Here is a 115343-nt window from a genome sequence, read left to right as displayed (position 1 = left end):
TAAAAATATAATTGATAAACCATTATAATAATCGTATTGACAATATTAGGATACTATCAATTATAAAATTGAGTCACTACATTTTGGTTTATAAATAAAAAATTGATGTGAACAATATATCAAACAATTGATACTACATCCATCCATATACAATGAAAATTATAACTGTAGAAATGATATTTTCTTAAAAAACATTTTTAATAAAATTAAAATGCCATAATATACTAACGGTTTTTAGTAAATTTAAGCATGAAATCAACTAATCGTCATTAACACAACTGGTCTGAATAAAAAACCATACTATACATGGAAAATGTATATTTTATATTTTTTGTAATCATAAAATCTATTGTTAAAATTTAAAAATAAATATATCAATCATAATTGATTACAATAATTACTATTAAACTATTGACCATCATGTCAATATGTGTCAAATATAGCCATAACTATTAAAATTTTTATACATACAAAAAAATATTTTGTTTGGAAATTTTATTTGATGGATCCTAAAAAAATATTGTTTAATGCACACTTTTAAAATCAATATTTTTATATCATAAAAATACAAATATTTTTTATCGCATTTATTCAGGATTATAAATCCTTAACATACACATTGTAATTTTGTAAGTTATATTTATGTATATGTTATATATGCATATATATAAATATAAATTTTTATAACAAATACGGTAATAATTAGTACCTATATATTTATATTTTAATTAATAAACATTTCTTTAATTAGGATAAGATTTATGTCATTTCAATTATTAGAAACAGATGGATATGCACGACTTGGTAAACTTATTTGTAATCAAGGAATAGTAGATACACCTGCCTTTATGCCAGTAGGAACCTATGGATCCATCAAAACATTAACATCAAAAGAAATTAAAGCAAGCGGAACACAAATTATTTTAAGCAATACTTTTCATTTATGGTTACGTCCTGGATCAGACATTATAAAACTACACGGTGGTTTACATAAATTCATGAATTGGACTGGCCCAATAATTACAGATTCTGGAGGGTTCCAAGTATTTAGTTTAAGTAAAATGTGTACAATTACAAAAGAAGGAGTATACTTTAAAAGTCCTATCAATGGTCGTCTTGTGTTTTTAACTCCAGAAAAATCTATAGAAATTCAGCATGATTTAAAATCTGATATAGTTATGATATTTGATGAATGTATATCTTATCCAAACACTTGGGATTACGTAAAAAAATCAGTCAACATATCTTTACATTGGGCTGAACGTAGCCGTTTACATTTCGATACATTACATAATTCAAATATGTTATTTGCCATCATTCAAGGAGGTATGTATGAAAACTTGAGGGATATATCAGCAAAGGAATTAATAAATATTGGTTTTGATGGATACGCAATAGGGGGTTTATCGGTAGGAGAACCAAAAATGGAAATGTATCGTATTTTATCTCATATATGTAAATTAATTCCTACAAATAAACCACGTTATTTAATGGGTGTTGGTAAACCAGAGGACCTATTGGAAGCTGTACAGCAGGGTATTGATATGTTTGATTGTGTTATTCCAACACGCAATGCTCGTAATGGATATTTATTTGTTTCTGATGGAACAATCAAAATTCGAAATGCACAATACAAAAGCGACACTTCTCCATTAGATAAAAAGTGCGATTGTTATACTTGTCAAAATTATAGTCGTTCGTATCTGCATCATTTAGATTGTTGTAAAGAAATTCTTGGTGTGCGCTTAAATACCATTCATAATTTAAGATATTACCAGCGTCTGATGGAGGGATTACGTCAAGCTATCAAAAAAAAATCATTAAAAAACTTTATCAACATGTTTTATAAGCATGTTAATAGTATTTAACACTGAATTTACATTCAGTATTTTTTTAATAAACCCAATGATTCCAACTATTCTATAAAACAGGAAATATTAATGAACATATTTACTAATACTGCTTGGGCCAGTGCCAACGCTAATTCTCAGAGTAATCCGTATTCCTTAGTGATCATGTTAACAGTATTTGCTGGAATTTTTTATTTTATGATCTTTAGACCACAACAAAAACGTAATAAAATTCATAAAGAATTATTAAACTCCATCTCCAAAGGAGACGAAATATTAACTAATGGAGGATTGGTAGGTCGTGTAGTTAAAGTTACAGAAACAGGTTATATCTTTATTATTCTCAACGAGAAAAATAATACTAATAGCAATGAAATACTAATTAAGCGCGATTGCGTTACTGCCATTTTACCTAAAGGCACTATGAAAGCATTATAATTTATAAATTTGTAGATTGAGATAAGATCTTGTGTTGAATAATTATCCGTTATGGAAGTATCTTGCGGTTGTATTAGTATTCGTTGCTAGTATAATTTACGCACTACCGAGTTTATACAGAAATTATCCTACAATTTACATTACTCAATATGCTTCAGAAAAACCCTATCAAAATATGGATAATATTACATTATGTTATATAAAAAAAATACTTACACACGAAGAAATCATTAATAAATCTATTGTATTACAATCAAACAAAATTCGAATACAATTTTTTAATGAACAGAATCAACTTCAGGCTTACCAAAAATTATCAACTCTTTTTTCACAGAAATATCAGATATTGCTGTGTAATACCCCAAATATACCGCATTGGTTATCTGCGATCAAAGCTAAGCCTATAAAATTAGGGTTAGACTTATGCGGAGGAACATATTTTGTAATACATGTGAATTTGAAAACTGTACTAGATAAATTTCAAGAAAAATATATTGATATTTTCAAAACCATCTTACTTAAAAAAAACATTCCTTATTTAAAAATATGCAAAATTAAAAATCATGATATTGAAATTAATTTTCAAAATGCTAGTGATAGAAATGAAGCAGTTTTACCTTTATCTGAAATAGATAATGACTTGATATTATATCCAATGGAACCCAATAAATTACATGTGATTTTTTCTGAAAGCAAAAAAAATACAATTCGTGAGCACACAATACATCAAAATTGTACTATTTTACATCACCGTATACACCAATTAGGCATTATTGAACCATTGATACAACGTCATGGAAGTGAGCGTATTATTATAGAATTACCTGGTTTTCAAGATATTGATAAGATCAAAAAGATGCTTAGTACAACTGCAAGTCTGGAGTTTCGACTGGTTAATTCATCAATAAGCGAATTTGAAATAAACAATAATTTAATTCCAGAAGATTCCGAGATAAAATTGAGCAATAATGGTTGTTTAGTACCATTGTATAAACAAATAGTGTTATCTGGAGATAATATTACTAATTCTAGTGTTAGTTTAGATGAATACAATAGACCTCAAGTAAATATTTCTTTAAATAAAACAGGTAGCATCCTAATTTCTAATTTCACCAAAAATAATATTGGGAAAGCAATAGCTACGTTATTCATAGAATACAAAGATAGTGGAAAAAAAGATTCCACAGATCATGCTATTTTAATTAAACATGAAAAAATTATTAATATTGCTACTATTCAATCCCAGTTAAATGATAATTTCCGTATCTTTGGGATCAACAATTTAAATGAAGCGCGCCATCTTTCGTTATTATTACGCATGGGCACGTTAGTGGCACCTGTTCATATTGAAGAAGAACGAATTATTGGTCCTACACTTGGTAAACAAAACATTGCACGAGGATTTACCGCATGTGCTTTAGGAATATTCACTTCTATATGTTTTATGATTTTATGGTACCATTACTTCGGGTTAATCGCTAGCATTGCTTTAATTGCTAATTTAATACTTATGATAAGTACGATGTCTATAATCCCAGGAATAGTGCTGACTATGCCAAGTATAGCGGGGATAATATTAACTTTATCTGTAGCCATAGATGCAAATGTATTAATTAACGAGAGAATAAAAGAAGAAATAAACAAAGGTAAACCCGTGCAATATGCTATATACACAGGATATCGTAAAGCATTGACTAGTATTGTAGATGCAAATATTACAACCATTATCACTTCTATTATACTATATGCAATTGGTACGGGGCCAATTAAAGGATTTGCTATTACTACTATTATTGGAGTAGGAACATCAATGTTTACCTCTATTATCGGTACTCGTGCTGTTGTTAATTTAGTGTATGGAAAAAGAAGTCTTCGTAAGCTATCTATTTAATTTTTTATTTTTTTTGAATTATATACCAAATTTAATACATTTTTTAATTAAATTTTCTTAAAATGAGTGACGCTTATTATAGAATTTATGATTTTCTTGCATGGAAACGTTTAATATTTTTTTTATCAATATTTTTATTCTTCATTTCATGCAGTACCATGATAACACGTGGTTTTAACTGGGGATTAGATTTTACTGGAGGTATGTCAATTGACATTACTTCAGAAAAAGATATTAATCTCATTAATGTTAAAAATATTTTGGTTCAATCAGGATTCAAAAATCCTACAGCGCAATATTTTGGTTCCCCAAAAGACATAATGATACAATTACCATTAAATCCTAATGTAAATAAAATCAATCAAGACACCGCAAATATAGTGCTACATGCTTTACAAGAAAGTATGGTCCAAAATTTTTTCATTAAACAAACAAATTGGATTGGGCCAAGTGCTCATAGTCAACTGATAAATACAGGAATAATGGCTTTATTAGTCGCATTAATATGTATTTTAATATATATAACTTTTCGTTTTGAATGGAGATTAGCGACTGGAGTAGTTATATCTTTGACATACGATATAATAGTTATTTTAGGTATGTTATCTTTACTTACTATTAAAATGGATTCCACCATTATTGCTGCCCTAATGTCAGCAATTGGATACTCTATTAATGACAAAATTGTCATTTTTGATAGAATTAGAGAAAATTTCTATTATGCATCTGTATCAAAACCTATAGATATATTTAATATCTCATTGAGTCAAGTACTCAGTAGAACTATCATAACTTCAGTCACAACTATTATAGTACTGCTAATACTACTAGTTTTTGGGGGAGACATGTTATACGGATTTGCGGTCACTCTGTTACTTGGCACTATTATTGGCACAGTATCATCTATATATATAGCTTCATCGTTAGCATTTAAATTTGGTACTGCACGTGATCATTTTATAAAAATTAATTAAAAAATTTTTCACCGCTGATTTTTTTATATATGTATTTAACGAACATTAAAAAATATAATAGTATTTTTACTATTGTCATAACACTGAATGATACTGCAGTTTATTCAAATATTTTGAATACACTTGGACAGTAAAATATCAATTATATTGTAAACAAAATTAAATTTGTAGCAATATTATAATATGCACTACACAGTAATGCCATACATATTTAATCATCAATAAATATTACTACAATAACATACGGATAAATGAGATCTAATTATCACTACAATACCTAACTAACGGAATGATTTATTAATATTTATGACATAATAGAGAGTCAAAACACTAGTACTCTCGTAATATCGAATTTAAATTATTTTTTATTAAAAAAAAATTGATCACATAAAAATATATTTAGTCTTACAATCTCATGATATTATGACAGATAATCTCATACTACATGACAAAAAATTTTTAACACGAGCTTTCCAATTAGCATGGAAAGGACGTTTTACCACTATGCCTAATCCTAACGTAGGATGCGTTATTGTTCGCGATAATAAAATTGTAGGAGAAGGATACCACATACGAACAGGAGGAGCACATGCTGAAATACATGCGTTACGTATTGCTGGAAATTTAGCGCAAGGAGCAACAGCCTACATTACTTTAGAACCATGTAGTCATTATGGACGCACTCCTCCTTGTACTACTGCATTGATTAACTCAGGAATTAAACGTGTTGTTGTAGCTATGCTAGATCCTTATTTTTATGCAAGAGGACGTGGTTTACATTTGTTACAAAAAGCAGGCATTGAAGTACAACATAGTCTAATGTTAGCAGAGGCTGAATCAATAAATAGAGGATTCCTAAAACGTGTACGCACGGGATTCCCATGGGTTAAATTAAAATTAGCTGCATCTCTAGATGGTAGGACCGCTATGTCTTCTGGAGAAAGCAAATGGATTACATCTATTCAGGCACGTCAAGATGTACAACATTTTCGAGCAGAAAGCGACGTTATTCTTTCCACTGCTAGTACCGTTTTAGCAGATGATCCAAAACTAAATGTACGTTGGACATGCTTTTCAGACGAAATGAAACGTATTTATGCCAATCATCAAATTAGGCAGCCACTACGGGTCATTATTGATAGCGCAAATAGAGTGCTTCCAGCACATCGTGCTATACGATACAAAGGAAAAATTCTACTCGTGCGTTTAAAAAAAGATCATCAAAATTGGCCTCCATCAGTAGAACAATTATTATTATCGTCAATTAATTATCGTGGCCGTCATCAAATAAACTTAACAGAACTAATGCAACATCTTGGATATCGTGGAATTAATAATATTTGGGTGGAAGCAGGAGCTACTTTTTCAGGGGTATTATTAGATATTGGATTAGTAGATGAGCTTATTCTGTATCAAGCTACAAAATTTTTAGGATCTGACGCAAGACCTTTATGTTTATTACCGGATATCAAATATCTGAATGACATCAAGTCTTTTAAATTAATTGATATAAAAAATGTTGGCCCAGATATTCGTTTAAGATTAATACCAAAAAATATATAATATTTTATTTATTGGCGTGTTACAATATCATGTTATAATGATGTCAATAAATACAATAAGTAATGATATAGTAGTCAAAGCAATCACAGGATTATTATGAATATTATTGAAAGCGATACTATGGCAAATAACGCTAAAATTGCTATCGCTGTCGTTAGATTTAATCGATTCGTTAATAACAATTTACTGGAAGGAGCTGTTGATATTTTAAAAAGAATTGGACACATAAAGGATGAAAATATAACCATAATTTGGGTACCAGGTGCTTATGAATTACCATTAACTTCACAAGCATTGGCTATTAGTCACAAATACGATGGACTAATAGCTTTAGGTACAGTGATTCGTGGATTTACTGCACATTTTGAATTTGTTGCAAAAGAATGTAGTTATGGGCTATCTAAAATTTCCATGGAAAACACTTTACCTATTGGATTTGGATTACTTACTACAGATAATATTGGTCAAGCTATAGAACGTTCAGGTATTAAATCTAATAACAAAGGATCTGAAGCTGCTTTGGCTGTTTTAGAAATGATTAATATACTAAAAATAATCAAAAATAGTTCTTAACATATATAAGAATACGAAAGGAATTATGTGAAAACAATTAGTAGAAGACGTGCTCGTGAATGTGCATTACAAGCATTGTATTCTTGGCAATTATCTCAAAATAATACTGAAGAAATAGAACATTATATTATAAAAGAACAAGATATTCAAAGTTTTAATATTTCTTATTTTCATGAATTATATATTGGAGTAATAAGTTGTGCGGAAGAATTAGATAAATTAATGATGCCGTATCTATCTCGAAATTTGGAACAATTAGGTTATATTGAACATTTAGTGTTGCGTATTGCATTATTCGAGCTTACTAAATGTAGTAACACTATACCATATAAAGTGGCCATTAATGAAGCAATTGAGCTTGTAAAAAATTTTGGAGCTGAAAAAAGTCATAAATTTATTAATGGAGTATTAGATAATATAGCCGATCAACTCTATGTTTGTAAAAAAATAATTTTAAAAACACAGTGATTGTTTTCATCGATCACACATCAGTTTAGGCGTTTGCTGATATAATCATAGCGTGATTCATGATTAATAACTTGAAATTATCTAAAATATGGTGCTTGTTTGCCACTGGTTTTGGTTTGGGGACAATTTCTTGTCTACCAGTAGGAACTGTAGCGTCATTATTGGCAATACCAATATGGTGGATTTTGATGTATTTATTTCCATTTCAGTTTTATTTTTTGTTTCTGATTATTGGGATAGGATTGGGTATATATTTTTGTGATCACACTACTAAAATCATTGGTATTCATGATCCTCAATCAATCGTTTGGGATGAATTTATTGGCATGTGGATAACATTAAGTGTAGTACCAGTACCAATACATAATAATTGGTTATGGACGATCATCGCTTTTTTGTTATTTAGAATTTTTGATATCGTAAAACCCTGGCCAATTTCCTGGTGTGACCGCGAAATAAAAGGCGGATTTGGAATCATCATAGATGATATATTGGCAAGTATTTTATCAATTTGCATCATTTTATTGCTAATGCATTTATTTTATTAAAATATTTACATATATATATATGCTGAATGCTGAACTATAGTTGAGTTAATTGTATTGTGTTAGATCATTCATTCAAAACGTCATCATACCACAAACACTACATCATGTGATGTAGTGTTTGTGGTTTCAATGTATCCATTTTATAATTTTTTTATAAATACCTATACTATCTAATCCAAGCTCAGACAACATCTCTGATTGTGAACCTTGGGGAATAAAAAAATCAGGCAAACCAATATTTAAAACTGGAACTGATAATTTATTCTTCATAACAAATTCATTTACCCCACTTCCGGCCCCCCCCACTATTGTATTTTCCTCTAATGTTATTAACACTTGGTGATTTTTAGAAAGATTTTTTATTAGTTTTTCATCTAATGGCTTAACAAATCTCATGTCCACTAAAGTTGCATTTAATTCAGATGCAACATTATAAGCTGACTGTAATAAAGTTCCAAAATTAAGAATAGCGATACAATGTCCCTTACGACGTATTACACCCTTACTTAAAGGTAAAGTATACAATTCCGTTGTATCTAGTAAATTACCAGGCACAGCATATCCTTTAGGATAACGTACAACACTAGGCCCATACCGATAACGATATCCTGTATATAACATCAGCTTACATTCACACGCATCACTTGGAGTCATTATTATCATATTCGGAATACAACGTAAATACGACAAATCAAAAGCACCTTGATGAGTTTGTCCATCTGCTCCAACAATACCTCCTCGATCAACAGCAAATAATACAGGTAAATTTTGAATTGCTATATCATGAATTACTTGATCATATGCGCGTTGCAAAAATGTTGAATAAATAGCGACAATAGGTTTATAACCTGCTATAGCTAATCCAGCAGCAAATGTCACAGCATGTTGCTCAGCAATTGCAACATCAAAGTATTGTTTTGGATATTTCTGAGAAAAGATACTCATTCCGGAGCCTTCTCTCATCGCAGGGGTAATTCCTATAATCTTATTATCTCGAGCAGCAACTTGGCATAACCAATCACCAAAAATCGTAGAATAAGTTATATTTTTAGAATGTTCTACCGGTAATGATCCGCTTTCAGGATCAAATTTTGGCACTGCGTGCCATTTAATAGGATCTTTTTCTGCAGGTTCATATCCAAAACCTTTTTTGGTAATAACATGTAAAAATTGTGGACCTTTCATATCACGTATATTTTTTAACATATATATTAATTCTAATACATCATGCCCGCTGATAGGACCAATATAATTAAAACCAAGTTGAGAAAATAATGAACTTGATGTACCGCTGCTAGAATTATTGATTGGGTTACTAATATGTTTGATCAATTTCTTAGTTGATAAAACATCAGACAATATTTTGTTATTATCTATTTTTAAATCCAAATATACTTGTTCTGATGAAATATGAGTATGATGATTATTCAATGCTCCTACGTTTTCTGAAATAGACATTTCATTATCATTTAAAATAATCAATAAATCAGATTTTATAGATCCAGCATGATTCATTGCTTCAAAAGCCATCCCAGCAGTTATAGCTCCATCCCCTATAACACATACAGTACGCCGTCCTAGCATTTCTCGTTCTGCAGCTATTGCTAAAGCTAACCCTGCGCTAATCGAAGTAGAAGAATGTCCTACTGATAACACATCATATTCACTTTCATCGCGACAAGGAAAAGGATGTAACCCATGCCGCCTTCTAATACTAAAAATACGTTCGCGCCGACCCGTAAGAATTTTATGTGGATATGCTTGATGCCCTACATCCCAAATTAAATAATCAAATGGAGTATTATATACATAATGCAATGCTACAGTAAGTTCTATAGTTCCTAATCCAGATGCAAAATGTCCACTAGATCTACTGACACTAGTTAAAAGAAATTGACGTAATTCATTACATAATGTTGTTAAATAATCTTCAGATAATTGTCTTAATTCTTTAGGAGTATTGATCAAACCTAATATAGGATATTTATTTAAATTACAGTTCATATTAAATTTTATCTAATATTATTTATGTATGTAATATTAGTTGTTACGTTTAATAATATAACGTGAAAATGCAGATAAAATATTAACGTTATAACCTAATTTCGCAATATATTTTAAAGATGTTAATGATTCACAATATAAATCTTGAGCTTTAGTACGAGCTGTTCTTAATCCTAATATCTTCGGATAAGTGTTGATGTCATTATCTTTCGATTGCATACTGCGATTTTTTTCATGATCATATGAATGTGAAACATCTATAATATCGTCTTGTATTTGAAAAGCCAATCCTATAGTTGCAGCATAATGATCTAGAAATGCCAATACATCGTTGTCATAGCTCTTATTTCCTGCTGCTAAAGCTCCAATGCGAACTGCAGCTCGAATTAACGACCCTGTTTTGTGCTGGTATATGGCTTCTAATTGTGTGGCTGAAATATTTTTATTATTTTTACTAATTAAATCTAAAGATTGACCTAAACACATTCCATTAGCGCCACTGGCGGCAGCTAATGTAGCAATCATTTTTAAGCGAGCTTGATCTGTGACAGTTGGCATATGTGCTTCTGAAAGAATAGTAAAAGCTAATGTATGAAGAGCATCTCCTGCTAAAACAGCAATAGATTCTCCAAATTTGACATGACATGTTGGACGTCCTCTACGCAATTTATCGTTATCCATAATGGGTAGATCATCGTGAATGAGAGAATAAGCATGTATACACTCAATAGCAGCGGCTGGAGCATTAAGATTTGACGATCTAATACCAAACAATTTACCTATTTGATAAACTAAAAAAGGACGTAAACGTTTTCCTCCCAACAAAACACTATAACGTATTGCTTGTATAAGAAGAGATACATCTTGTTTAAGAAATATAACCAAATAACGTCTAATAGCGTCGTCAACTCGTTGATGACTGTCACGTAACTCATTAACTAAATCAATCATAAACATAATATTTCAATATACCGTAATACAAACACTATTAGATGTGTATATGTAAATATACATGCACGTACATAATAATATTACATAATAAAAATATCTATATGTTAGTAGAATTATTTTTATAAATTTGTATATTGATTATGTATATAATAGCTTATCACAATTTTTGGCGATAAACCGAAAAAAAGATCGTGGCATTATATAAATAGTAATATTTATATAATATATTATTGCTATATCTAATATATCGTTCTTATGCTTATCTATCTTAGTAGATAAAATATTTATATGAAAATAATTATAAAATTATCACCAGAAATCACAATAAAAAGTCGTGCTGTACGAATTTTTTTTATAAAAATTTTGATTAGCAACATCAAAACTATTTTTAAAAAAAATAACGAATTAGCATCAATTGTACGTCATTGGGATTATCTTGAAGTAATATGTAACAATAACCAAAAAATATGCGCTATTTTAGTGAATATTCCTGGCATTCATCATTTCTTTTTAATTAAAAAACATATATTTCATTCTTTACAGGATATTTATGAAAAAATTATACTCAGTTTGAACTACGATATTAAATTATCAGGAACAAGTTTTTGTGTGCGAGTTAAACGCCGTGGTAAACATAATTTCACTTCACAGGAAGTTGAACATTATTTAGGAAATAAATTATGTCAAAATATAAATAATATTAGAGTTAACTTAACACAACCTGAAAAAACTATATATTTAGAAATCAAAGATAATCAACTTTTTATAATTATTAAACGTTATGAAGGATTAGGAGGTTTTCCGATAGGTACGCAACAAGAAGTGTTGTCATTAATTTCAGGAGGATTTGATTCAGCAGTTGCTAGCTATATGTTAATTCGGAGAGGATGTAAAGTTAATTATTGTTTTTTTAATTTAGGTGGAGCTACGCATGCTATTGAAGTATGTAGAGTGATATATTTTCTATGGAATAAATTTAGTAGTTCTCATAAAATAAAATTTATTTCTATTGATTTTTCAGAAGTCATCAAAGAAATTATTGATAAAATAAAAGATAACCAAATAGGAGTAGTGTTAAAACGTATGATGATACGTACTGCATCATTGGTAGCCAATCGTTGTAAAATTACCGCGTTGATAACAGGAGAAGTTCTAGGACAGGTATCAAGCCAAACTTTAAGCAACCTAACACTCATTGACAATGTTTCTAATCATGTAATATTTCGTCCTTTAATTGCTTACGACAAAGAAAAAATTATTGATTTAGCTCGAAAGATAGGGACAGAAATATTTTCAAAATCTGTTCCAGAATATTGTGGAATAATATCAAAAAAATCAACCACAAAAACAACAAAACAACTCATTGAGTTTGAAGAAAATAATTTTGATTTCACTGTATTAGACCGTGCAGTGTCTCAATCCTATGTAATAGACATACAAAATATTCCTGATCAAATCATCAATCAACATGTATTGCAAATAGAAACGAAAAAAATATTAGACACTAATGATATAGTGTTAGATATACGAACAGAAATTGAACAAGAAAAAAATCCTCTTTTTCTCAACAATATAGAAATGATAAAAATACCTTTTTATAAACTAATAGGTCAATTTTATAAATTAGATCCAGATAAAGTATATTTATTATATTGTGATCATGGCATAATGAGTAGATTACAAGCAATACATTTGTATGAACAAGGATTCCGTAATGTAAAAATATACAGACCACCTAAATAATATATCAGGTAATTATATCTCGAACAAATATTCAATCAAAAATTTTAACTAAAAAATCAAAATAATTATACTATAGTAATAGTGATGTTTGTATAGTTTATAAAAACCAATTAATGTAGAGTATTACTCACTATAACACACAGAAAAGATATAATTAATGAAAAAAATAATACTAACCATGCTCCTGTCATGTCTAATAAAAATCCACCTACAATCCCACCGAACCCTATACCTAAAAATTGACCAATAGAATAAATACTAATAGTAGTTCCTTTATATTTTTTTAGAGCTTCTTTATTTATCAAAGCAGGTAATATTGTTTCTATTATACTAAATGCTATAAAAAATAACTGCATTCCGAGCAAAAACATCTTATAGTAAGATATGTTAATGAACATAATTAATTCAGATAAAAATAAAATACTCATACAAGCAATTAATATTTTTTTTGCATAATTTTTACCTTCAGAATAAAAAATACATGCCACTACTGCAACCGAAGATATTAGCATAATAACACTATAAATTTCCCAATGGATACTCAGAGGAAATCCTAAATTGATCATTGTTTTAGGTAAAACAATAAGATTTAACATTAAAATAGTGTGTATAAAAAATATGCTGACATTTAATTTTATTAATTGTGAATGAGTTAATATTTGTTTAATGTTATCGAATATCATGAACAAATTTTCATCGTTTTTCGCACAATGAGAAGAAATAGGTGGTTTTATAATATAAGTTAGAACAATAGCTAATATAGCTAATATACTAATACTATGAAATAGTCCGTTTAATCCAAACCTATCAGTAATAATTGGTCCAAAAACCATAGAAGCAGCAAAAGCTATACCAACACTCATTCCAACTGAAGCCATAGCTTTTACGTGATGTTGTTCTCGTACGGAATCTAACAATAATGCTATAAGTACGCTACCAATAGCTCCTGATCCTTGTAGCGCTCGTCCTGTGATAACTCCCCAAATATTATTAGTAGTGGCCGCTATTTCACTTCCCAAAATAAACAACACTAATCCTCCGACAATAACAGATTTACATCCAATTTTATCAGACATAAGTCCAAAAGGTAATTGACACATTATTTGCATTAGGCCATATATTCCAATAGCTATACCTATTAAACTGCCATTTACTCCTTGTAAAGAAACAGCATGAATGGTTAAAACAGGTAATATCATAAATACTCCTACCATGCGTAACGCGAATATCATGCTTATTCCTAATATAGTAAGAAATTCTTTTTTAGTCATTATAATATTTTAATGGATAAATATAGAAAATATACTAAACTTAATATTTTAAAAACATCGATATATATGAAATATTAAAAAATTTTATGAATATTGAAAAATACCATATTATTTATTCATTACATTGATAGTATTACATATACGTGTTTATAGTAATACATTTTTATGTAGCAAACAAAATACCATCTAAGGATAAAAGTAAATTTAAAGACACTATGACGACAAGAGATAAAAAAAACATTTTTTTTGCCCACAAACTATCATTGTTAATTATTTTATAACCATACAATCCCACATATAACCACCATGCATTCATTATACTAATGATGATTAAAAACATGTAACTAGTATATCCCATAGCAGTAAATACTATATTTGCTACAATAAATCCAATTATATAAACAACCATATGATTTTTAGTAGACTCCACTCCCTTTTGAATAGGGAAAGTTGGAATAAAAGCTACTTTATAATCATGTAATCGTAAAATACTAATGGCATAAGAATGCGGGACTTGCCACAAACTAAACATTATTAACAATATCAAAGCTCCTACATCAAATTGATTTGCAACGGTACAATATCCAATGATTGGCGGCATCGCTCCTGATATACTACCCACTATTACGCTATAAATAGATCTACGTTTCATCCATAGACTATATACACCGACATATATAAATAAACCTATTGCTGCTAAAAATACTGTTAAAAAATTTCTAGTAAAACCCAAAAATAAAAACCCAGATATACTTAAGATTACTGCATATAATATACTTTTATTTAAAAAAAGTTGATTGTATTTTACTAAGACTCTATGTTTAGTTCGCTCCATAACCGCATCAATATCTCGATCAATAATATTATTTAACACACAACTAGCAGCTATAATTAAGGCTATCCCTATAATCATAGGGATAAATAAAGGATAAGATACATGCTTTCGTGAGGCTATTAAAAACCCCCCTATAGATGACATTATATTACCTACAACAATTCCTGGTTTTATTAAATGAAAATAATATTTCATCATAACAATTAAATTATATTAGTCAAATCATCAAATTATAATGCAAATGTGTCATAATCCACACGCTTCCTAACACAAGAATAAAAACAATAAACACTGTGAATATTAAAGATATTAAACTCCATGCTTGATTAGACATATTTCCCACATGTAAAAAGAAAATTAAATGAACGAAAATCTGAATTACTGAGCAAGATACGATGATATTTATTAATATTTCTTTATTCATTGTGTCATATGATGCAACCACAAAAAATGGAATAATTGTCAAAACAACAGATAACACAAATCCAATTAAATATGATTGCTGTGTTGTATATCCATTCTTCATGAATCATAGTACTCCTATTAAATATACTTCAGTAAATACACATATCCATATAATATCGAGAAAATGCCAGAACAAACCTAAACACTGCATTCGTATGTAATTAGTGTATGTTAATCCTTCATATATAATATGTATAATCATTACTACAATCCAAATAAGACCCCCTATCACATGTAAACCATGAGTCCCTACCAAAGTAAAAAAAGAAGAAAGAAATGCACTGCGACACGGGTTGTTTCCTAATTTAATTAAATGATGAAATTCATATATCTCCATGCTAATAAAACATAGCCCTAATAAAAAAGTTATACCCATCCAAATATTTATTTGTTTCATATATGATTTTTCAGCATACATCATAACTTTACCATAAGTCAGGCTACTTAATAACAAACAACAAGTTTCTATGAACACAAAAGGTAATGAAAATATATCTTTACTCGAAGAAAAATTTACTGTGCTATTATGCAATACCAGATATATTGCAAATAAACTTGCAAATAAAATACAATCACTCATTATGTATAACCAAAAACCAAATATTGTCTTTATATTTAAATTGTTATGTTTATACATTATTAACACATTCAATTTCTTTAATTTTATCTATTGATACGTAATATTCCGTATCATCATTAAATGTATGAATAATCCAAGTTGCTATTATTCCAACCACACTAAAAATAACGAGCCACCATATATACCAAATCATAGAAAATCCAAATAATAAACTGAAAAAAGATATAACAATACCAGAACAAGTATTTTTAGGCATATGTATAGATTGATATTGATCAGCACAAGAATATACGTTTCTATTATTTTTTACATACCAAAAAACATCACGATCGTTGTTTATGATAGGAATAATCGCAAAATTATAAAATGGCGGGGGAGAAGCAACAGCCCATTCTAAAGTAGATCCATTCCATGGATTTCCATTTATATCTTTATATTTATCACGATGTACAATACTGACTGCTATTTGAATACATTGACACAGAATACCCAACCCAATCAATATAGTGCCTATTGATGCAGTTATTAACATTGACGAAAATATTGGATCAATATGTTGGCTTAAACGACGAGTCATACCCATAAACCCTAAAATATATAACGGCATAAACGCTATATAAAATCCAACCATCCAAAACCAAAAAGCTCGTTTCCCCCATTGTTCATTCAACATATAACCAAAAGCTTTAGGAAACCAATAAGTAGCACCAGCAAAACAACCAAACAATACCCCTCCAATGATAACATTATGAAAATGTGCAATTAAAAACAAACTATTATGTAATACAAAATCAGCTCCAGGAACAGATAATAATACTCCAGTCATGCCTCCTATGGAAAATGTAATAATAAATCCAATAGTCCACATCATTGGAGAAGTAAAAATAATTTTTCCTCGATACATAGTAAATAACCAGTTAAACACTTTTACTCCGGTTGGAATGGCAATGATCATAGTCATAATACCGAAAAATGCATTGACGTTAGCACCTGCACCCATGGTAAAAAAATGGTGCAACCATACACAAAAAGATAATATAGTAATAGCGATAGTAGCCCACACTAATGAAGTATATCCAAACAACTTCTTTTGTGAGAAAGTAGAAACAACCTCTGAAAATACACCAAATACGGGCAATACTAAAATATATACTTCTGGATGACCCCAAGCCCAAAATAGATTGATGTACATCATCATATTTCCACCTAAATCATTAGTAAAAAAATGAGTTCCTAGATAACGATCTAATGTTAATAAAGCGATAGTAACAGTCAAAATCGGAAAAGCTACAATGATTAATGTATTTGTGCATAAAGCAGTCCAAGTAAAAACTGGCATTTTCATCATTGACAATCCCGGAGCTCGCATGTATAAAATTGTAGTGAAAAAATTTATACCAGTTAAAGTAGTTCCTATTCCGGAAATTTGTATACTCCATATCCAATAATCAACACCAACACCAGGACTGTATTCTTTACTTGATAGCGGCGGGTAACCTGACCATCCTGTTTGAGCAAATTCCCCTATTCCTAAGGAAAGATTCATTAAAATTACACCCACCATAAACAACCAAAAACTCAAAGAATTTAAAAAAGGAAAAGCAACATCCCTCGCTCCAATTTGTAATGGAACCACTAAGTTCATTAATCCTATTACAAACGGAGTAGCCATGAATATGATCATAATTACTCCATGAGCAGTAATTACTTGGTTATAATGATGAGCTGAAAGAAATTCATACGATCCAGAAGAAGAGAGAGCTTGTTGCGCTCTCATCATGATTGCATCAGCAAAACCACGTAAAAACATAACACATGAGACTATAATATACATAATCCCAATTTTTTTATGATCTACAGAAGTAAACCATTCATTCCAAAGGTATCGCCATTTACTATAATATGTAATAACACCAGAAAGAATTATTCCAATAAAAAGAATAACGACGACTGTCGACATAATAACTGGATCTTCATATGGAATAGAATGTATTGTTAATTTTCCAAACATTACTTTATTATCCTTATATATTCACAACATTTCCTAAAACCATCATACTTTATACTAAAAAACATGAATTATATCTAAAAATATTCTTTTTTTTGATGTGAAAATTTATTAATTACATTATCAAATAAGTGGGGTTCTACATTGGAAAAATAAATGATCGGATGATATTCGCTAGGTTTAGCTAATTTCTCATACATTGACATATTATTAATTTGGTAAAGTGATTTTTGAGCTTTTTGTATCCATTGTTCAAATTCTTGTTTCGTTTGCGTAGCAACAACAGTAAATTTCATACCAGAAAATCCTCGACCACTAAAATTTGATGAAATACCTTTATATTGACCTGCCATGTTAGCTATTAAATATAACTCCGTACGCATTCCAGCCATCGCATAAATTTGCCCCCCTAATTGAGGAATAAAAAAAGAATTCATAACCGAATTAGAAGTAACGTTGAATTTTATTGGCGTATTTGCCGGAAAAACAAGCTCGTTAATAACTGCTATATTTTGTTTTGGATAAACAAAAAGCCATTTCCAATCTAATGATATAACATTAATAATAATCGGTGGTTCAATAGATGATACAATAGGGTTTTTAGGGTCTAATTTATGAGTAGATTTCCAAGTTACAGTCCCTAAAAACAGAATAATCAAAATTGGCACAGCCCACACTATAAATTCTATTTTTTTAGAGTTTACCCAATTAGGACTATATCGCGTATTTCTAAGATTAGACGCTCTATATTTTATAGTAAAAAAAACCGTCATCATAATTACCGGGACAACTATACTAAGCATTAATCCGAATGCGGTTAAGATCAATGAACGTTCCTCTATCCCAATTTGACCTTTAGGATTTAATAAAACTAAACTACTGCATCCATTTAATACTGTTGTCACGCTATATAGCAATAATGAAATACATATTTTTCTATGTTTGTATGCTCTGAATTTCATCAATAACTCTAATACGAATATATATATATGCATATATATATATTTGTTAAGTTTTTACATTAAACATCCTACTCCAAACCTTCATTAATGTAAATAAATTATATATATATCTAAAAAATCTTCATAACTACCATTGGTTAAAAGATGTTAAATATAAGTGAATATATTATTCAAAAATTAACTTCATTAGCAATGCCAAAACAACACTAAATACTCCATTACTTAGTAATTTGTACCAATACTTCTTATATTGCCATATAATTAGTTTCATTTTATTACCACACAAATTTAGAGCAAAAATTAATTTAATTAATTATTTCACATATCTATTTATTAATAGAATCATGTAATATTTATACATATGATGTTATTACAACTCAGTATATTAACAAATTCAAAAATATAAGTTAACCACTCAGTGGTTATTTATTAGATGTATATTTAAATTGAAGGCCTGTTATATTATGTAGTGTATAAAATAAAAATAAATAAATCGAGTACGCGTAATGATTCAAAATATTACATATTTAATGGAGATACGTTACTGTTATTCTATTCCACAGATATTGTTAAATACAGAATATTTGCGCAATCAATATATCTTTCTAAAAAATATATATTCATAAAATTTCATACTCAAAAAAATACTTTTCTTTTTAGAAGAAAATTATGAAGTAATTATTCGACATAAAATCATGGTGACATTGGATATAATTAAAATTATTATGAATTTTATTATCAAAAAAAATCAATTCAATTAATTGAACTACATACAGCAATATATACTTTTGTAAAATAATAAAAACTTTGTGCATGTTGTCATAATAAACATATATATTAAATATCAAAATTTAAAAATCAAAAACGGATATTGATTATAGATTTTAGAAATATATACAATATACGTACACAGAAATGCGGTAATAAAAAAGTTACCGTTGAAATAGGATCGCTTTTAACATTGCCGTATTATCTTATGATAGAATATAAGATAATAAAAATTGGGGATATTGTTATTATGATTAATACAAATAATCAGTTTTCACAATTTATAAGAAAAGATATTTAATTATGCATAGAAAATATATTTAACATAAAAATTAATATTCAACATAAATTATCGTTTTACTGTCCTCTATTAAAGAAGATACACAGATTTATTATTATGATGATTTCTAATAGCATGAAAATTCTAAAGTTTTTAAAAGCAAATCAGCATTATATGGAATGTACGATTCCACAGAATAATACGACAAAAAATAAATATACGGGAAAATTCAAGAATTCGTTGATATTATTACCAATGATATTATTTAGAATAAATAAACAATTAAATAACAAAACAGTATATCACTGTTCTCATAATGTTGAATTCTTTTCTATATTTAATAACACATAAACTGATAGTTTCAAAGCAATAAGATAACAAAATGTATAATACCAAATCAAACCTATAAACAAAAATCACTACAACTATTCTTGCTAAGAATAGTTAACTTTAAATTCAAGGAAAACATTACATAAAATTCACGTTACTATGATGTAGTAACGTTATCTAAAAATTAAATGTTAAATTATGGTTTCTAACTAATAAAAATTATTAATAATATATAAATACATCAAACTCAACGTTTCAAACAATGTTATCATACAACATAAATACAACAAAGATAAAAATATATTAGTTTCCCTTTTTGGAGAACAGTAATTAATTTCATTCTTGATTTAAAAAAATTAATTACAAGAAATTACATGTAACAATTGAATAAATCTATATTAAAGTGCATAAGTAACATTAAATTATTAAGGAATATCGATTGCAATAATAGTTATTTTAATTAATTGACTAATCAAATTAATTAAATTATAAATAATCAGTTCTCATCAATGGAAAATTTTTTCAACATATTTTTTACATACAATAGTGAGTCGTATATAAAATACAACAAGAATAGATAACACATATATAAATTTGTAAACATTTTCTATTATAGTCTTGCAAAATTTAATCAATAATCAATTAATGCAAACTATAACGCTCAATCATTGCTTCTTAATAGAATATGAATATTAAATTTAGTTTGAAATTTTTCATAAATTATATTATATCGAGGTTTACACAACAATTCGGTATAACAAGTATATAATACAAGAGGGTGCAATACATGCTACTATATAATATCCATATAATTTTACAACATTTTATTATCATCCTATGATAGTAATTCCAACAGTCATAGAACATACTATTCGCGGAGATCGATCATACGATATATTTTCTTTATTACTCAAGGAAAGAATTATCTTTATGACAGGAACAATTGAAGATAGCATAGCTAATTTGATTGTTGCTCAGATGATTTTTTTAGAATCAGAAAATTCAGAAAAAGACATCCACTTGTATATTAACTCTCCGGGAGGAGTAATCACTGCAGGGATGTCGATATACGATACTATACAGTTTGTAAAACCTGATGTTAGTACATTTTGCATGGGGCAAGCTGCGTCAATGAGTGCTTTTCTATTAGCCTCTGGTACTAAAGGTAAGCGATTTTGTTTGCCGAATGCTCGAATCATGATTCATCAACCATTAGGATGTTTTCAAGGACAAGCTACTGATATTGCTATTCATACCAGAGAAATATTAAAAATTAAAAACAATATCAATAAGCTTATGGCCAAACATACCGGACAATCTATTGATGCTATCAATAAAGATACAGAACGAGATTGTTTTCTATCTGCTGATGAAGCCATGAAATATGGATTGATAGATTGTGTATTATCTCAACGAATATAAATTTAAATTATTACTTGATTTATATTTTTTATCGTAATCAATCATACATAATAAATTTTATGTCTGAATTTGTTATTTATATATCAAAATAATTTATAGCTTATTTTTACATTAATTAATCGTAAACGGAAGGATATCAAACTGTGAACGATAATCATCAAGATCATTCAAAAAATATATTATGTTGTTCATTTTGTGGAAAAGATCAAAATCAAGTATTAAAATTAATTGCTGGATTGTCAGCTCATATTTGTGATACATGTGTTGCTTTATGTAAAGATATAATTATCCAAGAAAGTCAAGATAAAATAATTAACGAACAATCAATTACATACCCCACACCTTGTGAAATCAAAAATTATTTAGACGATTACGTTATTGGACAGGAATATACTAAAAAAGTACTATCAGTAGCAGTATATAATCATTACAAACGTTTACGTAATGAAAAGATATGCGCAAATAATACAAAATTATTTAAAAGTAACATTTTATTAATCGGTCCTACAGGAAGCGGTAAAACATTGTTAGCAGAAACATTAGCTCGGTTTCTTAACGTACCATTTGCTATATCAGATGCTACTACTTTGACAGAAGCGGGCTACGTAGGTGAAGATGTAGAAAACGTTGTACAGAAATTATTACAACGATGTAATTATGACGTGAATAAAGCACAACAAGGAATTATTTATATAGATGAAATAGATAAAATATCTAAAAAATCAGAAAATCTTTCTATTACTCGAGATGTTTCCGGGGAAGGAGTACAACAAGCTTTATTGAAGTTGATTGAAGGGACCACAGCTGCGGTACCCCCACAAGGGGGGCGTAAACATCCTCAGCAAGAATTTATACAAGTAGATACTACTAATATTCTTTTTATTTGTGGGGGTGCTTTTTTTGGTTTGGATCAAATTGTTCAGCAACGCACTACTAGCAAACGTACAATTGGCTTTCGAGTTTTAGAAAATAACAACGATATAACAAAAAACACTGAGCATGCATTATTAACACAAATTGAGCCAGAAGATTTAATTAAATTTGGTTTAATTCCAGAATTTGTTGGTCGACTTCCAATAATTTCTATTTTAGATGAACTGAGAGAAAAAGAATTAATTAAAATCTTAAAAGAACCAAAGAATGCTTTAATAAAACAATATGAAACATTATTTCATATTGATGGAGTGAAATTAGAATTTTCCGAAACATCATTGATTGCTATTGCTAAAAATGCTATGGAAAAAAAAATTGGTGCTCGTGGACTGAGAACTATCCTAGAGAACATATTATTAGATATAATGTTTGAGTTACCTTCTCAAAATAATATAGATAAAATAATAATTGACGAATCAGTAATATTTGGACAATCAAAACCACTGTTGATCTACACTTCATCATAAAATTAGCCAAACTTAAGTGTATTCTCTCGTAGAATAATAACTACATGTAAACACTTCTTATACATTGGGAATAAAAAATTCATTACATCATAATCTCTTACACTACTGTAAATATAAGATTGAAAAAATTTGCATATAATGTTAATCATCAATGCATGACTATTTTTAGTTATAATGTTGTTATTAAAAACAATTATAATTGAAATAAAAACTTTAAATAATTAATTATTTTTTATTGAAAAATTTTTTCCAAATAAAAAAATTTTCATTTCTTTTTCAAGTATTGTACGATCTGAAGTATTCATCATATTTAATTTATTTTCATTGATTAAAATAGTTTGCTTATCTTTCCATTGCATCCATGCAATTTTAGAGATATGTTCATAAATATACTTTCCCAAAGCTCCTGGATAACATGGAGCATCTAATTTTTCAGCATATCTTTTTAAAAAAATACAATAAACTATTTTGGACATTATTAAAATCCCGTATTGTAACAATCATTTTATGAAAATTTGGATATTTAATGTTTACTATATTATAACTGTAATTTCTGTAGTAGAGTAGAAATTGGTTTAGGTAATCCAATAGTTGGGGGATGTATCAAATCATACCAAATCCCATCTTTTTTATAATTTACCTTCTTGTTTATATTGATCAATATTGGTTTGATTTCTAAATCAATATTACTCAATTTATGTTTTAAAATAGACAGATTTATACGTTGATTACTATTAAGATTGTAGTTTAATAACCAATTATTTAATACTTTAAGATTAGAAAATTCAGGAAAACAAAACAATCCACCCCATATTCCTTGATATGATCGTTTTTCCAGCCATATCATTTTCATTTGATACTGTTGTGACAATAACAACAGAAACCAGATAGTTTTCTTAAGTAATCTTTTTTGAAGTTTTTTTCTGGGATATTGATCAGCACAATGATTCAAAAAAGATTGACAATTTTCTTGAAGAGGACAATCACTGCAAAGTGGATACATGTTAGTACATATTAATCTCCCAAGATCCATCATAGCTTGATTAAAAGCCGCGACTTCTACATTAGGAAGCAATTGCTCGATTAATAACCATAGTTTATTATTCACCTTAGAACTATTTCTTGATAAATAATAATCAAGGGCATAATATCTAATTAATATCCGTTTTACATTACCATCAAGAATAGGATAATGCTGATCTAATGTTAATGACAATATAGCTCCTGCAGTAGATTTTCCAATACCAGGAAAAGAAATAAGAGTATCGAAATCTTTTGGGAAATTACCATGATAATAATTTAAAATAATATTAGCTGTTTTATGCAGATTCCTAGCCCGTACATAATATCCTAATCCGCTCCACAAAAATAATACTTCATCTAATTCCGCTGTCGCTAATTGTTTAATTGTTGGAAATTTTGAAATAAATCGTTCATAATAAACAATTACAGTTTTTACTTGTGTTTGTTGTAACATGATTTCAGATAACCAAGTTTTATACATTGTTTTATTCAATTGCCACGGTAAATCTTGCGTTCTATATTTCTTATACCACAGTAGTATTTTTTCTGAAAAAATAATATCTTGAGCCATATGTTTTTATGTTATATAAAAAATCAAACGTAATTAAATATTATCCACATAGTACATAACTAACTAAAAATCCTATTAAAAGATATTCTTAAAAAATTAAAAATAATTACACTAAATAACAACACCGGATTAATTTTTCGTTAAAGTAAGTATAAATGTTTCAATTAACCAATAAGATATGAAATCTAATTCAAGAATTAATATGTTAATTTGTAATTATTTATTTAAAATGTCACTATACGATAAACCATTTTTTTGAGATATAAAAAATTTATCAATCCTGTTGTTTACTAATGACTAAAAATAGTATTCATATATCAGTACATATACGTTGAGTATAAATCAACTCATATGCACATTTTTAATGAAATTAAAAGTGATTATTGTAAATGTTTACTAAAAATGGCACAAACATCACAAACATTTTTAATATAATGCTGTATTCTAAGTATCTCAATTAAAATTCAGATATTTTATCTCTTTATCACAATCCCTAATTTTTTTATTTATACTGATTATCTATTTTTAAAAAACAAGCACACAAAAACAACCCTTTCAAATATTCTGTGTTCAATTGAAATTTGAAATTTATAAAACATATACAATCAAAGTTATCTATCAAAATTTGATATAATCTTTTAATTTTAATAAAATTAAATAAAAATTGAATCAATTAATTCATCATCATTGTATTAAAATAAGTGCATTTTTTAAAACCTATAATTTTAGTATCACTTCAAATTATATTTCTGATAACGACAATTAATGCGTGAATTAACAATTCCACTGTTAAAATTAGTCAATATTTCTATCAAAAATTAACATTTCTTATTATATATGAAATAAAACTATTAAATATAAATTCAAATGATAAATTTTAAAACTTAACGTATTATTATTTTTAGTATTGTTATTAAAATTTTTTAAAATAACACATATTATTTGTTGTACTTAAGATTGATTCAACCAACTTTCCAAAATTACTCCAGCTGAAAGTGCATTGATGTTAATATTTGGTTTAACACATAAATAATTACAGCAATATTCGGAATAGTTTAAACGCGCTTCACTTGTACTAAAACGCTCATCATGCATCTTGACTGTAACAGGAAGTTGCTCTTTCAGTTGCATAGCAAATATTTTTGCCAAAATCGTAATAGGTTGTTCACTTCCATCTATTTTTAAAGGTAATCCTACTACTGCAATTGTTGGTTTCCACGTATTATAAATATTTTTAATATGTTTCCAATTAGGAACGCCAGATTCTGACCGTAATACAGTCAGAGGTTGTGCAGTATAGGTCAATGTTTGACCTATAGCCACACCTATGTGCTCAGTACCAAAATCAAAACCCATGACTATATCAACACCACCAATTGACATCACGCGTGACCTGTCTGGGCAGCAATACTACAAATATCAATGCCCAATATTTTTGCAGCTGCACGCCAACGAGCAACAATAGGCGTGTGAAACAAAATTTTTTCATTAGCCGGAGCGGTAAGCCAAGTATTTTCCATTAGTTCATGTTCTAATTGACCTTTATCCCATCCAGAATAGCCAAGCGCCACTAACACATCTTTTGGTTGATTCGGGGTTCCTAAAGTTTCTAAGATATCTTTAGAAGTAGTAATCATAGCTTTTGAAGAAATATTAACACTAGAACCGAAACCTTTTTTGGGAGTATGTAAAATAAAACCTCGATCATCCAATAAAGGACCTCCAGAAAACACTGGACTATCTAATCGAATAGACGGGTCACGTATGGGAGATACAATTTTCAAATTGTTTAATATTGTCTCTACTGTGCATCGTGTAACTAGTTTATTAATAACAATACCCATAGCACCTGTGTTATTATGCTCACAAATATATACCACTGATTGTTTAAATAATGGGTCTTTCAGTGCAGGCATAGCTATTAGAAAATGATTTTGTAAATTTATTATCTTATGTATTGACATAAACTACTTATAAATTTATGTATTAAAATACAAGTCTAAAAATTAAATTCATTATTTTGTATAAATTAATTCATACTGTTTCTATCAATGATTATTCATTTATTTCTATATAAACCATGATTCAATTTAAAAGTATTTAAATGTTTTTAAATTGTTGTTAAAACAATATGTATTGTGCAAACATGTTAATAATATTTTGTTACACTGATAACGTTGTAAATTTAAAAGATCAATACTAATTGATATCACATCTTCAACATATGTTTGTTATGTAACACATGTGTATTTTAATTGTTGTATTAAAATTAACCGAAACTACTACGTATTCAAAATATCTAAAAAATCCTCAATACATATAGTACATATCAAATATGTTTGTTTGATAAAAACTGATAAAAAAATTTATAATATTAATTCATCATATAAATCTAATGCACTTTATTATATTTAAAAAAATATTTATTGTATATGCATATTTCATAAAAATTTTTGCAAAATTTAATCAATTTTAATTATCACATTTGCATAAATTATAATATTTATTATTAAATTAAAATTAAGTATCAATTTTAATATATATCAACATACATAAATGAAATTTTTTAATTTTTTATTAAAATCATCAACAATTGATTACATAATTTTTAATTTTTCACACAAACATATCCGTATTTACATGTAAGATCAATATCAATCTATCAATCTTATTATTGTATACTTATTGATCAACTAACTACATATTCATATTAGTAAAAATCATTTCAAATTTACTTAAAAAATAAATATAAAAATATTAGAGCGATGTAAATTTTAAACCAGCTGCATCACGAAGAAGATCTGCCTTATCAACTTTTTCCCAAGGAAAACATTCACGACCAAAATGACCATACACAGCTGTTTCTTTATAAATCGGTTTTAATAAATCTAACATAGCAATCAAACCATAAGGACGAAAATCAAAAAAGTTTTTTATTAATTTCATCAAAATATCATGTGATCTTTTTTCTGTTCCAAAAGTTTCAATACTCATAGAAATTGGATGCGGAAGACCAATTGCGTAGGAAATTTGAAGCTCACAACGATCTGCTAACCCGGCCGCCACAATGTTTTTAGCTACATATCTCGCTCCGTAAGCAGCCGAACGATCTACCTTCGAAGGATCTTTTCCAGAAAAAGATCCGCCACCATGCCGCGCCATACCTCCATAAGTATCTACAATAATTTTTCTTCCAGTTAAACCACAATCACTAATAGGACCCCCTATAACAAAACGTCCCCCAGGATTAATCAGAAATGTAGTGCTATTAGACAACCATTTGTTAGGCAACACTGGTTTAATGATTTCTTCCATAGCAGCTTCTTTTAAATCTGTTAACTTTACATCACAAGCATGTTGAATAGACAACACAACCGTGGTGATACCAATTATCTTACCATTCTCATAAGCAACGGTTACTTGGCTTTTCGCATCTAACCCCAACCAAGGTAGCACCCCACTTTTTCTTACTTGAGACTTTCTTTTAATTAAACGATGTGCATATGTTATCGGAGCAGGCATCAGAACATTAGTCTCATTAGTAGCGTATCCAAACATTAATCCCTGGTCACCTGCTCCTCGTTGTAATTCATTTGTATTACTTTGATCAATACTACATTGAATATCTGAAGATTGTTTATTAATTACACTCAAAATTACGCATGAATTTGCATCGAACCCCATATCTGAATGAACATAACCAATATCACGAATAGTATTTCTAGCGATTTCTTCCATATTTACCCAGGCAGTGGTGGTAATTTCTCCACCTATTATTACTATGCCTGTCTTAACATAAGTTTCACACGCAACACGAGCTCTTGGATCTTGCGCTAGGATAGAATCCAATATAGCATCAGAAACCTGATCTGCAATTTTATCTGGATGACCTGCTGATACGGATTCAGATGTAAATGAATATTGTGACATGTATCATATCCTTTCTAGTGTAGAATTGTGATCTTACATTAATTGATCCAAATATAAGTATGGTAAATTTATTTGGATCAATCATTATACAAAATTATTTTATGTAAATCCCATACATTATGATTTCTTTTACATTTAATAGTAAATTAACATTATTAAATTTACAACATCAAATATTAATAAAGTAGTTTACATAATTTATTAATAGATCATAAAAAAATTTTTTTAAAAATATTTCCATTTCTAATATTTTTCATCTTCTATTTGTATAGGCATATAGTCACTAATTTTCATCTTTATACACTTATTAATTTCTATTATCGAATCATGCGTTTTAATTGATTTATTAAAGAAATAAATTATCTCACTCAATATCACTACGTACGTAAATTTAAAATTTCTGACAAACATTAAATATTTATGCAAACCAATATTTTATGTATCATTTTATAATGATGTTTGTGCCCTGTGTTATAGAAAATAATCAAATTAAAAAAAATAAACAAACATAAAACTTGTGAGTGATATAATTTACTATATAAATATCATCTATACATTTAAATATAGGATAATTTAAGCATATTTATAAAATTTTTTAAATCTGAACACTCTATTTGATTATAATTTTATCGATAGACTGGATTTAAACCTTTACAAATATCAATTTATGCAAACATTCTATTTGATTTTACTCAAATCATATTTGATATATAAAAACTATTTTATAAAACTAATTAAATAACGGAAATCCATGGACACTTTAAATTATAAAAAAAATGATAACTCCTTATTTTTAGATCCCTTTGTATTTTTACAATTTAAATGAGAATTGGATCCTTATAATAATAGAGGGGTAATTACTAGGGTACCTTATGATATGGCTACCTCTGGACGCTCAGAAAACAAATTTGGACCAACAGTTATTAGACAAGCTGCACTGTAGAACAAGCATCTATTAATTTAACCTAGAACATTTTCGTTGGCCTTGGAGTATGTATGAATGTACGAAAAAAGTTGACATGTAGTTAACTGTGAAAAAATTTAGTATTCAAAATTGAAGACATACAAGATTTCACCAGTTCTCTTTACAATTATGCTGAAAATTTGCTAATGTCTGGAAAACAATGTTATTATTTAGAAATCGATCATTTATATCACACTACCTATATTACGAGCATACGCAAAAATTTTTGGAAAAATGGAATGATTTGCTTTGACGCACATGCAGATTACTGTGATGACGACAGTAAATATGATCATGGCGTTATGATATTACATACGTTTAACGAAAAATTAATAGATTCAGCACATTCAATACGAAATTGGTATTCGTACCGAACATAAAAAATGTTTCGGATTTGCAAAGCTAGATGTAGAATACATTAACGATACTGACATAAATGTCATCATAAATGATGACGACATCAATTACTAAATACTTGCTAATATATTTAACTTTTGATATTGATTGTTTGGATCTAACCACAGCACCTGGTACTAGAACTCCAGTAATTGGAAAATTAAAAAGTGACCATGTACTAAAATTAATACGAGGTTTTCAACGTTAAACATTATAGATATTGATTTAGCAGAAGTCGATCCAGATTATGGTTACACGAAAATTACTGATTTAGCAACTGCTACACTAAGATTAGAAATTATCTATACTCAAATAAAGTTAAAAAAATTAAAAATTAATTTAGTATATGCATTTGTAATGCATACATAATTTCAATTAATCACACAAAAAAAATAATATCGAACTATGAAATAGTACTATACTTAGAATACTAAACACTGATACCAAATCACAATACTGATAATATTAATTACGTAACATACTAAATAACTATATGATTGCAATACTAAATCCATTAAATGATTTATAAAATCAAATTATCATTAAGCAAGTCAATGCCTCATGCTTCTATAAGATATTATATATTTCCTATATGCATATTGATGTTATTCAGCACATAGCAACTTTTTGCAAGATGTTAATTTTTTTAGAGTGTTCATGTCATTAATCAATTATTTAAAAAATAAAATTTATTTTCAGTCATATATCATTATTTTATTAAATTATTAATCAATAAACTAACAAAAAGCGTAATATATATAGACAAGTTAAAATATATTTTTTCATCATTAGTATATGACTATCTATATTGCTTTACATTAAAAGGTTACCTATCATGACTATGATCAAAATGAGTGATTTAGACCTAACAGGGAAACGTGTGTTAATTCGTTCTGATTTAAACGTACCTATTAAAAATGGAATTATTATGTCTAATAGAAAAATTCATGCGTCATTACCTACTATTAAATCGGCTTTAAAGAAAAGTAAACATGTTATGGTAACTTCTCATCTAGGTCGACCAATAGAAGGAGAATATAATACTCAATTTTCTTTGGAACCCGTCGTGGAATATTTAAAAAAACAACTAATTAATAGATATGTCAAAGAAGTTCGGCTGGTTAAAGATTATTTAGAAGGAATAAACTTCGTTGAAGGAGAGCTTTTGATTTTAGAAAACGTGCGGTTTAATAAAGGAGAAAAAAAAGATGATGAGGTATTATCAAAGAAATATGCCATGTTATGCGATATATTTATCATGGATGCATTTGGAAGCGCTCATCGTACACAAGCGTCTACACATGGTATAGGTAAATTTGTCTCTTCAGCTTGTTCTGGAATTTTATTACAAAAAGAATTAGAAGCTTTAGGAAAGGCCCTATATAATCCTATGAGACCAATGGTTGCGATAGTTGGAGGATCTAAAGTATCTACTAAATTAACTGTTTTAGATTCTTTATCAAAAATTGCAGATTATCTGATACTAGGAGGAGGTATTGCAAATACCTTTTTAGCAGCTCAAGGCAAAAAAGTAGGAAAATCTTTATATGAAGAAGAACTTATACCTACAGCAAGACGTCTTTTAGAAAATTGTGATATACCTATTCTTACTGATGTACGAGTAAGTACAGAATTTTCTGAAACCGCCCAAGTAACTATGAAAACTATAATTGATATTAAAGATGATGAGCAAATTCTTGATTTAGGTGACGAATCTATTGATCGAATATTAGATATTTTAAATTGTGCTAAAACTATTCTTTGGAACGGCCCTATTGGAGTATTTGAATTTCCAAATTTTAGAAAAGGTACAGAAATGATATCACGTGCTATTGCTAAAAGTAATGCTTTTTCCATTGTTGGAGGAGGTGATACTTTAATGGCTATTGATTTATTTAATATTTCCGATCAAATTTCTTATATTTCTACTGGAGGTGGTGCTTTTTTAGAATTCATTGAAGGTAAAACATTTCCATCGGTAAAAATGCTTGAAAAACATGCTTTAAACACCATAATTTAATTAGCATTAAATATGAAAACATCACTACTATATTTAAATAATCTTTTAGATATAATATGTTCATTAACAACAGAAGAAAATAAATGACTAAGATTCTCGATTTTATAAAACCAGGCGTAGTCACTGGAGATAGTGTACAGAAAATGTTTAATTTTGCAAAAAAAAATAATTTTGCTTTACCAGCAATAAACTGTATAAACATAGATTCAATTAATGCTGCGCTAGAAGCTGCAGCTAATATGCAGTCTCCAATTATTTTACAGTTTTCTAAGAAAGGATCTGCTTTTATGGCAGGATACGGTTTAAATAACAATAACAATGATTACCCTACAGCAGTATTAGGAGCTATCTCTGGAAGTCTACACGTGCATCACATTGCTAAACACTATGGTATTCCTGTTATTTTACATACTGATCATTGCACTAAAAAAAATTTGCCTTGGATCGATGCTTTGTTAGATTTAGGTACAAAACATTTTTATGAAACTGGTAGCCCATTATTTTCATCTCATATGATTGATTTATCTGAAGAATCTTTAAAAGAAAACATAGCAATTAGCTCAAAATATTTAAGCCGTATGAATAAATTAAATATGACTTTAGAGATAGAATTAGGTTGCACAGGAGGAGAGGAAGATGGTATTGATCACCATCATTTGGACCGTTCACTTTTATATACAAATCCAGAAGATATAACTTACGCTTATGAAAAATTGCATATCATCAGCCCTCGATTCATTATAGCTGCAGCATTTGGAAATGTACATGGTGTATATAAACCAGGAAACATACAATTAAATCCAAAAATTCTTCAAAAATCACAAAAATACGTTTCTAAAAAATTTGGATTACCTGATAATTTTTTAAATTTAGTATTTCATGGAGGATCTGGATCTACAGAAGAAGAAATTAAAGAAGCTATTAGTTACGGTGTTGTAAAAATTAATATTGATACTGATATACAGTGGGCTACTTGGAACGGAATTTTAAAATACTATCAACACAATAAAAATTTTCTTCAAACTCAATTAGGTAACCCGTATGGACACGATCAACCAAATAAAAAATTTTATGATCCACGTATCTGGATTCGTGAAGGACAAAAATCAATGATTAAGTATTTAGAAAAAATATTTTGTACTTTAAATGCTATTAACATTTTGTAAAATCATGCTTTAATAGCAAATTATGATTACATTAGATCAAATTCATGTATTAATAAAACCGAATTATGCTCAGTGCAGTTAGATGAGTATTACTAGTATTATGTCTTACAACAAGTAAGATTAAATAGAACTTCAAAATAAATAAATCACAAAATTTGTTTGTTGTTTGCAGAATGTAATCTCTTCACGAAATCATAAAAATTATCTAATGTATGGTTTAATTTCCATTAAACATTATTTTTTTGATATATATATAAAATGAAAATTATCATCAAACATCAACAATAATAGATCGAAATCAGTATGCTAATTATATTATATACATCTTGTATAGGTGCTGTATGGTACAAAATAAATTAAAAAAATCAGTAGGTTGGGAAGCTTTAAAATATATTCAGTCTAGCAGAATTATCGGAGTAGGAACAGGTTCTACCGTTACATATTTTATTGAAGCACTGAACAGTGTAAAAGAAAGAATAGACGGCGTAGTTTCTAGCTCAAATTACTCATCTAATCAATTAAAAAAAATAGGTATTCCTCTATATAATCTTAATAACTTACACGAATTAGATGTATATGTTGACAGTGCAGATGAAATTGATTCACATATGCAAATGATTAAAGGAGGAGGTGGCGCCTTAACTAAGGAAAAAATTATCGCTACTGCAGCTAAAAAATTCATTTGTATTGTTGACAGCAGCAAACAAGTTTCTATTTTAGGACGCGGTCCATTGCCAATAGAAGTCATTCCTATGGCTCGATCATTAGTAGCGAGAGAAGTAGTACGTTTAGGTGGCTTACCAGAATATCGACATAATGTAATTACTGATAATGGCAACAACATCTTAGACGTATATAATATGAAAATTGTAGATGCGTCGTTATTAGAAACAAAAATTAATAATATTCCAGGAGTGGTAAGTGTTGGTATATTTGCTCAAAGACGAGCAGATATAGTATTAATTGGAACAAAAGAAGGTATAAAAATAATTATGTAATTTTTTTGATATACTAAAAAAATTAGTTTAAATAACATAAAATGAAGCTTATTGATAATTGATATAGTCGGTGTAAATCAATATATTTTTAATATGATTATTGTCGGAAAATCCTTAAATAATAAATTCAATTAACTAATAATTAATTGCTGAAAATTTATACAATCCCTTTCCGTATTCAAAAAATATGATCATTCACCATAAAAATTAAACATTACAACAATATAACTTTATCAGAGTATTTATTGTTTAATAATCGTCTACGATCACATGATGAGATGGAGTGATAATTTCTGGTAATATTACGTCCCATGTTTCTACAGGAAGCAATTGGGTAGGTATTTTTTGAAAATCATGCGCTAAACCTATAGGTATATAATGGCCCTGATGCTTCCAATTTTTTAGTGTTCTATCATAAAAACCACCACCCATTCCCAATCGATTTCCACCAATATCGAATGCAACTAAAGGAACAAATATAACATCTATTTTTTCTATAGGCATAATGGAACTGGTGTTCCATTTAGGTTCATATATATTTAAATGATTACATATGAGAGGCGTTGAAAATGTATATCGTGCAAACTCTAAATATTTAGATCCTGAATCAGTCAGAATCGGTAAATATATTTGCTTATGCATCAACAACAAAGTTCTAATAAGCAAAGAAGTATTTATTTCTCCATCACAATCAATAAACATTGCTATACGCGCAGATCTATGTATATGATTGATAATTATAATCTTGTTAGTTATTAATTGTGCCGCTATATATTGTTCTTGAAACGTTAAAGTCCTACGTATTTTGCGTATATACATACGAAGAAATTTTCTGTATGATTTTTTGTCATCGGCATACATATTCTGATTGATATTATTGCATGAACACAACATAACACATTCTGCTTACACTAAACATAACATTAACTACACTAATATTCATTAGTTTGACGACGTTATTACGACTATACACAATACATAACATGTATAACACATTAAATTATAGGTGTTTAGAACATTCCAATGATCTATTAGCATGTTCAGTAATATGGGTATGTGCAATTAAAGCTCTTTCGATAGTTTGTTGTAACAACAGAATATGTTGCTCAATATTAGCTGCATATTCACTCGTTTTTAATTTCTCCTGAGCCAATTCATGACATACATTTAAAGCAACTATAAATACTAATTGTTCGGCATTAGTTACTCTTGTTCTGATTTTTAAATCCTGCAAACGTTGAGTTAAATCTTCTACCGCCTTATTTAAAGCATCCTGTTGTTGAAGCGGACAATTGATACGTAATGTTCGACCGAAAATTTGAATATCTATTGGTTGTTCATTCATATTTCTTTCCTGAAAAAATTCAATTTGTTTATACTTTCAATAATCATATTATTGCAATAATTACTATATGAGTTATAGGCGCATACCAAAATTTTATTTTGTACATAAATATTTGATTAAAAAATAATAATCATTGTTTCATTTTAAACACGTACAGCAATTAATCATTATTAAGTTCTTGAAAATATTAAACATAAAAATATCTTATATAGAAGATAATTAATATGTATGTAAATATAGTAAAATTAGAAAATTAGGTATTTCAAAAAATTATAAAATATCTTTGTAGCTCATAGCGGCTATAGGCTACAAAGATATTTGCAAACCGGATACATTTAAAATAAAAATATGAATATTCAATATACTATAAACCACTGCAATTCATTTTATTAATACAAGTAATAGTTTGGATGTTTTGTAAATATAAGCTTATTTACTATAAACACTAACCACTGAAATTATATTACAGTCAATTCTCATATTTTTATGATCGTCATTTAATAGCATAAATACATCTCATATTTTATAATGAATAAGAATTATTGCAATTAGATTTTAATGTTATTAGTTATACTACACAATGAATACGAAAAATTTTGACATGCGTGTCGAACCCATATTTCAATTAACTAAAAATATACTTTATCTACTAGTATATTAATTCTTACAAAGATGTTTACATATTATGTTTTTTGTTGTTATATGGTTAACTAACTTATGTCGAGTATTAAATTATATAAAAATTACATTACTAAGATATATAATATTAATATTTTCAAATTGAATCCGATTATATTAATTTATACGCTATATTTTTTCAAATACTAAATTTAAAGTATTCATACGTTAAGTAATAAATAATCAATGTCTATTATTATAAATGGCGGAGGAATGACAGGCGCAATACTAGCCTTAATGTTATCTAAATTAACCAAAGGAGACCTAGAGATATCTTTAATAGAACAACATTCTCCTTATTGTTATGATACAAAATTATCTTCGAATATATACCCTCCTCATGTAATAGCTTTATCACGAGGAGCTTATTCTGAATTGATACGAATTAATATGGCTTCAATTTTATCTTCTTGCTCCACTGTTATAAAACAAGTAGAGATCAGTGAATATCATCGGTTACATAAAATATTCATTAATGCTCAAGATTATCAATTATCAGAATTAGGTTATGTTATCGAATTAAACATTTTTAAAAAAAAGTTATTTGATTTTTTACATAAAAAATCAACTGTGACTGTATATTGCCCAGCAACTCTACAAAAAATCAAGCGCGGAAAAAAAAACAATATAATTATTTTAAATAATGGTCATCAAATTATTTCAAAATTAATGGTAGCGGCAGATGGTACTGATTCCACATTAGCTTCTAATTGTGGTATAAAATGGTTCAGATGGAATTATCAACAAACTGCTATAGTTTCTAAAATTACTACTGAAATACCGCATTTTGGAAGAGCTTTTGAAAAATTTACAGAACATGGACCATTAGCAATATTACCGATAGCTAACGATTTTAGTTTTTTAATTTGGTGTATTTCTGACAAGCAAAAAAAAGAAGTATCTACATGGAAGAAAGATAAATTTTCTCAAGAATTACAAAATGTATTCGGATGGAAATTAGGAAAAATTTTAGATGTAGGAAAAAGATATTTTTACGATCTTTGGCTAACCCGAGCAAATAGTCACATTAGTCACAGATTGGCATTAGTCGGAAATGCGGCGCAAAGTCTACATCCTATTGCAGGGCAAGGATTTAATCTTGGATTACGTGATATTGTAGTGTTGTCGAAAATAATTACACAAGCACTATATCAGAATGTAGATATTGGAGACTATTCTGTGCTAAATACATACCAGAAACACAGGTATTTAGATCAATATAGAACCATTACCATCACTGATGGATTAGTGCGTCTATTTAGCAATCATTGCTTACCATTGATTATTGCTCGAAGTATGGGTTTATTTTTTGTTCACTACAGTACCTTTCTAAGGCGCCTTTTGGTAAATACAATATTAAATTGGAAAACAGATTAATTTTTTTTATTGAAATAAACAATAATATGGACAGTTTCGATCTATTAATTGTAAATCAAGGAATCGCTGGACTAGCATTAGCCTGTGGATTAGGTGATGGTTTTCGTATTGCAATTATAGAACATACACATTTTCATACGTATGAAGCAAATCTATGGGATTTGGAAACATCATTAGTTAATATAACTAGCATAAAAATTCTTCAATATTTAAAAATTTGGCATCCAAAAATATCAGATTTCTCTGTTGCATTACATAAACTGGAAATTCTTAAAAATCATAATATAAGTAAAATTGTTTTTAATTCCGGTTACTTAGGATACCTTGATTTAGGATATATTATTGATAAACATTTAATATATCAAGCTTTAATTGATCGTGCACAACAATTAAAAAATATCACATTTATTTCTTCATACGTACCTGAATCAATCAATTATCATGAAGATGCAGCATTTATTACAATAGCCAATAATTATACATTTAAAGCTAAATTAGTAATAGGAGCAGATGGAATAAATTCTTGGGTAAGAAACGCTGCAAATCTTTCCATAATATTTAGAGATACTAAATATTATGGATTAACTACTATTATTCAAACCGAGAAAACCCACAACAGCATTCTTCGTTATATTGTTCATAACGATGGATTAGTAATGTTATTACCATTAAAAAATATGCATCTCTCCGTTGTTTTTTGGTTATTGCCTCCATATGCTGCTAAAAAGTATTTATATGTATCCGATGCCGATCAATCTATTAATGAAGCGTTAATTAAAATTTGCAATATACTCGGTCTTTGTATTATGTGTGATAATAAAAAATATAACATTTCACTACTTAGAATGCAATATACACATAAATGTACAAACCATCGTTTAGTATTATTAGGCAACGCCGCACACACCATGTGTCCTTTATTTTTTCAAAATATCAATTCAGAACTGATAGATGCAGCAATTTTATTACATTATCTAAAGAATCTAAAAGAAAGTAACAAAGATATTGGATACTATAGTTATTTAAAATATTATGAACACAATAGAAAACACAGAATAATTAAAGACTTCATGTATATGCCACATATGTATATGTTTCTTCACAATAAAAATAATCTTGTAAAATACATACAATGTTTTATTTATTATCTGATAAACACTGTTCCCAATTTAAAAATGCATATTTTACATCGTATTATGGGCTTAAATAATATGCCGGAATGGTTACTAAAAGACCATTATAACTAAAAGCATTAGTCTATTAAAAAATCATTTAAATTAATCAAATATCAATAATGAAAAATAAGACTGTCATGAGTTTGTATATTTGTAATTCTCAATTCTGAAGGCTCTAAAATCGATCTATTTAACACTACTTGTACCCATACATTATTTTTTTTAATTTGACAGGAATGCAAAACAACTCCAATATTTTTCCAGTATTGATTATTTACTTTTAACTCTACCTGATCACCAGCTGCAGGCAATTTATAACGATTCGTATAATCAATGACACCATTTAACCGACATAACGTTTGTTTGTTACATCCACGATATTTAATGCGCGCAATAGATTCTTGTCCAATATAACAACCCTTATCAAAACTAATACCCTGTAATATATCCATATTAACAGCTTGAGGGATAAATAATTCACTAGTCGTTGGCTCAATAATTGGATAACCTGCTTCCATATCCAACGATACCCATTGGCGACTATCGTTAAGTTGTATGTGAAATTGTGATTCATTTAACAAGCGATCTAATACTGATTTTTTATTAATAATCAATAAAAATCGTTCCGATGGTGCACTAAAGTAAAGTAAAGTTACATCTTGAGCATGAATTATTGTATGCGTCTCATTTGGAAGCACTGAAAAAAACATACTTAAATGATTTCTTGCATTTCTTCCAGCTATTCCAATAAGTATTGCATCGTAATCAGGGACAACAGTAACATTAGAAAATACCATATATTTTTTCATTTCTTCTATTTGTTTCTTGCATATATTTAAACGTTCAATCAATGCCATTTCTTGATTTTTAAAATGAAAAACATACATATTGCTAATCATTTTGCCTTTTGGATTACAATGTGCTGCAAAACTATATTTATGTTCATCTAAATTTTGAATATCACAAGTAAATTGATTATGTAAACATTGTATAACATCTGGTCCACATAATTTCACTAACGTCCATTCTTCTAAGGAGATAAATGTTAGGGGCAAATCTTTTGAGGGAACAGGGTACTGTCCTGAAAAAGTCGTATGAGAAAACACTATATCTCTCCTTATGAATAAAAATAACTATATATCAATTCCATTCCATTACTTAAATGTCTACATATTACGCTCAACAAAAATTGAGCCACACGTTAATTATGTATTATCGTAAATCTAATAATTGAACAATTATCTATTTCGCACTATATATAGTTAATATAATAATAAATAGTTACAAACACATAACAATCATTGATTGAATGCTATTATCTTTGTAATGTATGATTATCTACAGTTTTACCTCCAATAAAATAAATAAAAACATATACGACAGTTCGAATTTATATATAACTAATAACTCATTTTAGTGATAATGATCAAAAAAAAATCAAAACTAAATTATATAACTGATATCATAAGAAATTATACGTTCTTATAGATATTAAGTAGAGAATTGCTACTCAATTGAATTCACTATATTAGTATATATATACCATATAAAATAACAATGAATAAAAATATACATCTTAAGGAATAAAATTTTATGGTAGATATCAATCTTATTAAACAACATATTCAACTTATGTTAAATAGAATATTTAAGTTCAAGGATGATTTTTGACTACGATCTCAAAAAAAAATATTTTGAAACAATTAGCAACAAACTAAAATCACCCGATATTTGGAAAAATCCTAAAACAGCAAAAATTCTCAGACAAAAGTCATCTTCTTTAAAAATTTTTATCAATATTGTTGATCAACTTTATAAAAATTTAGTAGATTTAAATGATTTATTAGAATTAACGGAAGAATATGACAAGATCCTGCTTTCTGAAATTCACGATCAATTAATTGATTTAGAACGTACGTTATCTCAATTAGAGATGAGTCGTATGTTTATAGGAAAATATGATGATTCAAATTGTTATGTCGATATTCAATCAGGATCCGGAGGAACTGAAGCACAGGATTGGGCTAGTATGTTATTACGCATGTACCTACGTTGGATGGATCATAAAGGCTTTATCACCGAAATTATTGAAGAATCAACAGGAGAAATCACTGGGATAAAATCTGTCACTGTTCAAGTTATTGGGTCTTATGCATATGGTTGGTTACGCACTGAATCTGGTGTACACAGGTTGGTACGTAAAAGTCCTTTTGATTCTGCTGGAAGACGTCATACTTCATTTGCTTCAGTATTTGTGTATCCAGAATTAGATGATAGTATAAATATTCACATTCGTCCAGAAGATTTACGTTGTGATGTTTATCGAGCTTCTGGAGCAGGAGGTCAACATGTCAACCGTACAGAATCTGCAGTACGCATTACCCATATACCGACAAATATCGTTACCCAATGTCAAAGTGATCGTTCACAACACAAAAATAAAAATCAAGCCATGAAGCAACTAAAAGCTAAATTATATGAGCTTGAATTACAAAAAAAAAATTATGAAAAAAAAATGAGAGAAAACAACAAAGTAAATATCACTTGGGGTAGTCAAATACGATCTTATATTTTGGATAATTCTAGAGTTAAAGATTTGCGTACTGGTTTTGAAAAACGTAATGTTAAAGCTGTTTTAGATGGAGATCTAGACGATTTCATAAAAATTAGCATCAAAAATACTCTAAGCGAGACTTACAATGACTAAACGCATATATTCAAAAGATCAATCACATAAAAAATTTAATGTCGATGATGAATTAAATATTCGTCGAAAAAAACTATCAAAACTCCGTAAAAAAGGCGCAGCATTTCCAAATAATTTTCGTCGTAGTTCTATTTCTAATCAACTACACAAAAAATACGCTCATACATCCAATTCAGAATTAATACAATTAAACATTGAAGTCAACATAGCAGGACGCATAATCAGTCAACGTATCATGGGAAAAGCATCTTTTATAACTATACGAGATATTGAAGGTTGCATACAATTGTATATTACTGCTGATTCATTATCAATAAATTTATACGATGAAAATATAAAACAATGGGATTTAGGAGATATCATAGGAGCACGCGGAACATTATTTAGAACGCGTACTGGGGAACTATCAATATATTGCAAAGAAATTCGATTGTTAACTAAAGCATTACGTCCATTACCAGATAAATTTCATGGTTTAAACAATCAAGAAACAAAATATCGTCAAAGATATTTAGACTTAATTATTAATGAAAAAACAAGAAAAACATTTAGGATACGTTCTTTAATTATTTCTGAAATACGTCAATTCATGATGAAAAATAATTTCATGGAAGTAGAGACACCAATGATGCATACAATCGCAGGAGGAGCTATAGCACATCCTTTCATTACACATCATAATAAATTAGGAATCGATATGTATCTACGCATCGCTCCAGAATTATATCTAAAAAAATTAGTGATAGGTGGTTTCGAACGAATATTTGAAATAAATCGTAATTTTCGTAATGAAGGTATATCTTCACATCATAATCCTGAGTTTACAATGATGGAAATATATATGGCTTATGCCGATTATCGCGATATCATCAGTTTGGTTCAAGATTTATTAAAATCGGTAACACAAAAAGTATTAGGTAAAAATATCATAAATTATGGAAATTATGAATTAGATTTTCAACATCCTTTTACGCAAATTAGTATAAAAGAAGCTATATTTCATTATCTACCAGAAACTAAATTCCAAAATATAGACGATATATACACTGCTATTTCTATTGCAAAATCAATTGGCATTAAAATTAAGAATTACTGGACGTTACATAGAATACACATGGCTATTTTTGAAGAAGCAATAGAAAAAAAAATAATTCAACCAACTTGCATTACTTCTTATCCGATAGAAGTATCTCCATTAGCACGTCGTAATGATACCAATCCAGAGTGTGCCGATCGATTTGAACTTTTTATTGCTGGGCGAGAAATAGGAAATGGTTTTTCAGAATTAAACGATCCAGAAGATCAAAAAAAACGTTTTTTAAAACAAACATATGAAAAAAGAGATAAAAATAATAATAATAATGTTCACATAAATTATGATTCAGATTATCTAATTGCATTAGAATATGGATTACCCCCTACAGCAGGTATTGGAATAGGAATTGATCGTTTGATCATGCTGCTAACCAATAATCATACTATTCGTGATGTGATTTTATTTCCTACACTTCGCCCAAAGTAAAATTTATTCATATTTTCGCAGTGTACTTAAGACATGATTACATATTGATGATTTATCTGATCACTTTTTCATAATACAAATCTATGTTTAATATTTCCAAAATATATGTATTAGAGATACAATCTCTAAACATCTTGATATTGACATATATACAACAAAGATAATAGGAATATAGCGTGGCACATAGTATTTGTACGCAAATAAACTCTCTTCCTTATGAAAGCTTAAAAAAATTACATCAAAAATATAAAGGACCAGTATGGGTATACGATGCCTCAATCATAATTAATCGTATTACACAATTAAAACAATTTGATGTTATACGGTACGCTCAAAAATCTTGCTCTAATATTCATATTTTGCGATTAATGCACAATCATGGAGTGAAAATAGATGCTGTTTCTTTAGGAGAAATTGAACGAGCATTATTAGCTGGCTTTAAAACAGGAAAACAAAGTAATGAAATAGTTTTCACTGCTGACATCTTAGAAGAAGAAACTCTATTAAGAATATTAAAATTAAATATAGTTGTTAATGCAGGATCGATAGATATGTTAGAGCAATTAGGCATTTGTTCTCCTGGGCATAAAGTATGGTTACGTATTAATCCTGGATTTGGAAATGGACATAATCAAAAAACTAATACTGGAGGAGAAAATAGCAAACATGGTATCTGGCATGAAGATATACCAACCGCTTTATATTATATTCATCATTATGATTTACGATTAATTGGGCTGCATATGCATATTGGTTCCGGGGTACAATACGACCATTTGTCTAAAGTATGTAATGCGATGGTTCAGCAAATCTTAAAATATAAAATAGATGTACATGTTATTTCTGCTGGAGGAGGATTAACAATACCGTATCAACACAACGACATAGTTGTAGATGTAAATCATTATTTTCAATTATGGAATAACGCAAGAAAATACATCAGTCAACATTTAAATCACACAGTAACATTAGAAATAGAGCCTGGTCGCTTTCTTGTTGCGGAATCAGGGATATTAATTGCACAAATTAGAGCAGTAAAAAAAATGGGTACTCGTCATTTTGTATTAATAGACGCAGGATATAATGATTTAATGCGCCCAGTAATGTATGGCAGTTACCACCATATTTCATTGATACCCGGAGATAATCGCAACATGATTGTAGAAACATTATGTGATACCGTTGTTGGTGGTCCATTATGCGAATCTGGAGATATTTTTACACAAAATATAAATGGAACAGTATTGACGCGTAAATTACCTTGTTCAGCAAAAGTAGGAGATTATTTAATATTTCATGATACTGGTGCATACGGTGCTTCTATGTCTTCTAATTATAATACGCGTCCATTATTACCAGAGGTTTTATTTGAAAATGGGAAAATGCGTCAAATTCGACGAAAACAAAAACTAGAAGATTTATTTATGTTAGAAACGATGGAAAATTTTCATAAATAAAAGTATTAGAATTATTAAATATTACACTATATATTTATTAAAAAATCATTATTTAATATATTTAAAATGTTAATTAAATAATATTTTTATATCTCATATAATTGTTTTTAATCTTATTTTTATCTTGTTTATTTAGAATTATTTATTATGTGTGTTTTTGACAAAAACAAACAAATTATGAACCAAACGATACAAATCAAAACATATTCTTATACTTTTTATTTTAAAATTTTTAAATATAGATTGATTATTATTAATGATGTTTCCATAAGCAATATTATATCTCCAATTTTTATAAAATGATTAACAATATCACTTTCAATCAGAACACTGACACAAATTATAATCAAATTTTTTAATTAAAAATTTCTGTGAAAAGTACGAACTTAAGCTTACAACACCGTAATAAAACTCCTTGAGTTAACTATAATTATAATATAGAATACAAAAAGTATGTTGATACTATAATAATTTTAATTAACTAACGTAAACAAAGCGGGTATATGTGCAGCTTTGCATATATTTTAAATACTTTATAATTCCTAAATTTATACAAAAATGCAATGGAACAGTTATTTTTGTTGTGAATATGAATATTTAAAATTTAACAAAATATCTTAATAAAACTGGGGCAATCTGGTGATTGACAGTAACGGTTACCGATTAAACGTAGGAATTGTGCTATGTAATACTCAACAACAGGTATTATGGGCCAGAAAATGTAAGCAACATTACTGCTGGCAATTTCCTCAAGGCGGAATTAACATCGGAGAAACTCCAGAACAAGCCATGTATAGGGAATTATTTGAAGAAATAGGATTGAATTATCAAGATGTTCGTATTCTATCTTCAACCCAATCTTGGATACGTTATAGGCTGCCTAAGAAATTAATTCGTTGGAAAATTAGACCGATCTGCTTTGGTCAAAAACAAAAGTGGTTTTTATTAAAACTTTTATCTAAAGATACCCATATTAATATACAAAACAATGAAGATCATACATTTGATAGCTGGAAATGGGTTAGTGTGTGGTATCCAATACGCCGAGTCGTTTTTTTTAAAAGAAATGTGTATAGAAAAGTTATGCAAGAATTTGTTAATGTAATAATTTCATAGTGAAATACTGTTATTATTTATAAAAAATAAAACAACATCTAATATAATCAATAAAAATAGATCAATTTGTGATTAAAATATTGCAGCTTTAAAATACCAATGACACATCAAAATATGTTTTGTTTTTATATAAATATAACTATATATTTTAGTTAAAAACTAATCACAACAATTATACATCGTATAATATCATCAATAAATATGCAAGATCTTTATTATCATACGTTTAATCCAGTAATTTTTAAAATAGGACCTATTTCGCTACATTGGTATGGAATGATGTATGGATTAGCTTTTATGTACGCCATGTGGTCATTATCGCATCGTATACGATATTCTAATAATGTTGTTTTATGGACGCATGTAAACATAGAACATTTACTATGTTTGTGTTGTTTTGGTGTTTTATTGGGTGGTCGTATTGGATATGTATTATTTTATCAATGGTCTTTTTTTTCTAAAAACTTACTTTCGATATTTAATATATGGGAAGGAGGTATGTCTTTTCATGGCGGATTAATAGGTGTAATTATATCAATTGCATGGTTTTCTTATAAAAAACACCAATCTTTTTTTCAAATATCGGATTTTATCGTACCAGCAGTTCCTTTTGGATTAGGACTCGGTAGATTAGGAAATTTTATTAACGGAGAATTATGGGGTCGAATAGCCATTGATATTCCATGGGCTGTTTTATTTCCTAATTCCGTATATCAAGATTTGTTAACATTACTAGATCATCCTGAATGGCAACCACTATTTGATAATTATGGTGTACTGCCTCGTCATCCATCTCAATTATATGAAATGTTTTTAGAAGGAATGATACTATTCGTTATTATACACAAGTTTATTCGTCAACCACATCCTGTAGGTAGTGTATCTGGATTGTTTCTAATTTGTTATGGTGTGTTTCGTTTTATAGCAGAGTTTTTTCGTCAACCTGATAGTCATCTAGGATTAATTAATAACATACTCACCATGGGTCAAATTTTGTCATGTCCCATGATTATATTGGGAATAGTTATAATTTATGTCGCTTATAAATAGTTAATTTATTAAATATATATATATATTGTTTAAAACATCAAAAAATTATATATACTTTTTATATTACTACATTTATATAATAAATAAAGACAGCAAATCAATAATGATAAAAAGATCAATTTTGTAAATATTTAATCATGAACAACATTTGTTTATTTCTTCTGTTTTTTGAAATATATGAATTAATTAAAATTAGTTCGGTTTGAACTAATACACATAGCTCATATTTATGAAATTGAACAAATTATATTGCATATTTATAGTTATACTTTTAGTTATATGTAATTACAACAAACATAACCCATATCATATGTTTATACAGAACATATATATATATGTATCAAATTGACAAAAATACGCCTTATCTAATTAGATAATTTTAATACACAATGTTCATTATTTATCACTCTAATCAATCAAATGCATTCAAAAAACTATTAATTAATACTATGTCAGATCAATCATTACCTGATCCCATGCAATCTGAAATAATATTAACAGAACACAGTATTATGGATCAATGGATACAGATTGAGATAGCTAATCACTTTGGTATTGCATGTAATATCAAATTTATGACTTTAATGTCTTTCATACAATATATTTCTAATAAAATAGAACCCAATAACTCTATAACGAATAATTTCTCATGTTCTAGCATATATTGGAAATTTATGAAAATATTATCTCAAACGCAAATATTAAACCAGTGCCCTATTATAGACAAATACTTACACAATGATGCCAATCAACAAAAAATAGGTCAATTTTCTGAACAACTTTCCAATTTATTTATCCAATATTTAATATATCGTCCAGATTGGTTGAATAGCTGGGAATCCAATGAAATAATAAATGATTTAGATGACACGCATCAGTCCTGGCAATCAAAAATATGGCGCATATTTATAGAGAATATAGAATGTGATCATCAAAAATTGAATAATAATAATAATATACATCCTTTACAACGTTGCATTAATTTTTTAAAAAACACCCAAAATATAATTTGCAATCATCTTCCAAGTAGAATATTTATTTTTGGAATCACATCCATACCACCTATATATTGGAATATATTAAAATTATTAAGCTATCATATTGATATTTACTTATGGTTTATAAATCCATGTTGTCATAATTTGATTTATATACCTAATCAAGATCAAGATACTATAACACAACAAGAAAAACAATTGATCAACCAAACAACTGCTTCATCACATTCATCTTCATTTGTTACTGCTCACCTTTTCAAACGTAATAATCATGATAATATCAATCATCCTTTATTAAATTCATGGGGAAACGTCGCTCGCAATACTCTATCTTTATTTACTCAATTACAAGATAAAATAGAACTAACATCTTTCATTGTTCCTAAACAAAATTCTTTACTTCACATAATACAAAAAAACATTTTAGAATTTCAGAATCATACAAAAAATAAAAAAAAACAAAGTAATACCACAACATTTAAAAATAATGAACGACATTTATTAACATTAGAAGATCAATCAATTACTTGTCATGTTTGCCATAGTATTCAACGAGAAGTAGAAGTGTTACATGATAATTTATTATCCATGATGACAGATGATCCATCACTGTCTCCGGGAGACATCATAGTTATGGCTTACGATATACACTATTATAAATCAGCTATTCACAGTATATTTGATAATATACAAGATCGACATCTACCGTTTAATATCGCAACAAATAGCTATAAAAAAAATACTCACCCCATTGTATCAACTTTTATTAAAATACTTAATATAACACACAGTCGATTTACTTCTGAAGAAATTTTGTCATTTTTAACAATAACACCTATCGCATCTCGGTTTAACATGAACAAAGAAGAAGTGAAATTATTACACCAGTGGACTATTGAATCTGGTATTAGGTGGGGGCTTGATGATATTACCATGTATAATTTTAATTTGCCTATCATTAATCAAAATACCTGGAATTTTGGATTAAATCGAATGTTATTAGGTTATGCTATCAAACATCAACATAATACCTGGGAAAAATTTTTACCATATGATGATATAACGATCAGAGACCATTCTAATGTTATTGGTCAATTAGGTGAATTTTTAAAAACATTAAAAAAATGGAGAGATCGATTCAGTCATTCTTATCCATTGATAGAATGGAGATCTTATTTCAAAGAAATAATTGACGATTTTTTTTATTGTGATCATCTGGATTCAGACAACAAAAAAGTTTTACTATTCTTAAAAAACTGCTACGAAGATGTATTAGAATCAGGCATACAAGCAGAATATAATCAAACTATCAGTATAACAGTGCTACGCGATAAATTATGTCAAAAATTAACACAAAATATTATAATCCCCCGATTTATACCAAATGTAATTAATTTTTGCAATATTAATCCAATTTTCTGTATTCCTTACAAAATAGTGTGTTTTTTAGGCATGAATGACGATAAATTTCCTCGCAATAAAATTGCCCCAGACTTTAATTTAATGGTTAAAAATCCACGCAAAAATGACGATAACATATACGAAAAAGATTGTTATTCATTTTTGATGGCATTGTTATTAGCTCAAGAACGGATATATATTAGTTTTATCGGGCACTCAATGTATGATATTGCCATGAATTATCCTTCTGTGCTAGTTAATGAACTTTTCGAATATATTGCTTTGAACTTTTACTCAAAAGAACATGAAAATATAGACATAAACATTAACATAAAACATATACGTCAGCGTTTATGCCAATGGCATCATCCGTTTCCTTTTTCTCCTGACAATTTTAATCCTAGTAATAACCAACAAAGTTTTGCTAAAGAATGGCTATCTACAATAAATATTAATAACAATCACTCTCCATTAATCTATCCGAATTTTAATACTCCACTTTCTTATCACGCTACAAAAACAATAATGTTTCAAGATTTATACAATTTTTATCGCCATCCAGTACGCACATGGTTTCAAAACCGTTTGAATGTTTATTTTGATCAAAACACATTAAAATTATCAAATGATGAACCTTTTTCGGTAGATAGACTCAATCGTTATAAACTAAATATAAAATTGATCGATTATCTAATTCATAATAAAAACATTGATGAACTATATCGTAATGTACGTGCTTCTGGAATTCTACCTTATGGTGTATTTGGAAAATTATATTGGACTAAACAACAAAAAAAAATGACAATACTGGCAAATCAAATAAAAACATTTCATTGTATTGAAAAACATAGCCTAAATATTTCTTTAATATTTGATACGACTAAATTAATCGGTCAATTAATTTCAGTTCAAGAAAATGGGTTGATACGTTGGCAACCTCGACATCTTTCTATGAAAGATGTATTATTATTATGGATAGAACATATCATCTATTGCGCTATAGGTGGAAAGGGCAGTAGTAGATTATTTGGTACTAGTAATACATGGCATTTTCCTAATTTATCAAGACTACATGCAAAAAAGTTACTATTCACTCTAATATCGGATTACTGTAGCGGTATAAACACACCAGTATTGCTATTACATCATGCTGGAGGAGCTTGGATGAATCATATATTCGACTGGAATACTCGAACAATTTCTTCAAACCCACATTGTCAACAAGAAGCGCGCCAAAAACTAATCCAAATTTGGAAAGGTACCAAATATTCTCTTTTTAGAGAAAGTCACGATCCATATTTTCGAAAACTTATCTCATTTGACTTAAGCGAAGACACCATCTCAAAAATTACTGAAACTGCAGAACATTACTTTTTCAACGCAATGAAATACAGAATAATATAATGATTTCCAAATTTTTCACATCACAAAAAAATAAATATTTTAACAATTAAAATACTATATATTACACAATACAAATATTACATTGGCAAATAATGCCAAGTATAAAATAAAAAAATTTTTATTTATTTAAACCATAGACATTATATTATTTTTTATTTTATTATATAGCCCGCTATAACGTTGTGTAGGCAAATTGACGCTGCTTATTATTACGTGATCTGTTGCGTATAAACAAAGATATTGACGAGCTCTAGTGACAGCAGTATAGAACAATTCTCGCGTTAGTAATGGTGTATGTCTATCAGATAATACTATTGAGATATGTTGAAATTCAGAGCCTTGTGCTTTATGTATAGTCATAGCGAAACAAGTTTCGTGCTCTGGCAATTGATATATTTGTATAACTTTTATACCGCCTTGTGATGAAATAAAATATGCAGACAGTTTGTTTTGATCATTTAACAACAAAACTCCAACATCTCCATTATATAATTCTAATGATGGTTTATTACGCAATATAATAATCGGTCTACCTATATAGTTCCTAGAATTATTTAATTGAATTAATCCTTTCTCATTTAATATTTGTTCAACATAATAATTAAGCCTTATTACCCCAAATGGACCATCACGTGATGCACATAATATTCTATAATAAGAAAAAATCTCTAAAATGTTTTTTGTTAATATTTTAGTGTGTTTCAATTTTTTAAAATAGTTAGAATATTTCATTGCGCAATTAAGAATCATAGTGATATAGCTTTTTTTATCTACGAAACAAATATAATATAAATCCTTGTATATATTTGAATTTAATAATGACAACGTTTTAATATAATCTCCTGCATTTATAGCGCTAGATAATTGATGAATTCCTGAACTTTCACTAAATCGATAATTTTTCTTTAGTATACATGTACCATCAATAATACTATTATAATTATAATGCATAGATGATTCAGAAGGAGATACAACAGGCAATGTGTAACCTGTAAGATCTATAAGTTCTTGATGACGTTCAGGAGAATAAAAAAAATTAGAAAATTGACACACATCTTTAAATACAGATCCAGGTTCCACTGAACATAATTGATGTTGATCACCAAACAAAATTACATTCGTTTGAGGAGAAAGTCTTAAAATTAGCTGAGCTAATATAGACAAACTAACCATAGAAGCTTCATCAATCACTACCAGATCTAAATTCGAAAAATTGAAGTAATTATATTGCATCTCTTCTGTATATAATAATGTTCGAAGTAAACTATGTAGAGTGGTAGCTTTTTCTGGTAAATTACGCAAAGAATACTGTTTTAATTGTGGAATATTATTAATTGTTGTTTTAAAAGATTCAGTCAAAAGAGCCGCTGCCTTTCCCGTTGGAGCAGTAATCTTGATATTTAAATTATTATTGTTATTACATAACAATAATGCTGCTATTATCTTGGCTATAATAGATGTTTTTCCGGTTCCAGGTCCTCCAGAAATTAATACTCTATGATGTGTTATTCCAATAGCAGTGGCTATTTTATGCCAATCAATTTCTGTATAAGAAACAGGAAATAATTGATTTAATACATAAATTATTTTTTCTTTTTGAAAGATGTTTGATTGATATTTATGATTAAAAAATTGAGCGACTATACATTCATCTCTCCACATATGATGTAAATACAAATTCTTATTTTCCAATATTAATGGGGTGACCCGCGATCCATCACTAACCGCGGGACAAGAAAGCAATAATTCTTGCCAATCAGTTATAGATAATTTTCCTAATTTTCTACATATCGTATTCGTTAATTCAGGATAATTTCCTTGAAATAATTTATCAGGAGTAAGAAAACATAAAGGTAAACAAACATGACCAATCCTAACGTTAGCACTTAAAGTTGCACTAGCTAAAATTAATGCCTCTTTTATATTATTGTCATCATAAATGGGAAGGGCCAATACATCAGCAAATTGCACGTCTAATGAATGCCACAATCCTAATTTTAAAATTTTTTTAACAACATCTTTCATATAATAGAAGAAGAAAAGAGAAAATTATTGTACGATCCATATATTAAGTTATATGTTTTAAAAAACAAAAAACTGTATTTTAATTAAACACAGATAATTATAATTTTTAAAATTTCACTTAATAATCTATATTTATTCTTTTAGATGTAAATCATCTATTTGCATAATTATTATATACATCCAACATGTATATTTATTACAATAAATATACACTCTAATCATTTCATATATTAAATGACATCTATATTATCTTACTTAAGATATAATTTTACCATTCCATAGAATAGAATATAATAACGATGTTCAGATTATTTTTTAGAAAATAAATTATCTAATTTATTAATAAATGTTGACAATGGACGAAAAAAATAAATTCCATTACTCAACGGTGACCCATCCATACCTCGTATAAATAAATAATATACTCCCCCAAAGTCTTTCTCATAATTATAAGACACGAGTCTATTACGTAAAAATCGGTGCAACGCTAAAGTATACAATTGATATTGTAATGCATAATGATGTTTAACCATTTCTTGTGTTATTTTAGAATTAACATAATCCTCATTGTTCTTACCTAACCAATTAGTTTTATAATCCAATAAATAATATCGATGATTCCAACGAAACACTAAATCAATAAACCCTTGTAACATTCCTGTAATATCCGAAAAATTCAACGATGCAGATTTACATGATAAAGAATCATATTTTTTACATAAACAATTTAATTCTTCCGATGATAAACGCGTATTAATAGATAAATAAAATTTAAGCTCAGTTTTTTTATTATTAGGAATTATTTGTGAAAGAGTTAAATGATCATTATTAAGAGGGGTATTAAGTACTATGTATATCCATTCTCGAACAACAAACCCCCAAATTGGATCAATATTATATCTCACCATATGCGCACATAACCATTTTATATCTACAATTTTTCTAAAGTCCAAAATTTGAAAGATACTATGAAAAAAACTACCACATGTTTTCCCTGCAGGAAAAGTATGTGGTGTCAAAGGAGTATCACTATTTCGGCTCTGAACATGTTCTCTGATATCTAATTGTTTGTCCAAATCTAAACACGTCGTAACATCAACATCAGTATGTTTTAAAGAACTAAAACTTGTTATATTCCATGGAATAAAATTTGATGGTGTCTTCCACTGTTTCGCACATAGAAATTGATTAGATACAACAGGTGATATGTTAGAAAATAGTTCTTGCGATTTTGAAATAATACGAAAGGAAATATCGCCATTTGAATAAACACTGAGATTTTTTAAATGTTTCCTTAATGTTACTGCATTTCCAGCAATTTTTTTTTGAATTAAATATCCTAAGGCACTGTGATGTAAATCATTGATATTAGATTTTCTTTTATATCGTCGTCGTACTACTGGACCAACACCTATAGAACAATGATAAATACTACGAGTCACTGCTACATATAACAGTCTTAAATCTTCTGATAAACGTTCTTCATCTGCCAATATTAAATTTGATTTAGATGTATTAAAATTGAAATGAGTTTTATATGATTTTCTATCATGAAAAAAGGGATTTTTTACACCATTAAAGTCCGCTACGAATGGCAAAAATATTAATGGAAACTCTAATCCTTTAGATTTATGTATTGTACTAATCTTTATTAATTGATGATTACTACCTAATCGTAAATTTTGATCAGATATTCTTTTGTTTTTGGGTTGTGTTATTTTTAACATTAACCATTCCATAAGTGCGTTCTCATCTTGTAACTGTTGTGCAACATCCTGCAATAATTCACTTAAATGCAAAATATTTATTAAACTAATTTCACCTCCTCGTGTAGATAATAATTTTTCTGGTACTTTATAATGAAAAATTATTTTTTGTATCATCAAATACACACCCTTTTTTTTCCAAACAGAATAATATTCAAAAAATTCTTCAAATATTCTTTCCTGTTTAAATTCATTATTATTAATACTTTCAATATCAGTAGCATTTAATCCAAAAAAAACAGTTGTTAAAGCAGTAGAAATAGTATGGATTTCTGGAAATAAAATTGATCGTAATAATAATGATAATTCATAAGATTCCATTGTTTCAAAAATATTTTTATTATTAGATAAAAATACTGTTGATATATTTAATTGTGATAAAGCAGAACACATCAATGATGCTTCTTCATGATTTCGTACTAATACAGTTATATCTGAGATTTCTAGTTTCCTTTTATATTTATCATTTTCCAACCAAGCTGTCCCATTACGTATTTCATTTAATAAATTATATAAAATAGCAGCACACTCTTGTGCCATTGATTGTTTATAGTCATCTATTGTAACTATCTCATCGGGATGTAACCAAAAACACATAGCTGTTTGTGATTGATTATTTATTAAAAACCGATACATATTGTTTCGACTAGCAGCTACTGCAGGAATAAAAGGAATATCTTCAAAAATAAATGGATTAGAGACCGAACGAAATAATTGATTAATAGCATTAACCATACTTAATGATGAACGCCAATTAATATTAAGATTGTATTTGTTAGATATTGTTCGACGTATTTTCATATACGAAAATATGTCAGCTCCACGAAAGGCGTAAATTGATTGTTTAGGATCTCCTATTAAAATAAGAGCATTTTCTGAATTATTATCATACAACGAGCTAAAAATATTGAATTGCTGACAATCTGTATCCTGGAATTCATCAATAAGCGTTACCGGATAACATGCTCGCATCATGTGCGCTAATTTATTTTTTTTATCTTTAACTAAATGATGAGATAACACGTCAACAAGATTGTTTAAAGTGATTTCTGATCTGCGATATTGAATATCATTTAAATCATTGCGTATCTCATTTATTGCAATTTCAAATATTAATGTTTTAAATAACGATAATTGACGATATAATTTTTCCACCAAATCAAATAAAGCATATACACCATTAGATTTGTTGCTATTATTATATATCTTTAATTCAGTTACTCTAAAACGTTGTAAATCGTTAGGTATAGTATGATCAATTGTTGGCTGTTCGACCCACTGATTAATTTTTTCCGTCCAACGTATTAAGTTATTTTTATTATATATCCTACGATTAATGTCATAAGAGTTGACAACAGTAATTATATTATATTTATTTTTATGCCATTCCTTTTTAACATTATCGACATAATCCAGAATCTGTCCATAATAAGTTGCGATACTTTTTTTATCTTCATGTATGTTACAATTGTAACAATGCAGACTAGATCTAGATCTATGTATATAAGGAATGATATCGTTGAAAAGAGAATTTGGATCTTTCCAATATTCTTGAATTAAACTAGCTATATTCAGTGGAAGTGCATAAAAATGCCGCCTCCAAAAATCAGTGCACGCTTGTTGGTACAATATTGTTTCATTATCAATAATATTTGTATTAAACAACATATTTAATTCGATTGTATTGTAATTTAATATATTTTGACAAAAACTATGAATGGTAAAAATAGATGCTTGATTTATTTTTTTTTCTGCTTCAGATAATTGATGTATGGCTAAATCTACATTATGTATTTGTAATAATAACTTAGACAATAAAAAATTATTACTATATCCACGCATACAATCTAATCTAAACTGATGAATGTATTCCTTTATGCGATGACGCAGTTCTTGTACTGCAGATTTAGTAAAAGTCACTACAAGTATTTCTTTGACTGTTAAAGGACGGTAAAAATCTGATTTACTCCCTAAACACAACAACAATCTAAGATAAATTATTATAAGAGTATATGTTTTACCAGTTCCCGCTGAAGCCTCAATTAAATTGATGCCATACAAAGGAAAATCCAAAACATTTAAGGTGTACATAATTATTGTTTACATTTACTTAAAATAATGAAGTTATAATTTTTAATTTTTAAAACTACATTGTTATAATTTTATTTTAAACAAAATATCAAAACACTGATCTTTATATTTTATTTATAAAAATTGATTATTATTAATTACGTTTAAATAGATAAATCAAATAATAAAAAATATCCTATAAAATACAATACTTTAAAATAATTAAAATATTTTATATATCACGTAATAAATCATTTATTTTAACTTTATTTTTAGTTTTACAATCAACTTTTTTCACGATTATTGCGCAATAAGTATTAACACAACCGTCTTGAGAAGGTAAACTTCCTGGAATTACAACTGACCCAGCCGGCACACGTCCATAATATATATTGCCGCTATCACGATCATATATTTTAGTACTTTGACCTATAAATACTCCCATAGAGATCACTGCACCTTTTTCAACAATCACCCCTTCTACAATTTCAGAACGGGATCCAATAAAACAATTATCTTCAATGATAGTTGGGTTATCTTGAATGGGTTCTAATACTCCTCCAATCCCTACTCCTCCAGATAAATGTACATATTTTCCAATTTGAGCACAAGACCCAACTGTAGCCCAAGTATCCACCATTGTGCCTACATCGATGTAAGCTCCAAGATTGATATAAGAAGGCATGATCACTGTATTAGGAGCAATATAAGCCCCATAACGTACAGTAGCTGGCGGAATTATACGCAATTTTTTACTTTCGAAACGCGTGGTGTCCCATCCAGAAAATTTCATAGGAAATTTATCAAAAAAAATACCATTCCCCCAGGTTATTAGTTGATTGTCCATAATATAAAACGCAAGCATAATTGCTTTTTTTAACCATTGATGCGTTATCCATATACCATTGATTTTTTCTGATATACGCAATCTTCCATTATCTAAACCATCCATAATTTCATGGATTGCATTCTCAAGGGTAGGGTCAATATTATTTTTTGATATATATTCTTTTTCTTTAAAAGCACTTTCTATTGTTTTTCGTAATTGATTCATATGTTCTATATCCTATAATATAGATTTATTCGAGGAGTATTATTTTAATTGACTTTGAAGAATAATATTTTTGTTGAAATAAATATTATAAATTTACATTTAACATCATTATGATTTATAATGACTCTTTCGTATTATCAAGTGATATTTATTTAAGGATTATTATATTAATTATTAATATCTTTAAACAGAGTTTATTTATATTCAATAAATCTGATTTGATGCAGAACTACTAATATCTATAAAATTATCACTTAGATTGTACACCACTAAAATGGCATATATAATTTAAATAATGTTGTTTGTTAAATAACAATAATAATTGTAATAATTTTTATATTTTCACCAAAAACAATAAATACTATGCATATATATTTCCATATAATCACAATTTGCACTTATGAAAATTCATCTATCAAAATAATTTAAAATACATCGAAAAATGATTTAGTGTAAAAATACATGGTTTTATCAATTAATACGATTCTTTAAATAATTGATGATAGAGACTCATCAGAACGTAACGTTAACACTTCACACCCATTTTCCGTAACAACAATAGTATGTTCGTATTGTGCTGACAAATTATGATCTCTTGTTTTTACTGTCCATCCATCATTGTCAGTATAAATATGACGAGTACCTGCATTTACCATAGGTTCTATTGTTAATGTCATGCCAGATTTCAATATCACACCTTCATCATCGGCATCATAATGCAATACATGGGGAGCTTCATGAAAAAATTTTCCAATACCATGCCCGCAATATTCCCTTACTATTGAAAAATTCTGATTTTCAACAAACCTTTGGATAGACCGACCTACTTTTTTTAAACGTATTCCTGGCTTAATCATACGAATTGCCAAATACAGACTTTCTTGAGTGATCTTGCATAATCGATACCCTAAATCTTGTCGGTTGACCAACGATAAACATTCGTGAAGTATCAGCATATAATCCGTCTTTAATTACTGTAATATCAATATTTATAATATCACCTTCTTTTAATTTATCTGAATTATTTGGGATACCATGACACACCACATCATTAATTGAAGTACAAATAGACTTGGGAAATCCTCGATAACCGAGAGGAGCAGAAACAGCATGTTGTATTTGTGTAATATAATTATGACAAATAACATCTAATTCTCCAGTACTAATGCCAGGTTGCACGTAAGCTTCAACCATTTCTAATACTTCTGCTGCTAACTTCCCAGCAATGCGCATTTTTGCTATATCTGTAAGTGTTTTAATGATAATTTTCATAATATATATGTTACTAATCGCATTAACAAATACACAATGTTTTTGTTGCTACATAACATGATCTATACATAAATCCATACATTTAATTAAAAGACAATCGCATCACAGTTAATTGCATAACTCGCACTAATTTGTGATTAAATATAAATATATTTTATTTACAAACACGTATTAAATTATTTATTCTTAGGGTATTAGTAAACGACTAATCATCGTATTTAACTTATCAAAAATTATTATAACATGTAATATATGATCTATCTATATTTAAATATTGATAACCAGTAGAAACCATTAAAAGTAATCTATTTAACAACTCATAGAGGTATATAATGGAAAACATTTCTATACGTGATATGCTTCAGGCCGGTGTCCATTTTGGCCACCAAACCCGTTATTGGAATCCTAAAATGAAACCTTTCATTTTTGGAGTTCGTAATAAAATACATATTATTGATTTGGAAACAACTAATGTAATGTTTAAGAAAGCTTTAATTGAACTAAACAAAATCGCTTCGCTTAAGGGTAAAATTTTATTCGTAGGCACCAAACGTGCAGCTAGTGAAGCAGTCAAAAAAACAGCCATGGCTTGTAATCAGTTTTTTGTTAATCATCGTTGGTTAGGGGGAATGCTAACCAATTGGAAAACAGTGCGACAATCTATAAAACGTCTAAAAGATTTAGAAATTCAATCTCAAGACGGTACTTTTAAAAAATTAACCAAAAAAGAAGCATTGATTTTGAATCGAGAACTTATGAATCTGGAAAATAGTTTAGGAGGCATCAAAAATATGGGCGGACTGCCAGACGCAATTTTTGCTATTGGTGCAACACATGAACATATTGCTATAAAAGAAGCAAATAGCTTAGGGATTCCAGTTTTTGCAATAGTTGATACCAACTCTAATCCAGATGGAATAGATTTTATCATTCCAGGCAACGATGATGCTGTACGCGCAATTAATCTATATTTAAATACAATATCTAACATGATACACATAAATTATGTTCAATGATTCACATAATTAATGCTACGCAATAAATTTATTGACAATTAAATGTGTAATCACACTCTCCATATATATTCTTAATATGATGACATTATTATGAAAGAAAAAATGATTGATATTAATAGCAATTTAATTAAAGAATTACGTAAACGTACTAGCATTGGTATTTTAGAATGCAAACAAGCCTTAATTAAAGCCAATGGAAATCTTGAATTAGCTATAGATAACATGAGAAAATCCGGTTTAAAAACTGCTATCAAAAAATCTGGACATACAACATCATCAGGTCTAATCGCAATAGAAATAGCATCCAATAGGCAATACGGTATCATGGTAGAAATAAATTGTGAAACTGATTTTGTAGCTAAAGATAGTACTTTTCAAGAGTTTGTTAAAACTGTTATTATCACAGGATTGAATGAAAAAATTAATGATATTAATATACTACAAACTAGATTTGCAGAGAAACGTGCTAATTTAATTGCAAAAGTCGGAGAAAATATAAACATTCGTAGATTTATTGTTTTAACAGGTAATTTTTTAGGATGTTATGTGCATAGATCCAAAATCGGGGTAATAGTTGTTACTAGCGGAAGTGTAACTGAAGATTTAATGAAACATATTTCTATGCATATCGCAGCTAAAAACCCTAAATATATTACCATAGATGATGTTCCGAAAGATATCATGATTCGTGAAAATCATATTCAAATGGATATTGCCATGAGATCTGGAAAATCATACAAAATTTCAGAAAAAATAGCCGAAGGACGTATGAAAAAATTTATCAATGACATTGTATTAACACAACAAAACTTCATAATGGATATTAATAAAACAGTCGAACAATTATTAATTGAGTATCACGTAAAAATTAATAATTTTGCTCGCTTTGAATTAGGTGAAGATATATAAATTAGTATTTAATACTATCACTAAAATTTTTAATTAATTAACACAGATTATCATTGTTTTTTAAAATAAGATATTCAATATTTTTAACAACAAAAACTATTAATTAAATTGGTTAAGTCAGAATAATTTATTGATATGCATATTATACTTTAAATAATTTAGTGTTTGCTCCTGTTTATGCCATTTTTTGTGAGGAATATAATTAATGGTAACTCACACGAAACCAATTTATCGGCGTATCGTACTTAAAATGAGCGGAGAAGCTCTACAAGGCGCCGAAGGTTTTGGAATCGATACTACTGTGTTAAATCGAATGGTTACAGAAATTAAAGAACTAGTGAAAATAGGTATTCAAATAGGTATAGTTATGGGAGGTGGCAACTTGTTTCGTGGCGCTGGATTAGTGAAATCCGGAATGAATCGTATAGTAGGAGACCACATAGGAATGTTAGCCACTATAATGAATGGATTAGCTATGAGAAGCGCATTAAATCATGCTTATGTTCATTCCCATTTAATGTCAGCTATTCCATTAAATGGAGTATGTGATCATTATAGTTGGATGAAAGCTATTAACTTATTATCTAATAATTGGGTGGTAATTTTTGCAGCTGGAACTGGAAATCCTTTATTTACTACTGATTCTGCTGCCTGTTTACGGGGTATCGAAATTAAAGCAGATGTAGTACTCAAAGCAACTAAAGTAGATGGTGTATTTTCTAATGATCCAATGCAACATCCTGACGCTACATTATATGAACAATTGAGTTATCAAGACGTATTAGATCGTGAATTAAAAGTTATGGATTTAACAGCGTTTACATTAGCAAGAGAACACAATTTACCAATACGTATATTTAATATAAATAAACTTGGGGCGTTAAAAAGAATAATAATGGGGTATAAAGAAGGGACTTTAATAACCAAATAATTTAAGGATTGTATACTCAAATGCATATTTAAATTTATATAAATTAATTTTTTTATGTAGAAATAAAAATCAGAGGTATATGATGTGATCAATAAAATTGATAATATTCAGATAGATTCAGAAATACATATGAAAAATTGTATTAACAATTTCAAAACAAATATAAACAATATTCACATAGGACGCATTTCTCCGAAAATATTAAATAATATCCGAGTAGACTACTATGGAATATCTACTCCATTATCTCAACTGGCAAATACCGTAGCAGAAGATTCACGTACCTTAGCTATTACAGTTTTTGACCATCAGATCATCAAATCAACTGAAAAAGCTATTTTTATGTCTGATTTACAATTAATTCCTATTTCTCATGGAAATATTATTCGAGTGACATTACCTGCATTAACTGAAGAACGTCGTCGTACTTTAATAAAAATGGTACGCTCTGAAGCAGAGAAAAGTAAAATAGCTATAAGAAATGTGCGTCGTATTGCTAATGATAAAACCAAAATTTTACTTAAAAACAAGGAAATTAATGAAGACGAAGAACATTTTTTTCACAATGAAATTCAAAAATTAACTAATATTTGGATTAAAAAAATTGATATTATTCTCACAGAAAAAGAATCAGAATTAATGAAATTTTAAATATTAAATCGTATGTTAATAACATATCCACACACATATTAACGGGCAATAATAAATTTTATATTTACAATTAAATGAATAATTTGATTTATGCATATGCAATCTTTAACAATTTTAGGCAGTACTGGATCTATTGGAAAAGCTACCCTATCTGTAATACAACAACATACCGACAAGTTCTTTGTACACGCGTTAGTCGCTAAAAATAATGTTGCTGTAATGACAGAACAGTGCATAACGATGTCTCCCAAATATGCATGTATGATATCTGAAGATGCAGCACGGATGTTGAAAAAAAATTTAATCACTGCTGGAAAATGCGATATTAAAGTATTATCTGGCATAATGCATGCCTGTGAGTTGGCGTCAACTGATGATGTTGATATGGTAATGTCTGCTATAGTTGGAATTGCTGGATTAAAACCTACTTTTTCCGCGTTACGTGCCGGTAAAAAAATATTATTGGCAAATAAAGAAACTTTAGTTACTTGTGGAAAATTATTTATGAGAGAAGCCAATCAATATCATGCTTGTGTACTACCCATAGATAGCGAACATAATGCAATTTTTCAAAATTTACCAGTAACATGTCAGAAAAATTTGGGAAATACATCTTTATCTGAATGCGGTATATCACGTATTGTGCTAACAGCATCTGGAGGAATTTTTTTTAAAATGCCACCAGAACAATTGACCGCCATAACACCAGAACAAGCTTGTGTACATCCTAATTGGTCTATGGGACGTAAAATATCAGTAGACTCTGCTACCATGATGAATAAAGGATTGGAATATATTGAAGCACGCCATTTATTTAATGCTAAACCGAGTGAGATTGAAATCTTATTACACCCACAATCCATTGTCCATGCTATGGTATACTATGCAGACGGAAACATATTGGCACATTTAGCGCCTCCAGATATGAGAATCCCTATTGCACATGCAATGACTTATCCTAATAGAATAGGATTAAAAACATCGTCCAATATAGACATATGTCATCTTAACAAATTATATTTCGATCAATTGGATCCTCATAGTTATCCTTGCTTACAACTAGCAATAGATGCTGATAATTGTAGTCAATCAGCTGTTATTACTCTAAATGCAGCCAATGAGATCGCCGTGGAATCATTTTTGAATAAAATGATTGCTTTTACCGAAATTCCTAATGTTATTCGTCGTGTACTTGATGCAATAAATATAAATGATCCTAATGATATAGAAGATATTTTATATATTGATCAAAAAGCTCGTGAAAAAGCAATATCTATATGTATCCTATGATTAAATAATATTGTCTTTAATAAATTTATCAGAATTACTACATATATATCATAAAAATTATAAGTAACTTCATTAATCTGTAATTATAATATTAATTATTATAGAATAAATACTTTTTACTTAATACAAGGTATTTAATTTGGAAAATAAATAAGTGTGATATTATCTCAACATAATCAAGATCTTAGCACTTTTTCATCCAATTTACTACCACGCCATGTTGCTATCATCATGGATGGTAATGGGCGTTGGGCAAGAACACGAGGAAAATTACGTATTGTTGGGCATCAAGCTGGATTCAATGCAGTCCGGCGTGCTGTTCATTTCGCTGTTAATCACAGATTCGATGCATTAACTCTATATGCATTTAGCAGTGAAAACTGGAAACGTCCTGATAAAGAAATTGATTCTTTGATGCAATTGTTTTCTCATGCTTTAAACAATGAAATAGATGTTTTACATAAGAACAATATCAAACTAAGAATCATCGGAGATATTAATCGATTTTCTGTTGAATTACAAAAAAACATACACCGTTCTGAACAATTAACTTCCAATAATAGTGGGCTTACACTTAATATTGCTGCAAATTATGGAGGACGATGGGATATTATCCAAGGCGTAAAACAACTTGCCACACAAGTGCAGCAAGGAATATTAACTCCTAATCAAATTGACGAGGATGCTCTGTGTAAGTGTATTTGTATGAATGAGTTAGCTCCAGTAGATTTGGTGATTCGAACAGGAGGCGAGCATCGTATTAGTAATTTTTTACTTTGGCAAATAGCATACGCTGAATTATTTTTTACAGATGTACTATGGCCTGATTTTAATAATATCATATTTAAAAGAGCATTAAATACTTTTATGAAACGAGAGCGCCGATTCGGAAATAGCGTATCTACTTAATTTCAACAAGGAGAAAATTGTGTTTAAAACTCGTTTAATTAGCGCATCTATCCTGATTCCTATCACCATTTGTATGATATTCCTGTTGCCTATTATACAATTCTTGATTGTTGTATCTATTATTTGCTTAATTAGTGCATGGGAATGGGGAAAAATGATGCGTTTTTCCGATTGTATACACCGAATGTGGATATGCGTTATATTTGGATTATTATTAATTGTAACAACTCAAAGCTTTTTATACTTCAATAATTGGTATATTTTTTGGTATATTTTCAGTAGCATTAGTATAGCATGGTGGATACTAGCTTTTTTATTAATATTATCTTATCCTGATTCTGCTATTTTCTGGAAAAAATCTAATATACTTCGTTTTTTGTTCGGGATATTAACAATATTACCATTTTTTTGGGGGATATTGACGTTACGTCAATTTCATCATATCGACGATAGAATCATCGGAACATGGTGTTTACTGTATGTTGTAATATTAATTTGGATTAATGATGTAAGCGCATATATCATCGGTAAAACATTAGGAAAGCGCAGATTATTACAAACTGTATCTCCTAAAAAAACTTGGGAAGGATTTATTGGCGGCATATTAATTTCAACAGGGATATCATGGTTATTCAGTAAATATATGCCAATAAAGATAATAAACCCATCTCTTATATTTATTTATTCTATAATTACAATTATAGCTTCTATAATAGGAGATTTAACTGAAAGCATGTTTAAAAGAGCATCTGGTATTAAAGATAGCGGAAATTTGATCCCTGGACATGGAGGGATGTTAGATCGGATAGATAGCTTAGTTGCCGCAGTGCCTATTTTCGTTTACCTAATATTATTAAATTTATATTAATATCCTTATTAAAAAATAGAGAATTCATCAACATCATGATATTACATTTTTTATGGAATTTAACTACATTTATTCTTGCATTGAGTATTCTTATCACAGTCCATGAATACGGACATTTTGTAGCAGCACGTTTTTTGAAGGTAAAAGTAGAGCGCTTTTCTATAGGATTCGGTCCTATTTTATGGAGTTGGAGAGATGCAAATGATACCGAATATGTAATTTCTGCTATTCTTTTTGGTGGATACGTTAAATTGTTTAACACTCAACAAACAATAACATCTTGCAATGCAGAATGTAATAATTCATTTGAATGCAAACATATTTGGAAAAAAATTATTATTGTGATTTCAGGACCCATCTTTAATTTTCTTTTTTCTATTGTGTTATATGTATTAGTTTTTATGATAGGTGTGCCTATTTATAAACCAATAATCCATTCTGTTATACCTAATTCCATTGTTGATCAATCAAACATACCATCTGGTGTAGAAATTAAATCAATTAACAATATTCCGACTCATGATTGGGATGCAGTACGTTTAGAGATTCTTAACACCATAGGCAAGAAAGAAATTATCATTTCTGTAACACCAATAAATAATACGCATATTCAAACCTACACCATTCATTTATCTCATAATTGGTTCAATAAATCTATTAATAACAAAGATCCTATAATAACATTAGGTATTCTTCCTTTTAATACACATGTATCATTGATATTATCAGAAATACAATCTGATTCTGCTGCACAACGAGCTGGTTTAAAAGTTGGAGACAAAATAATCTCACTCGACGATCAATTAATACATAATTGGGAGTCATTCATAACAATCATCAAAAATAACCCAGGAAAAACTTTTAAAATTATGGTAGAACGGAACAATAAAGTACTCAACTTCAGCTTAACACCAGATAAAAAAAATCTGATTTCCTCTGAAAAAACAGAAGGAGCTATAGGTGTTTCTCCTCAAATCATTTGTATCCCATCAAAACATCATATAATTCATCAATATGGATTGCATCTAGCTATACTGGAAGCTTGTGAAAAAACATGGAAATTGATATGCCTAACGACTAATACATTATTTAAATTAATTACTGGAGATATTAAGATGACCCACCTCAGCGGTCCAATCGCAATAGCACAAGGAGCAGGTGCATCAGCTCAATCTGGAGCAATTTACTATCTCATGTTTTTATCTTTAATTAGCATTAATTTAGGTATTATTAATTTACTACCTTTTCCAACACTAGATGGAGGACATTTATTTTTTTTCGTAATAGAAAAAATAAAAGGAAAATCAATATCAAAAAAAACACAAAGTTTTGGTTATATCATTGGATCTATTATACTTACTTTAATGATGTGCTTAGCGATTTTCAACGACATATCTAGATTATGGTAATAAATAAAAAAATTTAACCCAAAAAGATTAAAATAAATAACAATCAATGAAAAAAATATTTATAGCATTCTTATTGATCATTAGTCATGCAGCACACAGCGATGATACAATTATAAACAAAATTCTTTTTAATGGATTAAAAAGAATTTCATTAGATACGGCATTATTTAGTTTACCTTTAAAAATTGGATCCATTATTAATGATGAAGATATTGCTAATAGTATTAAAGTGTTATTTTCTACAGGATACTTTGAAGAAGTCATAATTTCTCATAATGAAAATGGAATTGTTATAATCCAGGTCAAAGAACGCCCAGTCATTGATAATATTAGTTTTCAAGGAAACAAAATAATTACAGAAGATATAATAAAAAAAACATTAAATATAAAAAAAATACAATCAGGTGAACCATTTAACGAATGCTCTATTTTTGAATTAAAACAAGAGTTGAATAATCTGTATCATAACTTTGGTAAATTTTCAGCTACAACTAAAATAATAGTCATCCCTCTATCAAGAAATCGTGTTAATTTGAAAATAATGTTTACAGAAGGTAAAACCGCTAAAATACAACAAATCAACATTTTTGGTAATCATGCATTCCATACAAAAAAATTATTATCACAATTTAAATTGTATAGAAAAATTAAATGGAGACCTATACTATCTAATCAACAATATCAAGAACAAAAATTATTCCATGACTTAGATAAATTACGTAATTTTTACTTAAACCATGGCTATGCTAAATTTCATATTGATGAGACGCAAATTGATTTTACACCAAATAAAAAATATGTTTATCTTTCTTTATATATCAATGAAGGCGTGCAATATTCATTTGATTCTGTAGAGTTACATGGAAATATATTAGATTATTTTCCTAATATTAAAAAATACATAAACATTTATCCTAGAGAATTATATAGTAACAATAGAATTCAAGAAATAGAACGGAACATACGATATATGTTAAGCAAACATGGTTACATGCAACCTATCTTATCAATAAAACCTGACATAAATGACAACAATAAAACAATAAAATTATATGTATACGTCGATGTAGGCCATTGTTTTTATGTACGTGAAGTACGCTTGGAAGGTAATAATATTACTAAAGATGAAGTCATTCGAAGAGAAATACGTCAAACAGAACAAATACAATTAGATTATAATCGTATTATTCAAGACCAAACCCGACTTAAACGTCTTTGTTATTTTAAAACTGTCAATACTCGCATTGAATATGTACCAAATACTTTAAACCAAATCGATGTTATTTATAAAATTGAAGAACATAATACTGGTCATTTAAATCTGAGCGTCGGATTTGGAACAGAAAGTGGTATAAATTTGCAATTTGGAATGTATCAAGAAAATGTGTTAGGTTCAGGAAATTCTATAGCTGTTGCTAGCACTAAAAATCATTATCAAACTTATACTGAAATATCATCTTTAAAACCTTACTATGGCGTTAATAACATTAGTATAGGCGGTAAAATATTTTATAATGATTTAAACACTAACAATACAAGTTTTTCAGATTATAATTTGAAAAATTGTGGTATTAATATTAATTGCTCATACCCGATCGTTAAATACAATACGTTTAATATAGGATTAAATCATGTATCTAATTATTTAAGTAAAATAGCCCCTCAAGTAGCAATATGGCGTTATCTAAAATCTACAAATATTCATCCAAAAATATCAATTAACAGTAAAATTGTAGATAATACTATCAATTTTCATACAAATGATTTTTTATTAACTTCAGGATGGACTTTTGATAATTCAAATCATGCTTATTTCCCTACATATGGTGTACGTGCCAATATATCAAGTACATTGACACTACCTGGGTCTAATAATCAATATTATAAAATAATAATTAATAGTAATAGTTATATACCTTTATATCGACAATCTAATTGGATAACGATGAATTCGATATACACTGGTTATGCTGGCGGTATACATAAAAAAGAAAATCCTTTTTATGATAACTTCTATGCCGGAGGTATTGAAACAATACGTGGATTTAGACTAAATAGTATAGGTCCAAAAGCTGCTTATTATCATTGCAACGATTCTAGACAAAACTATGCTACATGTGCAATAAAAAAATCTCAAGATGCTGTTGGTGGAAATGCAATAACTCTTTTCAAAACTGAGCTAATCATTCCTATGATATATTTTCATGCGCAACATTCTGATATTGCACGTATTTCTGTGTTCTTAGACACAGGTACTGTATGGGATACTTTTTGGAAGAATACTGAAGCAACACAAAAAGCCGGTATTGTAGATTATAGCATTCCAAATAATATTCGCATATCTAGTGGTATATCTTTGAAGTGGGTATCTCCAATTGGGCCAATGATTTTTTCCTATTCAAAATTAATAAAAAAATATCCCGGAGATATAGAAGAACCATTTCAATTTAGTATCGGAAAAACATGGTAACATTCAGACATAATATACTAATAAAAAATATCTTATCAAAATAATAAATTTCATATCTTATTAAACTAAGAGGTTTACAGTGAAAAAGTGGACATATATATTGAGTATAATGATTTGGATAACACAAATTAACTCTGTTGAGGCTACCGACAAAATTGCAATAGTTAACATTTCTAATATTTTTCAACAATCTTCACAACGCGCTAAAATCATTAAACAACTTGAATATGAATTTAAAGATCGTGCTGCCGAATTAGAAAAGATGGAGCATGATTTACAAATAAAAATACAAACATTACAACGAGATGGCACCACCATGAAAGCAATCGAACGTAATGAACTAGAAAAATCATTAATAAACCAACGTGAAATTTTCACTAACAAAGCTAAAGAATTTCAACAAGAAAATCATTCGCGTCAAACAGAAGAAAGAGATAAAATTCTTAATATGATTCACAATGTAGTATCAAATGTTGCCAAAAAAGAAAATTATGACATAGTAATTGACTCTAATGCTGTAGTATATCACAGCGTTCACATTACAGATATTACTAATTCTGTAATGAAACAAGTTGGATAAATTATGATCGAAATGAAGCTATCAGATTTAGCACAGCAATTAGACGCTAAATTATATGGAGACAAAAATATTATTATTACTGGCATTGCTTCTATAAATAACGCACAAATAGGACATATTACTTTTTTAAAAGATCAACGATTTCTAAGTCAACTAAGCTCCTGTCGCGCTTCAGCAGTGATATTATCTAAAAACAACTTGATTTTTTGTAAGGTTGCTGCATTGGTAGTAGAAGACCCATATATCGCATATGTTAAAATAGCACGATTGATGGATAATAGCCCGAAACCAGCGAGGAATATTGCATCTGAAGCCATCATAGCTCCAGATGCAATATTAGGTCAAAGAGTAGGAATAGGTGCTAATGTGGTTATAGAATCTGAAGTAATTTTGGGTGATGATGTAATCATTGGTCCTGGTAGCTTCATAGGACAAAAAACAAAGATAGGGACAGGTACACGTTTATGGGCTAATGTCACTATATATCATGAGGTAGAAATTGGTGAATTCTGTTTAATACAATCTGGAGCTATCATTGGTTCTGATGGATTTGGGTATATTAATGATCATGGCGTGTGGATCAAAATTCCTCATTTAGGAACAGTAAAAATTGGAAATAATGTAGAAATAGGTGCTTGTACTACTATTGATCGAGGAACATTAGATGATACTAAAATTGAAAGCGGAGTAATTATTGATAATCAGTGCCAAATTGCACATAATGTCAAAATAGGCGCACACACCGCAATAGCAGGCGGTGTTATCATGGCCGGGAGTTTAACTATTGGACAATATTGCATGATAGGCGGAGCCAGTGTAATTAATGGACACATAAATATTTGTGATAGAGTCACTATCACCGGAATGGGAATGGTGATTAAAGCGATAACACAACCTGGTATTTACTCATCAGGTATTCCTGTGCAACCAAATACAGTATGGTGGAAAACCGCCGCATTAATTATGCGGATTAGTAATATAAACAAACGTATAAAAACTATAGAACAAAAATTAAAAAAAATACTGTGCCTATAAATTTTAAGATAACTAGGACAGTTTATTCTTTACCCTGTTAGGATGAACAGGATAAATGAATGTTATTAATACGACTTATTATCTTAAACAGGAATAAAAACCTTGATTACTGATACTTGTGTTTTGCATATTGAGGAAGTTTTAGAGCTTTTGCCGCATCGATTTCCATTTTTATTAGTTGATCGTGTACTAAATTTTGAAAAAGGGAAATTTTTAAGAGCGGTAAAAAATGTTTCTTTTAATGAACCATTTTTTCAAGGACATTTTCCAGGAAAACCCATTTTTCCTGGAGTATTAATTTTAGAAGCTATGGCTCAAGCTACAGGAATCTTAGCCTTCAAAAGTACAGGTAAATTAGCTCCAGGAGAATTATATTATTTTGCTGCTATTGACTCAGCTCGATTCAAGCGTCCAGTACAACCTGGTGACCAAATGATACTCGATGTAGAATTTATTAAAGAAAGACGCGGTATTGCACGATTTAAAGGAATCGCTACAGTAAACGAAGAAATGGCTTGTGAAGCATCAATGATGTGCGCTCGTAGAAAGGAAATTTAAACTGATGATTCATCAATCTGCCATTATACATCCTAGTTCTATAATAGAAGAAGGAGCTATAATACACAACAACGTATATATCGGACCATTTTGTTTTATTGGAGCGCAAGTTGAGATAGGGGCGCGAACTTTGTTGAAATCTCATATTGTAATTAACGGGATTACTCAAATTGGAGAAAATAATCAAATCTATCAATTTGCTTCTCTTGGAGAAGTGAACCAAGATTTAAAATACGCAAAAGAATCTACACGAATAGAAATTGGCCATGACAATAAGATTAGAGAAAGTGTCACCATTCATCGTGGCACTATACAAGGTAAAAAAGTGACCAAAATAGGAAATAGCAATTTATTTATGATTAACGTGCATATTGCTCATGATTGCATAATCGGGGATCATTGTGTCATGGCTAACAACGTTACCTTAGGAGGACATGTAAGAGTAGATAACCACACTATTATTGGAGGAATGACCGCAATCCATCAGTTTTGCCTTATTGGAACACATGTTATGATTGGAGGATGTTCTGGTGTAGTCCAAGATATTCCACCATTCATAATAGCCCAAGGAAATCACGCAACACCTTTTGGATTAAACATTGAAGGTTTAAAACGACGAGGTTTTAGTCGTTCCTCCGTACACGCTATTCGAGATGCCTATAAAATTTTATACCGTAGCAATAAAACTATTGAATCAGCTAAAACAGCTTTAAAACTATTAGCAGCAGAACATCCGATCATCAATGAATTTGTAGATTTTTTAATACGTTCTCAAAGGGGAATTATTCGTTAACAATGTTAATCTATCGTCTATGCATAATCGTACTATTATTATAGGTATAGTAGCAGGAGAAGCTTCTGGAGATATTTTAGGGGCAGGATTAATCCGTGCATTAAAAAAATACTTAAAAAAAGTATGTTTTTTTGGGATTGGTGGCCCCTGTATGCAATCTGAACATATGAAATCTTGGTACAATATAGAAGAATTATCAGTCATGGGTTTCGCTGAAATTATTCTGAAATTACCACGACTATTGCACATTCGTAGAAATTTAGCTCGTAGATTTATTAACTTAAAACCTGATGTTTTCATTGGTATCGATTCTCCAGATTTTAATATTTCTTTAGAAAATCGTTTGAAAAAACATGGAATTCGTACGATCCATTATGTTAGCCCATCAGTATGGGCGTGGAGGAAAAAACGTATTTTTGCGCTTAAAAAAGCCACCGATAATATTTTAGTTACTTTTCCTTTTGAAAAAAAAATATACGATCACTTCAATATACCATGTCAATTTATTGGACATACATTAGCAGATCAAATACCTTTGAATCCAAATAAAGTCTTTGCTCGTCAAAAATTAGGGATTCCCTGTAACGTATGTTGTTTAGCAATATTACCAGGCAGCAGAATTAGGGAAATTAAAATGTTAGCTCACGATTTTTTATTATGCGCTAAATTATTAAAAAATAATTTTCCTAATCTTGAAATTTTAGTACCATTACACAATCAAACATCTGTAAAAAAATTTATTAGTGTCGTATCAACATCAATTAAGTATCGTATTCTAAACAACAACCAATCAGCATGGGAAATAATTATGGCAGCAGATGTTTCTTTAGTGACCGCTGGCACAGCAACTTTAGAATGTATGTTAGTCAAATGTCCTATGGTTGTAGCTTATCGAATGCATCCCCTAACATTTATGTTAGTCAAACATTTTATAAATGTTCCCTGGATATCACTGCCTAATTTATTAGCAGATCGTGAATTGGTAAAAGAATTTATTCAAAACAACTGTCGTCCTGAAAATTTAGCACAAACATTAATTGACTTATTAAATGATGATAATAATCAACATATAGTATTGAAAAAAACATTTAGACAGTTACATTATAGAATTAGATGTAAAGCAGATGAACAAGCAGCCCACGCAGTGTTGAGGTTAATCAAATGACAACAATGTTATGTAACAAGCAATTAAAAAATCATGAAATATCAAAAACATTATCTATCAAAAAATTTAAATTAATTGCGGGAGTAGATGAATCAGGATGCGGATCATTAGTCGGATCAGTAATAGCTGCTGCAGTAATATTGCATCCAATACGACCAATTTTTGGATTAGCTGATTCTAAAACATTAAATAAACACAAAAGACTTAATTTATATAAAAATATTATTGAAAAAACATTAGCCTGGAGTATCGGATGCGCTGATGCTATAGAAATTGATCGTTTTAATATTTTGAAAGCTCGTTTATTAGCAATGAAACGAGCAGTACACAATTTATCTATTAAGCCAGATTTGATTTTAATAGATGGAAATAATTCTCCAGAATTCACAGGCATACCTTATCAATGTTTTATCAAAGGAGATGATCGAATAGCAGTTATAAGCGCAGCTTCTATTGTAGCTAAAGTTACTCGAGATCAAGATATGATCGTACTAGATGCGCAATATCCAAAATATAGATTTGCTCAAAACAAAGGATATCCTACCTATTTTCATTTAAAACAATTAGCGCTATACGGGCCTATATCACAGCATAGAAAAAGCTTTGCTCCTGTAAAACATGTAATTTGTGATATTAATAGGCAACTCGATATTTAGATATATATTATTATTTATGACCTCTTAATTATGATAAAACCACGCTTTATTCACTTGCACGTACATAGCGATTACTCCATGTTTGATGGATTATCTACAGTAAATAAGTTAATAGCAAAAGCAGCGTCTCTTAAAATGCCCGCATTAGCTCTTACTGATTTTAACAATTTATTTGGATTTATTAAATTCTATGATTCTGCTTATAAATCAGGAATCAAACCAATCATTGGAGCAGATTTTTTACTACAAGATGTCAACATTGGCAACAAACCGAGCAAATTAACATGCTTGGCCACTGATAAACAAGGTTATTATCATTTAATTATGTTAATTTCCAAAGCATATAAAAATAAACATAATAATATTGCTCTTACAATTCAACGCCATTGGCTCATAGAATATAACAAAGGTTTAATTCTACTTTCTGGGGGGTGTAACGGGGAGATCGGAAGACATTTATTAAGAAATGAAAAATCAAAAATAGAACAATGTTTATATTTTTATTCAAAATATTTTCCAAATAGATATTATCTGGAATTAATACGTACTGGTCGTCAAAACGAAGAATTTTATTTACAATTAGCTATAGAATTATCAATGGTCAAGGGACTACCGGTAGTAGCTACCAACGATGTACGTTTTATTAATGAAGAAGATTTTTTAGCGCATGAGATTCGAGTAGCAATATACGCTGGTACTCAATTAAATAATATTCAGCAATTACGCAAATATAGTTCACAACAATTTATGAAAAGTGAAGAAGAAATGTGTAAATTATTTTCCGATATACCGGAATCTTTGGTAAATAGTGTAGAAATTGCGTACAAATGCAATATTACCATCGATTTAGGTAAATCTTTTTTACCACAATTTCCTACTGGATGCAGATCTGCTCAAGATTTTCTTACCACATATGCAGAAAAAGGATTAGAAGAGCGCTTAATTTTGTTGTTTCCCAAGACTAAAGAACGCCTTATTAAACGAATACCATATGATTTGCGATTGCAACATGAATTACAAGTAATCAATAGTATGAATTTCCCTAGTTATTTTCTAATCGTTATGGAATTTATTAAATGGGCTAAAAATAACGATATTCCAGTTGGTCCTGGAAGGGGTTCTGGAACCAGTTCACTAGTAGCATATGTCTTAAAAATTACAGAACTTGATCCTTTACAATTCGATTTACTGTTTGAACGTTTTCTTAATCCAGAACGTATATCTATGCCCGATCTAGATATTGATTTTTGCATGGATCATCGTGATTTAGTAATTGAGCATGTCTCTAAAACTTATGGATCAGATGCTGTGTCTCAAATTATTACGTTTGGGACTATGGCAGCCAAAGCAGTGATCCGAGATGTAGGACGTGCACTAGGTCATCCTTATACGTTGATCAATCACATTGCTAAATTGATTCCATCAGAACCAGGCATCACATTAGAAAAAGCTATCTCTATCGAACCTCAACTTAAACTACTTTATGAAAACGACGAAGATATTACAACACTAATTGATATGGCCCGTCAATTAGAAGGTATCGTGAGAAATGTAAGCAAACATGCCGGAGGAGTAGTAATTGCACCTATAAAAATTACTGATTTTTCTCCCTTGTACTATGATAATGATAGCATTCATCCAATGACCCAATTTGATAAAGATGACATTGAACGTATTGGTTTAATAAAATTTGATTTTCTTGGTTTACGTACATTAACTATTATTAAACATACATTAAAAATGATTAACAACACACGCCTTAAACATGACCTTGCTATTATTGATATACACTCCCTATCATTACACGATCAAAAAAGCTTTCGTACACTTCAATCTTCGAAAACTACAGCAATCTTTCAATTAGAATCACGTGGTATAAAAGAATTAATTAAACGTTTAAAACCAGATTGTTTTGAAGATTTGATAGCATTGATTGCTTTATTTCGCCCAGGACCGTTACAATCAGGTATGGTAGATAACTTCATCAATAGAAAACACGGTTATGAAACTATTTCTTATCCTGATGCTAAATGGCAGCACGAATCCTTACGTCCAGTATTGGAATCAACTTATGGAATTATTTTATATCAAGAACAAGTTATGCAAATAGCGCAAGTGCTCGCAGGTTATACACTTGGACAAGCCGATATACTACGACGTGCTATCGGTAAAAAAAAACCAGAAGATATGGCTAAACAACGCTCTTTTTTTAATTTAGGCGCTACAAAAAATGGCATCGATACTACATTATCAATGAAGATTTTTGATCTTTTAGAAAAATTCGCTGGTTATGGTTTTAATAAATCCCATTCTGCTGCATATGCATTAATATCTTATCAAACGTTATGGCTAAAAACACACTATCCTTCTGAATTTATGGCGGCAGCATTAAGTTCTGATATGGACAATTTAAATAAAGTATCTCACCTAATAGGTGAATGTCAAAAAATGAATCTCAAAATTCTACCTCCAAATATAAATACTAGCCAACATCATTTTTATGTTAACGAACATAAAGAAATTGTTTATGGATTTGGAGCTATAAAAGGAATAGGAAAAACCTCTATAGAATCTATAATAACATCTCGCAATAAGGATGGTAATTTTAAAGAATTATTTGACCTCTGTATCCGCATCGATAGTACAAAAATAAATCATCGTATGATTGAAAAATTAATTCTTTCTGGAGCCTGCGATTCGTTTGGAATACATCGTTTAAAATTAGTGGCATCACTTAATGATGTATTAAAACGCGCTAATCAGCATATTAAAAATAAATATAGCAAACAAACAGATATATTCGACATGCGTTTGGACATATCTAACACTGTTACAACAGCTGATTGCAATTACAACGCCTCACAATGGTCCAGTCAATTATTATTAGAAAAAGAAAAAGAAGCTCTTGGACTATATTTAACTAGTCATCCTACTGTTCAATACATGAAAACAATAAAAAGTTATATGCCTAATATTGTTATTATAAAAGATGTTATACTAGAAACAAATAATAATAAGATGATACATATTTTTGGTGTGATTGTATCAATTCGAACAAAATTAAGTAAAAGAGGAAAACGTGTTGTATTTTTTATTTTAGAAGATTATTCTGGTCGATTAGAAATAATGATATTTGAAAAATTAATTCATAGCTATCAATATTGTTTAAAGGAAAATAATTTATTGATTGTTACAGGAGTAATTAGTATTGATAAGATACATGGTTATTATAAAATAATTGCACAGAAATTAGAAGATATTAACGATATTTATACAAAACATGCACGCAGTTTATCTATCACTTTAAATAATAAAGAAGTGAACAATCAATTATTAACGAATATTCATTTTTTTTTAGAAAAAAATAGACTTGGAACTTTACCAGTATATTTTTTTTATCAAAAAAATGACATTCAAATCAAATTACATTGTGGAAAAAAATGGTATGTTACCCTGACTGATCAGTTATTGACCAATCTACGCAGTCTTGTTGGGGATAAACAAATCAAATTAGAATTACATTAAATTTTTATATATAATAACAGGAATTTTATGGGTTTAAATTTTCTTGATTTTGAAAAACCTATCCTAGATTTAGAAGAAAAAATTAATTCTTTAACATCGATAGTACACTTAGATAAAAAATCAAAAACAAATATTAATGAAGAAATTAATCGTCTTCGTTTTAAAAATATCGAACTTACCCAAAAAATATTTTCCAATTTAAATGCCTGGCAAATTGCTCAGTTAGCACGACATCCTAAGCGCCCATACACTTTAGATTATATAGAGCGTATATTTAATGATTTTGACGAATTATCTGGTGATCGAGTATACGCTGACGACAAAGCTATTGTAGGTGGCATAGCAAGACTCAATTCCCGACCAGTTATGATTATTGGACATCAAAAAGGTCGTGACACTAAAGAAAAAATTAAACGAAATTTTGGTATGCCTGCTCCAGAAGGGTATCGAAAAGCACTACGTCTAATGAAAATGGCAGAACGATTCAAAATACCACTGATTACTTTTATAGACACTCCAGGCGCCTACCCTGGGGTAGGAGCAGAAAAACGCGGACAATCTTCAGCAATCGCTAAAAATTTGCGTACAATGTCAGTATTAAAAATACCGATTATATGTACCGTCATCGGAGAAGGGGGTTCCGGAGGAGCTTTAGCTATAAGCATTGGCGATAAAGTTAATATGTTAGAATATAGTACATATTCTGTAATTTCTCCAGAAGGATGTGCATCAATTTTATGGAAAAACGTAAAAAAAGCCCCTATAGCTGCCGAAGCAATGGGTATTACTTCTTATCGGTTAAAAGAACTAAATCTAATTGATAATGTGATTTATGAACCATTAGGAGGAGCACATAGAGACATATTAACTACATCTATTTCATTAAAAACTCAATTATTATTAGATTTAAGCGAATTAGATTCTTTTGATGAAAAAAAATTGTTAGATCGACGATATCACAGATTGATGCATTATGGATATTGTTAATTTTAAGTCAAAATATATTACTTTTTTAAAATATTTATATATAGTATAAATCATGTAAAATATATATAATACATATACTAAAGATTGATATAATCATTGTTATGATATTAAATCATCATGACTTTATGACATTTACATTAGCAACAATATGATTGCAATCAACACATCGTCAGAACATTGGAATTTATATCGTACTGTAACACATTGTATTCTTGGATATAAAAAATTATTGTTGTCTTATAGTGGGGGATTAGATTCTACAGTACTTTTAGATATCTTAACAAAATTAAGAAATAGAATCGATCATTTCACATCATCTCCATTTATTTTACGCGCAATTTATGTAAATCATGGCATCAGTAATGATGCAGATAAATGGGCTAGTCATTGTTCCGATCAATGTAAAACGCGAGGTATACCTTTCTCGGTAATTCATATTAATTGTTATAACTCAGAAAATAAACGACGTAACACAGAAGCATTAGCACGCAATCTTCGTTATAAGAAATTATATGATCATTTAGATTCAAAAGAAATACTTTTGACCGCGCATCACATGAACGATCAAGCGGAAAGTTTACTCCTTGCATTAAAAAGAGGAAGTGGCCCATCTGGACTATCTGGAATGAGTAAAAATACGTTGTATGCTAATAAATACAGGTTGTTGAGGCCATTATTAGATTGCTCTCGCGAACAATTAGAGATATATGCCTATAATAAAAAACTTGACTGGATAGAAGACGACACGAATTCAGATACACGTTTTGATCGTAACTTTTTACGCATAAAAATTTTACCATCAATATATCAGCGTTGGCCTCATTTCAATCAAGTAGTTGCGCGTACCGCTCAACTGTGTAAAGATCAAGAAAGTTTGTTAAATGAATTGTTATCAGAATCTTTGAAAAAACTAATTGATGAATCAGACGGTTCTTTACTATTTAGTCCACTATTCCAATGCAGCATACCAAAAAGACAAGCATTACTGCGCCGTTGGTTATTAAATTTTTCTATAAAGATGCCTTCCTATCAACTTGTAAATCGTATTTGGAAAGAAGTAGTACTAAGCCGTCGAGATGCCACTCCAATACTACAATTAGATAAATGCCTATGTCGTCGTTTCCGTGAAAAATTGTATATTTTACCTGTAAATATGAAATGTTCTTTAAATAAAATTAAATTATCGTGGAATATCATGTATAATGCATTTATACTACCGTATAACTTAGGTAAGTTGATATATCAACCATTAAGTATCAACGAATGTTTATCTAAAAATTCATTCAACACACATCTAAACATAAATTTTTCATTAAATATGTCTTATAATTTTTCTGAAAAAAATAAAAAAGTATTAACACATTGTTTTGTTCGGGCCCCAAAATCTGATGAAAAAATATCAATTATGTTTGGAAATATAGATGGATTATTATATATTTTGGGAAGAAATCATGGTCGACATTTAAAAAAAATTTGGCAAGAATTAGGTGTACCTCCGTGGCTGAGAAGCCGTATTCCTTTACTTTTTTATAATAAAACGTTAATTACTGCTATAGGAGTATTCATTACTCAAAATGGTAAAATTACAAATAAAACAACCATATTATGGAAAATATCTTGGTTACAAAACATTTTATTTCATAAAATTTTTAAAAACAGCGTTCGTTATCATTTAGAATAATGCTCTTCATTTTTATTAGTTAAATAAAAATAATTAACTTCAAAACTATAAAAATAAAATTTTTATTGTATCAATAGGAAGAACAATTCAATAGAATTCCAATCAAAACAATCATATCGCAATATATATATATTAAATATAATTAAAATTTTTAACCTTAAAATCAACGCTCTTTTCAATTAAAATTAATTAAAAACTTCATGAAGAAACAATTTTTTCAACTAAATATCGCATTAATATTTCAAGTTTAATTTTTTTTATTTCATTTTTTTTACGATATTTATATTCCACCTCTTGATTAGCTAAACTACGATCACTAATAATTAAAACATGTGGTATTCCTATCAAATCTATATCAGCAAACATTGTGCCTGGATATTCTTTACGATCATCAATTAATATATCTATTCCTATAACAGATAGAAGTTGTTGGTAAATTTTTTCTGCAATACTTCTTACATTGACGGAACGATACATATCAATTGGTACAATAGCTAATTTAAATGGAGCGATTACATCAGGCCATAAAATACCATTGTTATCGTAATTTTGTTCAATAATTACGGCAACAATACGAGTAATTCCTATACCATAACACCCCATTTCCATCGGAAAATTATGTTTATGTTCATTATTTTTTTTTATATGATTAGTGTTTAAGCTTAAGTATTTTTGTCCTAATTGAAATATGTGCCCTATTTCAATACAATTATGAATGGATAAAATATTTTTTTTATTAGTATATAAATTATGATGTAATACCTCACTTAAATCTGCTACTTTTAAAAGAGGTATATCGCGATTCCAATTAACTCCAAAAAAATATTTACCGCTCATATTAGATCCAGCTACGAAATCGTTCATTGTTGCTACATTATAATCCACAATTAATGGTATAGATAAATTAATAGGTCCTAATAAATTGGGTTGTGCTCCAGTAATTGTATGCATCTCTTTTGGATCTATACAAGATAACGGAGTGTGTACTTGTGGAATCATCGAAATTTTCTTTAAACTAATCTGATGATCAGCCCGAATTACCAATCCTAATAAAGAATGATTATCATTGATATGTTTATTTTTAGAGCGTACAATTATTGTTTTCACAACTTGATGTATAGACAAATTAAATTGATTAATTAGTTCTTCTATAGATTTAATATGAGGAGCTGCTACTAAACGCATTGTTTCTGTAGCCATTTTTGGTTGCATTTTAATAGAAATCACATCATTCAATAACTGAAAATCAATTAAATCATTATCAGGTATCATAGGAGTTGCGATACTATCTTCACCATTTTCAGAATATGCTTGAAACTCATGAGACAATACCCCTCCAATTCTACCAGGATCAGCTTGAACAACACAAAAATTTAGTCCAATACGATTAAAAATAGTGTGATATGTTTGATACATATTGTTATATGTATTTTGAAGAGATTTCTGATTGAAATGAAAAGAATATCCATCTTTCATAATGAATTCTCTAGCACGCATTACTCCAGATCGAGGACGTGCTTCATCACGATATTTAGTATGAATTTGATACACAATTAATGGAGACTGTTTATACAACATCGTTTTTTTACAAATAATTTCTGACACCACTTCTTCATGAGTCGGTCCTAGTACAAATTCCTGATTGTTACGATTTTTAAAACGCAATAGTTCTGTACCATATTTTGTCCAACGACCGCTTTTTTTCCATAATCTCGCAGGTTGAACTATCGGCATAGCTATTTCAATAGCACCAATTTTACTCATTTCTTCTCGAATAATATTTTCTATTTTTCTCAATACTCGTAATCCAGTAGGCAACCAGGTATAAAGACCAGATGACACTTGACGAATTAAGCCAGCTCGTAACATTAGTTGATGACTAATCGTTGTACAATTTTTAGGTATCTCTTTAAGAGTAGCTAATAAATATTGACTAGTACGCATTATTTTCACCTGATAAGTGATATAAAATAATAATCGCCCTTTTAATAAATATATTTATTATTTAAGAATTAAATTTTTTGATTTAATATATACTATTATATAAATACACATTTAGTATTTCTTTAAAAGAATACAATTCTATACTCTAATATAGGCTTATATATCAGTATATAACCATTTAATAACATTTTCCTACTTTATAGAAAATGTTGATAATCTGATAATAATACATTTTACAACAATGCTGTTTTACAATTAAAACAAAATTTAATAATTATATGTTATTATATAATATTAATTTTTGTTGTAACATTGTTTAACAAAATAAACATTCGTAATTATAATAATAAATACAAGGCTAATCGTGAATAATGCTATATTTATAGATCGAGATGGTACTATTAATATTGATAAAAACTACGTGTATAATATCGATAATTTTTTTTTCATTGAAAATGTCATAGATGCAATGGTAACTTTGAAAGAAATGAATTTTTTTTTAATCATAGTTACTAATCAATCTGGAATAGCACGAGGTTTATTTACTCAATATGATTTTTTATTATTAACAAAATGGATGATTTCTTATTTAGAGACATACCATCATGTATATATAGATGCTATTTATTTTTGTCCGCACCATACACAGGGAATAGTGAAAAAATTCCAACGATCTTGTTTATGTCGAAAACCTAATCCGGGAATGTTATTAGATGCAAAAAAACGTTTTAATATTAACATGACTGCTTCTTATATGGTGGGAGATACTGAAAATGATATGCTAGCAGGTCAATTTGCAGGTATTGGAACTAAAGTGCTAGTATCTAGCGGTAAAAAAATAACAAAAAAAACTAAAACAACAGCAAACTGGATTATTGAAAGTCTAGCGTTCTTGCCAGATATAATAAAAACAAACAACCATACAAAAATATATACATATATATCTTTTTTAATTTTTTATGTTTTATTTTATTAATTTAATAGTATTAAATTACATTTAATAATCTCAAGATCTAATGGTATATTTTAATCTCTTTAAGTAAAGACAAGACTCCTTTTCATATGTAGCCATATATGTTTTTTCTAATTATTTATATATTAAGTTTATCTTCTAAATAACGAATATTAATTTCGTTACCTTTCTGAAACATCTCATCAGTTACAATTTTTAATTGTAACTCAATATTGGTATTGATTCCGTCAATAATTAATTCTGACAACGCATTTTTCATACGAGCAATAGCTATCTCACGTGTTTCCCCAAAACAAATTAATTTCCCTATCATTGCATCATAATAAGGAGGCACTGAATAACCAGCATAAATATGAGATTCCCAACGTACACCCAATCCCCCAGGAGCATGAAACCTAGTAATACATCCCGAACTAGGTATAAATTTATGAGAATCTTCAGCATTAATACGACATTCTATAGAATGTCCTGAAGATTTAACTGCATCTTGTGTAACATCTAACGTATATCCAGAAGCAATTTTCAACTGCTCTCTAACGAGATCTATCCCGGTAACCATTTCTGTAATCGGATGTTCCACTTGAATGCGAGTATTCATTTCAATAAAAAAGAATTCATTATTTTCATACAAAAATTCAAATGTACCTACTCCACGATATCCAATTTTATAACAAACTTTTATACAACTCTCTCCTATATGTTGCCGCATTGTAGAACTAATACCTAACGCAGGAGTTTCTTCTACTATTTTTTGATATCTCCTTTGTACGGAACAATCACGTTCTGTCAAATAGATTGTATTGCCTTTTCCATCAGATAAAACTTGTATTTCTATATGCCTAGGATTTTTCAAGTATTGTTCTACATAAATAGTATCATTATTAAACGTGTTTTTTGCTTCTGATCGCATCATACGTATAGCATCTTGTAAATCTGATTCTTTTTTAACTACACACATGCCGCGTCCTCCTCCTCCATGAGCAGATTTTATGATAATTGGATAATCAATATGTAAATTTTGATGTGAAAAATTATAAATTTCATTATTTATGTTCTTATTCAATTCATAATTCCAACCTGGAACAGACTTTATTCCTGATTCTTTCATAATAGCTATAGCGGATATTTTATTTCCCATTAAACGAATAGTTTCTGAATGCGGCCCAATAAAAACAAAACCAGAACGTTCAACTTGTTCCGCAAAATCAGCATTTTCCGACAAAAACCCATAACCAGGATGAATTCCTGATGATCCAGTAATTTCTGCAGCTGAAATAATAGCCGGGATATTTAAATAACTATGTATTGCAGGAGGAGGTCCTATGCAAACAGTTTCATCAGCCAACAACACGTGTTTCAAATCACGATCTATAGTTGAATACACAGCCACTGTTTTTATCCCTAATTCTTTACATGCACGTAAAATACGTAACGCTATTTCTCCTCGGTTTGCAATGACAATTTTTTCTAACATTTTATTCTCATTATTCGATAATAACTAATGGCTCATTAAATTCAACTGGTTGACCATTGTCAATTAAAATTGCTTTGACTATGCCTGACTTATCTGATTGAATTTGATTCATAACTTTCATGGCTTCAATAATACACACAGTATCTCCGACCTCAACCATTTGACCAATTGATACAAATGGATTGGAATCTGAACTAGAAGCAATATAGAAAATACCTACCATTGGAGAACGTATAACATGTCCATTATTTATCAATTTAACATTTTCATAACGTGTTGTTGCGCTTGGAATACGTACTGGTATTTCTGACTCTTTTTTTGTAGACAAAAGAGCCGAATCGGACGATGTTGTAGATGTAGAACGAGTAATACGCACTATCTTATTTCCTTCTGAAATTTCTAATTTAGATATATTTGATTCTTCAATCAGTGTAATTAATTTTTTTATTTTGCGAATATCCATAGCAAAACCTATGTGTATTTGTTACTCATTAATTTTTAGATAAATATTTATGCGCCATATGTAAAGCACAATGATATCCGTATACCCCAAATCCACAAACAACACCAAGCGCAATATCAGACAAATATGAACGATATCTAAATTTTTCCCTGATATATATATTAGAAAGATGAATTTCTATGAAATCAATATTCACAGATAAAAATGCATCTCGCAACGCTATGCTGGTATGAGTAAAAGCTGCAGGGTTAATTATGATAAAATCCGTATTTTTGTAATTTTTATGTATACATTCAATCAATTCATGTTCTGCATTAGATTGAAAATGATCCATTTGAATACCTAACGATTCAGCAGTCTTATATAAATTTGCTACAACATCAGATAAAGTTTCATATCCATATATATGTGGTTCACGTATACCTAACAAATTTAAATTAGGCCCATTTATCAATAAAATACGACATTTATTTGTCATGATATTCAAACATCCTCATCAATTCAACACCTCAGTGCACAATTATAACTTTACATATCATTTTATATTTAATATTTAATAAATGTTGTCTGTAGTACAGTAATAATAATTTTTTATTATTCAATAATATATTTCGTAGAAAATTATCATAATTTCAAATATATATGTTTATTGTTTATAATTAAAAACCAATAATGCCTAAAAATACAATTGATTTTTATTAGGTTTTAAATTTTTTTAATAAAAATAACTGTCATACACAATATTCATGTAATAAATAATTTATTTTTTCAAGATAACTATTATAATATTAGAATGTAATATTTTCAATAAAATTGATTATTGCAATCTTACACGAACTACAATAAGCATCTAAAATAATATTTGACAATCTTAATTGTATAGTATACCAAATATAATTTATTATTTTTACACATATATAGTTATATTTATAATGCAATATATATACGTAGTATATGTTTTAATTTTTTAATATTAAATAAATATAGAGAATTAAATAATATGCAATATTTTAAACACAATAACTTGAAAATACATTTATCGATATTATGCGATCATTTAATTTTATTTTTCTCCAAAAGATCAATCACAAATGAATAATTTTAAAAAAATTTATAAACTTATTTTAGATTATTACTATTATGTTTAAAAAATTCCGCGGCATATTTTCTAGCGACCTATCTATTGATCTCGGTACTGCCAATACTTTGATTTATTTAAAAGGACAAGGTATTGTTTTAAACGAACCTTCTGTTGTAGCCATTAGACAAGATCGAGGCGGAATGCCCAAAAGTGTAGCTGCTGTAGGCTATGCAGCGAAACAGATGTTAGGGCGAACTCCCGGAAACATTGCGGCTATTCGCCCCATGAAAGACGGAGTAATTGCTGACTTTTTTATTACTGAAAAAATGTTGCAGCATTTTATCAAGCAAGTGCACAGCAATAGTTTCATGAAACCAAGCCCGAGGGTGTTAGTATGTGTTCCAGTAGGCGCTACACAAGTTGAACGTAGAGCTATACGTGAATCTGCACAAGGAGCAGGAGCACGTGAAGTTTTTTTAATAGAAGAACCTATGGCAGCGGCTATTGGAGCAGGTTTACCAGTATCCGAAGCTACTGGTTCAATGGTAGTAGACATTGGAGGCGGTACCACTGAAGTCGCAGTAATTTCACTGAATGGAGTAGTGTATTCATCATCTGTTAGGATTGGAGGAGACCGTTTTGACGAAGCTATTATTAGTTATGTGAGACGTCATTATGGTTCCTTGATTGGAGAAGTAACCTCAGAAAGAATAAAACATACTATAGGTTCTGCATATTTAGATGATGAACTTCGTGAAATAAAAGTACGTGGACGAAATTTAGCAGAAGGAATACCACGAAGTTTCGTATTAAATAATAACGAAATTTTAGAAGCATTACAAGAACCATTAACTGGCATTGTCAGTGCAGTTATGGCGGCACTAGAACAATGTCCTCCAGAATTAGCATCTGACATTTCTGAATATGGAATGGTATTAACTGGAGGAGGGGCACTATTGAGAAATATTGATCGTTTATTGATAAAAGAAACTAGTATCCCCGTGGTAATCGCAGAAGACCCGCTTACTTGTGTTGCACGGGGTGGCGGTAAAGCACTTGATATGATTGATGTACACGGTCGAGACTTATTTAGTGAAGAATAATTTTTTTTAAAAGCGCTATAAATAAATTTATACATTTTAAATTAATAAAATCACATAAATTAAAATGTATTACTTTTAATGATATATATTAATTAGTCTTATTAAGATTAAGGTATCTTCCATGTATAGTGCTATAAGCAATAAATTTCCTTATTTAGAATTACGTTTATTTTTTGCAATAATAATGTCTGTTATCATTATTATTTCCGATGAAAAACTAAATATGTTCCTAAAATTAAAAAGTTACATGGAAGATTCCACTTATTTGTTTTATTGCTTATGCGATAAGTCGCATAATATATACAATTATACTAAAAAATTGTTATCAGGATATGACAAATTAATATTGGAAAATAATACATTGCGTCAGGAGTTATGTTTAAAAAACAGTGAATTATTGTTGATGGATCAATATAAAGATGAAAATTACAAGCTACATGCATTAATTCACTCTCCTTTGTGTTATGATAAACAAAAAATAATCACTAGAATTATTTCTGTTAACGCAGATTTATACGGCAATCAAGTTATAATAAATCAAGGAAAGAATCATAACATCTATATTGGTCAACCAGTTATTACTGATTCAGGAATCATAGGGCAAGTAATTTCTACTAATACACTTAGCAGTCGTGTTATGTTGATTTGTGATCCTGAACATGCTTTACCTGTACAAATAAAGCGAAATAATATGCGTTTTATTTTAATGGGTTGTGGATATGGCGCAGATTTACGTGCAGAATATCCAGGATATTTAGATGTATGTATTGGAGATATCTTGATAACATCTGGATTAGATGGTCGTTTTCCAGAAGGATATCCAGTAGCAACAGTATCTAATATAATAGTAGATTCAGAACAAGACTCTACCATCATTCAAGCACATCCAACAGTTAAATTACAATCTTTATGTTATGCAATACTACTTTGGAAATAAATTAATGTAATTAATATTAAAACATTATTTATTATATTTAACATAATAATATTTGCAATAAAAACAACTTTAAAAACATGCACAATAAATACAATAATTATAAATTGTGGGTAGTATATAGTTCTTTTATCATTGCAATTATTTTACAAATTATTCCCTTTTGTCTTCGAACGTGGAATATACATCCATCCTGGACAATGATACTGTTAATTCGTTGGATTACAATACTTCCAAATCAGGTGAATATCGGTACTGGATTTACTTTAGGATTAGTAATTGATATCATACTAGGATCTACTTTAGGAATACACTCTTTATCTTTAAGTATACTTGCTTATTTGGTAATCCGGAACATTTATTTTTTTAGATACATGCCTATCTGGCAACAAACTTTTATTATTATATTTCTTTCTTTTATTCATCAAAGCATTACATTTTTAATAAAATTTTTAATAACCAAAGTTTTGTATGCACCGGAAATATTTTGGAACTGCCTATTAGATGGTGGATCATGGCCATTTTTAGTTTTTTTAATGCACAAAATTCGCCGAAATTAATCAACAATTGATGATTTTTAAAAAATACTAATAGTAATAATTTTAATATTAAATAATTATTTTTATTGAATAAATATATTTACATAAACTTATAAAAAATTGAAATCATTGTTAACAACACTGTTTCAGGAATGTCATGAAAATATTAAACAAAAATTGAATAATCGTATTTTTCACATGAAGAAGAACATCATTAAAGCAAAATACATATTTAATTAATTTAATGAGTTATAAGAATTATTTCATCAATAAAATTAATCACTCTGTGTATACATATATATAAAAAGTAATAATAATTACTAAACTATTTAATTCATAATAAGCATATTATACATATAATATGTTATCAATGAGATAAAAGGGTTTTAAACCGAAATAAGAACGAGTATACTACACATTTAACCAATACTCAGTAAAACATTTTAAAATAAAATATATAAAAATTGTTAAAAACAAATATTTAAAAAATTCTTTCCATTTAGTCAAATATGCTAATTATTATATTTTAAATAGAGGTTATATGAGCTTAAATTTTGTTACTGAAAGACTACTCACTCCTAATAAATTACAACATAATGATCTTTTATATTTGTTAGACATGACAGAAAAATTTCAAATAGACTACTCAGATCTGTATTTTCAATCATGTTTGCATGAAACATGGACTCTTGAAGATAGCATTATTAAATCTGGATCCTACACTATCGATCAAGGTGCTGGTGTGCGAGTAATCATAGGAGAACAAACTGGATTTGCTTACACAGATCAATTAACTCTAGATGCACTAATACGTAGCATGAAAGCTGCTACCAGCATTACAAGCGAACATCGCCGCAACAATAATAATAATAATACTATTGTTGACTTAAAGAAACATAAATACGTTTGTCCTACTCAACAGTATTCCTATTCCACTGCATATTCTTACATGAACCCATTGTCTAATATATCTAAAGAAGAAAAAATAGAACTATTAATGAGAGTAGATAAAACAGCGCGCGCTACTGATTCTAGAGTTCAAAAAGTTAATGCTAATTTATCAGGTATTTATGAACAGATTTTAATAGCAGCTACAGATGGTATTTTAGCAGCAGATATTCGACCATTAGTACGTTTATCTATATTAGTGCAAGTGGAAAAAAATGGAAAAAGAGAACAAGGAATAAGTGGTGGTGGTGGACGATTTGGGTATGATTTTTTTTTAGATACTATTGTAGAAGGAGAAATTCGAGCTGATTATTGGGCTAAAGATGCTGTTAGAATGAGTTTAACTAATCTTGAAGCTGTAGAAGCTCCAGCAGGAACTATGACAGTAGTGTTAGGGTCGGGTTGGCCTGGTATTTTGTTGCATGAAGCAGTAGGGCATGGTTTAGAAGGAGATTTTAATAGAAGAGGTAGTTCTATATTTTCTAACAAAATCGGAAAAATAGTAGCTTCTGAACTATGCACAATAGTAGATGATGCTACATTGAAGGGCTCACGTGGATCATTAACTATCGATGACGAAGGAATTCCTGGTCAATATAATATATTGATTCAAAATGGTATCCTAAAAGGATACATGCAAGATAAATTAAATGCGAAACTAATGGGATGCACTTCAACAGGAAACGGTAGACGAGAATCTTACGCTGCTTTACCTATACCTCGCATGACTAATACTTATATGTTGTCAGGGCAATCGACCCCAGAAGAAATTATCGACAGTGTAGATTACGGAGTATATGCTGCAAACTTTAGTGGCGGCCAAGTAGACATTACATCGGGCAAATTTGTTTTTTCTGCATCTGAAGCTTTCCTAATAGAAAAAGGTCGTATCACCAAATCTATAAAAGGAGCTACGTTGATAGGATCAAGTATCGAAATCATGAAAAGTGTCTCTATGGTTGGTAACGATCTATCGTTAGATACAGGAATAGGTACATGTATAAAAAACGGACAAAACATACCAGTTAGCGTTGGCCAACCAACAATAAAATTAAATAATATCACTGTTGGAGGTACTAATTAACCTAATTATATGTTTCATGTGTATTAATATTAAGTAATTAAAAAATCAATAATGTTATTTATTATATCAAATAATCAAAATATTGGTTGATATATAGGTTTTGATTGTAAAAAATATTATATACTACATATGATTGAAATAATGCACATTATTATCTGATTTATTATACTTTAAGAAATATTAATTTTAATAATATTAATTACATGCATATTATTAATTATTACAAATAATACATCTATGAAATTTTTTAACTAATAAATTGTTTTATTAATTAAAAACAAATTTTTGTTTTTAATATCATGATCTACATTGATCAACATCAGTCACTGATGTTGATCAATGTAGATCATATTGGTAGATACATATATACTAATTAGAAACTCTTATTACAGGAGGATAAGATGAATATAATAGACGACGTAATACAACAACGTAACTTTTTAGAAAATATAGTATATCAAACATTAAATTTAGCACATGCATATTCAAAGGAAGTAGAAGTTTCAGTAATTAAAACTACAGGAATTACAGTCAGCACTCGTTACGGAAAACTTGAGAATGTAGAATTTAATAATCGGGGTGTCTTAGGTATAACTATATTTCGTCAACAAAAAAAAGGTACTGCTTTTTCAAATGATTTAAATGAGAAAACAATAAATCGTACTGTAGAAACTGCAGCGGATATAGCATCTTATACTTCTTCAGATCCACATTCTGGGATTGCCGATAAAGAATTATTAGCATTCAATCCTATGAATCTTGACTTATTTCATCCCATTAGTTTAGATACTAAATTAGGAATGGATTTAGCATCTACAGCAGAAAAAACAGCATTACAATATGATAAGCGTATAATTTATACTGAAGGAGGTAGATTCAGCAGTTATTTTACCACTAAAGTGTTTGGGAATAGTCATGGTATGTTACAAAGTTACAGCAGCAGCCAACATTCTTTATGTTGTGGAGTGATTGCTGCAAGTAATGATATTATGGAACAAAATTATGCCTATACATTAAGTCGCTCATTTAATGATTTACGTTCTCCAGAATGGGTTGGACAAGAATGTGCTCAGAGAGCTCTACAGCATTTAAACCCCAAAAAATTAAAAACAATGGAATCTCCAGTATTATTTTCTGCAGAAGTAGCTACAAGTTTATTCCATCATTTAGCAAGTGCTATTCATGGAGACAATGTATGTCGCAAATCTACTTTTTTGTTAAATGATTTGAAGAAAAAAATTTTTCCTTCTTGGATATCCATTGACGAACGCCCGCATGTATTAAAAGGATTAGGTTCAGCTCCATTTGATAGCGAAGGGGTACATACTTTAAATAGATCTATTGTAGAAGATGGTATACTAAAAAATTGGATTTTAAATAGTTATTCTGCTCGGAAAATAGGACTAAAAAACACTGGACACGCTGATGGTATTTATAATTGGTATATTAGTCATCAAAATTTAAGTTTTATAGAGTTAATCAAAAACATGCAACGCGGACTTATCGTTACTAACATAATGGGGCAAGGAATTAATATTACTACTGGAGATTACTCACGCGGGGTAGCTGGTTTTTGGGTAGAAAACGGCGATATTCAATATCCAGTCAATGAAGTTACTATTGCTGGTAATTTAAAAGATATGTTCTATAATATTGATTCTATTGGGCACGATATTGAAACGCGCAGTCATATTCATTGTGGGTCCGTGTTAATATCTTCCATGAAGATAGCGGGAATTTGAAATAATGATGCAATATATAACCTTTACTAAAAATAAAAATATCTTTTTTAACATCATAAAATATATGTTATATATGGGTATACTTGATAAATAAAATCATCATAATCAATTCAATATAACAATTCTTATGGTTTTACAGCGTAAAAAAATTAAATCTGTTTAGGATTTAATGATATTTATAGCATAATATGCTATCATTTTAAATGAATATACATACACTAATGTAATGTATTACAATCATTATATGATCATCGTAAGAATTAATAAATTTATAACTTTTCTAATTTATATCGTTCCAAAAATCCAATTTAAATTGGGATATTAATAATAAAAAATATTAAAATAAGAAACTATCAAATAAACAAATCTATATCTAAATAATAATATCTACAACACATTGTCTGCAAACAAATCATGTTGACAACAACATAATCTATTTTAATAATCATAAATAAATGTTAATAACACAATAAAACACCGAAACAATTTTTAATATAATAAAAATATGTATTTAAATGTTATGAAAAATAAAAAATACTCCTTTCTTTTATATCATACATAACGTTTAATTAATTGTAATGTACATCTTATAATACACACAATTGTGTACTAAAATTTAGTATCCAAAACTACTAACAATAACAATCATTTATTAGTATAATCTTTTACTATTAAAAAATAATTTTATAAAAATAAATCTTACTAAATTTGATCGTATCATTATATGTACACGAAAATTCGAATATCATTAGCATTGCTAATTATTAAATTAAATCAAAACATCTGTAATCATTATTAATGATGATAAATAAAAATTGTTCGTTCATCATATTATGATGATTATTTACATATTATTCTATACTTTCAATTTGAAAATAAAAACTTATTATCTCAAAATAATTAATTACTTTTATCTAATAATATAATTGATATATTGATCAGTTAATTATATTAACTGATCAATATTATATACACTATACATATGTAAATACTTAATTACCACTGATATACTTTTGATGAAATAAATAGTTATATCCAAAAAATTTCATAGTTAATAGAATATTGAAACATATATCGATGTTTTAATGAAAATTAAACATTTAAAATATTTAGTGTGTTTTAATCCACAAAACAATTTTTTGTTTAAAAATTTTATTTATTAAAAATAGTTTGTAGCGTCATGCAAACATCAATAAATATTGAATGATAAAATAAATACAACATTAAATAATTATTTATTTTTTATTTTTCATAACGTTCGATGTTGAATATACTCAATGTATCCCCATATTTCTAATTATTTGATTATTAAAATGGTGCAGCTGAATATTAAAGATGTTATAATCTTGGCAAGCTATAACTAAGAGAGATCGCTCTATGAACACTGAGCAACCTGATCGCATAGAAATACCTGTATTGCCTTTGCGTGATGTGGTGGTGTATCCGCATATGGTGATCCCTTTATTTGTAGGGCGGGACAAATCTATTAGATGTCTCGAGTCTGCTATGAACAACGACAAAAAAATTATGTTAGTAGCCCAAAAAGAAGCGTCAACTGATGAACCAAGCATCAGTGATCTCTTTTCAGTTGGAACAATATCTATAATATTGCAAATGCTTAAATTACCAGACGGTACTGTCAAAGTATTAGTGGAAGGACTAATGCGTGCCCGTATCATTGAATTAACGGATACTGACAACCATTTTAAAGCTCATGCAAGTACTTTTCATATTGATGCACCAATCGAACATGAACAAGAAGTTTTAATGCGTACTGTTATTAATCAATTTGAAGGATATCTTAAGCTCAATAAGAAAATACCCGCCGAAGTTTTAACATCCTTAAACAATATTGATAATTCAGATCATCTTGCAGATACCATCGCCGCTCATATGCCGCTCAAACTAAATGATAAACAATCCATTTTAGAAATGTCAAACGTTACTGAACGACTAGAATATTTAATAGCGATGATGGAATCAGAAATTGAATTCTTACAAGTTGAAAAACGTATTCGCAATCGCGTAAAAAAACAAATGGAAAAAAGCCAACGCGAGTATTATTTAAATGAACAAATGAAGGCCATACAAAAAGAACTGGGAGAACTGGATGCTGTTGTCGATGAAAATGAGGCTCTTAGACGAAAAATAGAAGCAGCTAAAATGCCTAAAGAAGCTCGAAGAAAAGTAGAATCAGAGTGGCAAAAATTAAAAATGATGTCCCCTATGTCTGCTGAAGCTACTGTAGTTCGTGGGTATATTGATTGGATACTGTCAGTACCTTGGCATACAAGAAGTAAAATGAAAAAAGATTTGCTGAAAGCTCAAGAAAGCCTGGATAAAGACCATTATGGGTTAGATCGCGTTAAAGATCGTATTCTAGAATATTTAGCAGTACAAAATAGAATTAATAAAATTAAAGGACCTATTTTATGTTTAGTAGGACCACCTGGAGTAGGTAAGACATCACTTGGGCAGTCTATTGCCAAAGCTACTGGGCGTAAGTATATACGTATGGCCTTAGGCGGCATGCGTGATGAAGCCGAAATTAGAGGTCACCGTCGTACTTACATTGGATCAATGCCTGGTAAGCTCATACAAAAAATGTCTAAAGTTGGAGTAAGAAATCCTTTGTTCCTTTTAGATGAAATAGATAAGATGTCTTTAGATATGCGTGGAGATCCAGCTGCTGCTTTACTAGAAGTATTAGATCCAGAACAAAATACTGCTTTTAATGATCATTATTTAGAAATAGATTACGATTTATCTGATGTTATGTTTGTGGCTACCTCTAATTCAATGGATATTCCCAGTCCTTTATTAGATCGAATGGAAGTAATACGTTTATCTGGTTATACCGAAGATGAAAAACTAAATATAGCACGACAGCATTTATTCACTAAACAAATAGAGCGTAACGCTTTACAACCAGAAGAACTAACCATTAAAGACGATGCGTTAGTAAACATTATTAGACATTATACACGTGAAGCTGGAGTACGTAATTTAGAACGCGAAATTTCTAAATTATGCCGTAAAACAGTAAAGACGCTTTTAATGAACAAAACAATAAGACGTATCAGCATTGATAAAAATAATCTAAAAGACTTTCTTGGAGTACAACGCTATGATTGTACCCACGCGGATCAAGAAAATCGTATTGGACAAGTTACCGGACTAGCTTGGACTGAAGTAGGAGGGGATCTTTTAACTATTGAAACTGCTTGCGTTCCTGGAAAAGGAAAATTGACGTATACTGGATCTTTAGGTGAAGTGATGCAGGAATCTATTCAAGCTGCATTAACTGTGGTAAGAGCGCGTGCAGATAAATTAGGTATTAATACTGATTTTTACGAAAAAAAAGACATTCATGTACATGTGCCAGAAGGAGCTACGCCAAAAGACGGACCAAGTGCTGGAATTGCTATGTGCACCGCCTTAGTTTCTTGCTTAACAGGAAATTCTGTTAAAGCCAACATAGCCATGACAGGAGAAATAACTTTAAGAGGACAAATATTACCTATTGGTGGATTGAAAGAAAAATTGTTAGCTGCACATCGAGGAGGTATTAAAACAGTATTAATACCGTATGAAAACAAACGCGACCTAGAAGATATGCCAGCTATTGTAGTTGATAACTTAAATATTCATCCAGTCAAACAAATAGACGAGGTTTTAATATTAGCATTACAAAATATCCCATTTCATTCTACTGAAGTCACACCTAAATCATCATTAGTATGACATATCGTGTAATTGTAGAAACATTATATATAAAATATATGGGGTGTATCAGTTTATTAAAATAGTCGCGTATAAATAACACATAAATCTACATATTTCTATATATGTAATATTCTCACTCAATAGAATCAATCTTATTGATTAACAAGTAATCAAAAAAATAAAATGTTGCTATTTTTTGATTTTTATTGATAAAACATATATATTAGTGTCACTAATAGTAGTTTATAGTTTCATAATAACACCTGTTGATCTTATATCACAATTAAAAAATTGTCTTACTATTGATTGTTGTGAAATATTCCACGTACATAAAGCTATCGTTATTATATTATAAAACAGTGGTATGACATATCCATGAAACTACATACTATATAAACTGAACATTTGTATCTATTTTTAGATTAAGAGCTAAGAATAACAGCAACTAAACTATTCAATATAATTTTTTAAATATTTACATCTCCTGTCGAGATAAAATAATAATTAATTAAAAAATATGAAAAATAATTAAAAATTTTTTAATGCAAAATATGTTAATAAAAATTCAAATAAATAAAATACCGATTGCTTATTCATAACATAATTTCTAAAACATCAAATATAGCTTTCTGACAATTAACTTTAAAAATAAAAAATATTTTTAAACCACATGATCACAAACAAAATATATCTTAGATTAAAAATTAATTCATACTTAAATGTGCAATTTTCACTTGAAAAATTTAAAATAATCAGGAATACTCTTACAGGAGGGATGTTATCAAATTATTCATAGTAATTTTTTAAAAATCGGTCAGGTCTGGAAAGAAGCAGCCGTAATAAGGAGCTATAATGAGTATTTTTGTTAACATCCCGATAAGATAATTATTGAAATTTTTCATAACTCTTGATTTATTTAACTCACTACATATGTGTCATGTAGGAAACGTGATCAATACATTTATCTGTTTTATTATAAAAAATACTTAACCAAAACTAAACATGTTCTTTCCGAAAATATATATATGTGAATATATGCAATGTCGTACAAATAAAAATCAAAAAATTCAAAAACCGTCATTTGAAAGCATTGTGTTTTATTTTTAAGAGCTATATTTTTCATTATAGTTTTTTGTATCTGCTCAAATATATCAATTTTTAATTTTTTTGTACTTTTTCTAACAACCATAATTTTTAATCTTTAGAATACACAATACTTCAAACACAAATAAATAATCACCAAAAATGTCTAATTATATTCGGTATTAATCTGAATAAAAAAATCTTTTTAAAAAAGATGAAATACATTCCAAAAAATTAAAATTACTAATTATATTATAATAAATTTATTTATATATACTAATATATTAGTCAAAAATACATTATTCTTGACTATGCAATTAATTTTTCATTTTATAATTAAAAAATAAAATGCACTCGTCCATCATCACTCATTCAATGAGTGAAATATATTAAAATCATATATTTATACTACTATATTTAAAATATTCCTATATAAAGTATTTAATTTTAAATAAATACTTGAAATTTTTATTAAAAATATATATAAAACATGTATCAATCATATATAAATATATGTTTAATAAACTAATATTATAAGCTATACAAAAGTATAGTATTATTTTACTTATAAATCGATCTGATAAAATATAACGACGAAATAAAATTTTGTATATATAAATGTATACAAATCCAAATAAACATTTGTTTCTATTTTGGAAAAAATATGATAGATGTTACAAATCAACAATTAGAATTAATCAAAAAAAATATCAAATTTGTACCCAATTATCCAAAAAAAGGAATTTTATTTCGAGATATTACTGCATTATTAAAAAATCCTCAAGCATACTCAGCAAGTGTTACTCTTTTGGCTCATCATTACAAAAATCATAAATTAACCAAAGTAGTAGGTATAGAAGCTAGAGGATTCTTATTCAGCGCTCCATTAGCATTAATATTAAAACTAGGTTTTATTCCAGCCCGTAAATCAGGAAGATTACCACGTGATACCATTAAAGAACCATATATTTTAGAATATGATAGCGGATCTTTAGAAATACATACCGATGCCATTACTCCAGGTGATAAAGTTTTAATTATAGATGATTTACTAGCAACGGGTGGAACAATTGCAGCCACAGTAAAATTAATCAGACGGTTAGGGGGAGAAGTAAATCATGCTGGATTTATAATAGATTTAGAAAATTTAAGTGGAAAATCATCATTAAAGAATATAGGAATAAATTCCTACAGTTTGGTAACGTTCTCTGATCATGATTAATAATTACATCTTACTAAACTAATAAGTTTAGATCTTCATATTCATAATAATTACTATATGAGTTATATCTTATGAGTTATCAAGTACTTGCTCGAAAGTGGCGTCCAAAAAAATTTTCTGATCTTGTAGGACAAGAACATATCATTCAAGCAATCACACATACTTTTTCATTAAATAAAATTCACCATGCTTATATATTAAGTGGTACAAGAGGAGTAGGAAAAACTACTATTGCTCGATTATTCGCAAAAGGATTAAACTGTGAACAAGGTTCAACATATACTATGTGCGGTCAATGTAATAATTGCAAAGACATTGAATCAGGTTGTTTTATTGATCTTATTGAGATAGATGCAGCATCACGCACTAAAGTAGAGGATACTAGAGAATTTTTGGATAATGTACAATACATGCCATCTCGAGGTCGCTTTAAAGTATACATCATAGATGAAGTACATATGTTATCGCGTCACAGTTTTAATGCCTTATTAAAAACGTTAGAAGAACCACCCGCACATGTTAAATTTATTTTAATTACTACAGAATACCAAAAATTACCGGAAACTATACTATCCCGATGTTTACAGTTTTACTTGAAGCCTCTAAATATTTCTCAAATTATCACTCAACTCACATATATTTTTCATAAAGAAAACATAAAAATAGAGACTTCTGCTTTAGAATCATTAGCATATGCATCAAAAGGAAGTATGCGTGATGCGCTTAGCTTAGCAGAGCAAGCTATTGTTTTAGGAAATAATAATATAACTAATAATGTTATTAATAATATGTTTGGTATATCAAACGTCGAACATCCATTATGTTTGATTGAAAACTTAATTGATGCGGATATACACAATATCATGCACCAAATTGAAAATTTGAACAATTTAGGAATCCAGTGGGATTATATTTTCAACGAAATTCTTACTATCTTGCAAAAAATAGCTATAGGTCAATTTCTAACAAATTCTGTACAAAAAGAAGATAATAATGTAACACAACACATCAATCAACGTATACGTAAATTAAGTAATCGTATTACCCCAGAAAATGTACAATTATATTATCAAATTTTTCTGTTAGGTCGTCGGGAATTACCTTACGTTCCTAGTCATCGCATGGGAATAGAAATGACCATGCTACGCGCATTAGCTTTTCGTCCTGATATAGATACAACAAACAAAAATAATAATAATAATAATGGCAATGATGGCAGTAGTATCCCTTCAAAACCTGTATGCTCAGATAATAATTCTGAAATAAATACTAATACTACACAACATATTACTACTGGTCCTGTTCAATCAATAAATCACTATCAAAATAGTAGCCATCCATTAAATATAGAAAAACCAAAAAAAACAAATGATACATTACTCTTAAATCTTAAAAAATATAAATTCAATATGGATAATACTAAACCAAAAATTTCAAAATCTTTATCTAATAGAAAGATTGAAGATATCACTTCTAAAATATTAGAAGCCCGATCAAAATTATTACAATATAAAGAATGTAATAAGTTACATGTAATAGAAAAAAAATCAAATTTAACTTCAGAATCTCAAAAACAAACAAAAAGTATCTTAGATAGATTTGCCAATATTAATACAATAATTTTAAAAAATAGTACTGATCGTTTCAATAAAATTAATGAAAATTTATCGGAATATCTGGAGTCGCATAATAACACTAACGATACACTCAACCTACAAAAACATCAAAATATACCCAATATTATAAAAGAAATACTTCAAGAAGCAATAAATAAAGATTTATGGATATCACAAATATATCAATTATCATTACCAAAACCAGCAAAAAAATTAGTTATGAACTCATGGAAAGAAAAAATTTCTTCAAATGAAATATGCCTACATGTTCGTTCCGAATATCAACATTTAAATTCCATAAAACTACACAATATCATACAAAAATCACTCAGCCATAATATGGGCATACCGATAAAATTACACATCAAAAAAAATGACAACTATGCAATAAAAACACCAATGGAATATTTACATACTTTATATAAAAAAAAATATCATCAATAGTAAAGAAAGAATTTTCAAGTGATCCGTACGTTAAAATGATTAAATCTTTTTTTGATGCTGAAATAGATGAAAATGATATTCAAGTACTTTAAGCATCAAAAAACCTATAAAATTTAAATAAATAAAATAATACTACTTTTAATTTCATATCAATTATATTGTATATGTAGTCTAAAAAAATAAATTAACTGCACATTAAAAACATGTAATTTCATTGACTAACATAACTACTACCATGATTTTTATAAAAATTAATTACTATTTTATATACCTAATGATCAAAAAATTAAATTAAAACTATCAATCAATAAGATTCATTTTTAACTCAAAATTGACCCATACAAATAAGCTAGTTAAATCAAAACAATAATCAACCTTCATTTGTAATAATGAATAAAAATTATTCATAAACAATGACATTTAACGACAATACATTTAGAAACATGCGTAAATACTGTCATCCTACTCAATTTATCAATTCGTGTTCTTAATTTAACTATTAATCACTACTTATAATATAAAATCAAAACATCACTCTTACAGCATAATCTACAATAATTAGATAATAAAATATAATTTTATACTTTAGTTATGATATAATAACAATTATTAAAATTAGATCAGATTAATACCAATTTAAATATACGTTTAGATAAGGGTTATTTCTATATATGAGTAGATGTATGTTTGCAATAATTATAGACATTATTTGCTAAATTTTTATAATTTTATTGAGAATTAAATTTGATACGTATCATATTCTTAGGCCCTCCCGGATCAGGCAAAGGAACGCAAGCTCATCTTATTACAAATAAATACAACATTCCAAATATTTCTACAGGCATGATGTTGCGTCAAACGATACATAACAGCTCGTATCAGTCCTATGAACTGAATAAAAATATAAAAAATATTATACATGCTGGTGATTTAGTCAATGATGAATTTATGTTGCAATTAGTCAACACACGCATTAGTCAACGCGATTGTCGTAATGGATTTTTATTAGATGGCTTCCCTAGAACAATTTTACAAGCAAAATCTATGAAAAAATATGAAATTTTTGTAAATTATATCATAGAATTTTTTATATCAGATTCTGTGATCATTGATCGTATTATAGGCAGGAGAATACATGTAAGTTCTGGTAGAACTTATCATATAAAATTTAATCCACCTAAAAATTATGGATTAGATGATATTACTGGGGAAGTGTTAACTACTCGAAAAGACGACCACGAAGAAGCTATACGTCAACGATTACATAATTACTATCAACACACTGCACCAGTATCAGATTATTATAGAAAAGAATCGAAAGATAAAAAAATAAAATATTTTGCTGTTGATGGAAATCGTGATATTTCTGAAATCTACAAAGAATTAATCAATATTATCAATTTATAATACTTATTAGAGTGTCCATTTCAGTTTCATTATGATATCAACACCCATAATAAACATCATCAGCACACAAAATACACTATCTCATCAACCACAGTGCTTAGTTAATTCTCAAAAAATATATAATTTTATTGTAAAAATCACTAATGTATATAATGGACACTAAATACTAACTATCAAAAACACAATAAATCGATACATTGTTTCTATAATGTAGACGTGCAGATACAAGCGACAAATGATAAACACTCAAAGATAACATTATAAATATATAAACTATTTTGAAATCATATATACAATATAATAAACAATTTTCATCTAACTTGCTGTATGCAGCATATAAAATATATCCAACAATTATAAAATATTGATTATGATGAATCTGTCTAAATCTAACTTTTATTTTTTTAACTATCAATAGTATCCATGATAATGTGAATCTTACCAGGACATATTATATATTTTCATTCTACTCTTCAAATAAGACAGAATATAATTTATTTGCAAACAATAAATTATCTTTAAATAATAAAAATCTAGTAATCACATCAACAATACTTACATTTACTTTTCGAACAATTTGTAGTAAACTGTTTAATATTATACAAGAACAGGCAAACTATTGTAAAAAAGAAAAAGATCTACAAAAAAATAATTATATTTAAAATATATATCCTTAATAAAAATTAAACCACATCTATATTTATAAGTAATCTTAATAAAAATATATACATTCCCTATTTATATATATCTCGTATATATATAAAACATGTGTTTAACATTTCATTTATTCTAAATATTAGGCTAAATGATAAATGTTCCATTTCTCATGAAAATATTTATGAATAACATATAGATATTTTAACTATTAATACAAAATACTAACTTTACATTCTATTTATTTATATAATGGAAATTCTGTAAATAGTATATCGTTGTTCTTTTCATTTATTTCTACAATTGAACCGTATTTGTTCCAACATCCTAACACTATTATCTTAAGAATATCTTTTTTAGATCTGGATCTGTAAATATTGTGAGTTGCAGGTTGATGAGTATGTCCATGAATCATGATATCCGCATTATTCTGTATTAAAATATCTGTAGCTGTTTTTAAATTGATATCTAATTGTTTTGTTGATTTATATTTTGCATGTTGTGTACAACATGCACGCATAGAACTGAATATTCGTGAACGTACGGACAATGGTAACGATAAAAATAACCGCTGCGCTATAATATGACGTAAACATTTTCTAAATAATTGATATGAGCCATCATTAGAGCATAGAATATCCCCATGTAAAATAATTATTTTTTTTCCAGACTCTAATTGTAACACTTGCTTAGAAGATAATAACTTCATTCCACAAGCGCTAGCGTATTTCTTTCCTAATAAAAAATCATGGTTTCCATGAATAAAATAACACGAAATTCTTTTTCGATGTAACGCTTTCAAAGCTTTAGCAATATTAATATGCAGTGGATTACAATCATCATCTCCTAACCAAGCATCGAACAAATCTCCTAAAATATAAAGAGCTTTAGCACGTATTGCATAATTTTTTAAAAAACACAAAAACCCATTAGTAATATATGACGACTTAACACACAAATGAACATCTGAAATAAATAAAATAGACATACATATATATATTGAATAATTATAATAATGGCAATTTTAATATTGTTATATTTTTAATATTTCAGATCAAAACTATTCATTAAAAATTTAATAATCAAATAAAAACAATCATGTAAATAAAATCATACTATACATGAATATATGCATATAGTATATGCCATAATTATACTTACTATATAATAAACATTGCCATACCCTCATGATTAAGATAACATATGTCATGTTTTTATGCAAAGACGATGACATCAATACCAAATTAATAACTAGATTATATATATAATCTAGTTTAAAGATCCTATTAACCTATTAAGCTTATACACTAAAAATCAATATGATTACGTATCAAAATTATATAATGAATTAAAATGCTTAAAATTTTCAATACCTTAACAAGAAAAAAAGAAAAATTTACACCTATCGATTCTGGTAAAATTAAAATATATGTTTGTGGCGTTACAGTTTATGATTTATGCCATCTCGGACATGCTAGAACATTTATAGCATTTGATAGTATTATTCGTTATTTACGTCATTGCGGATATCACGTAGATTACGCCCGTAACATAACAGATATAGATGATAAAATCATAAACAAAGCTTATGAAAATAACGAGACTACTGAACAACTAACTAAACGTATGATTCAAGAAATGCATCTAGACCTAGATGCATTAAATATATTACGCCCAAATTATGAACCAAAAGTAACAGAACATATTAATATAATCATTAAATTTATCTGTCTATTAATTTCAAAAAAACATGCATATACTGCTCCTAACGGAGATATCATGTTTTCTGTAAAAACGATGCGCAATTATGGTCTCTTATCCAATAAAAAAAATTTACCTGAAACACATTATAATAACTTAAAAATATCAAACACAAAAAGAAACCCTATGGATTTTGTATTATGGAAAAAAACATCTAAACCAGGGGAGCCGTGTTGGCCATCTCCATGGGGAGATGGCCGTCCAGGATGGCACATTGAATGTTCTGCTATGAATTATTCCATTTTTGGTAATCAAATAGACATTCATGGAGGGGGAACAGATTTAATTTTTCCGCATCATGACAATGAAATCGCTCAATCTGAATGTGCTAATGACACTTCTTATGCAAATATATGGATGCATTCTGGTATTCTGTTATTTAACTATGAAAAAATGTCAAAGTCATTGAATAATTGTTTTACTATACGTGATATTTTAAGACATTATGATCCTGAAACAATAAGATACTTTTTAATGTCTGCTCATTATCGTAGTCAATTAAAATATAATGATAATAACCTTAAAAATGCACAAGCATCGTTAAAACGATTATACATAGCTTTACGAGATACTAATCCTACAATAAAACCAAATGGGGGGGAACATTTTATATCAAAATTTAATTCTAAAATGAACGATGATTTCAATACACCAGAAGCATATTCAGTATTATTTGAAATAGCACACAAATTAAATGATTTAAAAATTAAAGGTCATTCGCTTACTCAAGGTATAGCTGCTACCTTAAAATATTTAGCAAACATTATCGGATTATTACATCAAAATCCAGAAATTTTCTTAAAAAAAATAACATCAAAAAATAATAAAAAATATCATATTGAAAAAATTCAAAAATTAATTCAATGCCGAGAAGTTGCACGAAAAAATAATCAATGGGAATTAGCTGATAGAATACGAAAAAAACTAAACATTATGGGAATAACATTAGAAGACAAGTCTACAGGGATTACGAAATGGCATTACAAATAATATAAATAGTAACAATAAAGTGAAATAAATGAAACTATCTCTCCTCCATATGATGATCATCATATGCTTGCAAAGTATTTTGAATAAGTGTTACTACCGTCATAGGACCTACCCCACCCGGAACAGGTGTAATATATGCTGCCCGTTCATAAGCACTAGAAAAGTGAACATCACCCACCAGGTTCCCGTTATTCAATCGATTAATACCAACATCTATTACTATAGCCCCTCGTTTTATCCAACCACCAGGAATAAAATTTGCTTGACCCACTGCTACTATTAATAAATCAGCATTTTCAATATATATTTTTAAATTCTGAGTAAAACGATGAGTGATTGATACCGTACATCCCGCCAATAACAATTCCATAGTCATAGGCCGACCAACGATATTTGATGCTCCAACTACAACCGCATGTAATACAAACATATCTATATTATACCATTTCAACAAAGTAATTATACCGCGAGAAGTACACGGACGTAACGTAGGAGATCGTTGGCATAAACGCCCTACGTTATACGGATGAAAACCATCTACATCTTTATCAGGGGCAATATGTTCTAAAATATTTATTTTATTTAACTTATTTGGTAATGGAAGCTGAATTAAAATACCGTCTACACGGTAATCATTATTTAAAACTTCAATTAATTGAAAAATATCATTTTCAGTAGCCGTAATAGGTAAAGTATAAAGAAACGAAATTAAACCCACTTGTTCGCATACTTTTTTCTTATTAGTTACATATATTTGAGAAATTGGATTATCTCCTACCAGGATCATAGCTAATCCCGGTGCACGCTTCCCAGAACTCATATTTTTACGTACTTGATTAGCCATCTCTTTTTTTATTTTTTCAGAAACATATTTACCATCAATTATCTTGGCGATCATTGCAGAATATATCCAATAAGTTATGTATGAACACAATGATGTTATTTTATAACAAATACATATCACTATTAATTTTAAACTATACACTTTTTCATAAAACATACTGCTTAACAAATATTTAATCTAACAAGACATCTCGCAAAAAGAATATATATTTAGTAAAATATACAAATGACGCGCCCTTAACTCAACTGGACAGAGTAACAGCCTTCTAAGCTGTAAGTTATAGGTTCGAATCCTATAGGGCGCATAATTACACATAATGCTCATCATATATTATGGTTATCAATTACATAAATAAATCTCAATTAAACAAATCATATAACATAGTTTAATAAAAATGTGTATACTTAATAGGTGTATACTTGTGATTTAATAAAAATAGACTTCTGCTAAATAATAGTATTAAGTATATTTCATTAGTATGATAAAATATCATGATATTAGGAATTGCTTTTGCTGTAATCTCAGGATTGTTATGGGGATTAATTTTTATAGGTCCTTTATTGATACCAGAATACCCCAGCATATTACAAGCATCGGGTCGTTATATCGCATTTGGATTAATTTCATTACCACTATCATGGTATGATAGAGCACATTTACGTAGATTGTTACTAAAAGATTGGTTAGAAGCAATAAAATTAGTTTTAACAGGTCATTTAATATACTACACTTGTTTAACAAGTGCTATTCAACGCGTGGGGGTGCCAATTTCAACAGCTATTGTCGGTACATTACCTCTAATGTTAACTGTAACGACACATATTGTTTCTCCTAATGAAAAAAAATTACCAAACCATACTTTATTAATATCATTGTTGCTAATGGGATCGGGTTTGTTATGTGTGAATATTTCTGAACTGCGATCTGAATTCTTTATACTGAGTATATGGCAATACACAAGCGGAATAATTTTAGCAATTATTTCTGTTGTATGTTGGGCATGGTATGCATTAAGGAATGCACATTGGTTAAAAACTCATCCATATAATAAACCTATGACCTGGGCTAATGCACAAGGCATAGTTACATTACCGCTATCATGTCTCGTTTATTTTTTTGTATGTATTTGCTGTTCAGATTTAATTCAAGATGAATTCGCACTACCCTTTGGTCCTAGACCAATTTTTTTTATTTTATTAATGGTATTAATTGGATTCTGTTGCTCTTGGTTAGGCACATTCTTTTGGAATGAAGCGAGCCAAAGATTACCAACAACGTTAATAGGCCCATTGATTGTAGTAGAAACTGTGGCAGGTTTAATATACTCATGTATACATCAACAACTATGGCCATCTCCCTTAATTTTAGTTGGGATGTTTTTATTAATTTCTGGAGTTACATATATCATGAAAATTCGTAAAAACACATACTAAGATAATTTTTGCAAATCATTGATCTTTCAGTAAATAGTTGAAAGAACTGTTGTGAAAACAGAATATATCATGGTCATTCCATTTACTGTAAATAAAAATCATGTAATACACCCAATCAACAACTGTAATCAACAATAAACGATGATAACACTTATTGTATATATCATCATGAGCATATTCATTAACTTATACAAATCCAAATTTGTTATCTGTGCTAATAATACATCTTTCTTATGCTTATTTACATAGGCATACTAACTAATATTATAGTAGTACGTAAATCCATTACGTCATCATATTTATTTATAATATTATTATTTGTTACATTATTACGTCTATATGAATATTATTTGCACATATTAAAATAACCATATTTATATATCTGTGTCATTTTTAGATCTTTAAAATTTTTGATAAAAATTAATAATGTAAACAATAAAATTTTTATACTATATTTATAGTTACTAACTCATAAAATTTTAGAAATCATTTTTCTATGCCCGTTTATTGACATAACAATACCAAATCCCGCCATTAATACTAATAAAGATGAACCACCATAACTTATTAATGGTAACGGAATACCTACTATTGGTAATAAACCACTAACCATTCCAATATTTACGAATATATACATAAACAATACTAACATAAAACTACCGATAATTAATCGTCCAAACATATGCTGTGTATTAACAGCAATCAGCAATCCACGCAATATAATTCCCAAATACAACAACAATAATATTAATATTCCAAAAAATCCTAGTTCCTCTCCTATCACTGAAAAAATAAAGTCAGTATGACGTTCCGGTAAAAATTCTAACTGTGATTGTGTTCCATGTAACCACCCTTTTCCATAAAAACCACCCGAACCGATAGCAATTTTTGATTGAATAATGTGGTATCCAGCGCCCTGCGGATCAATTTCTGGATGTAATAATATTTCTATTCTAGATCTCTGGTAATCATGCATACAAAAAAACCAAAATATAGGAGTAAACAAAACTATTAATAGTAATGTAAATAAAATTAATTTCCAACTAATTCCAGATAAAAACAACACAAAAAATCCAGAACTGACCGTTAAGATTGCTGTCCCTAAATCTGGTTGTAACAACATAAATATGGTAGGAGTCATAATTAATAACAGTACGATACCAACATTTTTGATAGATGGCGGATGTTGCTCTCTATCAATATAACGCGCTGCCATTAGTACAACAGAAATCTTAACTATTTCTGATGGTTGAAATCTTATGATACCAAAATCTAACCAACGTTGAGCTCCTTTGCTAACTTGCCCTATCATATTAACTAAAATTAATAATATAAGACATAAAAAATATATGTACGGTGTCCAAAATTCATAAACTCTAGGTGGAACTTGTGCTAAAAAAAACATCAACAATAATCCTCCTATCATTTGTAACACTTTTAATTGGATCATTTCAAAATTTTGACCACACGCACTCCACATTATAAAAGTTCCATATAATAATAAACAAATAATTAACAGAAATAATGTTAAATCAATATGATATTTGTTCCATAATGAATTTTTTTGAATAATTTGATACATGGATGCGTTATAATAACTAATGAGTTAAAAAATAATTTAATTATATATATAATTATTGTAGTAAAACATAATCAAATATCTTTCTTGTAATTGATCCTATTGATACTCCAATTCTAGCGTTTTCTAAAATTACCACTACAGCTACCGTGGGATTTTCGTATGGAGCAAAGGCAGTCATCAATTTATGGTCTCTAAGAGATTCAGAAATCTTACTGGGATCATAATTTTGGTTACTTTTTAAACTAAATAATTGCGCCGTACCAGATTTTGCCGCTGCTTTATATGAAGCGTCAGCAAAACTTTTGCTTACTGTGCCATTTGGACGATTAGCTGCTCCGAACATTCCATCTTTAGCAATTTTCCATACATTTGATTTTGGATCGCCTACTTGATCAAATTCTGTTTGATGATATGGAACATGATCTTTTTCTAATACAATACTATCAAGCAAATGTGGAACACGCACGTTGCCATCATTAATTAAAGTAATTAAAGCTTTAGACATTTGCACAGGAGTAGCAGTCCAATAACCTTGTCCAATTCCTACCGGTATTGTATCCCCTTGATACCATGGTTGCTTGAAACGTTGTATTTTCCATGCTTTGGTTGGCATAACACCAGTTAACTCTTCAAATAGATCAATACCAGTATATCGACCATACCCAAATTTACGCATCCATTCTGATAAATTATCTATTCCCATTTTGTAGGCTATTTGATAAAAAAAAGTATCAGAAGATTCTTCAAGAGCTTTCGTGATATTTAGTTCACCATGCCCCCAACGTTTCCAATCACGATAACGTTTTTCTGAACCAGGTAATTGCCACCACCCAGGATCGGAAAACAAAAAATTCTGATTAACCACTCCCAATGTTAAAGCGGATACAGAAATATAAGGTTTTACTGTAGATGCAGGAGGATATATCCCTTGAGTAGCGCGATTAAGCAAAGGACAATTGTTATCCTTTAATAAAATACTATATTCTGTATTGGAGATACCATCAACAAACAAGTTTGGATTATAACTAGGATGAGAAATTAAAGCTTTGATCCCCCCATTTCTCGGGTCAATAACTATCACAGAAGACCGATTGCCTACCAATAATTTTATAATGTATTGTTGTAAATTCAAATCTAATGTTAAAACAATATTTTTTCCTGGTATTGGATATTTTTTATATAATTCTCTAATTACTTTTCCACGATTATTTATTTCTACAGCTCCATAACCCGGTGTCCCATGTAAAATATTTTCGTAATAGCGTTCAATGCCTAATTTGCCTATATTAGGAGCTGCAATATATTTACCCAAAATACCCTGCTTGTTTAATCGTTTTATATCCTCTCCATTAATTTTAGCAACGTATCCGATAACGTGAGTTACATCAGATCCATAAGGATAGTAACGACGTTGATAACTTTTGATCGTGACCCCAGAAAACCTAAACTTATTAACAGCAAATCGAGCTTGTTGTTCTTCCGTTAAATCAATTTTAATAGGCAATGAAACAAATTGAGCAGAATGTTTCCGAATTCTTTCAAAACGTTCTATATCATGATCACTTAAATTTAATAATAGTTTTAATTCATGAATCGTATGGCTTAAATTTGCTGCATCTTCCGGAACCACTTCTAATTGGTAAATAGTGCGATTTAATGCTAAAGCTATTCCATTTTGATCATAAATAATTCCCCTTTTAGGCGGAATAGGAATGATCTTAATCCGATTTTCATTGGAACGAGTAGTATACATATCAAAATGAACTATCTGTATTAGATATAGGTGAACAAATAAAATTCCAATGACCAACAACATAAAAACACACGCAATAGTTACACGACGTACAAACGACAACGATTCCGCTGAATAATTATGAAAAATTTGATGAGCATTGAACTTCATGTAATCAAAATTTATTTATATCTAATATAAATTATCAATATAAATAATTATACACTTATTTAATAAATAAATTACTATTCATTGTAATACCATGATCTAAATAGATATTTTTAATTTACGTTAATTCCAAAGCTTCTCTAATTCATATAATTTACGAATTTCTTTTTGCATTACATGTATAACTAAATTACCTAAATCTACTAAAACCCATTCACCAATACTCATACCTTCTGTACCATAAGGTTGTAAACCTAAACTACGGGATTCTCGTAGTATATCCTGAGATATAGAAATCACATGACGACGAGACATACCAGTACAAATAATCATGATATCTGTAATATTAATTTTACCAGACATATCAAAACATATAATATCCTGTCCCTGCATATTACATATAACATTAACTACAAATTCTTTTAGAACATCGGATTGCACAGTTTAATGTCCAAATATGTATTGCTTATAATTTTTACACTATCTTAGTATACAATTAATGTATGGTATTTGATACATTGAAACAATAACTATCTTATCAATTTTTTAATTTTTAAGATAAATACAAGTATTACAATACATCACTAATTCTAACAAAAAATGATTTCAACTTCTAAATTTTACATAATAAATATAGCAAACGCTAGTTTGTTGTTATGTTTTATCGTTCTTATATAGTTCTACATACATATATTGCTCAGTTAAACATTCAATTATCACCAGATATTCTCGTATCGAATATATAAGAATTGTTTATCTTCTTGATAAGAAGTATAAATTTTTTAAATTTTTAGGTATTATCTATAATAATACATACAGTACTATATATAACTATATGTTAGTAAAAAATTGAAAACTATTTTTCAACATTTTACTTTAATCTAGCAAAACTATTAAAATTTTTATCGGAAATTACTTTAATAACATATAATGTGTATATTATATAAGTATTTATTTTTAAAATAAAAAATTATTACAATCTCATCTAATAAATGAAACTTATAAAAAGTTCTATTATAAATATAGCTAATATACTTTAGAATTATCTTACTATGTCAGAACAACTTGTTTGTCGCAACATAGTATGAGTGATAATAATTCAAAACTTGATCGGGATAAATCCATATAATTCTTTTTGTATGTTAATTCTATTTGTACTAATAATTCTATCGCCTGATGTAATTGGTATAAACTTAATCGATTAACTGCTCTCGATAATAACGTACCGTGATACTTTTTGTATATTTTATATTTTTTTAATAAATTAAATAACGATTCTCCTTGGAGCATACTATACTTGATGTTAGTTAACATTAGTATCTCAGATTTAATTTTGAATAATAGTAGTTCTAAATCGACACCTACGTGTTCCAATTGTTTTAAGATACGATCAGAACGTTGTTTTTTGCCTATTAAAATCGATTCTATCCAATGGTGCATATTAAACAATGCTGAATCAGTCGCTATTTTTTTTACACGAATAAAATTTAAATTTCCATCAGGATAGATTAAAAACAGATTATGCAACGTTTGATTTAATAATGTTAAATTACTTTCATAATAATAACATAATAATTGACAAGCTAAATCTTCTATAACAAGTTTCATATTTTTAGCTTTGTTTTCCACCCACATCATCAAACGGGTATATGATGGAGTGTTGCAATCAACAAACATTCCTATTTTTCTAAAACATTGTAACCAAATATTATTTTTATTAATTTGATTTGACTCATGAACATGTAAAATTAATACTAAATCATCATGAAGAAACGAGGATAATAAAGGTACATTTTTTTTTAAAAAAGTAACAGGATAGTTTTGAGGGAATTTCAGTAAAAATATTCTACGTTTTTCAAATAAACTTGATACTCTGAATAAATTAAATATGCTCTCCCAATCGAAATACATATCCAATTCTACATTAACAGATTCATTGAAATTTAGCATTCTAGCTGACTGAACAATATTCAGATAACTATCTCTCAAAAAATAAGAATCGTTTCCGCATAGCACATAAACAGATCTCAATTTTTTTTTTAATTCTATCAACAATTGTTCTGGATATATCCAAATCATAATATATACAATGGTGAAATAAAAAATTTATGTTAAATATTTTAACAACAATTTCATATACATCCTAATTATAAAAATCTTCAAATCGTAAAAATAATTGATATATTAACTGTTGAGCCGCATCTCGATATATTTCTTTACGCATATCATGTTCTTGCATGTCATTAAACAAAACTTTTTCAGGATTTCTTATCAATGAACGATATGCATTAACATTGATAGGATAATAATTACTGTTTGGAATGAACAAATTAGTTTCTATATGCAATGTTAAACGATACTCAGCTTCTTTTCCGTTCTGAAATACAGAAGTGGTTATGCGTTTTTCTGAAGCATTGATAATGTTTAAACGAGGAATTTGTGCCTCTTGTATACACACGTTATCATTTAAATCATTTAAATCACCAAAAACATCAATACGATTTGTATTCAACTCAGTTATTATAGCCCGAGTTATCGGACCAAATGGATCGTAACTGCACAATATTATAGATCTTATAACATTTTTTTGTAATTTTTCTCCAGTACTATCTGTATACAACCGATAATTACAACTTGTGAATATAATTACAGCTACAACACTTGCAATTATTAAACAGATAATTTTTTTTATATAAACAACACCTGACATATTACTATTTTGCAATAATGTTGATCACTCTATTTGGAATGTAAATTATATTGTTTATTTTTTTTCCAATAAGATATTTGTTTAAAATTCCCTCCATTTCTAACAATTGATAAACTACATTCTTATCGCTATTCAACGGTACAAAAATCTTATGTCGCATCTTTCCATTAATTTGAACGAGAATAAGAGTGCTTTTATTTTGTATCGCTTCTGTATCTACAATAGGCCATGTTGCATTATCAATATCTTCAGAACCTCCTAAAGCTTTCCATAAAACAAAACTAATATGTGGGGTAAATGGATATAACAATCTCACTATTACTAATAACGCCTCTTGTAACACCGCTCTATCCTGCATAGTTGCTTGAGAAACATTGTGTAATGTATTTACTAATTTCATAATAGCCGATAAAGCGGTGTTAAATGCTTGTCTACGATCAATATCGTCAGTTACTTTTTCTATAGTTTTATGCACATTATATCGAATAAATTTTTGTACATGATTCAGCATTACAACACGCAATGTATCTACAGGTCCATATTGAATGTGACAATATACTAAGTTCCAAACACGTCTAAGAAAACGCCGTGCACCTTCTATTCCAGATTCTTGCCATTCCAACTTTGCTTCAATTGGAGCGGCAAACATTATAAAAAAACGCACTGCATCTGCTCCATATTTTTTAATAATTATACTTGGATCAATACCATTATTTTTTGATTTCGACATTTTGCACATTCCATCATAAATCAAATCACGTCCGTGTTTATCAGTAGCCTTTATAACGTGTCCTGTTCCGTCACGTTTTATTTTAACATTAGTTGGGTCTACCCATATATGCCGACCATCAGGGGACAAATAATAAAAAGAATCTGCTAATACCATGCCCTGACACAATAAACGTATTGCAGGTTCATCAGAATATACTAATCCTTCATCACGCATTAATTTGTGATAAAATCGAAAATACAACAAATGCATAACAGCATGCTCAATTCCACCTATATATTGATCAACTGGTAACCAATAATTAGCAGCATGCGTATTTAACATCGCTTCATTATCATGAGGACAAGTATAACGAGCGTAATACCAAGACGATTCCATAAAAGTATCAAAAGTATCAGTATCCCGAATAGCTGGTTGCCCCTCATAAGTAGTTTGAATCCAGTTAGAATACATTTTTAAAGAATTATTAATATATCTATATTCATCATCGTTATTGTTTTGTATAGTTGATATACTTTTTGGAAGAATTACTGGTAATCTATGAAACAATACTGGTTTCACAACCCCACTCGATAATGTTACCATAGGGATCGGAACCCCCCAATAACGTTGACGCGAAACACTCCAATCTTTTAAGCGATAATTAACGGCATGCTGAGCTACACCACGCTCAATTAACCATTTGGCAATCACGTTAGACGCAATACAGGAACT

Annotated in this window: 85 protein-coding genes, 1 tRNA gene, 1 other RNA gene and 1 pseudogene (1 of these 88 running past the window's edge); 56 read left to right on the top strand and 32 right to left on the bottom strand. The window is 28.8% G+C overall.

Annotation, left to right across the window (positions count from 1 at the left end; all coding sequences use genetic code 11):
- Positions 1-761: 761 nt before the first annotated feature.
- From tgt to M9409_RS01595, 8 genes are all read left to right on the top strand, one after another.
- Positions 762-1868 (top strand): tRNA guanosine(34) transglycosylase Tgt, encoded by a 1107-nt coding sequence (gene tgt, locus M9409_RS01630; protein WP_250226648.1) that lies wholly within the window; start codon positions 762-764, stop codon positions 1866-1868.
- A gap of 72 nt (positions 1869-1940) precedes the next feature.
- Positions 1941-2288, top strand: coding sequence for a preprotein translocase subunit YajC (yajC, locus tag M9409_RS01625; RefSeq protein WP_250226647.1), 348 nt, complete (start codon positions 1941-1943; stop codon positions 2286-2288).
- Positions 2289-2319: 31 nt separating this feature from the next.
- The gene (gene secD / locus M9409_RS01620; RefSeq protein WP_250226646.1) at positions 2320-4179 is read left to right on the top strand and encodes a protein translocase subunit SecD; all 1860 of its coding nucleotides are present in this window, start codon (positions 2320-2322) and stop codon (positions 4177-4179) included.
- 62 nt (positions 4180-4241) lie between these two features.
- Complete coding sequence (secF, locus tag M9409_RS01615) at positions 4242-5153, top strand: protein translocase subunit SecF (protein ID WP_250226645.1); 912 nt, start codon at positions 4242-4244, stop codon at positions 5151-5153.
- A 423-nt stretch (positions 5154-5576) separates the two neighbouring features.
- The gene (ribD, locus tag M9409_RS01610; protein ID WP_250226644.1) at positions 5577-6716 is read left to right on the top strand and encodes a bifunctional diaminohydroxyphosphoribosylaminopyrimidine deaminase/5-amino-6-(5-phosphoribosylamino)uracil reductase RibD; all 1140 of its coding nucleotides are present in this window, start codon (positions 5577-5579) and stop codon (positions 6714-6716) included.
- A gap of 96 nt (positions 6717-6812) precedes the next feature.
- The gene (gene ribH / locus M9409_RS01605; protein ID WP_250226643.1) at positions 6813-7289 is read left to right on the top strand and encodes a 6,7-dimethyl-8-ribityllumazine synthase; all 477 of its coding nucleotides are present in this window, start codon (positions 6813-6815) and stop codon (positions 7287-7289) included.
- 27 nt (positions 7290-7316) lie between these two features.
- Positions 7317-7757, top strand: coding sequence for a transcription antitermination factor NusB (gene nusB, locus M9409_RS01600; protein WP_250226642.1), 441 nt, complete (start codon positions 7317-7319; stop codon positions 7755-7757).
- Positions 7758-7816: 59 nt separating this feature from the next.
- Positions 7817-8305 (top strand): phosphatidylglycerophosphatase A family protein, encoded by a 489-nt coding sequence (locus tag M9409_RS01595; protein ID WP_250226641.1) that lies wholly within the window; start codon positions 7817-7819, stop codon positions 8303-8305.
- Positions 8306-8431: 126 nt separating this feature from the next.
- On the opposite strand, the gene dxs is transcribed toward M9409_RS01595, so the two are convergent.
- Together dxs and ispA are read right to left on the bottom strand one after the other, a co-directional pair.
- Positions 8432-10309: a 1-deoxy-D-xylulose-5-phosphate synthase gene (dxs, locus tag M9409_RS01590; RefSeq protein WP_250226640.1), complete on the bottom strand. Its 1878-nt coding sequence runs from the start codon at positions 10307-10309 to the stop codon at positions 8432-8434.
- 36 nt (positions 10310-10345) lie between these two features.
- Positions 10346-11266 carry a (2E,6E)-farnesyl diphosphate synthase gene (ispA, locus tag M9409_RS01585; protein ID WP_320411834.1) on the bottom strand — a complete coding sequence of 307 codons (921 nt, stop codon included), beginning with the start codon at positions 11264-11266 and terminating at the stop codon, positions 10346-10348.
- Between the two features lie 282 nt (positions 11267-11548).
- Here ispA and thiI point away from each other — a divergent pair, with 282 nt between their 5' ends.
- A complete protein-coding gene (gene thiI / locus M9409_RS01580) occupies positions 11549-13003 on the top strand; it encodes a tRNA uracil 4-sulfurtransferase ThiI (RefSeq protein WP_250227193.1) in 1455 nt (484 codons plus the stop codon).
- A gap of 110 nt (positions 13004-13113) precedes the next feature.
- Here the strand turns inward: thiI and M9409_RS01575 are convergent, their stop codons facing one another.
- The 6 genes from M9409_RS01575 to cyoA all read right to left on the bottom strand — a co-directional run bounded on the left by M9409_RS01575 (position 13114) and on the right by cyoA (position 19124).
- Complete coding sequence (locus M9409_RS01575; RefSeq protein WP_250227192.1) at positions 13114-14274, bottom strand: MFS transporter; 1161 nt, start codon at positions 14272-14274, stop codon at positions 13114-13116.
- 163 nt (positions 14275-14437) lie between these two features.
- The gene (gene cyoE / locus M9409_RS01570) at positions 14438-15307 is read right to left on the bottom strand and encodes a heme o synthase (protein WP_250227191.1); all 870 of its coding nucleotides are present in this window, start codon (positions 15305-15307) and stop codon (positions 14438-14440) included.
- Positions 15308-15326: 19 nt separating this feature from the next.
- Positions 15327-15635 carry a cytochrome o ubiquinol oxidase subunit IV gene (cyoD, locus tag M9409_RS01565; protein ID WP_250227190.1) on the bottom strand — a complete coding sequence of 103 codons (309 nt, stop codon included), beginning with the start codon at positions 15633-15635 and terminating at the stop codon, positions 15327-15329.
- Between the two features lie 3 nt (positions 15636-15638).
- Positions 15639-16211: a cytochrome o ubiquinol oxidase subunit III gene (gene cyoC / locus M9409_RS01560; protein ID WP_250227189.1), complete on the bottom strand. Its 573-nt coding sequence runs from the start codon at positions 16209-16211 to the stop codon at positions 15639-15641.
- On the bottom strand, positions 16204-18165 hold the full coding sequence (gene cyoB, locus M9409_RS01555; protein WP_250227188.1) for a cytochrome o ubiquinol oxidase subunit I: 1962 nt from the start codon (positions 18163-18165) through the stop codon (positions 16204-16206). Before cyoB ends, cyoC begins: the two co-directional genes overlap by 8 nt.
- Before the next feature lie 74 nt (positions 18166-18239).
- Entirely contained in the window at positions 18240-19124 is an 885-nt protein-coding gene (cyoA, locus tag M9409_RS01550) for a ubiquinol oxidase subunit II (protein WP_250227187.1), read from the bottom strand.
- Positions 19125-21339: 2215 nt separating this feature from the next.
- Between cyoA and clpP the strand changes: the two genes are divergently transcribed.
- Together clpP and clpX are read left to right on the top strand one after the other, a co-directional pair.
- Positions 21340-21924, top strand: a complete 585-nt coding sequence (gene clpP, locus M9409_RS01545; RefSeq protein WP_250227186.1) for an ATP-dependent Clp endopeptidase proteolytic subunit ClpP — start codon at positions 21340-21342, stop codon at positions 21922-21924.
- 143 nt (positions 21925-22067) lie between these two features.
- Entirely contained in the window at positions 22068-23324 is a 1257-nt protein-coding gene (gene clpX / locus M9409_RS01540) for an ATP-dependent Clp protease ATP-binding subunit ClpX (RefSeq protein ID WP_250227185.1), read from the top strand.
- Positions 23325-23545: 221 nt separating this feature from the next.
- Here the strand turns inward: clpX and M9409_RS01535 are convergent, their stop codons facing one another.
- The 5 genes from M9409_RS01535 to metK all read right to left on the bottom strand — a co-directional run bounded on the left by M9409_RS01535 (position 23546) and on the right by metK (position 28848).
- Positions 23546-23800: an oxidative damage protection protein gene (locus M9409_RS01535; protein ID WP_250227184.1), complete on the bottom strand. Its 255-nt coding sequence runs from the start codon at positions 23798-23800 to the stop codon at positions 23546-23548.
- Between the two features lie 62 nt (positions 23801-23862).
- The gene (gene mutY / locus M9409_RS01530; protein ID WP_250227183.1) at positions 23863-24918 is read right to left on the bottom strand and encodes an A/G-specific adenine glycosylase; all 1056 of its coding nucleotides are present in this window, start codon (positions 24916-24918) and stop codon (positions 23863-23865) included.
- 951 nt (positions 24919-25869) lie between these two features.
- Entirely contained in the window at positions 25870-26301 is a 432-nt protein-coding gene (ruvX, locus tag M9409_RS01525; RefSeq protein WP_250227182.1) for a Holliday junction resolvase RuvX, read from the bottom strand.
- The gene (locus M9409_RS01520) at positions 26301-26864 is read right to left on the bottom strand and encodes a YqgE/AlgH family protein (RefSeq protein WP_250227196.1); all 564 of its coding nucleotides are present in this window, start codon (positions 26862-26864) and stop codon (positions 26301-26303) included. Before M9409_RS01520 ends, ruvX begins: the two co-directional genes overlap by 1 nt.
- A gap of 811 nt (positions 26865-27675) precedes the next feature.
- A complete protein-coding gene (gene metK, locus M9409_RS01515) occupies positions 27676-28848 on the bottom strand; it encodes a methionine adenosyltransferase (protein ID WP_250227181.1) in 1173 nt (390 codons plus the stop codon).
- Between the two features lie 1104 nt (positions 28849-29952).
- On the opposite strand from metK, the gene M9409_RS03300 reads away from it, so the two are divergent.
- The 5 genes from M9409_RS03300 to rpiA all read left to right on the top strand — a co-directional run bounded on the left by M9409_RS03300 (position 29953) and on the right by rpiA (position 34392).
- Positions 29953-30192 (top strand): arginase family protein, encoded by a 240-nt coding sequence (locus tag M9409_RS03300; protein WP_320411833.1) that lies wholly within the window; start codon positions 29953-29955, stop codon positions 30190-30192.
- Between the two features lie 71 nt (positions 30193-30263).
- The gene (locus M9409_RS03295) at positions 30264-30416 is read left to right on the top strand and encodes an arginase family protein (RefSeq protein ID WP_284307404.1); all 153 of its coding nucleotides are present in this window, start codon (positions 30264-30266) and stop codon (positions 30414-30416) included.
- Positions 30417-31043: 627 nt separating this feature from the next.
- On the top strand, positions 31044-32228 hold the full coding sequence (locus M9409_RS01505; protein WP_250227180.1) for a phosphoglycerate kinase: 1185 nt from the start codon (positions 31044-31046) through the stop codon (positions 32226-32228).
- Between the two features lie 83 nt (positions 32229-32311).
- The gene (fbaA, locus tag M9409_RS01500) at positions 32312-33394 is read left to right on the top strand and encodes a class II fructose-bisphosphate aldolase (protein ID WP_250227179.1); all 1083 of its coding nucleotides are present in this window, start codon (positions 32312-32314) and stop codon (positions 33392-33394) included.
- Between the two features lie 341 nt (positions 33395-33735).
- Positions 33736-34392 carry a ribose-5-phosphate isomerase RpiA gene (gene rpiA, locus M9409_RS01495; RefSeq protein ID WP_250227178.1) on the top strand — a complete coding sequence of 219 codons (657 nt, stop codon included), beginning with the start codon at positions 33736-33738 and terminating at the stop codon, positions 34390-34392.
- Positions 34393-34641: 249 nt separating this feature from the next.
- Here the strand turns inward: rpiA and M9409_RS01490 are convergent, their stop codons facing one another.
- Together M9409_RS01490 and zapA are read right to left on the bottom strand one after the other, a co-directional pair.
- The gene (locus tag M9409_RS01490) at positions 34642-35253 is read right to left on the bottom strand and encodes a 5-formyltetrahydrofolate cyclo-ligase (RefSeq protein ID WP_250227177.1); all 612 of its coding nucleotides are present in this window, start codon (positions 35251-35253) and stop codon (positions 34642-34644) included.
- A 139-nt stretch (positions 35254-35392) separates the two neighbouring features.
- A complete protein-coding gene (gene zapA, locus M9409_RS01485; RefSeq protein WP_250227176.1) occupies positions 35393-35737 on the bottom strand; it encodes a cell division protein ZapA in 345 nt (114 codons plus the stop codon).
- Between the two features lie 864 nt (positions 35738-36601).
- On the opposite strand from zapA, the gene ubiH reads away from it, so the two are divergent.
- A complete protein-coding gene (gene ubiH, locus M9409_RS01480; RefSeq protein ID WP_250227175.1) occupies positions 36602-37792 on the top strand; it encodes a 2-octaprenyl-6-methoxyphenyl hydroxylase in 1191 nt (396 codons plus the stop codon).
- Between the two features lie 26 nt (positions 37793-37818).
- Entirely contained in the window at positions 37819-39039 is a 1221-nt protein-coding gene (locus M9409_RS01475; protein ID WP_250227174.1) for an FAD-dependent monooxygenase, read from the top strand.
- 41 nt (positions 39040-39080) lie between these two features.
- Here M9409_RS01475 and ygfZ read toward each other — a convergent pair whose 3' ends face one another.
- Positions 39081-40073, bottom strand: a complete 993-nt coding sequence (ygfZ, locus tag M9409_RS01470; protein WP_250227173.1) for a tRNA-modifying protein YgfZ — start codon at positions 40071-40073, stop codon at positions 39081-39083.
- Between the two features lie 487 nt (positions 40074-40560).
- Between ygfZ and prfB the strand changes: the two genes are divergently transcribed.
- From prfB to recC, 6 genes are all read left to right on the top strand, one after another.
- A protein-coding gene (gene prfB, locus M9409_RS01465; RefSeq protein ID WP_250227172.1) for a peptide chain release factor 2 occupies positions 40561-41674 on the top strand; the annotation gives its coding sequence in 2 pieces (ribosomal slippage) (positions 40561-40623 and positions 40625-41674; 1113 coding nt in all).
- On the top strand, positions 41667-43196 hold the full coding sequence (gene lysS, locus M9409_RS01460) for a lysine--tRNA ligase (protein WP_250227171.1): 1530 nt from the start codon (positions 41667-41669) through the stop codon (positions 43194-43196). Before prfB ends, lysS begins: the two co-directional genes overlap by 8 nt.
- A gap of 176 nt (positions 43197-43372) precedes the next feature.
- On the top strand, positions 43373-44653 hold the full coding sequence (lysA, locus tag M9409_RS01455) for a diaminopimelate decarboxylase (protein ID WP_250227170.1): 1281 nt from the start codon (positions 43373-43375) through the stop codon (positions 44651-44653).
- Positions 44654-45292: 639 nt separating this feature from the next.
- Positions 45293-45769 (top strand): RNA pyrophosphohydrolase, encoded by a 477-nt coding sequence (gene rppH / locus M9409_RS01450; RefSeq protein WP_250227169.1) that lies wholly within the window; start codon positions 45293-45295, stop codon positions 45767-45769.
- 201 nt (positions 45770-45970) lie between these two features.
- The gene (lgt, locus tag M9409_RS01445; protein ID WP_250227168.1) at positions 45971-46819 is read left to right on the top strand and encodes a prolipoprotein diacylglyceryl transferase; all 849 of its coding nucleotides are present in this window, start codon (positions 45971-45973) and stop codon (positions 46817-46819) included.
- Between the two features lie 449 nt (positions 46820-47268).
- Entirely contained in the window at positions 47269-50622 is a 3354-nt protein-coding gene (gene recC, locus M9409_RS01440) for an exodeoxyribonuclease V subunit gamma (protein WP_250227167.1), read from the top strand.
- 126 nt (positions 50623-50748) lie between these two features.
- Here recC and recD read toward each other — a convergent pair whose 3' ends face one another.
- The 4 genes and pseudogenes from recD to map form a co-directional block, all read right to left on the bottom strand.
- Complete coding sequence (recD, locus tag M9409_RS01435) at positions 50749-52647, bottom strand: exodeoxyribonuclease V subunit alpha (protein WP_250227166.1); 1899 nt, start codon at positions 52645-52647, stop codon at positions 50749-50751.
- 308 nt (positions 52648-52955) lie between these two features.
- A complete protein-coding gene (recB, locus tag M9409_RS01430; RefSeq protein ID WP_250227165.1) occupies positions 52956-56504 on the bottom strand; it encodes an exodeoxyribonuclease V subunit beta in 3549 nt (1182 codons plus the stop codon).
- Between the two features lie 211 nt (positions 56505-56715).
- The gene (gene dapD, locus M9409_RS01425; RefSeq protein ID WP_250227164.1) at positions 56716-57537 is read right to left on the bottom strand and encodes a 2,3,4,5-tetrahydropyridine-2,6-dicarboxylate N-succinyltransferase; all 822 of its coding nucleotides are present in this window, start codon (positions 57535-57537) and stop codon (positions 56716-56718) included.
- 488 nt (positions 57538-58025) lie between these two features.
- A pseudogene (map, locus tag M9409_RS01420) lies at positions 58026-58809 on the bottom strand (type I methionyl aminopeptidase).
- A gap of 332 nt (positions 58810-59141) precedes the next feature.
- Between map and rpsB the strand changes: the two are divergent.
- The 18 genes from rpsB to tilS all read left to right on the top strand — a co-directional run bounded on the left by rpsB (position 59142) and on the right by tilS (position 80242).
- Positions 59142-59825: a 30S ribosomal protein S2 gene (gene rpsB / locus M9409_RS01415; protein ID WP_250227163.1), complete on the top strand. Its 684-nt coding sequence runs from the start codon at positions 59142-59144 to the stop codon at positions 59823-59825.
- Between the two features lie 102 nt (positions 59826-59927).
- The gene (gene tsf, locus M9409_RS01410) at positions 59928-60734 is read left to right on the top strand and encodes a translation elongation factor Ts (RefSeq protein WP_250227195.1); all 807 of its coding nucleotides are present in this window, start codon (positions 59928-59930) and stop codon (positions 60732-60734) included.
- Between the two features lie 205 nt (positions 60735-60939).
- On the top strand, positions 60940-61665 hold the full coding sequence (pyrH, locus tag M9409_RS01405; RefSeq protein WP_250227162.1) for a UMP kinase: 726 nt from the start codon (positions 60940-60942) through the stop codon (positions 61663-61665).
- A gap of 84 nt (positions 61666-61749) precedes the next feature.
- Positions 61750-62316, top strand: coding sequence for a ribosome recycling factor (frr, locus tag M9409_RS01400; RefSeq protein WP_250227161.1), 567 nt, complete (start codon positions 61750-61752; stop codon positions 62314-62316).
- A gap of 96 nt (positions 62317-62412) precedes the next feature.
- Entirely contained in the window at positions 62413-63606 is a 1194-nt protein-coding gene (gene ispC, locus M9409_RS01395) for a 1-deoxy-D-xylulose-5-phosphate reductoisomerase (protein WP_250227160.1), read from the top strand.
- Positions 63607-63762: 156 nt separating this feature from the next.
- A complete protein-coding gene (gene uppS, locus M9409_RS01390; RefSeq protein WP_250227159.1) occupies positions 63763-64515 on the top strand; it encodes a polyprenyl diphosphate synthase in 753 nt (250 codons plus the stop codon).
- Between the two features lie 19 nt (positions 64516-64534).
- A complete protein-coding gene (locus M9409_RS01385; RefSeq protein ID WP_250227158.1) occupies positions 64535-65383 on the top strand; it encodes a phosphatidate cytidylyltransferase in 849 nt (282 codons plus the stop codon).
- A 35-nt stretch (positions 65384-65418) separates the two neighbouring features.
- Positions 65419-66792 carry a sigma E protease regulator RseP gene (rseP, locus tag M9409_RS01380; RefSeq protein ID WP_250227157.1) on the top strand — a complete coding sequence of 458 codons (1374 nt, stop codon included), beginning with the start codon at positions 65419-65421 and terminating at the stop codon, positions 66790-66792.
- A gap of 46 nt (positions 66793-66838) precedes the next feature.
- Positions 66839-69262: an outer membrane protein assembly factor BamA gene (gene bamA, locus M9409_RS01375; protein ID WP_250227156.1), complete on the top strand. Its 2424-nt coding sequence runs from the start codon at positions 66839-66841 to the stop codon at positions 69260-69262.
- A 79-nt stretch (positions 69263-69341) separates the two neighbouring features.
- Positions 69342-69842: an OmpH family outer membrane protein gene (locus tag M9409_RS01370; RefSeq protein ID WP_250227155.1), complete on the top strand. Its 501-nt coding sequence runs from the start codon at positions 69342-69344 to the stop codon at positions 69840-69842.
- Positions 69843-69845: 3 nt separating this feature from the next.
- Positions 69846-70877, top strand: a complete 1032-nt coding sequence (gene lpxD, locus M9409_RS01365; protein WP_250227154.1) for a UDP-3-O-(3-hydroxymyristoyl)glucosamine N-acyltransferase — start codon at positions 69846-69848, stop codon at positions 70875-70877.
- A 102-nt stretch (positions 70878-70979) separates the two neighbouring features.
- Complete coding sequence (gene fabZ, locus M9409_RS01360; protein WP_420022205.1) at positions 70980-71435, top strand: 3-hydroxyacyl-ACP dehydratase FabZ; 456 nt, start codon at positions 70980-70982, stop codon at positions 71433-71435.
- Between the two features lie 4 nt (positions 71436-71439).
- On the top strand, positions 71440-72228 hold the full coding sequence (gene lpxA, locus M9409_RS01355; protein WP_250227153.1) for an acyl-ACP--UDP-N-acetylglucosamine O-acyltransferase: 789 nt from the start codon (positions 71440-71442) through the stop codon (positions 72226-72228).
- Between the two features lie 19 nt (positions 72229-72247).
- The gene (lpxB, locus tag M9409_RS01350) at positions 72248-73393 is read left to right on the top strand and encodes a lipid-A-disaccharide synthase (protein ID WP_250227152.1); all 1146 of its coding nucleotides are present in this window, start codon (positions 72248-72250) and stop codon (positions 73391-73393) included.
- A 38-nt stretch (positions 73394-73431) separates the two neighbouring features.
- A complete protein-coding gene (rnhB, locus tag M9409_RS01345) occupies positions 73432-74049 on the top strand; it encodes a ribonuclease HII (RefSeq protein WP_420022207.1) in 618 nt (205 codons plus the stop codon).
- A gap of 30 nt (positions 74050-74079) precedes the next feature.
- Entirely contained in the window at positions 74080-77574 is a 3495-nt protein-coding gene (gene dnaE, locus M9409_RS01340) for a DNA polymerase III subunit alpha (RefSeq protein ID WP_250227150.1), read from the top strand.
- A gap of 27 nt (positions 77575-77601) precedes the next feature.
- Entirely contained in the window at positions 77602-78561 is a 960-nt protein-coding gene (gene accA, locus M9409_RS01335; protein WP_250227149.1) for an acetyl-CoA carboxylase carboxyl transferase subunit alpha, read from the top strand.
- Positions 78562-78709: 148 nt separating this feature from the next.
- Positions 78710-80242: a tRNA lysidine(34) synthetase TilS gene (gene tilS, locus M9409_RS01330; protein WP_250227148.1), complete on the top strand. Its 1533-nt coding sequence runs from the start codon at positions 78710-78712 to the stop codon at positions 80240-80242.
- Positions 80243-80440: 198 nt separating this feature from the next.
- Here tilS and M9409_RS01325 read toward each other — a convergent pair whose 3' ends face one another.
- Positions 80441-82186, bottom strand: coding sequence for a proline--tRNA ligase (locus M9409_RS01325; protein ID WP_250227147.1), 1746 nt, complete (start codon positions 82184-82186; stop codon positions 80441-80443).
- Between the two features lie 364 nt (positions 82187-82550).
- Here M9409_RS01325 and gmhB point away from each other — a divergent pair, with 364 nt between their 5' ends.
- Positions 82551-83162: a D-glycero-beta-D-manno-heptose 1,7-bisphosphate 7-phosphatase gene (gmhB, locus tag M9409_RS01320; RefSeq protein ID WP_250227146.1), complete on the top strand. Its 612-nt coding sequence runs from the start codon at positions 82551-82553 to the stop codon at positions 83160-83162.
- Between the two features lie 115 nt (positions 83163-83277).
- Here the strand turns inward: gmhB and accC are convergent, their stop codons facing one another.
- From accC to aroQ, 3 genes are read right to left on the bottom strand one after another with little or no spacing between them, the layout of a single operon-like run.
- Positions 83278-84633 (bottom strand): acetyl-CoA carboxylase biotin carboxylase subunit, encoded by a 1356-nt coding sequence (gene accC / locus M9409_RS01315; RefSeq protein WP_250227145.1) that lies wholly within the window; start codon positions 84631-84633, stop codon positions 83278-83280.
- Positions 84634-84643: 10 nt separating this feature from the next.
- Entirely contained in the window at positions 84644-85096 is a 453-nt protein-coding gene (gene accB / locus M9409_RS01310; RefSeq protein WP_250227144.1) for an acetyl-CoA carboxylase biotin carboxyl carrier protein, read from the bottom strand.
- A 28-nt stretch (positions 85097-85124) separates the two neighbouring features.
- Positions 85125-85574: a type II 3-dehydroquinate dehydratase gene (gene aroQ / locus M9409_RS01305; RefSeq protein ID WP_250227143.1), complete on the bottom strand. Its 450-nt coding sequence runs from the start codon at positions 85572-85574 to the stop codon at positions 85125-85127.
- Between the two features lie 662 nt (positions 85575-86236).
- Here aroQ and M9409_RS01300 point away from each other — a divergent pair.
- The 10 genes from M9409_RS01300 (at position 86237) to adk (ending at position 102025) form a co-directional block, all read left to right on the top strand.
- Positions 86237-87280 carry a rod shape-determining protein gene (locus tag M9409_RS01300; protein ID WP_250227142.1) on the top strand — a complete coding sequence of 348 codons (1044 nt, stop codon included), beginning with the start codon at positions 86237-86239 and terminating at the stop codon, positions 87278-87280.
- A gap of 121 nt (positions 87281-87401) precedes the next feature.
- On the top strand, positions 87402-88217 hold the full coding sequence (gene mreC, locus M9409_RS01295; RefSeq protein WP_250227141.1) for a rod shape-determining protein MreC: 816 nt from the start codon (positions 87402-87404) through the stop codon (positions 88215-88217).
- Between the two features lie 77 nt (positions 88218-88294).
- Entirely contained in the window at positions 88295-88774 is a 480-nt protein-coding gene (gene mreD, locus M9409_RS01290; protein WP_250227140.1) for a rod shape-determining protein MreD, read from the top strand.
- A gap of 520 nt (positions 88775-89294) precedes the next feature.
- Positions 89295-90785: a metalloprotease TldD gene (tldD, locus tag M9409_RS01285; protein ID WP_250227139.1), complete on the top strand. Its 1491-nt coding sequence runs from the start codon at positions 89295-89297 to the stop codon at positions 90783-90785.
- A 401-nt stretch (positions 90786-91186) separates the two neighbouring features.
- A complete protein-coding gene (gene pmbA / locus M9409_RS01280; protein WP_250227138.1) occupies positions 91187-92527 on the top strand; it encodes a metalloprotease PmbA in 1341 nt (446 codons plus the stop codon).
- A gap of 1377 nt (positions 92528-93904) precedes the next feature.
- Positions 93905-96271, top strand: coding sequence for an endopeptidase La (gene lon, locus M9409_RS01275; RefSeq protein WP_250227137.1), 2367 nt, complete (start codon positions 93905-93907; stop codon positions 96269-96271).
- A 761-nt stretch (positions 96272-97032) separates the two neighbouring features.
- Positions 97033-97124: signal recognition particle sRNA small type (gene ffs / locus M9409_RS01270), an RNA gene on the top strand.
- Positions 97125-98000: 876 nt separating this feature from the next.
- Positions 98001-98558: an adenine phosphoribosyltransferase gene (apt, locus tag M9409_RS01265; protein WP_250227136.1), complete on the top strand. Its 558-nt coding sequence runs from the start codon at positions 98001-98003 to the stop codon at positions 98556-98558.
- Between the two features lie 71 nt (positions 98559-98629).
- Positions 98630-100618: a DNA polymerase III subunit gamma/tau gene (gene dnaX / locus M9409_RS01260; RefSeq protein WP_250227135.1), complete on the top strand. Its 1989-nt coding sequence runs from the start codon at positions 98630-98632 to the stop codon at positions 100616-100618.
- 744 nt (positions 100619-101362) lie between these two features.
- The gene (gene adk / locus M9409_RS01255; protein ID WP_250227134.1) at positions 101363-102025 is read left to right on the top strand and encodes an adenylate kinase; all 663 of its coding nucleotides are present in this window, start codon (positions 101363-101365) and stop codon (positions 102023-102025) included.
- Between the two features lie 895 nt (positions 102026-102920).
- Here adk and M9409_RS01250 read toward each other — a convergent pair.
- Positions 102921-103667 carry a UDP-2,3-diacylglucosamine diphosphatase gene (locus M9409_RS01250; protein ID WP_250227133.1) on the bottom strand — a complete coding sequence of 249 codons (747 nt, stop codon included), beginning with the start codon at positions 103665-103667 and terminating at the stop codon, positions 102921-102923.
- Positions 103668-104032: 365 nt separating this feature from the next.
- Here M9409_RS01250 and cysS point away from each other — a divergent pair, with 365 nt between their 5' ends.
- On the top strand, positions 104033-105430 hold the full coding sequence (gene cysS / locus M9409_RS01245; protein ID WP_250227132.1) for a cysteine--tRNA ligase: 1398 nt from the start codon (positions 104033-104035) through the stop codon (positions 105428-105430).
- A gap of 34 nt (positions 105431-105464) precedes the next feature.
- Here cysS and folD read toward each other — a convergent pair whose 3' ends face one another.
- Positions 105465-106328 carry a bifunctional methylenetetrahydrofolate dehydrogenase/methenyltetrahydrofolate cyclohydrolase FolD gene (folD, locus tag M9409_RS01240; RefSeq protein ID WP_250227131.1) on the bottom strand — a complete coding sequence of 288 codons (864 nt, stop codon included), beginning with the start codon at positions 106326-106328 and terminating at the stop codon, positions 105465-105467.
- A 176-nt stretch (positions 106329-106504) separates the two neighbouring features.
- On the opposite strand from folD, the gene M9409_RS01235 reads away from it, so the two are divergent.
- Both M9409_RS01235 and M9409_RS01230 read left to right on the top strand, forming a co-directional pair.
- Positions 106505-106578, top strand: a tRNA-Arg gene (locus M9409_RS01235).
- A 187-nt stretch (positions 106579-106765) separates the two neighbouring features.
- Positions 106766-107707 (top strand): DMT family transporter, encoded by a 942-nt coding sequence (locus tag M9409_RS01230; RefSeq protein WP_250227130.1) that lies wholly within the window; start codon positions 106766-106768, stop codon positions 107705-107707.
- Between the two features lie 469 nt (positions 107708-108176).
- Here the strand turns inward: M9409_RS01230 and rodA are convergent, their stop codons facing one another.
- From rodA to leuS, 6 genes are all read right to left on the bottom strand, one after another.
- The gene (rodA, locus tag M9409_RS01225; RefSeq protein WP_250227129.1) at positions 108177-109289 is read right to left on the bottom strand and encodes a rod shape-determining protein RodA; all 1113 of its coding nucleotides are present in this window, start codon (positions 109287-109289) and stop codon (positions 108177-108179) included.
- A 52-nt stretch (positions 109290-109341) separates the two neighbouring features.
- Positions 109342-111192, bottom strand: coding sequence for a peptidoglycan DD-transpeptidase MrdA (gene mrdA / locus M9409_RS01220; RefSeq protein WP_250227128.1), 1851 nt, complete (start codon positions 111190-111192; stop codon positions 109342-109344).
- Between the two features lie 120 nt (positions 111193-111312).
- Complete coding sequence (rsfS, locus tag M9409_RS01215; protein ID WP_250227127.1) at positions 111313-111630, bottom strand: ribosome silencing factor; 318 nt, start codon at positions 111628-111630, stop codon at positions 111313-111315.
- Positions 111631-112239: 609 nt separating this feature from the next.
- The gene (holA, locus tag M9409_RS01210; protein WP_250227126.1) at positions 112240-113268 is read right to left on the bottom strand and encodes a DNA polymerase III subunit delta; all 1029 of its coding nucleotides are present in this window, start codon (positions 113266-113268) and stop codon (positions 112240-112242) included.
- A gap of 64 nt (positions 113269-113332) precedes the next feature.
- Positions 113333-113899, bottom strand: coding sequence for an LPS assembly lipoprotein LptE (gene lptE, locus M9409_RS01205; RefSeq protein WP_250227125.1), 567 nt, complete (start codon positions 113897-113899; stop codon positions 113333-113335).
- Positions 113900-113903: 4 nt separating this feature from the next.
- Positions 113904-115343, bottom strand: partial view of a leucine--tRNA ligase gene (gene leuS / locus M9409_RS01200; RefSeq protein ID WP_250227124.1) — the 3' portion only. 1185 nt of this gene lie beyond the right edge of the window; the window shows 1440 of its 2625 coding nt (coding positions 1186-2625); its start codon lies beyond the right edge, outside the window; it ends in the stop codon at positions 113904-113906.

This window comes from Blochmannia endosymbiont of Camponotus sp. C-046 (genome assembly GCF_023585865.1).
Lineage (GTDB): Bacteria > Pseudomonadota > Gammaproteobacteria > Enterobacterales > Enterobacteriaceae > Blochmanniella.
The sequence above is the reverse complement of the archived record's forward strand: the minus strand, read 5'-3'. Positions and strand labels throughout refer to the sequence as shown.

Excerpts from the sequence above, each read along its gene's own strand:
- tgt (WP_250226648.1), top strand. The coding sequence starts at position 762 with ATGTCATTTCAATTATTAGAAACAGATGGATATGCACGACTTGGTAAA.
- yajC (WP_250226647.1), top strand. The coding sequence starts at position 1,941 with ATGAACATATTTACTAATACTGCTTGGGCCAGTGCCAACGCTAATTCT.
- secF (WP_250226645.1), top strand. The coding sequence starts at position 4,242 with ATGAGTGACGCTTATTATAGAATTTATGATTTTCTTGCATGGAAACGT.
- ribD (WP_250226644.1), top strand. The coding sequence starts at position 5,577 with ATGACAGATAATCTCATACTACATGACAAAAAATTTTTAACACGAGCT.
- ribH (WP_250226643.1), top strand. The coding sequence starts at position 6,813 with ATGAATATTATTGAAAGCGATACTATGGCAAATAACGCTAAAATTGCT.
- M9409_RS01595 (WP_250226641.1), top strand. The coding sequence starts at position 7,817 with ATGATTAATAACTTGAAATTATCTAAAATATGGTGCTTGTTTGCCACT.
- dxs (WP_250226640.1), bottom strand. The coding sequence starts at position 10,309 with ATGAACTGTAATTTAAATAAATATCCTATATTAGGTTTGATCAATACT.
- ispA (WP_320411834.1), bottom strand. The coding sequence starts at position 11,266 with ATGTTTATGATTGATTTAGTTAATGAGTTACGTGACAGTCATCAACGA.
- thiI (WP_250227193.1), top strand. The coding sequence starts at position 11,549 with ATGAAAATAATTATAAAATTATCACCAGAAATCACAATAAAAAGTCGT.
- M9409_RS01575 (WP_250227192.1), bottom strand. The coding sequence starts at position 14,274 with ATGACTAAAAAAGAATTTCTTACTATATTAGGAATAAGCATGATATTC.
- cyoE (WP_250227191.1), bottom strand. The coding sequence starts at position 15,307 with ATGATGAAATATTATTTTCATTTAATAAAACCAGGAATTGTTGTAGGT.
- cyoD (WP_250227190.1), bottom strand. The coding sequence starts at position 15,635 with ATGAAGAATGGATATACAACACAGCAATCATATTTAATTGGATTTGTG.
- cyoC (WP_250227189.1), bottom strand. The coding sequence starts at position 16,211 with ATGTATAAACATAACAATTTAAATATAAAGACAATATTTGGTTTTTGG.
- cyoB (WP_250227188.1), bottom strand. The coding sequence starts at position 18,165 with ATGTTTGGAAAATTAACAATACATTCTATTCCATATGAAGATCCAGTT.
- cyoA (WP_250227187.1), bottom strand. The coding sequence starts at position 19,124 with ATGAAATTCAGAGCATACAAACATAGAAAAATATGTATTTCATTATTG.
- clpP (WP_250227186.1), top strand. The coding sequence starts at position 21,340 with ATGATAGTAATTCCAACAGTCATAGAACATACTATTCGCGGAGATCGA.
- M9409_RS01535 (WP_250227184.1), bottom strand. The coding sequence starts at position 23,800 with ATGTCCAAAATAGTTTATTGTATTTTTTTAAAAAGATATGCTGAAAAA.
- mutY (WP_250227183.1), bottom strand. The coding sequence starts at position 24,918 with ATGGCTCAAGATATTATTTTTTCAGAAAAAATACTACTGTGGTATAAG.
- ruvX (WP_250227182.1), bottom strand. The coding sequence starts at position 26,301 with ATGTCAATTGGTGGTGTTGATATAGTCATGGGTTTTGATTTTGGTACT.
- metK (WP_250227181.1), bottom strand. The coding sequence starts at position 28,848 with ATGTCACAATATTCATTTACATCTGAATCCGTATCAGCAGGTCATCCA.
- M9409_RS03295 (WP_284307404.1), top strand. The coding sequence starts at position 30,264 with ATGACGACATCAATTACTAAATACTTGCTAATATATTTAACTTTTGAT.
- M9409_RS01505 (WP_250227180.1), top strand. The coding sequence starts at position 31,044 with ATGACTATGATCAAAATGAGTGATTTAGACCTAACAGGGAAACGTGTG.
- fbaA (WP_250227179.1), top strand. The coding sequence starts at position 32,312 with ATGACTAAGATTCTCGATTTTATAAAACCAGGCGTAGTCACTGGAGAT.
- rpiA (WP_250227178.1), top strand. The coding sequence starts at position 33,736 with ATGGTACAAAATAAATTAAAAAAATCAGTAGGTTGGGAAGCTTTAAAA.
- M9409_RS01490 (WP_250227177.1), bottom strand. The coding sequence starts at position 35,253 with ATGTATGCCGATGACAAAAAATCATACAGAAAATTTCTTCGTATGTAT.
- zapA (WP_250227176.1), bottom strand. The coding sequence starts at position 35,737 with ATGAATGAACAACCAATAGATATTCAAATTTTCGGTCGAACATTACGT.
- ubiH (WP_250227175.1), top strand. The coding sequence starts at position 36,602 with ATGTCTATTATTATAAATGGCGGAGGAATGACAGGCGCAATACTAGCC.
- M9409_RS01475 (WP_250227174.1), top strand. The coding sequence starts at position 37,819 with ATGGACAGTTTCGATCTATTAATTGTAAATCAAGGAATCGCTGGACTA.
- lysS (WP_250227171.1), top strand. The coding sequence starts at position 41,667 with ATGACTAAACGCATATATTCAAAAGATCAATCACATAAAAAATTTAAT.
- lgt (WP_250227168.1), top strand. The coding sequence starts at position 45,971 with ATGCAAGATCTTTATTATCATACGTTTAATCCAGTAATTTTTAAAATA.
- recC (WP_250227167.1), top strand. The coding sequence starts at position 47,269 with ATGTCAGATCAATCATTACCTGATCCCATGCAATCTGAAATAATATTA.
- recD (WP_250227166.1), bottom strand. The coding sequence starts at position 52,647 with ATGAAAGATGTTGTTAAAAAAATTTTAAAATTAGGATTGTGGCATTCA.
- recB (WP_250227165.1), bottom strand. The coding sequence starts at position 56,504 with ATGTACACCTTAAATGTTTTGGATTTTCCTTTGTATGGCATCAATTTA.
- dapD (WP_250227164.1), bottom strand. The coding sequence starts at position 57,537 with ATGAATCAATTACGAAAAACAATAGAAAGTGCTTTTAAAGAAAAAGAA.
- rpsB (WP_250227163.1), top strand. The coding sequence starts at position 59,142 with ATGGAAAACATTTCTATACGTGATATGCTTCAGGCCGGTGTCCATTTT.
- tsf (WP_250227195.1), top strand. The coding sequence starts at position 59,928 with ATGATTGATATTAATAGCAATTTAATTAAAGAATTACGTAAACGTACT.
- pyrH (WP_250227162.1), top strand. The coding sequence starts at position 60,940 with ATGGTAACTCACACGAAACCAATTTATCGGCGTATCGTACTTAAAATG.
- ispC (WP_250227160.1), top strand. The coding sequence starts at position 62,413 with ATGCAATCTTTAACAATTTTAGGCAGTACTGGATCTATTGGAAAAGCT.
- rseP (WP_250227157.1), top strand. The coding sequence starts at position 65,419 with ATGATATTACATTTTTTATGGAATTTAACTACATTTATTCTTGCATTG.
- bamA (WP_250227156.1), top strand. The coding sequence starts at position 66,839 with ATGAAAAAAATATTTATAGCATTCTTATTGATCATTAGTCATGCAGCA.
- lpxD (WP_250227154.1), top strand. The coding sequence starts at position 69,846 with ATGATCGAAATGAAGCTATCAGATTTAGCACAGCAATTAGACGCTAAA.
- lpxA (WP_250227153.1), top strand. The coding sequence starts at position 71,440 with ATGATTCATCAATCTGCCATTATACATCCTAGTTCTATAATAGAAGAA.
- lpxB (WP_250227152.1), top strand. The coding sequence starts at position 72,248 with ATGCATAATCGTACTATTATTATAGGTATAGTAGCAGGAGAAGCTTCT.
- dnaE (WP_250227150.1), top strand. The coding sequence starts at position 74,080 with ATGATAAAACCACGCTTTATTCACTTGCACGTACATAGCGATTACTCC.
- accA (WP_250227149.1), top strand. The coding sequence starts at position 77,602 with ATGGGTTTAAATTTTCTTGATTTTGAAAAACCTATCCTAGATTTAGAA.
- tilS (WP_250227148.1), top strand. The coding sequence starts at position 78,710 with ATGATTGCAATCAACACATCGTCAGAACATTGGAATTTATATCGTACT.
- M9409_RS01325 (WP_250227147.1), bottom strand. The coding sequence starts at position 82,186 with ATGCGTACTAGTCAATATTTATTAGCTACTCTTAAAGAGATACCTAAA.
- accC (WP_250227145.1), bottom strand. The coding sequence starts at position 84,633 with ATGTTAGAAAAAATTGTCATTGCAAACCGAGGAGAAATAGCGTTACGT.
- accB (WP_250227144.1), bottom strand. The coding sequence starts at position 85,096 with ATGGATATTCGCAAAATAAAAAAATTAATTACACTGATTGAAGAATCA.
- aroQ (WP_250227143.1), bottom strand. The coding sequence starts at position 85,574 with ATGACAAATAAATGTCGTATTTTATTGATAAATGGGCCTAATTTAAAT.
- M9409_RS01300 (WP_250227142.1), top strand. The coding sequence starts at position 86,237 with ATGTTTAAAAAATTCCGCGGCATATTTTCTAGCGACCTATCTATTGAT.
- mreC (WP_250227141.1), top strand. The coding sequence starts at position 87,402 with ATGTATAGTGCTATAAGCAATAAATTTCCTTATTTAGAATTACGTTTA.
- mreD (WP_250227140.1), top strand. The coding sequence starts at position 88,295 with ATGCACAATAAATACAATAATTATAAATTGTGGGTAGTATATAGTTCT.
- tldD (WP_250227139.1), top strand. The coding sequence starts at position 89,295 with ATGAGCTTAAATTTTGTTACTGAAAGACTACTCACTCCTAATAAATTA.
- pmbA (WP_250227138.1), top strand. The coding sequence starts at position 91,187 with ATGAATATAATAGACGACGTAATACAACAACGTAACTTTTTAGAAAAT.
- lon (WP_250227137.1), top strand. The coding sequence starts at position 93,905 with ATGAACACTGAGCAACCTGATCGCATAGAAATACCTGTATTGCCTTTG.
- apt (WP_250227136.1), top strand. The coding sequence starts at position 98,001 with ATGATAGATGTTACAAATCAACAATTAGAATTAATCAAAAAAAATATC.
- dnaX (WP_250227135.1), top strand. The coding sequence starts at position 98,630 with ATGAGTTATCAAGTACTTGCTCGAAAGTGGCGTCCAAAAAAATTTTCT.
- M9409_RS01250 (WP_250227133.1), bottom strand. The coding sequence starts at position 103,667 with ATGTCTATTTTATTTATTTCAGATGTTCATTTGTGTGTTAAGTCGTCA.
- cysS (WP_250227132.1), top strand. The coding sequence starts at position 104,033 with ATGCTTAAAATTTTCAATACCTTAACAAGAAAAAAAGAAAAATTTACA.
- folD (WP_250227131.1), bottom strand. The coding sequence starts at position 106,328 with ATGATCGCCAAGATAATTGATGGTAAATATGTTTCTGAAAAAATAAAA.
- M9409_RS01230 (WP_250227130.1), top strand. The coding sequence starts at position 106,766 with ATGATATTAGGAATTGCTTTTGCTGTAATCTCAGGATTGTTATGGGGA.
- rodA (WP_250227129.1), bottom strand. The coding sequence starts at position 109,289 with ATGTATCAAATTATTCAAAAAAATTCATTATGGAACAAATATCATATT.
- mrdA (WP_250227128.1), bottom strand. The coding sequence starts at position 111,192 with ATGAAGTTCAATGCTCATCAAATTTTTCATAATTATTCAGCGGAATCG.
- holA (WP_250227126.1), bottom strand. The coding sequence starts at position 113,268 with ATGATTTGGATATATCCAGAACAATTGTTGATAGAATTAAAAAAAAAA.
- lptE (WP_250227125.1), bottom strand. The coding sequence starts at position 113,899 with ATGTCAGGTGTTGTTTATATAAAAAAAATTATCTGTTTAATAATTGCA.